This is a genomic window from Polaromonas sp. P4_F6, assembly GCF_056401275.1.
In genome coordinates this window covers 1-84,713 of the sequence record NZ_JBFUJQ010000015.1, presented here as the reverse complement: position 1 = coordinate 84,713, position 84,713 = coordinate 1, and the positions used below count along the sequence as shown (strand labels likewise).

Here is an 84,713-nt window from a genome sequence, read left to right as displayed (position 1 = left end):
GCGTGGAAATGTTCCGCAAGCTGCTGGACCAGGGCCAGGCCGGCGACAACGTCGGTATCCTGCTGCGCGGCACCAAGCGTGAAGACGTCGAGCGCGGCCAGGTGCTGTGCAAGCCCGGCTCCATCAAGCCGCACACGCACTTCACCGGCGAGATCTACGTTCTGAGCAAGGACGAGGGCGGCCGCCACACGCCTTTCTTCAACAACTACCGTCCCCAGTTCTACTTCCGCACGACGGACGTGACCGGTGCGATCGAGTTGCCAGAAGGCAAGGAAATGGTCATGCCAGGCGACAACGTGTCGATCACCGTCAAGCTGATCAACCCGATCGCCATGGAAGAAGGCCTGCGCTTCGCCATCCGTGAAGGCGGCAAGACCGTCGGCGCCGGCGTCGTGGCCAAGATCATTGCCTGATTTGTGAGGTTTGATGGAGGGGTATAGCTCAATTGGCAGAGCGTCGGTCTCCAAAACCGAAGGTTGTAGGTTCGATTCCTACTGCCCCTGCCACCTGATGGTTGATGTGTATCAGCGCTGAGGGTGGTTTGAAAAGTTAAAAAGCAAGGCCCGCCGGGAGTCAAAACTCCAGGTGGGCTTAAGCGTCTGAAAAGGCGCCCGAAGATTGAACAGGAAATCCGCCGACCATGGCCACTTCTCAAGTTGAAACCGTCAGTACCAGCGCCGACAAGGCCAAGCTGGGCGCGGCCGTTGCTCTGGTGCTGGCTTCATTGGCGGGCTTTTACCTGCTGGCCAAACAAGGCCAGGTGGTCCAGTGGGGCGCTCTGGTCCTTGGGCTGGCGGCGGCCGTTGCGGTGTTCTTGCTGTCCGAGCCGGGTAAACAGTTCGTGGCTTTCGGCCGCGATTCCTGGCGCGAAGTCAGGAAGGTTGTCTGGCCTGCCCGCAGGGAGGCCATCCAGATGACGGCCTATGTGTTCGGTTTTGTGGTGATCATGGCGCTCTTTTTGTGGTTTACGGACAAGACGCTCGAGTGGGTGTTTTACGACCTGATCCTGGGATGGAAACGATAATGAGCGATCTGAATGGCACGGTAGTCAGCGAAGTGGCGGCGGGTACGTCCCTCACGCCGACGCCAGGCATGCAGTGGTATGTCGTCCATGCCTACTCCGGTATGGAAAAAGCGGTCGAGCGCAATATCGTCGAACGCATCAACCGCGCGGGCATGCAGTCCAAGTTCGGCCGTTTCCTGGTGCCCACCGAAGAAGTGGTTGAAATCAAGAACGGCCAGAAAAAGACGACGGAACGCCGCTTTTTCCCGGGCTACGTCCTGGTCGAAATGGTCATGGATGACGAAACCTGGCACCTGGTGAAGCACACCAACAAGGTGACCGGTTTTGTCGGCGGCGCCAAGAACCGCCCGGCGCCCATCTCTGAAGAAGACGTCCAGAAGATCGTCAGCCAGATGCAGGTCGGCACCGAGAAGCCTCGCCACAAGGTGGAGTTCGAGGCCGGCGAATATGTGCGCGTCAAGGACGGCCCGTTCACCGACTTCAATGGCACGGTGGAAGAGGTCAACTACGACAAGAACAAGGTGCGTGTGTCGGTCACGATTTTCGGCCGCGCCACGCCCGTGGAACTGGAATTCAGCCAGATCGAAAAGACGTAATTTCGGTCCGGCGTTTGATTTCGCGCCTTGCAACTCGGCGCGAAACGGTCCCCAGGGACTGTTTTTGAGTTGTGTAACCCCCGGGGAGCCCGGGCCTGCCTTGATGGCGGCGCCCAGGCGTTATGACCCGCAAGGAGAAAAGTATGGCGAAAAAAATCGTCGGCTTCATCAAGCTGCAAGTGCCAGCTGGTAAGGCCAACCCGTCCCCCCCGATCGGCCCTGCGCTCGGTCAGCGCGGCCTGAACATCATGGAATTCTGCAAGGCATTCAATGCGCAGACCCAGGGTGTCGAGCCAGGTCTGCCACTGCCCGTGGTGATCACGGCATTTGCCGACAAGAGCTTCACCTTTGTGATCAAGACGCCTCCTGCAGGCGTTCTGATCAAAAAGGCCATCAAGCTCGACAAGGGTTCGTCCACGCCGCACACGGTGAAGGTTGGCAAGATTTCCCGCGCACAGCTGGAAGAAATCGCCAAGACCAAAATGAAAGACATGACGGCTGCTGACCTCGACGCAGCAGTTCGCACGATTGCCGGTACGGCCCGTTCCATGGGTGTGTCGGTGGAGGGTGTTGTATGAGCAAGCTGACCAAACGTCAAAAAACCATTGGCGACAAAATCGACAGCAACAAGCTGTACGCGCTGCCCGAGGCCCTGGGCCTTGTGAAAGAGTTCGCCGTCGCCAAATTCGATGAGTCCATCGACGTGGCTGTGCAGCTCGGCATCGACGCCAAGAAGTCCGACCAGGTCGTTCGCGGCGCGGTTGTTCTGCCCAACGGTACCGGCAAGACCAAGCGTGTGGCTGTGTTCGCACAAGGCGCCAAGGCTGAAGAAGCCAAGGCCGCCGGCGCCGACATCGTCGGCATGGACGATCTGGCCGCCGAAATCAAGGCCGGCAAGATGGACTTCGACGTGGTGATCGCCTCCCCCGATGCCATGCGCATCGTGGGTACCCTGGGCCAGGTGCTCGGCCCCCGCGGCCTGATGCCCAACCCCAAGGTCGGCACCGTGACGCCTGATGTCGCCACCGCCGTCAAGAACGCGAAGGCTGGCCAGGTCCAGTTCCGCGTCGACAAGGCCGGTATCGTGCACGGCACCATCGGCCGCCGCTCGTTCGACACGGCCAAGCTGCAGGGCAACCTGGCTGCGCTGATCGACGCGCTGCAAAAAGCCAAGCCGGCTTCGAGCAAGGGCGTGTACCTGAAGAAAGTGGCGGTTTCGTCGACGATGGGTGTGGGCGTTCGCGTCGACACGCAAACCATCGCAGCGTAATCGCGAAAATTTGGGCGGCCCCGCAAGGGCTGCCCGATGTGGTGGGCTGCCGGGGTTCTCTCCGGCAGGTCATCCAAGACCGTTGGCGCGGCAGGCTTTTTGGGCTCGCCGCTTAATCGAAAGACAGCCAACGCAGATGGCGGTCCCGCTGCTTGAATGGTTTTGCAAAGAATCTGAAAACAGTTGGTCGCTGAACATGAGCGTGTTGAAGGGTTGAAGGCCGGCGCGAGCAGGCCATCACCCGACGGCACATTTTTAAGGAGTAGACCTTGAGTCTCAACCGCAGTGAGAAACAAGCCGTCATTGATGAAGTGACCGGCCTCGCCGCTAAAGCTCAAACGCTCGTGATGGCGGAATACCGTGGTATCACGGTCGCCGACATGACCCGTCTGCGCAGCCAAGCCCGCGACAAAGGCGTGACCCTGAGTGTTCTGAAGAACACCCTGGCTCGCCGTGCCGTGGCCGGTAGCGCATTCGAAGTCGTGTCCGACCAGATGACCGGTCCGCTGATCTACGGCTTTTCCACAGATGCAGTAGCTGCCGCGAAAGTGGTATCTGACTTCGCCAAGACCAACGACAAGCTGGTCATTCGCGGTGGTGCATTCGGTGGCAAGACCCTGGACGTGAACGGCGTGAAGCAACTGGCCAACATCCCTTCCAAGGAAGTGCTGCTGGCCCAGGTGTGTGGCTTGCTGATGTCGCCCATGTCGCGTACGGCCGTTGTGCTGGGCGCCCTGGCGGCGAAAAAGGGTGGCGGCGCAGCCGAAGCCCCCGCAGCAGCCTAAGCACTGGCAGCGTAATTACCCAACTTTTTTAGGAAATCAAAATGGCATTCGATAAAGACGCATTTCTGACCGCGCTGGATAGCATGACGGTCCTCGAACTCAACGACCTGGTGAAAGCCATCGAAGAGAAATTTGGCGTGAGCGCAGCCGCCATGGCTGCTCCCGCTGCCGGCGGCGGCGGTGGCGGCGGTGCAGCTGCTGCTGAAGAGAAGACCGACTTCAACGTCGTGCTGCTCGAAGCCGGCGCAAACAAGGTGTCGGTCATCAAGGCCGTGCGCGAAATCACCGGTCTGGGCCTGAAAGAAGCCAAGGACCTGGTGGACGGCGCTCCGAAGAACGTCAAGGAAGGCGCTCCCAAGGCCGACGCAGAAGCCGCCAAGAAGAAGCTCGAAGAAGCCGGCGCGAAAGTCGAACTCAAGTAATTCTTGGTGTTCGAGAAGGCTGGAAGACCGTAGTCGGGCTTCCAGCCTTTCGTGCTTCAAGGAGCGCACTGAAAAGAGAATTGAAATCGTCCTTTTTTCAGTTTTCTTCGAAAACTGGCAGGCCTGCAGCCTGCCAGGATTCTCCGAATCCTGGCAAGCCTACCGCCTGACCAGTGTTTTGTAGAAACACTGGAAAGCAGACTTAAACCGTCTGCTTTCCAGTGTTTTCTGACCCCGACTGCAGAAAACGCCTTGGTTCGGGTGACGTGCAATGCGTCGCCGTCCGCCATGGTTGGTAGTGGCCAACCACCAAGCTGCCTGGATACGTGGTGTATCCGGGCACGAGAGTCGCCAGAGCCCATCAACGCGGAGAACTCATGGCCTATTCCTACACCGAACGTAAACGCATCCGCAAAAGCTTCGGCAACCGCGAAAGCGTGTTGACTGTTCCCTATTTGCTGCAAATGCAGAAAGACGCGTACACAGCGTTCCTGCAAGCCGACCGCGCGCCCCAGAAGCGCACCATCGAAGGCCTGCAGGCGGCGTTTGACAACGCATTCCCCATCGTCTCGCACAATGGTTTTGTCGAGATGAAATTCATCGAGTACAACCTGGCCAAGCCCGCCTTCGACGTGCGCGAGTGCCAGACCCGTGGACTCACCTTCGCCTCGGCCGTGCGTGCCAAGGTGCAGCTGATCATTTACGACCGCGAATCCTCCACGTCGCAGTCCAAGGTGGTCAAGGAAGTGAAAGAGCAGGAAGTCTACATGGGCGAAGTGCCCCTGATGACCGACAAGGGCTCTTTCGTGATCAACGGGACCGAACGCGTGATCGTGTCCCAGTTGCATCGCTCGCCCGGCGTGTTCTTCGAGCATGACAAGGGTAAAACCCACAGCTCGGGCAAACTGCTGTTCTCCGCCCGCATCATCCCTTACCGCGGCTCCTGGCTCGACTTCGAATTCGACCCGAAGGACGTGCTGTATTTCCGCGTCGACCGCCGCCGCAAGATGCCGGTCACCATCCTGCTCAAGGCCATCGGCCTGAACCCGGAATCCATCCTCGCGAACTTCTTCGTGTTCGACAACTTCCGCCTGATGGACAGCGGCGCGCAGATGGAATTCGTCGCCGAGCGCATGCGCGGCGAAGTGGCGCGTTTCGACATCACCGACAAGAACGGCAAGGTCGTGGTCGCGAAGGACAAGCGCATCACGGTTCGCCACACGCGTGAACTCGAGCAAAGCAACACCACCACCATCAGCGTGCCGGAAGACTTCCTGGTCGGCCGCGTGGTCGCCAAGAACATCGTTGACGCCGAAACCGGTGAAATCATCGCCAAGGCCAACGACGAGCTGACCGAAGTGCTGCTCAAGAAGCTGCGCGCGGCCGGCGTGCAGGACCTGCAGGTGCTGTACACCAACGAACTCGACCAGGGCGCGTACATCTCGCAAACCCTGCGCGCCGACGAAACGGCCGACGAGTTCGCCGCCCGTGTCGCCATCTACCGCATGATGCGCCCCGGCGAGCCGCCGACGGAAGACGCGGTGCAGGCCCTGTTCCAGCGCCTGTTCTACAACCCGGACACCTACGACCTCTCGCGCGTGGGCCGCATGAAGTTCAACGCCCGCGTCGGCCGCGATTCTTCCACCGGCCCCATGGTCATGACCAACGAGGACATCCTCGCCGTGGTCAAGATCCTGGTCGATCTGCGCAACGGCAACGGCGAAGTCGATGACATCGACCACCTCGGCAACCGCCGCGTGCGCTGCGTCGGCGAACTCGCCGAGAACCAGTACCGCACCGGCCTGGCACGTATCGAAAAAGCCGTGAAGGAGCGCCTGGGCCAGGCCGAGCAAGAGCCCCTGATGCCGCACGACCTGATCAACAGCAAGCCGATCTCCGCCGCTCTGAAGGAATTCTTCGGCGCATCGCAGCTGTCGCAGTTCATGGACCAGACCAACCCGCTGTCCGAGATCACCCACAAGCGCCGTGTTTCGGCCCTTGGCCCGGGCGGTTTGACCCGCGAACGCGCAGGCTTCGAGGTGCGCGACGTGCACGTGACCCATTACGGCCGCGTCTGCCCGATTGAAACGCCCGAAGGCCCGAACATCGGCCTGATCAACTCGCTGGCCCTGTATGCCCGCCTCAACGAGTACGGTTTCATCGAAACCCCGTACCGCCGTGTGGTGGACAGCAAGATCACCGACCAGATCGACTACCTGTCGGCCATCGAAGAAGGCAAGTACGTGATCGCCCAGGCCAATGCCGCGCTGGACGAATCCGGCAAGCTGACCGGCGACCTGGTGTCCGCCCGTGAAAACGGCGAGTCCGTGCTGGTCGGCGCAGAGCGCATCCAGTACATGGACGTGTCGCCCGCGCAGATCGTCTCGGTCGCCGCTTCGCTGGTGCCCTTCCTGGAGCACGATGACGCCAACCGCGCGCTGATGGGCGCCAACATGCAGCGCCAGGCCGTGCCTGTGCTGCGTCCCGAGAAGGCCTTCGTCGGCACCGGCATCGAGCGTGTTTCCGCGGTCGACTCCGGCACCGTGGTGACGGCCAATCGCGGCGGCGTGGTCGACTACGTCGACGCCACCCGCATCGTGGTGCGCGTCAACGACGCGGAAGCCCTGGCCGGCGAAGTCGGTGTGGACATCTACAACCTGATCAAGTACCAGCGTTCCAACCAGAACACCAACATCCACCAGCGCCCCATCGTCAAGATGGGCGACAAGCTGGCCAAGGGTGACGTGATCGCCGACGGCGCATCGACGGACATCGGCGAGCTGGCCCTGGGCCAGAACATGCTGGTGGCTTTCATGCCCTGGAACGGCTACAACTTCGAGGATTCGATCCTGATTTCCGAGCGCGTGGTGGCCGAAGACCGCTACACCTCGATCCACATCGAAGAACTCGTCGTGATGGCCCGCGACACCAAGCTGGGCTCCGAAGAAATCACGCGCGACATCCCGAACCTGTCCGAACAGCAACTCAACCGCCTCGACGAGTCCGGCATTATTTATGTCGGCGCCGAAGTCCAGCCGGGCGACACGCTGGTCGGCAAGGTCACGCCCAAGGGCGAGACCACGCTGACGCCGGAAGAAAAACTGCTGCGCGCCATCTTCGGCGAAAAAGCCAGCGACGTGAAAGACACCTCGCTGCGCGTGAGCCAGGGCTCGCAGGGTACCGTGATCGACGTGCAGGTCTTCACCCGTGAAGGCATTGTTCGCGACAAGCGCGCCCAGCAGATCATCGACGACGAACTCAAGCGCTTCCGCCTGGACCTGAACGACCAGCTGCGCATCGTCGAGGCCGACGCGTTCGACCGTATCGAAAAGCTGCTCGTCGGCAAGGTTGCCAACGGCGGCCCGAAAAAGCTCGCCAAGGGCAGCAAGATCGACAAGGCCTACCTGGCAGACGTCGAGAAGTACCACTGGTTCGACATCCGCCCGGCGGACGACGAAGTGGCTTCGCAGCTCGAAAGCGTGAAGAACGCCATGGAGCAGACGCGCCACAGCTTCGACCTGGCTTTCGAAGAGAAGCGCAAGAAGCTCACGCAGGGCGACGAACTGCCGGCCGGTGTGCTCAAGATGGTCAAGGTCTACCTGGCCGTCAAGCGCCGCCTGCAACCCGGCGACAAGATGGCCGGCCGCCACGGCAACAAGGGTGTGGTGTCCAAGATCGTTCCGGTCGAAGACATGCCCTACATGGCCGACGGCACGCCGTGCGACATCGTGCTGAACCCGCTGGGCGTGCCTTCGCGCATGAACGTGGGCCAGGTGCTTGAAGTCCACCTGGGCTGGGCCGCCAAGGGCCTGGGCCAGCGTATCGGCGACATGCTGCAGGCCGAAGCCAAGGTGGCCGAGCTGCGCAAGTTCATGGAAACGCTGTACAACAAGTCGGGCCGCGGTGAAGACCTGGCCAAGCTGTCGGATACCGACGTGCTCGAGATGGCCGGCAACCTGGCCAGCGGCGTGCCCTTCGCGACGCCGGTGTTCGACGGCGCTTCGGAAGAAGACATCATGACCATGCTCAAGCTGGCCTACCCGGACGAGATCGCCAAGGCCAAGGGCCTGACGGCGACGCGCACGCAGGCCCAGCTGTACGACGGCCGCACGGGCGACCAGTTCGAGCGCACCACGACGGTCGGCTACATGCACGTCCTGAAGCTGCACCACCTGGTGGACGACAAGATGCACGCCCGCTCGACCGGCCCCTACAGCCTGGTCACGCAGCAGCCCCTGGGCGGCAAGGCGCAGTTCGGTGGACAGCGTTTCGGCGAGATGGAGGTCTGGGCGCTGGAAGCCTATGGCGCCTCCTACACGCTGCAGGAAATGCTCACCGTCAAGTCCGACGACGTGCAAGGCCGTACCAAGGTGTACGAGAGCATCGTCAAGGGCGAGCACGCGATCACGGCGGGCATGCCCGAGTCGTTCAACGTGCTGGTCAAGGAAATCCGTTCGCTCGGTATCGACATCGAGCTGGAACGCAGCTAATTCAACAGGAAAGAAAAGGATTTAACTCATGAAATCGTTACTCGACCTGTTCAAGCAATTCACGCCGGATGAGCATTTCGATGCCATCAAGATCGGCATGGCCTCGCCCGAGAAGATCCGTTCGTGGTCTTTCGGCGAAGTCAAGAAGCCTGAAACCATCAACTACCGCACTTTCAAGCCCGAGCGCGACGGTCTTTTCTGCGCCAAGATCTTTGGCCCGATCAAGGACTACGAGTGCCTGTGCGGCAAGTACAAGCGCCTGAAGCACCGCGGTGTCATCTGCGAGAAGTGCGGCGTTGAAGTCACGCAGACCAAGGTCCGCCGCGAGCGCATGGGTCACATCGACCTGGCCGCGCCGTGCGCGCACATCTGGTTCCTGAAGTCGCTGCCGTCGCGCCTGGGCCTGGTGCTCGACATGACGCTGCGCGACATCGAACGCGTGCTGTACTTTGAAGCATACGTGGTGACCGACCCCGGCATGACCCCGCTGAAGAAGTTCAGCATCATGTCGGAAGACGACTACGACGCCAAGCGCAAGGAATACGGTGATGAATACACCGCCAAGATGGGCGCCGAAGGCATCAAGGACCTGCTCGAAGGGCTGGACCTGGACGTCGAAATCGAGAAGCTGCGCAACGACCTGACCGGCTCCGAAATCAAGATCAAGAAAAACGCCAAGCGTTTGAAATTGATGGAAGCGTTCAAGAAGTCCGGCATCAAGCCGGGCTGGATGGTGCTGGACGTGCTGCCCGTGCTGCCGCCGGACCTGCGTCCGCTGGTGCCGCTGGACGGCGGCCGCTTCGCGACCTCCGACCTGAACGACCTGTATCGCCGCGTCATCAACCGCAACAGCCGCCTGCGCCGCCTGCTGGAGCTGAAGGCCCCTGAAATCATCGCGCGCAACGAAAAGCGCATGCTGCAGGAAGCCGTCGACTCGCTGCTGGACAACGGCCGCCGCGGCAAGGCCATGACGGGCGCCAACAAGCGCGCGCTGAAGTCGCTGGCCGACATGATCAAAGGCAAGTCGGGTCGTTTCCGCCAGAACTTGCTGGGCAAACGCGTCGACTACTCCGGCCGTTCCGTGATCACCGTGGGCCCGACGCTCAAGCTGCACCAGTGCGGCCTGCCCAAGCTGATGGCGCTGGAACTGTTCAAGCCCTTCATCTTCGCGCAGCTCGAATCGCGCGGCATTGCCACGACCATCAAGGCAGCCAAGAAGGAAGTCGAATCCGGCACGCCGGTGGTGTGGGACATCCTGGAAGAGGTCATCAAGGAACACCCCGTGATGCTGAACCGTGCGCCTACGCTGCACCGTTTGGGTATTCAGGCCTTTGAGCCCATCCTGATCGAAGGCAAGGCCATCCAGCTGCACCCGCTCGTCTGCTCGGCCTTCAATGCCGACTTCGACGGTGACCAGATGGCTGTCCACGTGCCGCTGTCGGTGGAAGCGCAGATGGAAGCCCGCACCCTGATGCTGGCTTCGAACAACATCCTGTTCCCCGCCAACGGCGAGCCCTCCATCGTTCCTTCGCAGGACGTTGTGCTGGGCCTGTACTACACGACCCGCGACCGCACCAACGGCAAGGGCGAAGGTCTGGTGTTCTCGGACACCGGTGAAGTCCGCCGCGCGTTCGACGCGGGTGAGCTCGACCTGAACGCCCGCATCAGCGTGCGCCTGACCGAGTACACCAAGGACAAGGCCACCGGCGAGTTCGTGCCCTCGACCAAGCTGTGGGAAACCACCGGCGGCCGCGCGCTGCTCTCCGAGATCCTGCCCAAGGGACTGCCTTTCTCCAACATCAACAAGGCGTTGAAGAAGAAGGAAATCTCCAAGCTCATCAACGTGTCCTTCCGCAAGTGCGGCCTGAAAGAGACCGTGGTGTTCGCCGACAAGCTGCTGCAGTCGGGTTTCCGCCTGGCGACCAAGGCCGGCATCTCGATCTGCATCGACGACATGCTGATCCCCAAGGAAAAGCCCGCCATCATTGCGCGCGCCCAGAAGGAAGTCAAAGAGATCGAGCAGCAGTATGTCTCGGGCCTGGTGACCTCCGGCGAGCGTTACAACAAGGTGGTGGACATCTGGGGCAAGTCCGGCGACGAAGTGTCCAAGGTGATGATGTCCCAGCTCTCGAAAGAGAAGGTCATCGACCGCAACGGCAAGGAAGTCGAGCAGGAGTCCTTCAACTCCATCTACATGATGGCCGACTCGGGCGCTCGCGGTTCCGCCGCGCAGATTCGCCAGGTGGCCGGTATGCGCGGCCTGATGGCCAAGCCCGACGGCTCCATCATCGAAACGCCGATCACCGCCAACTTCCGCGAAGGCCTGAACGTGCTGGAGTACTTCATCTCCACCCACGGCGCCCGTAAGGGCCTGGCCGACACGGCGCTGAAAACCGCCAACTCCGGCTACCTCACGCGCCGCCTGTGCGACGTGGTGCAGGACCTGGTCGTGACCGAAGAGGATTGCGGCACCCAGGAAGGCTCGCTCATGCGCGCCATCGTCGAAGGCGGTGAAGTCATCGAATCGCTGCGCGACCGTATCCTCGGCCGCACCTCGGTCGAAGACGTGCTGCACCCCGAGAACCGCTCGGTGCTGGTCAAGGCCGGCGTTATGCTGGACGAAGACCTGATCGAGGAGCTCGAAGCGGCCGGCGTGGACGAAGTCAAGGTGCGCACCGCGCTGACCTGCGAAACCCGCTTCGGCCTGTGCGCCAAGTGCTACGGCCGCGATCTGGGCCGCGGCGGCCTGATCAACATCGGCGAGGCGGTCGGTATCATCGCCGCCCAGTCGATCGGCGAGCCCGGCACCCAGCTGACGATGCGGACTTTCCACATCGGCGGCGCCGCGTCGCGCGCGGCCATCGCTTCCAGCGTCGAGGCCAAGTCCAACGGCGTGATCGGCTTCAACGCGCCCATGCGCTATGTGACCAACAGCAAGGGCGAGCTGGTCGTGATCGCCCGCTCCGGCGAAATCATCATCCACGACGAGCACGGCCGCGAGCGCGAGCGCCACAAGGTGCCTTACGGCGCCACGCTGACCGTCAAGGCCGACCAGACCATCAAGGCCGGCGCCATCCTGGCCAACTGGGATCCGCTGACGCGCCCCATCATTACCGAGTTCGCCGGCAAGGTGGCCTTCGAGAATGTGGAAGAAGGCGTGACGGTGGCCAAGCAGGTCGACGATGTGACGGGCCTGTCCACCCTGGTGGTGATCGACCCGAAACGCCGCGGCGCCACCAAGGTGATCCGTCCGCAGGTCAAGCTGATTGACGCCTCCGGCCACGAAGTCAAGATCCCCGGCACCGACCACTCGGTGACCATCGGCTTCCAGGTGGGCGCGCTGGTCCAGGTGCGCGACGGCCAGGACGTGGGTCCCGGCGAAGTGCTGGCCCGTATCCCCATCGAAGGCCAGAAGACCCGCGACATTACCGGCGGTCTGCCGCGTGTGGCCGAGTTGTTCGAAGCCCGTACGCCGAAAGACAAGGGTACGCTGGCCGAGATGACCGGCACCGTGTCCTTCGGCAAGGAGACCAAGGGCAAGGTTCGCCTGCAGATCACCGATCCCGACGGCAAGGTCTGGGAAGACTTGGTCCCCAAGGAAAAGAACATCCTGGTGCACGAAGGCCAGGTGGTCAACAAGGGCGAATCGATTGTGGACGGCCCGGCCGACCCGCAAGACATCCTGCGCCTGCTGGGCATGGAAGAGCTGGCCCGCTACATCGTCGACGAAGTGCAGGACGTTTACCGCCTGCAGGGCGTGAAGATCAACGACAAGCACATTGAAGTGATTGTTCGCCAGATGCTGCGCCGCGTGGTCGTTGAAAATGTCGGCGACTCCAGCTACATCGCCGGCGAGCAGGTCGAGCGTTCCGCCATGCTGGACAGCAACGACGCCCTGCGCGCCGAAGGCAAGGTCCCGGCTACCTACAGCAACCTGCTGCTCGGTATCACCAAGGCTTCGCTGTCGACCGATTCGTTCATCTCCGCGGCTTCCTTCCAGGAAACCACCCGCGTGCTCACCGAGGCTGCCATCATGGGCAAGCGCGACGAGCTGCGCGGCCTCAAGGAGAACGTGATCGTCGGCCGCCTGATCCCTGCCGGCACCGGCATGGCCTACCACGAGGCACGCAAGGCCAAGGACCAGATGGACGACGCCGAGCGCCGTGCCATCGCCGAAGCCGAAGCCGCCGAACTGGAAGCCATGCCCGCCGCGGCTGAAACCGGTGGCGACAGCGCCGCGTCCGAGTAAGCCCGCCGGCAAGCTCGCGGCGCCCTGAAAGGCGCCAGGCCCCACACCCTGCAAAGGTGTGGGGCCTTTTTTTTGGGGCGCCTGCCGTGCGGGCGCCACAGCGGGTGGACGGCCGGCTTGCCGATCCGGCCCAAAAGCAGTTAACCTCGCGGCAGTCTTCCGGCCTGTTCGCCTGTTCGCCTGTTCGCCTGTCCGCCTGTCCGCCTGTTTCCCGGTTTACGGGATCCCCGCACCTAGGAGCCCCATGTCTCTCAGTACGCTTGTCGCCATCGTCGTGTTTGCCCTGCTGGTTTTCTGGGCCGTGGGCGCCTACAACCGGCTGGTGCGGCACAAAAACGTCATCGCCAATGCCTTCGGCCAGATTGACGTGCAGCTCAAGCGCCGTTACGACCTGATTCCCAACCTGGTGGAAGCCGCCAAGAAATACCTGCAGCACGAGCAAAGCACGCTGGAGGCCGTGATGCTGGCGCGCAACCAGGCGCGCAGCGCCAGCGATGCCGTGCGCAGCCGGCCCGCCAATGCCGGCGCCGTGACCGCGCTGGCTGCCGCCGAGCAGTCGCTCGATGGCAGCCTGGGACGCCTTTTCGCGGTGGCCGAGGCTTATCCCGAGCTCAAGGCCGACCAGACGATTCGTGAACTCAGCGAAGAACTCACGAGCACCGAAAACAAGGTCGGCTTCGCGCGCCAGGCCTATAACGACGCCGTGCTCGACTACAACAATGCGCAGGGCCAGTTCCCGGCCGTGCTGATTGCACGCACTTTTGGCTTCGCGCCCTCGGCCATGCTGCGCGCGACCGAGAATGATGCCGAGCGGCAGGCTGTACGTATTCAAATGTAGTGGCCATCAGATGGTCCGCTCTTTTCCGGTCCGCTGCTGATGCGTTTTTTTGAACGGCAGGAAACTGCCCGCGCCCAGACACTGCGGCTGCTGTTGCTCTTCGCCCTGACCCTGGTGGCGCTGTTGCTGGGCGTCAATGGCGCGCTGGCCCTGGCCTGGCGGCTGGTGACACCGGGCTTTAGCGGCTACCCGGCTTATTTCTTCAGCGTCAACACCTCGGTCACCTTGCTGTTTGTGCTGGGCGGCTGGTGGCTGGAGACCTCCGCGCTCAGCAGCGGCGGCGAAGCGCTGGCGCGCCGCGTGGGCGCGCGTGAGGCCTGGCCCGCCAGCCGGGAGGCCGAACACAAGCTCTGCAACATCGTGGACGAGCTGGCCATTGCCGCCAGCATGAAGCCGCCCCTGGCCATGGTGCTGCCGCGCATGGATGCGATCAATGCCTTCGCCGCGGGCTGGAGCGAGGACGACGCCGTCATCGCCGTCACGCAGGGCGCGCTCGACAAGCTCACGCGCGACGAACTGCAAGGCCTGGTGGCCCACGAACTGAGCCACCTGCGCGAAGGTGACACGCGCCTGAACATGCGGCTGGCGGGCATGGTGTTCGGGCTGGAGATGATTTTCAATCTGGGTCGCAGCATGTGCAGCGCCGACGCGAACGGCCAGCGCTCTTTTCTCGCCTTGCCCGGTTTCCCCATCCTGGTCAGCGGTTCGCTGGGCTGGCTGGCGGGGCGCGCGCTCAAGGCAGCGATCTCGCGCCAGCGCGAGTTCCTGGCCGACGCGCGCGCCGTGCAGTTCACGCGCAGCCGCGAAGGCCTGGGCGGCGTGCTGCGCAAGGTGGCCGGCGAGGAGGCGCAGGGCATGGCGCCCGCGCGCAGCCTGCACCCTGCCGTGCAGCACATGCTGCTGGTCGATGCCAGCGACAGGGGGCGCTGGTTTGCCAGCCACCCGCCGCTTGCGGAGCGCATCCTGCAGATCTACGGCAGGCCCATGGGTGCGCTGTCCACGCAGGACGGGCTGGCGACGCGGCCCGATGCGATTTTTTGACGCGGCAGGCGGGGCCACGGACAAACAGGTTCTAAGCACGTGCGCAATGCTTGGAACGCCGGCATGACGCGCCGCGCCAAAGTACTGGATACTCCCTATTGGGTGCCGGGGGCACCGCGTTAAATTGTCAGTTGAATATGCAACCGGCGTTTGAACACGCCAGGAGAAAAACCCATGAGAATCCCACGACTCGCCAGGCTCGCCCTGCCGCTGCTTTGCCTCGCCCTCGGCCCCCTGGCCCAGGCGCAAAGCAAGGAAGCCCTCTACACCAAGAGCCTGGCCGCCACCTGTGCCAACTGCCACGGCACCAACGGCAAGGTGGTAGAGGGTTCCCAGGTCACCTCGCTGGCGGGCCTGGACAAGGGCTACATCGTCGCGCAGATGAACGCCTTCAAGGCCGGCACGCGGCCGGCCACCGTGATGCACCAGATCAGCAAGGGCTTTAACGACGCGCAGATCGAGTCGCTGGCCGGCTACTTTGCCGCGCAAAAGAAGTAAGGACGAAAGAACACCATGAACACCTTTCTTCAATCCCCTTCCGCCTCCCCGGCCGGCCTGAAGCGCCGCTCCTTGCTGCAGTCCACGGCCGCCCTGGGCTTGCTCGGGCTGGCCGGTTGCGCCAGCACCGCGGTTCCGTCCAGGGCCAAGGTGGTGGTGATAGGCGGCGGCTACGGCGGCGCCACCGCCGCCAAATATGTGCGCCTGCTGTCCGACCACCAGATCGACGTGGTGCTGATCGAGCCGCAGGATGCTTTCATTTCCTGCCCCATCTCCAACCTGGTGCTCAGCGGCGGCAAGCAGATCGCCGACCTCACGACTTCCTACGCGGGCTTGTCGCGCGCCCACGGCATCACCGTGGTGAAGGACTACGCCAGCGCCATAGACACCGCGAAGAAAACCGTCACGCTGGCCCGCGGTGCCACCATCGCCTACGACAAGCTGGTGGTCTCGCCCGGCGTGGAACTGATGTTCGGCAGCATAGACGGCCTCAAGGAGGCCAATGCCTCCGGCCAGGTGCTGCAGGCCTGGAAGGCCGGCGCCGAAACCGTGGCGCTGCGCCGCCAGCTCGAAGCCATGCCCGATGGCGGCGTCTACGCCATCACGATTCCCGAAGCGCCTTACCGCTGCCCGCCCGGCCCTTACGAACGCGCTTCGGTCATCGCCGGCTACTTCAAGGCCGCCAAGCCGCGCAGCAAGGTGCTGATCCTGGACGCGAATCCTGACGTGACCTCCAAGGGCCCGCTGTTCAAAAAGGTCTGGGCCGAGCAGTACAAGGGCATTGTTGAATACCGAGGCCAGCACAAGGCCACGGCGGTGGACGCCAAGGCCGGCATCATCAGGTTCGACGTGCAGGACGACGTCAAGGCCCATGTGCTCAACGTGCTGCCCGCGATGCGCGCCGGCAGCATCGCCGTGCAGGCGGGCCTGAACAACCAGGCCAACAACCGCTGGTGCGGCGTCAACTACCTGACCTTCGAGTCCACCGCCGCCAAGGATGTGCATGTGCTCGGCGACTCCATCCAGGTGGCGCCGGCCATGCCCAAGAGCGGGCATATGGCCAACAACCACGGCAAGGTGGCCGCCGCCGCCATCGTGGCCCAGCTCTCTGGCTGGGATGTGAACCCGGCGCCCATGCTGACCAACACCTGCTACAGCTTTGTCGACAACAAGAACGTGATCCACGTGGCCAGCGTGCATGAATACGTGGCCGCCGAAAAAACCTTCAAGGCCGTTGCCGGCTCGGGCGGCGTCAGCACCGGGCCGACCGAACTGGAAGGCGTTTACGCGCTGAACTGGGCCAGCAACATCTGGGCGGACACCTTGGCCTGAGCGCCTCGACGGGTCTCGCTGGCAACTCTGAAATGCAAGCAGGGGCCGCGGAACCGGCTTTGCCGGGCCGCAGGCGCAGCGGCCCCCTCGGGGGGCAGGGAGCTACACGCAGTGAGCGACCGTGGGGGCTGATCTAATACTCCGATGCAAGACAACCCGACCCAAGTCCCCCTGTGGCGCCAGCTGCAAGGAGCCGCTTCCCTGCTGATGGCCGTGCGCGACGGCCAGTCCATGACCGCCGCGCTTGAAGACATTGACGCCGCGCTGCGGCCCGGCGTGCAGTCGCTGGGCTTTCACACGCTGCGCTGGCTGGGCCGCGCCGAGGCCTTGCGCCAGCAGCTGGCCCGCCGCCCGCCGCCGCCCGAGGCCGACGCCCTGCTGTGCGTGGCGCTGGCCTTGATCTGGACAGAGGAGGGCGCGCCTTACACCTCCCATACCCTGGTCGACCAGGCCGTCGAGGCCGCCAAACTCGGCGACGCCACCCGGCACCAGGCCAGCTTTATCAATGGCTGCCTGCGCCGCTTCCTGCGCGAGCGCGAGGAACTGGTGGCGCGCACCGAAAAAAGCCCGCAAGCGGTCTGGAACCACCCGCAGTGGTGGATAGACCGTGTGCGCAAGGACCATCCCGGGCAGTGGCAGGCCGTGCTGCAGGCCAACAACAGCCGCGCGCCGCTGATCCTGCGCGTCAATGAGCGCAAAACGACGCAGGGCGGCTACCTGCAGGCGCTGGCGGCGGCCGGGATAGACGCCTCGCCGGTGGGCCGGCACGGCGTGGTCCTGGCCGCGGCGCGCCCCGTGCCCAGCCTGCCCGGCTTTGCCGAGGGGCATTTTTCGGTGCAGGATGCCGCCGCGCAGCTGGCGGCGCCCTTGCTGCTGCAGGAATTGGCCCAAGCGGGCGAGGGCGCTGCCCGGCTCAACATCCTCGACGCCTGCGCCGCCCCGGGCGGCAAAACCGCCCACCTGCTGGAACTGGCCGATTGCGAGGTGACGGCGCTGGACATTGACCCTCGCCGCTGCGAGCGCGTGGGGCAAAACCTGCTGCGCCTGGGCCTGCAGGCCGAGGTCCGCGTGGGCGACGCCGGCCAGCCGGACGGCTGGTGGGACGGCCGGCTTTACGACGGCATCCTGCTGGACGCCCCCTGCACCGCCTCCGGCATCGTGCGGCGCCACCCCGACGTGCGCTGGCTGCGCCGGCCCACCGACGTCGCCCAGCTGGCCGCCATCCAGGCCAAGCTGCTCCAGACGCTCTGGCCCCTGCTCAAACCCGGCGGGCGCCTGCTGTACTGCACCTGCTCGGTTTTTCGCGCGGAAGGCGACAAGCAGATACAAACGTTTCTTACGCACCACACCGGCGCCCTATTAAGGCCCTCGCCGGGGCATTTGCTCCCGCAAAGTGGCGTGGAAGCGACGGTCTTCCCGGACAATTTGATGCGTGAGCACGACGGTTTCTATTACGCACTCCTTGAAAAAAGCGGCCACTGACTGTTGGCGGCCGGGGCATGCCGTCGCGCGCTGGCTGCTGGGGGCCTGCCTGTGCATGCTGCTGGCCTGGGCGAGCGCGCCGGCCTCGGCCACGGAGATCACGCAGCTGCGCGTGGAGCGCGGTGACGACGGCGTGCACCTGTCCGCCCTGGTCCGCTTCGACCTTCCGCCGGTGGTCGAAGACGCCCTGCTTAAGGGCATCCCGCTGTTTTTTGTGGCCGAGGCCGATATCTACCGGGATCGCTGGTACTGGACCGACCCGCGCGTGGCCAGTACCGCCCGCACCATACGCCTGGCCTACCAGCCGCTGACCCGCCGCTGGCGCGTCAATATCGCGTCCGGGCTGATCACCAGCTCCTCCGGCCTGCGCGCCACCCTGAACCAGAATTACGAAACCCTGTCCGACGCCCTTTCGGCCATCCAGCGCGTGGCCCGCTGGAAGATTGCTGAAGCCGGCGACGTGGAGCCGGATTCCTCGTACAAGCTGGACTTCAACTTCAGGCTGGATCTATCCCAGTTGCCGCGGCCCTTCCAGATCGGCGTGGCGGGCCAGCGGGACTGGAATATTTCCGCGCAGGTCAAGGATAAGCTCAGGCTGGAGCCCGCCGCGCCCCAGGCCGCCCCCGCGGCCCCAGGAACCGAGGCCACCAAGTGAACCTGCAGGTCAGCGGCGGCTCCCTCAAGAGCAGCAAGGCGTTTCGCTGGACGGTCGGTGTCGGCATAGGCACCATCGTGGCGCTGGGCCTGGTGCTGATGTTCTTGCTGACGCAGGCCACCGGCAACCGCGAGCTCTACGAACGCAACTACGCGCTGCTGCTGGTGCTCAACATCGCGGTGGCCGGCCTGCTGCTGCTGGTCATCGGCTGGATCATCGTGCGCCTGTTGCTGCGCCTGCGCCGCGGCCGCTTTGGCAGCCGCCTGCTGGTCAAGCTCGCCGCCATCTTCGCGCTGGTCGGCCTGGCGCCGGGCCTGATGATTTACGTGGTGTCCTACCAGTTCGTCTCGCGCTCCATCGAAAGCTGGTTCGACGTCGAAGTCGAGGGCGCCCTGGCCGCCGGCCTGAACCTGGGCCGCGCCACGCTGGACACCCTGGCCGCCGACCTCGGCAACAAGACGCGGCAGGCCGCCACGCAGATCGCCGAAACGCCCGACGCCATGGCGGGCCTGGCGCTGGAGCGCCTGCGCGACCAGCTGCAGGCCAGCGACGTGGTGCTCTGGAGCCCCTCCGGCCAGGTGATCGCCAGCGCCGGCGACTCGCGCTTCTTGCTCAAGCCCGAGCGGCCCTCGGTGCAGCAGCTGCGCAGCGCCCGCACGCAGCGCGTCGTCACGCAGATCGAGGGCCTGGACGAGGTGGTGTCCGCCGGCAACGGGGAACTGACGGCGGGCGCCAGCGGCCCGCCGGCCAATGCCGGCAACGCGCCGCGTGTCAAGGCCGTCGCGGTGGTCAACAGCCCGAATGTGAATGTGCTGGGCGACGCGCGCTTTTTGCAGGTGACCCAGTTGCTGCCTGAAGGCCTGGTGGCCAATGCTGTCGCCGTCCAGGAAGCCAACCGCGAATACCAGGAGCGCGCGCTGGCGCGCGGCGGCCTGCGCAAAATGTACATAGGCACACTCACGCTCAGCCTGTTCCTGGCCGTGTTCGGCGCGGTGCTGCTGGCGGTGCTGCTGGGCAACCAGCTGGCCAAGCCGCTGCTGGTGCTGGCTGAAGGCGTGCGCCAGGTGGCCCAGGGCGACCTCACGCCCAAGGCGGCGCTGCAAGGCAAGGACGAGCTCGGCGGGCTCACGCGCTCCTTTGCCGACATGACGCAGCAGCTGTCCGATGCCCGCACGGCGGTGCAGCACAGCATGAGCCAGGTCGACGCGGCGCGCGCCAACCTGCAGACCATCCTGGACAACCTCACGGCCGGCGTCATCGTGCTGGACGTGCGCGGCCGCATCCAGTCCAGCAATCCGGGCGCCACACGCATCCTGCGCGCGCCGCTGGCGGCCTACCACGGCCAGTCGCTCGGCGAGGTGCCGGGGCTGGGCGTGTTCGCCAAGGATGTGCTGGCCCAGTTCGCCGACTACCTCAGCGACGCCGCGCCGCACGGGCTGGAGCACTGGCAGCAGTCGTTCGAGCTCAACGCCGCCATGCCCGGCGCGCCCGACAACGCCATCACGCTGATCGCGCGCGGCGCCAAGATGCCCGGCACCGAGGAATTCCTGCTGGTGTTCGACGACATCTCCGAAATGGTTTCGGCCCAGCGCGCCCAGGCCTGGGGCGAGGTGGCGCGCAGGCTGGCCCATGAGATCAAGAACCCGCTCACGCCCATACAGCTGTCGGCCGAGCGCCTGGAAATGAAGCTCACCGGCAAGGTCGGCGAGGCCGAGCAGCTGCTGCTCACCAAATCCGTCAAGACCATCGTGGACCAGGTCGACGCCATGAAGCGGCTGGTCAACGAGTTCCGCGATTACGCCCGGCTGCCCGCCGCCGAGCTCAAACCCGTGGACCTCAATGCCCTGGTCGCCGACGTCATGCAGCTCTACCTGCACGACAACCACAGCGACGGCCATGGCGGGCGGCGCAGCGATGCCGCGGCGGCAGTGCCCGTCGTCACCGAACTCGACCCCAAGGCCCCGTTGATCCAGGGTGATGCCCAGCAGTTGCGCCAGGTCATCCACAACCTGCTGCAAAATGCGCAGGACGCCCAGGAAGGCAAGGAGGGCGCGCTCGTCACCCTCAAGACCGAATACTCCGAGGCCTCCAAGCGCGTGCGCCTGAGCGTGCGCGACAAGGGCACCGGTTTCCCCGAGCACATCCTCAAGCGCGCCTTCGAGCCCTACGTCACCACCAAGGTCAAGGGCACGGGGCTGGGGCTGGCGGTAGTCAAAAAAATCGCCGACGAGCACGGCGCGCGCATCGATATTTCCAACCGCGTAGTGGACGGCGCCGTGCAAGGTGCGCAAGTGTCGTTATCATTTGCAGTTGTGGCTTAACAACACATTCAGTAACACTTCGATTTCAAGATCCGCACGGCATCGCAACAACAGGCAGGCAGCAATTCAATCATGGCAAATATTCTGGTGGTCGACGACGAGCTGGGCATACGCGACCTTCTCTCAGAAATTCTCAATGACGAAGGGCATCAGGTCGAGCTCGCAGAAAACGCGGCGCAGGCCCGCGCCGCACGCGGGCGCTCCAGGCCCGACCTGGTGCTGCTGGACATCTGGATGCCCGACACCGACGGCGTGACGCTGCTCAAGGAATGGTCCTCCAGCGGACTGCTCAGCATGCCCGTCATCATGATGAGCGGCCATGCCACCATAGACACCGCCGTCGAGGCCACCAAGATTGGCGCCATGGCCTTTCTGGAAAAACCCATCACGCTGCAAAAACTGCTCAAGGCCGTTGAACAGGGCCTGAGCAAGGCCTCCCCGCGCAAACCGGCCGCCCTCAACAACAATTCCGCGATGCCCCTGGCCGACCTCACGGTGGAAGCCGTGATGACCGGTGGCACCTTGCCGGCGCCCGTTGACCTGGGTCCCCAGGCCACGCAGAGCTTTCTGCTGGAAAAGCCGCTGCGCGACGCGCGCGACGAGTTTGAGAAAGCCTACTTCGAGTTCCACCTCGCCAAGGAAGGCGGCTCCATGACCCGCGTCGCCGAAAAAACCGGCCTGGAGCGCACCCACCTGTACCGCAAACTCAAGCAGCTGGGCGTCGATCTCACGCGCGGCAAACGCGGCATCTGAGCTTTTGCGGCCGGCCTGCCGGGCACCCCCCCGCGGGTGATATATAATCTAAGGCTCAGGCCCGGTAGCTCAGTCGGTAGAGCAGAGGATTGAAAATCCTTGTGTCGGTGGTTCGATTCCGCCCCAGGCCACCAGATGCGCAAGCCCTTGATTCCTAACGGATTCAGGGGCTTTTCCAATTCTGGGACGTCGCAAGCCCCTTGGTTTGGTACACCCAGTAGGTACCCTGTGACAACTTCGATATCTCGCCGCACGGGTCGCAAAATCGCCCGTCGCCGTCTCGGGTCAGATTTCGACGGAATTCAACACCAATCGCTTCATCCCAGCCAAAAGTCGATCTCGCGTCGCGCCCGGCTTCCAGGCTGGAGGTAGCCGGTTTGCCAGTCGTCGCGGTCCACCAGGCCGTTCCATCTCTTGGACTTCGTCTGGCCTTGCGTCCTGAATCGCCAGCGGTACTGGTTATAAATCGACATGATATTGGTCGCGTAGGCTGCTGCCAGGTCCGGCATGTTGCGCAGGATCAGGAGGTTCTCGTCGTTCGTGCCGCTTGCCTTCGGGCCTAAGTTGTGAGAGCCGGTCAACACCACAGGATTGGCGCCGAAGGGATCTACCACCACGACCTTGCTGTGCACCATCGCGAAGGTCCCCGCTAGCTTCTTCATTTCCCGATCGAACCATGCCGTAGCTTCGTCAATAGCGGCTGGTAACACTATGCTGTAGTCCGCCTTGGTGGAGTTGGCTTGATCGAAAAGCTCAACCGGGGTTTTGGTCGTGCTGGGATCCTGGTTGATCGCACCCTTGATGTACAGGCGCTTGCCGGCGTTGCTGGCGCGCGCCTGGGTGATGATGGCGTTCAAAAGTGTGTCGCTAGGGCCCGGATTGAACATCAGGAAGAGGAGGGCCTGCTTGGCGCCCGCGATGATCTTGCGTGCTTCTTTCAGGTCGACTTGGTCGATGGTCGGCGTGAACCACAGCTGCAACGAGGCCTTTTGCTTATACGCGCGGTTCCGGGGTGTGGAGTTGCTTTGTTTCAGGTCGGTCGGGCTGTCGGCCCCGCTGTCGCGCAGCAGTTCCCACTGCTTCACATATTGAGCTGCCAGCCTGGGATCATCGATCAGGATTGAATTGTTTGCCTGAGTGCACAGGCCCGTCTTGGTCCAGTTCTGGCTTCCGGTCCATATCCACCGGGGTGACTCGCCTTCGCAAATCACGAGGAACTTGTTGTGACCCAGAGCGCGCGGGGACACCATGCGGTCGAAGAGGTCGATTTTTCCAGCCAAGCGCTTACGCGCCTCACTGTTCTGGTCCTCGCCCTTCTTCTTCACGCTTCCATTGGCCAGAACGACATGGGCGCGCTTCCTCATCCTCTCGAGCGCCGTTTCGAGCTGGTCGTCGTCTAATTCATAGAGCGCTGCGTACACGTGCGCCTTTGCCTTCCGCGCCGACTCGAGAAGTTCGAACAACCGTTCTCCTAGTGGGCCAAAGAGATAGTTGCGAAAGGGGTCGCCTGTTGTCGCGATGACTTCTTTTAGCTCGCGCGTTTTCAGATCTGTCGCCGTGATACCCAGCCGACGGGAGACCCACTGGGAGGCCACGATGCCTCGATTGAAATAGGCTTCGATCCCCGGTCCAAATTCAGAGGACAACGTTAGTTCGGGCGTCCAGTCGCTCGCCCTGGAGTAGTCGGGCCGCAGGCTGTTCTTGTCTGGGCCGATCATTGGAACCACGCGGTACTGCACGACGTCGCCGGCAACCGCCATGTAGTCAGTCCATTGGTATTTTTGAATCGGCCAGTTCGTGGAGGATCGTCGCTCGCCTTTGTCGTGCTTCTGCCCTTCGAAGCCAACCCATGTGCTCACGACCTCATCATCGCCATTGCGCTTGCGGAAAAGAGCAAAGCCGCGGCACTCGGGGACAAAGGCTTCGCCCTCTGGCTTCCAAGCGATGAAGGTGTCGTCTCCATTGTGATAGACCTTGACTTTCATGATCCCTCCGTGCGTTGCGCGATGTACTACCGGTTCCGCTGCTCGTGCAACAAGATTAATGGGGGAGTTCCGTGCTGTAAACGGTATTACTGCCAACAATGTGATGCGAAGCCTGGATGGTTCGCTCTGCCGCGCCCTGCCAGCTCGCCTCCGACAGCGTGAGGCAGGCGCTCACTACGCCAAAAGCGGCTCAGGCGCTATCGTTGAATCCCGCAAGGTCCCGCAAGGCCCCGTTTCCGCGGCTACCCAGGCTGCTGTTCAACCCCAGTCCTTCTATGGTGCGCAGCATGCACAGGTCAACGGGCCTCAACGGCCTGCCTGGCCTCTCGCCACACCGCCGGTGTCGAGCCCACCTCGCGCCGGAACACCGCGTTCAGGTATTGCACCGAGCGAAAGCCCGAGGCCAGCGCAATCTCCGCGATGCCGGTGTCCGTGTGGGCCAGAAGTTCGAAGCAGTGCTCCAGCTTGCACTGCAGGATCAGGTCGTGCACGGAGCGCTTGAGGTCCCGGCGGAAGTACATCTCCAGCGACGAACGCGACATGCCCATCATCTCGGCCACCTGCTCGGTCTTGATGCCCTGGCAGGCGTACTGGCGTATGTAATAGAGCGCCCGCATCACCGGCGGGCTGTGCTGGACGTCGCGCGCGGTCGACGCCCGGCTGTGCACCTCGGCCGGCGGCACCACCACGCGGGCGCCGCGCACCGGCGAGCCGCTCAGTGCCTGGTGCAGCAGCTGCGCCGCGCGGCGGCCCATCTCGGCCGTGCCCTGGCTCACGGAACTGAGCTCGATGCGGGTGAGGTGCTGCCCCAGCGTATCGTTGTCGATGCCGATGATCGCCACTTCGTCGGGCACCGCGATGTTGGCGACGATGCAGGCCTGCAGCAGCTGGCGCGCGCGCGCGTCGGTGACGGCGACGATGCCTATCGGCTTGGGCAGGCTGTCCAGCCAGTCGATCAGCTTCTTGGTGGCGCTGCCCCAGGTGGGGGCGCTGGTGGCCAGGCCGCGGTGAATTTCGCCTGAAGCGCCGTTGCGCAGCAGCCATGCCGAGAACGCCCTTTCGCGTTCCTGCGCCCAGCGGTTGAGCGGCGATTCCGGAAGGCTGTAGCAGGCGAAGCGCGTCACGCCGGCTTCCACCAGGTGCTCCAGCGCGCGCGCCACCAGCAGCTGGTTGTCGGTGGCCACGTAGGGGACCTGTCCCGGGTAGCAGGCGGGGTCTTCATAGGAGCCGCCGATGGCGATGACCGGCACATGGGCGCCCGCGAGCGCCCGCGCGACGGCGGGGTCGTCGTAGTCCGCGATGATGCCGTCGCCTTCCCACTCGTGGATGCCATCGAGGCGAAAGCGGAAGTCCTCCTCGAGGAACAGGTCCCAGGCCACGCGCGTCTGCTTCACATAGTCACCGATGCCGATGAGGATCTCGCGGTCATAGACCTTGCTGGCGTGGAACAGCAGGGCCACGCGCAGGACTGCGGGGCCGCTGGTCCGGTCGGGCCGGCGCGAGGTCGGGCTTTTGGTCATGGAAGGCCGATCTTGGCACATTGCGCCGATTGCTGCGATGCAGAAAGAAATTTCATAAGCCGCGCTCGGCAATTTCGCAAGCTGCCGCGCGGGCGCGCCCGCTAGCATCGCCACTCTGCTGGTCATGATGCGGGTACCGTCCGGGCCCCGTCGCGTGGCATCGCGAGCCGGATCCGCGGGCGTCGACGCACGAAGACGCCGCGTTTTCGTGTGCGCGAGATGCAAACGGTTTCCGGGCAAGCAACGAGGAACTCGATGACTGAGCAAACCCGCTATCCGAGTCTCAAGGGCAAAAGCGTGCTGATCTCCGGCGGCGCGACGGGGATAGGCGCGTCCCTGGTGGAGCATTTCGCCGCGCAAGGCGCCAAGGTGGGATTTGTGGACATCGATACCGAGGGCGCCCTGGCGTTGCAGGCACGGCTGGCGCATGAAGGTCTGCACGGCGTTCATTTTGAGGAGTGCGATGTCACCGACACCCCCCGCCTGCGCAGTGCCATCGGCACGCTGCGCCAGCGCATAGGCGCCATCCAGGTGCTGGTGAACAACGCGGCGAATGACCAGCGCCATCTCATTGAAGAGACAACGCCGGAGTCCTGGGACAGCGGCGTGGCGGTCAACCTCAAGCACTACTTTTTTGCCGCGCAGGAAGTGTTCAAGGACATGAAAGCCCTGGGCGGAGGCTCGATCATCAATTTCGGTTCCGTGAGCTGGATGGTCAAGACCGGCGGCATGCCCGTGTACACCACCTGCAAGTCCGCGGTCCAGGGGCTCACCAGAAGCCTGGCGCGCGACTTCGGCGCCCATCGCATCCGCGTCAACACGGTTGTGCCGGGATGGGTGATGACCGAAAAGCAGATCCGGCTGTGGGTGACACCGCAAGCGAAGATCGAGCTGGCCAAAGCGCAATGTCTGCCTGGCGAACTTGCGCCCGCGGACCTGGCGCGCGCCGTGCTCTTTCTCGCTTCCGACGACAGCAGCATGATCACCGCGCATGACCTGGTCGTCGACGGTGGCTGGACATGAACGCTCCGGCCGCTCGCGATCTCATCCTGGTAACGGGCGCGACCGGCAAGGTTGGGCGCGCGTTCATGGACCGCCTGCTGGGCGATGCGCGCTACGACAGGTTTGCGCTTCGTGCGCTGTGCCACAACCGGGCCTTGCCGCCGCATCCTCGCGTTGAATCGGTGCACGGCTCCATCCAGCATCGCGCCGACGTCCACCGCGCGCTGGAAGGCGCCACGCACGTGCTGCACCTTGCCACCAGCAAGGAGACGCCGGACGAGGTGATGGACGTGGCAGTCAAGGGGATGTTCTGGCTGCTCGAGGAGTGCCGCGCCAGCAAGACATTCCGGCAGTTCCTGCTTGTGGGAGGCGATGCCGCGGTAGGCCATTTTTACTATCCGCACGGCGTTCCCGTCGTCGAGAGCCAGCCGCACAGCGCCTATCCGGGGTGTTATGCCCTGTCCAAGGTGCTGGAGGAAGTCATGCTGGAGCAATACCAGATCCAGTACGGCCTCAACAGCTGCTGCTTGCGTGCGCCCTGGATCATGGAAAAAGACGACTTCCGTTATGCCCTGTCTTTCGGCGACGACGTCTTCGGCGGCCCGCGCTGGCATGAACTGGTGGAGACGGACAAGGCGCGCGAATACCGCGCGTCAGGGGCCGTTCCGGTCATGCTGGATCTGCAAGGCAAGCCGGTCAAGCGCAACTTCGTGCATGTGGACGACCTGGTGGAGGCGCTTTTGCTGGCGCTTGATGCGCCGCGGGCCAGGCACCAGCGCATGAACGTCTGCATGAACGAGCCTGTCGATTACGGCGAATTGGGCGACTACCTGGCGCGCACGCGCGGTGTGCCGCTGGTTCCCCTGCGCACGCCCTACCACTCGACATGGCTGGACAACAGCAAGGCGAAATTTCTTCTGGACTGGCGGCCCCGCTACGACATGGCGCGGCTCGTGGAAGCCGCGTGGGCCTACCGGCGCCCCGCCGACGAGCCCCGCATCGTCTGGTATCCCGGATAACAACACCGCTGCTCCCGTCGCCGCACCGGGAGGAGCTGAACGCATGGAGTGGCGGCGCGATTCGAAAAACCAACTTGAGGAGACAGGACATGAGACAGCTTCAGCGACGTACTTTCACGGCAATTCTGGCCGGCGCCGGCCTGGCGACGGCATGGAGCCCGTTTGCCCATGCCCAGGCCGCCGGCAAGAAGCTGGTGATCGGGTTTGCCCAGACGGGTGCCGAAAGCGAATGGCGGACCGCTAACACCGAGTCGGTCAAGGCCGCGGCCAAAGCGGCCGGCCATGAACTGAAGTTTTCCGACGCGCAGCAAAAGCAGGAGAACCAGATCAAGGCGATCCGCTCCTTCATCAGCCAGAAGGTGGACGTCATCATCCTCGCGCCGCTGGTCACCACAGGCTGGGACACGGTGCTCAAGGAAGCCAAGGCCGCGAAGATTCCCGTGATCCTGGAAAGCCGCAACGTGGTGGTGAAGGACACGTCCACCTGGACCACCTTCATAGGCTCCGACTTCGTCGAGGAAGGCCGCCGCGCGGCGCAGTGGCTTCTGGATAACACGAAGAACGGCACGGGGACGGTGAACATCGTCGAGCTGCAGGGAACGGTCGGCTCGGACCCGGCCATAGACCGCAAGAAGGGATTCGACGAAGTCCTCAAGGGGAATGCGCGCTACAAGGTCATCCGCTCCCAGACCGGCGACTTCACGCGCGCCAAGGGCAAGGAAGTGATGGAAGCCTTCCTCAAGGCCGAGGGCAAAAAGATCAATGTCCTCTACGCGCACAACGACGACATGGCCATAGGCGCGATCCAGGCAATCGAGGAGGCGGGCCTCAAACCCGGCAAGGACATCCTTGTCATCGGCGTCGACGCCGTGAAGGGCGCCTTCGAAGCCATGATCGCGGGCAAGATGAATGTGAGCGTGGAGTGCAACCCGCTGCTGGGCCCGCAGCTGATGGAGGCCGCGGCCAAGGCCGCCGCGGGCCAGACCCTGCCGCGCTGGATCAAGACGATAGAGGGTGTGTTTCCCGCCGAAGTCGCGGCCAAGGAATTCCCCAATCGCAAGTACTGACAAGCGCTAGCAAGCACTGGAGAAACAGTTTTGCCATTCGTAGGGTGACAAAAGCGATTGGCCTGGGAGTCGCTGCTCACTACGACCAAGCCGCGCGGTTTAGCCATCGCGCCCATGCCGCCGCCAGGCCGGCAAATAACGATCAGGAGACAACCATGCATACGAGAAGAGACATCCTCGCCGCCGGCGCGGGCGCAGCGCTGGCCGGTATGGCGGGAACGGCGGTGGCGCAGACCTATGAGCCCGGCTGCTTCAAGCCCTTTTCCTCCAGCACCAAGACCATCCAGTACCCGGCCCGCAAGGGGCCTTACCGCATCGCCCTGGCCAACGGCTATGCGGGAAACAGCTGGCGCATCCAGATGATCAAGTCGCTCAAGGCCTACGCGTCGACACCCGACATCAAGCCCCACATCAAGGAACTGAAGGTGGTCTCCACCGGCACCGACGTCGCCGCGCAGCTGGGTGCCATCGACAACTTCATCAATGCGGGCTTCGACGCCATCCTCACCATCGCGGTATCGCCCACCTCCTTCAAGCCGGTGATCAAGCGGGCCAAGGATGCGGGCGTGGTCCTGATCCCCTTCGACAACGTGCTGGACACCGACGAGGTCATCCAGGTCAACGAAGACCAGTTCGAGATGGGCCGCCTCATGGGGCGCTGGCTGGAGAAGAACGGCGTCACCAGCGGCAAGGTGCTCGAAATCCGCGGGCTGCCGGGAAACTCGGTCGACCGCGACCGGCACCTGGGCTTTCGCGAAATCATGGAAAAGCACAAGGGCGTGCAAATCGTCGAGGTGGTCGGCAACTGGGATGACGGTACCTCCCAGAAGGTGGCGGCGGACGCCATCGCCGTGCACGGCCGGTTCAACGGCATCTACACCCAGGCCGGCTCCAACGGAACGGTCCGCGCGCTCATCGAGGCCAAGCATCCTTTCGTGCCGATAGGCGCCGAGGGAGAGAACGGTTTTCGCAAGATGGTCTACGCGCACCACAAGGACGGGCTCAAGGGCGCTTCGGCCGCGCAATCCCCCGGCCTGGCGGCCGTGGCGCTGAAGGCGGCCATCGCCGCGCTGCAGGGGCAGAAGCTGCCGCAGTACATCTCGGTGCCCATCCCTTATGTGGAATACGCGCAGATGGAGCCGGGCAAGAACTTTTATCCCGATCTGCCGGACACGTTTTACGTGGCCAATGAGTTTCCGCCGTGCAACATCAACATCACGGCGCCGGACATCATGAAGCAGAGCGAGGGGAACACCTGAAGGAAGGCGTCATGCCCGAGGCCTTGCTGCAGCTCCAGGACATCTCCAAGCGCTACGCGGGCGTGCGCGCGCTGGACGGCGCGGACCTCACTTGCCGTGCCGGTGAAATCCACGCCGTGCTGGGAGAAAACGGCGCGGGCAAATCCACCCTGATCAAGGTGATCGCCGGGGTGGTGCAGCCCGATGCCGGCCGTATCCTCATGGAAGGCGCGGAGCTGCGCCTGGCTTCGCCCAATGTCGCCCGCGACCACGGGATCGCCTGCGTGTTCCAGGAGCTGTCCCTGGTGCCGGACCTCTCGGTGGCCGAGAACATCTTCCTGTCGCGGCCGCCGCGCCGGCGCGGGCTGATCGACGCGAAGGCGCAGCGGGCGCAGGCCGCCACCCTGTTGGCCATGCTGGGATGCGGCGACATCCATCCCGGGGAGCGCGTGCGGGACCTGCCGCTATCGCGCCGACAGCTGATCGAGATCGCCAAGGCGCTGAGCCTGCAGCCACGCCTGCTGATCCTCGATGAGGCGACTTCGGCGCTGAGCAGCGAGGACGTGGAACGGCTTTATACGCTGTTGTTCCAGCTGCGCGCGCGCGGCGTGGGCATCCTGTTCATCTCGCACCGCATGCATGAGGTCAAGGCGCTGGCCGACACCTGCTCGGTGTTTCGCAGCGGCAGGCGCGTGGACAGCTTCGCCGGCGGCGCCCGCTCCGATGCGCAGGTGGTGCAGCTGATGATAGGCCGCGACGTCGCCAAGACCTACCCGCCGAAAACCGGCCCCGCGCCCTGGGCCCAGCCCGCCATCAGCGTGCAGGGCCTGGGCTGGCCCCCCGCGCTGCACGACATCTCGCTGGAAATCAAGGCCGGCGAGATCGTCGGGCTGGGAGGGCTGGACGGCCAGGGACAGCGGGAGTTGCTGCTGGCACTGTTCGGCGTGCTCAAGGGCGTGCAGGGCCGGGTCCAGGTGTTCGGCCAGTTGCGCAGCGACCTGGCGCCGCATGTGTGCAAGGGCCCGGAGCTGGGCATCGCGCTGATCCCCGAGGATCGCAAGACCGAGGGGCTGATCCTGCCCATGAGCATCCGCGAGAACATGAGCCTGGCCAACCTGCCGGCGCTGGCGCGCCTGGGTATGCTCAGCGCGGCGGCGGAGTCTTCCGCCGTGGCGCGCATGGTGGAGCAGCTGCGCATCAAGATAGGCGACGCGCAGGACCCGGTGCAGACCTTGTCGGGCGGCAACCAGCAAAAGGTGGTGATCGCCAAATGGCTGATGGCCCGGCCGCGCGTGCTGCTGCTCAACGACCCGACCCGCGGCATTGACGTGGCCACCAAACAGGAGCTGTATGCGCTGCTGCGCGAGCTGGCCGCCCAGGGGGTGGCCGTGCTGCTGTACTCCACCGACTATGAGGAGCTCATAGGCCTGGCCGACCGTGTGCTCATCATGTACGAGGGCCGGATCGCGCGCACGCTGGCCGGCGACGCCATCAGCGAGCACGCCATCGTGGCCTCCTCGCTCAACGTTTCACCCAGCGGCCGGGAGGCCGCCACCGCATGAACCGGCGCGGCGAATGGGCCATGGCATTGCGGCGCAACGGCGGGCCGCTGGCCGCGCTGGCGGTGTTCATCGTGATGTTCGCGCTGTTCCTGATGGAACACCCCCGCTCGATTTCGGTGGCCATCGTGACCACCGCGTCCAACAAGGCGGTGCTGCTGGCCATCGTGGCGATGGCGCAGACGCTGCCCGTCATCACCCGGGGGCTGGATCTCTCCGTCGGCATGGTGATGGTGCTGACCGGCTGCCTGGCCTCCACCGTCGTGAGCGGGGCGCCCTGGCAAGTGGCGCTGGGCATCGTGCTGGTGCTGGCCTGCGGCGCGGCGGCGGGCGCCCTCAACGGCGCCATCGTGGTGTTCGGACGCCTGCAGCCCATCATCGTCACGCTCGCCACCGGCGCGGTGTATTTCGGTTTTGCCCTGCTGCTGCGGCCCGCGCCGGGCGGCGAGGTCAGCGAGGGGCTGTCGGACGCGCTGACCGGCCGGCTGTTCGGCGTGATCCCCAGCACCATGGTGCTGCTGGCCGTGCTTGTCGTGCTGGGGTGGATGCCTTTGAAGCGGACGGTGACGGGCCGCGCATGTTATGCCGTCGGGTCTTCGGAGCAGGCCGCCTACCTCTCCGGCGTTCCATCTGAGCGCGCCAAGTTCATGGCCTATACCGTCGCCGGCCTGCTTTCGGGGGTGGCCGGGCTGCTACTGTCCCTGATCGCGTTGTCGGGCGAGGCCAGCGGCCCGCAGGCCGGCCTGTACACCCTCAACTCGATCGCGGCGGTCGTGATAGGCGGCACCTCCCTGTACGGCGGCACCGGCGGGATGGTCGGCTCCATCCTCGGCGCTTTCGTGCTGCGCACCATAGGCGACCTGCTGTTCGTCTTCAACGCGCCGGCGCTCTGGCAGCCTCTTTTTGAGGGCCTGATCCTGCTGGCCGCCGTGTGCATGGGCGCGGCGCGCGTGCTGCGCGTCAGAAACCGCCTGGAGCTGTTCTGATGGGTGCCGGTGAACTGACCGCCGCGCGGCCTTCGTCCACAACCACCAGGAGCCCGGTGCAGCGCCTGCTGCTGAACCCGCCCGCCGTGGTGGGGCTGTGCTGCCTCTTGCTGCTGCTGGCCGGCAGCGCCGTGAACCGGAATTTCCTGATGCCCGCCTACCTGCTGCAGCAGCTGCAGATCGCCGCTTTCCTCGGGCTTGCCGCGGCGGGGCTGATGGCCGTCATCCTGCTGGGCCACATCGACCTGTCGGTGCCCTGGACCATCACCACCGGTGCCATGATGGCCGCCGCCGCGGGCGCGGCCTATGGCACGGGATGGGCGATCCCGGCCGGCCTGCTGTGCGGCGCGCTGGTGGGGCTGGCCAACGGCCTGGGCGTGGCGCTGCTGCGCATCCCCTCGATGATCTTCACGCTGGGTGCCAATGCCGTGCTGCAGGGGCTGATGGTGCTGTACACCGGCGGCCATGCGCCCCAGGACGCCGCCACGCCGCTGATGCGCGAGCTGGCCGTGGGCAGGACCCTGGGCCTGCCCAATGCGGTGCTGGCCTGGGCGGCCGTCTCGCTGCTGGTCTACCTGCTGCTGACGCGCACCGCGGCCGGCCGTTATGTCTATGTGATCGGCAACAGCGAGCGCGCCGCCTACCTCAGCGGCGTGCGCACCGCCAGGATGACAGTCGCCTGTTTTGTCGCCTGCGGCATGCTGGCCGCGTTCGCGGGGGTGATGCTGGCCGGGTATTCGGGCAACGCTTACCAGGCCATGGGCGACCCCTACCTGCTGCCGGCGATCGCGGCCGTGGTGCTGGGCGGCACCAACATCCTGGGTGGGCGCGGCAGCTACCTGGGCACGGTCGCCGGCGTCGTGTTCATCGTGCTGCTGCAAAGCATGCTGGCGGTGTTGCAGATGCCCGAAGCGGGCCGCCAGATCATTTACGGAGCGCTGATACTGGCCATGCTGCTGCTGTACGGAAGATCGGCCAAAGTGAGATGAAGGGAGGTGGGCATGAGTGAACACTATGGCATCCGCGGTGAGTTCCGCCTGCACGACGCCCGCTTTCGCGGCCTGGTGCCTCCCAATGCCTTTGTGGAAAAACTCTACAGCGGCGCGCGCTGGGCCGAAGGGCCGGTGTATTTCCCCGCGGGCGATTTCCTGCTGTTCAGCGACATCCCCAACAACCGCATCCTGCGCTGGGTGCCCGACGGTGCCGGCCCCGGCTGCGTGCTGGAGTTCCGCAAGCCTTCCGATTTCACCAACGGCAACACGCGCGACGGCCAGGGCCGCCTGCTCAGCTGCGAGCATGGCACTCGCTGCGTCAGCCGCACCGGGCACGACGGGCGCCGCACGGTGCTGGCCTCTTCGTTCCAGGGCAAAAAGCTCAACTCGCCCAACGACCTGGTGCTGGGTCCCGATGGGGCTTTGTGGTTTTCCGACCCGTCCTACGGCATCCTCTCCGATTACGAGGGTTACGCGGCGGAGCCTGAGTACGGCGGCCGCTACGTGTTCCGCGTCGATCCCGCCAGCGGCCGCGTGGAAGCGGCCGTGACCGACTTTGTCCAGCCGAACGGGCTGGCCTTTTCGCCCGATGGGCGGCGGCTGTACATCGCGGACTCGGGCGCCTCGCACGACCCCCAGGGGCCGCGCCACATCCGTTCGTTCGAGGTGGATGAGGGCAGGCTGCGGGGTGGCGAGGTGTTCGCAACAGTGGACGCCGGCATCCCGGACGGGCTGCGCGTGGACGTTCTCGGCAATGTCTGGACCAGCGCCGGCGACGGCGTTCATTGCTTCACGCCGCAGGGCGAGCTGCTGGGCAAGATCCTCATCCCGGAGCCGGTGGCCAACCTCGAATTCGGCGGCCCGCGCGGCAACAGGCTGTTCATCACGGCGACGACGTCGCTGTATGCCTGCTACCTGGCGACCTCTGGTGCGAGCGTTCCCGCGCCGCGAGCCGGCTGAGGGGGATGGCCAAGCCGGCGGTCATCATGCATATCGCGCCAATTGCTGCAATGCAGAAAGAAATTTCACAAGCCGCGCTCGCCAAATTCGCAAACTTGCGCGGCGGCACCAGGACTAGCATCGCCATTTTGATTGTTCCGGCGCAGACATGACTTCCTTTGAATCCCTTCCCCAGGTCCGTTACGAGGGCCCGCAGTCGACGAATCCGCTGGCCTACCGCCATTACGACGCCAAGGAGCGCGTGCTGGGCAAGACGCTGGAGCAGCACCTGCGGCTGGCGGTTTGTTATTGGCATACCTTTGTGTGGCCCGGCAACGATGTGTTCGGGCAGCCGACCTTCGCGCGGCCCTGGCATGTTCCGGGCGACGAGCTGACGCTGGCGCGCCGCAAGGCCGACGCCGCCTTCGGCCTGATCTCGCGGCTGGGCGTGCCCTTCTACACCTTTCACGACACCGACGTGGCGCCCGAGGGCGCAAGCCTGGCGGATTACCGCAGCAACCTGTCGGCCATGGTGGACGTGCTGGCGCAAAAGCAGCAGGAGACGGGGATAGCGCTGCTGTGGGGCACGGCCAACCTGTTCAGCCACCCGCGCTACGCCGCCGGCGCCGCGAGCAACCCCGACCCCGAAGTCTTCGCCTATGCCGCGACGCAGGTGTTCAGCGCGCTCAATGCCACGCATCGCCTGGGCGGCGCGAACTACGTAATGTGGGGCGGGCGTGAAGGCTACGACACGCTGCTCAACACCGACCTGCGCCGTGAGCGCCGCCAGCTCGGCCGCTTCATGCAGATGGTGGTGGAGCACAAGCACAAGATAGGCTTCGCGGGCCAGCTGCTGATAGAGCCCAAGCCGCTGGAGCCCACCAAGCACCAGTACGACTACGACAGCGCCACGGTCTATGGTTTCCTCAAGGACTTCGGCCTGGAGCGCGAGATCAAGCTGAACATCGAGGCCAACCACGCCACGCTGGCGGGCCACAGCTTCCAGCACGAGATCGCCACGGCCGCCTCGCTGGGCATTTTCGGCAGCGTAGACGCCAACCGGGGCGACCCGCAAAACGGCTGGGACACCGACCAGTTCCCCAACAGCGTGGAAGACCTCACGCTGGCGATGTACGAGATCCTGCGCGCTGGCGGGGTCGGCAGCGGCGGCTTCAACTTCGACGCCAAGGTGCGCCGCCAGAGCATGGACCCGGTGGACATCCTGCACGGGCACGCCGGCGCCATCGACGCGCTGGCCCTGGCGCTCAAAAGCGCCGCGCGGCTCGTGGAGGCCGGTGAACTCGAGCGCTTTCGCACCGAGCGCTACGCCCGCTGGGACGGCGACCTGGGCCGTGGCATCCTGGGCGGGGACATGAAGCTCAGCGAGGTGGCGGAATACGCCTTCGTGCAGGACCTGCGGCCGCGGCCGGTGAGCGGGCGGCAGGAGTGGCTGGAAAACCGCGTGAACGCCGCGATCTTTGACCCCGTCGCCTGAGGCCGCTGTAGGAGCGCCCACCATGAACCCGGACGTCGGCTTCCAGCAGGTGACAAAGCGCTTCGGGCCCGTGCAGGTGCTGCATGGCGTGAGCTTCGCTTTTGCGCCCGGCCGGGTGTACGGCGTGCTGGGCGAGAACGGCGCCGGAAAGTCCACGCTCATGAAGATACTGGCCGGCTACGAGCCGGCCAGCGAGGGCTCGGTGGAGATAGGCGGGCAGGCCGTGAGCTTCAGGGGCCCGCGCGACGCCGAGGCCGAAGGCATCGTGATGATCCACCAGGAGTTCAACCTCGCCGACGACCTGAGCATCGCGCAGAACATTTTCCTCGGGCACGAGCTGACCCGTCACGGCCTGCTGGACGAGCGGGCGATGGCGCGCCGCGCCGAGGCGGCGATGCGCTCGGTGGGCCTGGCCTGCGACCCCGGCCGGCGCGTGCGCGACCTGATCGTGGCCGAGAAGCAGCTGGTCGAAATCGCCAAGGCGTTGAGCCGCAATGCCCGCGTGCTGGTGATGGACGAACCCACCGCCACGCTGACACCGTCCGAAACCGAGCGGCTGTTCGCCCTGATCGCGCAGTTGCGGGACCAGGGCGCCACGGTGCTCTACATTTCGCACAAGCTGGACGAGGTCGAACGCATCACCGACGAAGTGTTGGTCATGCGCGACGGCCGCCTGGTGGCGCACCGGCCCACGGGCAGCGTGACCCGCCAGCAGATGGCCAGCCTCATGGTGGGCCGCGAGCTCAGCGACCTGTTTCCACCGCGGCAGCCCGTGCCCGATGGCGCGCAGGCGCTGCTCGAAGTCCGGGACCTGCAGGTGCCCGGCTGGGCACAGGACGTGAGCTTCCAGGTGCGCGCCGGTGAGATCCTGGGTTTTGCCGGGCTGGTCGGCGCCGGTCGCACTGAATTGTTTGAAGGCCTGCTGGGCCTGCGCCCCGCGAGCTGCGCGGCGGTGGACGTCGCGGGCCGCCCCTGGACGCGGCGCAGCCCGCGCTCGGCCGCTCGCCTGGGGCTGACCTACCTCAGTGAGGACCGCAAGGGCCGCGGCCTGCACCTGCGCATGGGCGTGCCGGAGAACCTCACGCTGATGGCGCTGGAGCGCTACGCCCAGCCCTGGCTGGATCCCGCGGCGGAGCGTGCGGCCCTGAAGCAGGCGAGCGAAGCCTTCGGCATACGCGCGGCGGCCGGTGTGCCGGCATCGGCGCTGTCCGGCGGCAACCAGCAGAAGCTGGCGCTGGCCCGCGTGCTGCAACCACAGCCGCAAGTCGTGGTGCTGGACGAGCCCACGCGCGGCGTGGACGTGGGCGCCAAGCGCGACATCTATTTCCTGATCCGGCGCCTGGCCGACGAGGGCCGCGCCATTGTCATCGTCTCGTCCGAGCTGCTTGAGCTCATTGGCCTTTGCCACCGCGTCATCGTCATGCGCCAGGGCAGGCTGGCGGCCGAACTGCCGCAGGACCAGCTCACTGAAGAACTGCTGATCGCCCATGCAACTGGAACCCACTAAACCCATGGCCGGTGTATCGCCGGCGCCCATGATGGCGCGCCGCTGGGCCGGCCTGCGCGGCGGCGGCCCGCTGGCGGGCCTGGTGCTGGTGTGCCTGCTGGGCGCCATGCTGAACGAGAACTTCGCCAGCCTGGACAACGCCATGAATGTGCTGACCCGAACGGCATTCATCGGCATCATCGCCGTGGGCATGTGTTTTGTGATCATCTCCGGCGGCATAGACCTGTCGGTGGGGTCCATGGCGGCGCTGATCGCGGGCGCCATGATCCTGCTGATGAACGCCGCCGCGGGCGCCGGCTGGCCGCCGCTGGCCGCCATCCTGGCCGGCATGGCCTGTGCCATCGGCCTGGGCGCGCTGTTCGGCCTGGCGCACGGCCTGCTGATCAGCAAGGGGCGCATAGAACCCTTTATCGTGACCCTGGGGACGCTGGGCATTTTCCGCGCCTACCTCACCTACTTCTCCAACGGCGGCGCGATCACGCTGGACGGCTCGCTGGCCAGCGCCTACGGCCCGGTGTACTACGGCAGCTGGCTGGGTGTTCCGGTGCCGGTGTGGGTCTTTGTCGTGGTCGCGCTGCTGGGCGGCTTGATCCTGAACCGCACCGCCTATGGCCGCTACGTGCAGGCCATAGGCTCCAACGAACAGGTGGCCCGCTATGCGGCCGTGGAGGTTGACCGCGTCAAGGTGCTGACCTATGTGCTGCTGGGCGTTTGTGTGGGCATCGCCACCGTGCTCTACGTGCCGCGCCTGGGCTCGGCTTCGCCGTCCACCGGCCTGCTTTGGGAGCTCGAGGCGATCGCGGCCGTGATCGTCGGCGGCACGGCGCTCAAGGGCGGCGCCGGCAGCGTCACCGGCACCGTCATAGGCGCGGTGCTGCTCTCGGTGATCAGCAACATCCTGAACCTCACCAGCATCATCAGCGTGTACCTGAACGCCGCGGTGCAGGGCTTTGTGATCATCGCGGTGGCGTTCTTCCAGCGCGGGCGTAAATGATGGAGTTCACCGGCGGAGTTGCCGTTTTTTCAGCCAACCTTTCAGCCAACCCAAAGAGGAGACAAACCATGAAACCGATCACCCAATTGCTGGCGGCAGGCGCCGCCGTCCTGGCCTTGCTCGGCGCCGCGCCGGCGGCGCTGGCGCAGAACAAGCCGCACATCGGCGTGTCCATCCCAGCCGCCACCCACGGCTGGACGGGCGGGGTGGTGTACTGGGCCAACCGCACCAAGACGGAACTGGAAAAGCAGTACCCCGGCCTGAAGGTCACCGTCAAGACGGCCGGCTCGGCCGCGGAACAGGCCAACCAGGTGCAGGACCTGCAGACGGCCAACAAGATCGACACGCTGGTGATTCTTCCCTTCGAGTCCGCGCCGCTCACGCAACCCGTCGCGCAGGTCAAGGGCAAGGGCGTGTACGTCACCGTGGTGGACCGGGGCCTGACCGATGCCGGCGCGCAGGACGCCTACGTGGCGGGCGACAACCCCGGCTTCGGCAAGGTGTCGGGTGAGTACATGGCCAAGGCCATGGGCGGCAAGGGCAACGTCGTCGTGCTGCGCGGCATCCCCACGGTCATCGACAACCAGCGCGTCGACGCCTTCATGGCGGTGATGAAGAGCCACCCCGACATCAAGGTGCTGGATGCCAAGCACGGCAACTGGAACCGCGACGACGCCTTCAAGGTGATGCAGGACTACCTCACGCGCTTCAAGCAGATTGACGCCGTGTGGGCCTCGGACGACGACATGGCGGTGGGCGTGCAGAAGGCGATAGACCAGGCCAAGCGCGGTGACATCAAGATGGTGCTGGGCGGCGCCGGCTCCAAGGACTACATCAAGAAAGTGATGGACGGCGACAAGATGGTCACGGCCGACGTGACTTATTCGCCCGCCATGATCGCCGACGCGATGAAGCTCACCGCGGCCGCGCGCGTCAAGGGCGAGAAGCTGCCGGCCTCCACCATCATCCCCTCGGTGCTGGTGACCAAGGACAACGCCAAACAGTACTATTTCCCCGACTCCCCGTTCTGAGGCAATCATGGCCAGACCCGTCACACTTTTCACCGGACAGTGGGCCGACCTGCCGCTGGCCGAACTTGCACCCCTGGCGCGCGGCATGGGCTACGACGGGCTCGAGCTGGCCTGCTGGGGCGACCATTTCAACGTGCAGGAAGCGCTGGGCAGCGACCGCTACCTGCAGGACAAGCGCAACCTGCTGGAAAAACACGGCCTGCGTTGCTTCGCGATCGGCAGCCACCTCGTGGGCCAGGCCGTGTGCGACCTGATCGACGAGCGCCACCAGTCCATCCTGCCCGCGCATGTGTGGGGCGACGGCGATCCCGAGGGCGTGCGCCAGCGCGCCGCGCGCGAGATGCAGGACACGGCGCGCGCCGCCGCCAAGCTGGGCGTGAAGGCGGTCACCGGTTTCACGGGCTCCTCGATCTGGCATTCGCTGTATGCCTTCCCGCCGACGCCGCAGGCGTACTGGGACAAGGGCTTCGCGGATTTCGCGCAGCGCTGGAAACCCATCCTGGACGTCTTCGAATCCTGCGGCGTGAACTTCGCCCTGGAGGTGCACCCGACCGAGATCGCGTTCGACACGGCGTCGGCGCAGCGCGCCGTCGAGGCGGTGGCGGGACACAGGCGCTTCGGCTTTAATTTCGACCCCAGCCACCTGGGCTACCAGGGTGTGGACTACGTCAAGTTCCTGCGTACCTTCAGCGACCGCATCTACAACGTGCACATGAAGGACGTGTGGTGGGGCAAGGGCGACGGGACGGCCGGCGTGTTCGGCGGCCACACCAGCTTCGGCGATGCGCGCCGCTACTGGGACTTCCGCAGCGTGGGCCGCGGCATGATCGACTTCGAGTCCATCATCGTCGCGCTCAACGACATCGCGTACGCCGGGCCGCTCAGCGTGGAGTGGGAAGACAGCCGAATGGACCGCGTGCACGGCGCCACCGAGAGCGCGGCCTATTGCAAGCGCCTGGACTTCAAGCCGGCGGCGGGCGCCTTCGACGCCGTCTTCGACAAGGCCAAACAGGGCGGGATGGCCGGGTCATGACGGGCAAGCTGCGTTACGCCATGGTGGGCGGCGGGCAGGGCGCCTTCATAGGTGCCGTGCACCGCAAGGCGATGGCGCTGGACGGCCAGATGGAGCTGGTGGCCGGCGCGCTGTCGTCCGACCCGCAGCGCGCGCGCGCTTCGGGCGCCGAGCTGGGGCTGGCCGACGCGCGCAACCACGGGCGCTGGCAGGACCTGCTGGCCGATGAGCTCAAGCGGCCGGCGCACGAGCGCATCGACTTCGTGTCCATCGTCACGCCCAACCACGTGCACTTCCCGGTGGCCCAGGCCTTTGCCGAGGCGGGCATCCACGTGGTCTGCGACAAGCCGCTGGTGCACAGCAGCGAAGAGGCCCAGGCGCTGGAGCGGGCCGCGCAGCGCAGCGGCTGCGTGTTCGGGGTGACCTACAACTACACGGGCTACCCCATGGTGCGCGAAGCCCGCGAGCTGGTGGCCAAGGGCCTGATCGGCGAGCTGCGCAAGGTCATCGTCGAATACAACCAGGGCTGGCTCGCCACCAACCTGGAAGCCACCGGCCAGAAGCAGGCTGATTGGCGCACCGACCCCGCGCGCAGCGGCCTGGCCGGCGCCATGGGCGACATCGGCTCGCATGCCGAAAACCTGGTGGCCACGGTGACCGGCCTGGAGCTGGACAGCATTTGCGCGGACTTGACCACCTTTGTGCCCGGCCGCCGCCTGGACGACGACGGCAATGTGCTGCTGCGCTTCACCAATGGCGCCAGGGGCGTGCTCATCGCGTCGCAGATCGAGGTCGGCTGCGAGAACGACCTGCGCCTGCGGGTGTTCGGCAGCCAGGGCACGCTGGTGTGGCACCAGGAGGAGCCGAATCGCCTGGTGCACCAGCCCATTGACGGCCCCGCGCGCGTGCTGACCCGCGGTTCGCCCTGGCTGGGCGAGGCCGCGCGCCGCGCCACGCGGCTGCCCACGGGCCATCCCGAAGCCTTTCTCGAGGCCTTTGCCAATGTGTACCTCGGCGTCGCCGCGCACATCCGGGCGGTGCAGGCGGGACGGGCGCCCGATCCGCTGGAGGCCGACTACCCGCGCCTGGCCGACGGCGCGCGCGGCGTGCGCTTCATCGAGAAGGTGGTGGAGTCCGCCAATAGCCAGGCCAAGTGGACGCCGATGCGCTGACGCATGTTCCTCGGCATCGATCTCGGTACGTCCGGCGTCAAAGCCGTGGTCCTGGACCGCGGGCACCAGGTCCTGGCCGGCGGCAGCGCGCCGCTGGCGGTCGACCAGCCGCAGCCCTTGTGGCGCGAGCAGGACCCGCAGGACTGGTGGCGTGCCTGCGATGATGCCGTGCGCCAGGCGCTGGCCGGGTTGGCGGCGGCGGGTCGCAGCCCGGGCGACGTGGCGGGAATCGGCCTGACCGGTCAGATGCACGGTGCGACCTTGCTCGATGCGCAAGGCCAAACCCTGAGGCCCGCCATCCTGTGGAACGACGGCCGCAGCGCCGAGGAATGCACCCTGCTCGAGCGCCAGGTACCGCGCTCGCGCGAGATCACTGGCAACATGATGATGCCCGGCTTCACGGCCCCCAAGCTCCTGTGGGTGGCGCGCCATGAGCCGCAAGTATTCGAGCGCGTGCGGCAGGTGCTGCTGCCCAAGGACTGGCTGCGCTGGCGCATGACCGGCGAGTTCGCCACCGACATGTCGGACGCCGCGGGCACGCTGTGGCTGGACGTGGCCGGGCGCGGCTGGAGCGAGGAGCTGCTGGCCGCCTGCAACTTGTCGCGCGCGCACATGCCGGCCCTGCACGAGGGGCCGGAGCCTACGGGCATGCTGCGCGCTGACCTCGCGCGGCACTGGGGCTTGCGCAGCATCCCGGTGGCGGCCGGCGCGAGCGACAACGCCGCCGGCGCGCTGGGCGCCGGCGTCTACCGCCCGGGCGACGCGATGCTGTCGCTGGGCACTTCGGGCGTGGTCTTCGTCGCCACGCGCGAATTCGTCTCCAATCCCGGGCAGGCGGTGCACAGCTTTTGCCATGCCTTGCCGCGCACCTGGCACCTGATGTCGGTCATGTTGTCGGCGGCCTCCTGCCTGGATTTCACCGCCTCGCTGCTCGGCGAACCCGACATCGGGCGGCTGCTGGCCGAGGCCGAGGCGCGCGGCCTGCGGCCGTCAACGCCGCTGTTCCTGCCTTACCTGAACGGCGAGCGCACACCGCACAACAACCCACATGCGAAGGCCGTGTTTTTCGGCATGGATGCGGGCACCGGGCGCGCCGACCTGGTCAACGCCACGCTGGAAGGCGTGTGCCACGGGCTGGCCCAGGGCATTGCCGCCTTGCAGGCTACCGGGGCCGGGCTAGCGCAGGTCAGCCTGATAGGTGGCGGCTCGCGCAGCGCCTACTGGGCGCAGATGCTGGCCGACGCCACAGGGCTGGAGGTGGTCAGGCGCGAGGACTCCGCCGTGGGGCCCGCCCTGGGCGCGGCCCGGCTTGCCTGGCTTTGTGTGGACAAGGCGGATGCGCAGGATGTGCTGAAGGCACCCGCGGCGCTGGACAGCTACGCGCCCCGACCCGCCGAGCAAGAGCGATGGAAGGAACGCGGCGCGCGCTTTGCCGCGCTGTACGCCGGTGTTGCACCGCTGTACGGCGCGCGAGGCCTTTGATGGCGCGCGCACGGCAAGGCATCCCGTTGCGCCCATGCGCAGCGGGATGCCTTGTGTTGTGACTGAAGGCCGGCGATGGCGGCTGCTGTCGCAGCCGCCACCGGTGGTCAACAGCGCTCAGCAGCGCGCAATGCGCTTATTGAACGACAGGGAAGTCGCGGTCAAAGGCCGAGGCCGACACGGTGGTGCCGATTTCGGCTTTGACTTCCGCGCGGGTCTTGTTGCTGACGGGCGCCGTGTAGACGTCTTGGTAGGTCCGACCGATGTTGACGGAATAGCCTTCGCGCTGGGCTTGTGCCAGCTCGGCTTTGACTTCGGCGCGGGTCTTGGTGCTGACCGACTTCACCTGGTCTTGCGGGAAGGGATCGCGGCCTTCGGCGAAGCTGCTGGCCGAGCCGAAGAAGGCCAGTGCGGAGACGGCAAGAACGGAGGCGGAGACGAGATTCGATTTCATGATGAATTTCCTTTAGAACAGTTTTTGAAATATCCGGTCGGACGGGCTGCGTGCCCGAGGGGCCTTCCTCGCTGAGTCGCGTTATCAAATGTGGCTCACCGATGCATCCCAGCTTGTTCCGCAAGGGCCATAGACAAGTGCGTGTTTGCAGAACATTCCATTGCCGAAATCGGAACAATGACGGCGCGAATTCACGGAACTTTTTGGGCGAAAGTTTTTTGAAAGCTTTGCGTCAAGAAGCGCATGCGCCCGTTATTGCGCATGGCGAAATCAAAAGGCGTTGATGCCGCGCGTTGAACGCGCAGGGCTCATTCCTGCCGCGTGTCCATTCTCTTGATCACCCTGCGCGTGTACTCGGTCATGAACTCGAGGAACACGCTGGTGCGCACCGGGATGAATTTGCGGCTGGGCAGCGCCGCGTACAAGGTGTTGGTGCCGGTGATCCAGGGCGCGAGGATGCGCTGCAGCGCGCCGCTGTTGAGGTGGTCTTCCAGGTCGCCGACCAAGCGGGTCACCGCGGCGGACGACACGCCGAATTTGCGCGCTGCGGCGGCAAAACTACCGACGTTCACCACCTGATGGAACACGTATTCGGTGCCTACGGCATTGAAATTTCATTGATGTTAGATTACCAACCAAGTGGCCAATCGGTCCGCGCATAATTTTCAAACTAACGAAGGGGCGACATGCAAGCCAATTTGCCAGTTCAGTTAGCGAACGGGATATTTCTGGACGCTAAGCTAGCGCGCGCTTTGGGTGAGGAACTCGCTGGAGAGTATTGTTTCGCGGAACCGTATCCGCATATTGTTCTGGATAATTTTTTACCGGACGCAATGGCTGAAGATATTTTGGCCAATTTCCCGGCGGAAAAACTGAGCAGTGAGGTGAACTATGTTGGTAGGTATTTTGAGCACAACAAAAGACAAATACTCCCATATGCCTGCAATCAAGCGGCATTGAATTACTTCCTGTTTTTCAATTCAGCGCCGTTCTTGCAATTTTTAGAAGGTCTAACCGCAATTGACGCATTGATATCCGATCCCTATTTCCTGGGGGGGGGATTTCATGAGATTGCCAAAAACGGCAAACTGGGTATTCACGCTGATTTCCGGATTCAAAACCAACTGCATTTGAATAGAAGATTGAACGTGCTGATTTATTTAAATAAAGACTGGAATCAGGCGTACGGAGGGGAACTGGAAATTTGGGATCGGGAGATGTCCGGAAAAGTAAAAGGCATCGAACCCTTGTTCAACAGGTGTGTAATATTTAACACGGACGCTAGCTCGCATCACGGGCATCCCGACCCCTTAAATACGCCTGATGGCGTTACGAGAAAATCGCTCGCACTCTATTACTACACGGCGTCTAAATCAATTTATGAAGAAATTCCCAATTCGGGTACGGAATTTCAAGCCCGGTCAGAAAATGAGGTTAAAGAGGTGTTGTCGTTAAGCAAGAATGGGCCGCTGCTTAAGGAAATATTGCCGCCAATTCTCTACAGGAATTTACGCAGCATAAAAAGAAAATACTTTAATAAATAGGTTCTCGGATTCACGCCCGCCTTCCATGCCCACGCTGCTTGATACGGAGCTCATTCCTGCCGCGTGTCCATTCTCTTGATCACCCTGCGCGTGTACTCGGTCATGAACTCGAGGAACACGCTGGTGCGCACCGGGATGAATTTGCGGCTGGGCAGCGCCGCGTACAAGGTGTTGGTGCCGGTGATCCAGGGCGCGAGGATGCGCTGCAGCGCGCCGCTGTTGAGGTGGTTGGCCACCAGGTCTATGGACTGGCTCATGATGCCGGCGCCGTCCACGCAGGCGCGTATCAGCGTGTCGCTGTGGTTGACCAGCATGCTGGGTTCTATCTGCACTTCGATGACGCGTTTGCCTTCGTCGGGGTTGGTCAGGCGCCAGATGCGGTGGCGGTTGGCGGCCTGCTTGACGCGCAGGTTGTGGTACTGCGGCAGGTCTTCGGGCCGTGCCGGCGTGCCGTTGCGGCGCAGGTAGTCGGGCGAGGCGCAGAGCACACCGTCCGATGAGGCGATGGGCCGCGCGATGATGTTGGCGTCAAAGGCGTCGCCGGCGCCCAGCAGCGTGAGGTCGTAGTCCTCGACAGGCGGCACCAGCGGCGAGTCCACATGGATGTCGAGCACCACCTTGGGATAGCGCCGGCCGAACTCGGCCACCAGCGGCGCCAGCACATGCACGGCGAACACCGGCGGCGTCATGATGCGTATGGTGCCGGACATCTCCTGCGCATGGGCCTGGGCGGCGGCGTGGGCTTCGTCAATATCGCTCAGGATGTGCCGCACGCGGGCCAGGTAGGTTTCGCCGGCATCGGTCAGTGCCAGGCGGCGCGTGGTGCGCTGCAGCAGGCGCACACCCAGGTGGTCTTCCAGGTCGCCGACCAGGCGGGTCACGACGGCGGACGAGATATCGAATTTGCGCGCCGCAGCGGCAAAACTGCCGTCGTCCACGACTTGCTGGAACACCCGCATTGATTGGAGTCGGTCCATGGTAAACCCTTATATATCACCTTTATTGTTGCTAATTTAACAGCAATGTATTGTTGAGAATGGTATTTTTTGTTCGATTTAACAGGAATACAGTTCATACATCGATGAGCCGAAGCCACTTACAAGGCGACTCACCGAGGCTGGACAGACGGGGAGATGAGCCCGCCATGCCCGGAACGTCACTTAACTTTTGAGAGGATATTCATCATGAAATCGAACTTTGTTGCCGCCGCTGTTGTTGCTGTTGCCGCCCTGACTTCCGTCGCTGCTTCCGCCCAGCCCCTGAACGCCTTCCTGCTGGACCAGATGCAGGCACCCGCCACCAAGACCCGCGCGGAAGTCAAAAGCGAAGTGCTGCAGGCCCAGAAGACCGACGCCACTTCCAGCTTCAATGGCGTGACCGCCCAGCAAAACCTGGCCGCTCCCCGCGCTGAAAAAGCCGGCGCAGCCCCCCAGGCGGCTGCCGAGCTCGTGAAGACCAGCGCCCAGTAAGCTTGCACAAGCCGGCCTTTGCCGGTTCTGACGCAATCGCCCCGGTAGTCCGAAAGGATTGCCGGGGCGATTGCATTGGTGCCTGACGAACGCAGCGAACTCGGCGCTGCAGCAGGGCGCGGCCGGCGGTCACGCGCATCGTGGTCCGGCTGGACCGCATCCACGGTATCTCAGCCGGGCTCTAGAATCACCGGCATCTTGAGAGCCTCCAGTACACCCTACGCCTTTGCCTTTGTCGCCGCACATTTGTTGGCCCTGCCGGGCCTGGCTATGGTGCTTCACCTGTACATCGTTGGCAAAGTGGCGAGCAGCGGTGGCTGGCTGTTGGAGGCGTTGGAGCTGTTGTTTTCAGGCGTGGTGGTACTGCCCGCGGCGCTGCTGTGCACGGTGCTCTTGCTGATTGCAGGCTTGTTCTCCCGGGTGCGGCCATGGGCTAGCCTCGTGCTGTTACTGGTCAATGCGACCGTGCTGGCTGTTGGCTGGACGATCAGTCCATCCACCGAAGCCGCGGAACTGCTGGTCTGGGTTGCCACAGCACTGTCGGCCGCGGCTGCGGCCGCGCTGGCGTGGCAGGCGTTTTCGCCGGTGACGAGGCCAGAGCGGAACATGCTGTGGGGTCAGCTCCTTCTGGCTGTTGGGCTGGGGATTGGATTGGGGCTGGCAGGCGGCGGCAGTGTCCCTGCTGCGCCTCCTGCCGAGCCCGATCCCATGGCGGCGATACCGCCAGAGCGCGTATTCAAGGGATTGTTGGGCGGCAAGCCGATGCACCTCGCGGTGCATGACTGCAAGGTCTATCGCGCCATACCCAAGGAGTCCAAGGAGTCCAGGGACGGCTGGCAGATGGTGCTCGAACCCGATCTCTATCCATTCTTCACGTATTGCGAGCGGCAGTCGCTGCAGGTAGACAACGGTGTCGTCACTGTCACCCTTGGGCGCATCGCCTTCGGTGCGGGAGGCTGCTGCGCCACGGGTGGCACTTACCGTTCCAGGGATGGCGAGCTGTGGAAGAAGCTGTGAAGTGCGCCGGATGAGGGCGAACTCTAGCCCGCCATCGGCGCCCAGTGGTTGTCCAGCCGCACATTCTTGAGCACCGGCGAAGCCGTGCGGCCCGCGCCATCGCGCATCAGCGCGCCGAGCCGCCCGCCGGCCCAGAGTGTGGTGTCTGCTTCGCCCGCCGTAGAAGCTGAGGCGACGGCGCAGGCTTCTTGCAGCGGGAAAAAATCTGTCCAGCGTCCATCGGCCTGCCACACGGCCACGCCATTGGCGCGCGGGCAGCCTACGGCAAAAGCGCCCGCCGCCCAGGCGATGTCGCCGCCGTAGCCGGCCAGCGCATGGCCGGCACCGGCGTCGCAGGTCCGCAGCGTCCGGCCGTCAAAAAGCGCCAGTACGGGCGCGCCGGTTTTGGCCGCGGTGTCGTCATGCTCGGCCTGCAGCGCGATGCCCAATACACGCGGGCCGCCCGCCGCCGGTGCGCGGCCCCAGGCCATGTGCCGCAGGCTCAGGCGCTTGTCGGCCAGGCGCCACTGGCCCAGCAGCGCGCCGCTGCGCGTGTCCAGCCGCACCAGCGAGGCGTCCATGCGCTCCATATGGATCTTCAGCCGACCGGTTTCGGGCAAGGCGGGAATGCCGCCGTTGGCCACCACCAGGCTGCCATCGGCATCGAGCAGCAATTCATGCGGGTCCATGCCGTGGGTTATCCATTCGCCGGATTTTTCCAGCGTGGCGGTATCGCGCACACCGACCAGGCCTTCACCGGTTTCGAGATTCGTTTCGGTGGTGTAGAGCGTTTTGCCGTCGGGGCTGGCGATCACGTGGCCGTTGAAGGCGCGGTCCGGTTCGGCCCAGGCGATGGCTTTGCCTTGCTCTTCAGGCCGCCAGCGCAGCAGCCAGTCGCCGGGCCGGCGCGCCACTGCCAGCAAGGTGCCGCCGGCCTCAGCCCACACGCCGTGGGCCCGCGTCGGCACGTCGAGCGCGGCGCTGACCTGGAGGGCGGCGCCGCGGTACGCCAGCACACCGACTTGATAGCCATGCGCTGCTTCCCAGGCGGCGGCAAACTGCTGCGGCGAAACGGTCGCGTTGGCGCCAGCCAGGGCCGGCTTGACCCAGGTACTCGCTCCCGCCACAGCCAGAGCAAGCCATTGCCGGCGTTGCAAGTCCCATGCGGTGAATGAGGCGTCACGCATGGAGTTCTAGTCGCCGTCGGCGTCCGAAAAACCAATGCTCACTTCAAGCGCCGGCGCGATCTCGGCTTCGGCCAGTTTTTTCAAATCAGCCAATGCGCGCCCGGCGGCGGCCATACCGGGTTTGTTGGTGGGTGATGCGTTTTGCAGCGCCTTGTCGGCCTTGCCCACACTTTGCGCCAGCAGGTCGGCCGGCTCGTTGCGGCCCAGGCCGCGCAAATAGGTTTCAATCGGCGCCAGGCCCGCACCGGGACGCGGCGCTTCGCTGGCTTGCGAGGCGCCCAGCGTGCGCAGCGCCTGCCATTGCGCGGCCCAGCGCGCGGCGGTCTGGCCGCTGGCGCTGCGTGCATAGGCCACGGCATTGCGGCCGCCTTGCGTGCCGCCGGCCAGGCGGGGCTTTTCCATTTCGGCCCAGCGCAATCGCTCGAGGGCACCGACCCACTGGTTGATCAGTTCGCTCATCGCGGGGCCCTGGCTTTCTTCAGCCTGGCCGGGTGGGCGCGCCGCCAGGTCGTCGAAGGCTTTGGCCAGGGTGTCGGCCTCGCGCTGGATGTCGGCCGCCACCTGCAGCGCATAGCGACAGGCCGGTGTGGCCGGCGCGATGGGCTGGCTCCACAGCAGCCACTCGAGCGCGGGCAGGCCCTTGGCCGGCGTGCCTATGCTTTCCATGGCCGTGGCGTCCTGCGGTGCGGTTTGGATCGCGCGCTTGATGAGCTCGGGCCGCGTGGGCGTGAAGTCGATCTGCCGCGTCGAGCGCCGCTGTACCAGCGGGCCCACCTGCACGCCGCTTAAACGGTCCCAGGCGAGGGCGCTGGCTTTCCAGCGTTCGCGGGCGGGTTCCAGCAGGGTTGTTCCGGACTCAGCGCTCGCGTCGCAGACGGCAGAGATGGCGGTAGGAAGGCTGCTTGCCTGTTCGGCGAATGCGGCAGCTTGCGGCGCATACCAGAAGCGATACACACCGCGCATGAAATCACCCGCCGTGTAAAAAGGCACCGCGACGTTGGGCGCGGCGGTTTGCGCATGGGTGGCGCCGCCGGGCAGCAGTGCGGTGGCGGCAAGGGCCAGTCTCCATGTCATGCGGCGGGGTGTGATGGTGTTCATAGCGACTCGAGGAATTTCACCAGCGCGGCGCGTTCCTTCGCGCTCATCTGCAGCACCTTGTCCTTGCTCGCTTTGGCTTCGCCGTCATGCCAGAGCACGGCTTCGAGCGCGCCGCGCGCGCGGCCGTCGTGCAGCAAACGGTTGTGGCCATTCACATCGGGCACCAGGCCCAGGCCCCACAGCGGCGGCGTGCGCCACTGACGGCCGTTCGCGAGAAAGTCGGGCCGTCCGTCGTCCAGGCCTTCGCCCATGTCGTGCAGCAGCAGGTCGGTGTAAGGCCAGATGGTCTGGCCCTGCGCGGCCTTGCTGCCCAGGCGCGGGAAGGGGATGTCGCCGGTGACGTAGCTGGGCCGGTGGCAGGCGGCGCATTGCGCCTGGGCAAACAGCTTTTGCCCCTGCACCACCTGGGCGTCTTTGGGATTGCGCCGCGCGGCCGGCGCCAGCGTGCTTTCGTAGAACACCACATCGTTGAAAGTCTTCTCGTCGATCTCGGGCGCCTTGCCCTGGGCGCCGCGCGGCGCGGCCAGGCAGTCTTTTTGCGCAGCGGTGCAGGTTTCTTTCGGGAACAGCGGCGAGGTGATGCCCATGTCGCCCAGGAAGGCGCCGCCGGTCTGGTGCGCCAGCGTGGCGACATTGGCCTTCCAGCCGAAGCGCCCCACGCGCATTTGCTGCGTGGGGGCGTCCCACACCTGGTTGACGGTGCCGCGCACCGCGCCGCCCAGGGCCGCCTGGTCGGTCGCATTGCGCAGAATCTCCGCCTCGGGAATCGCTTCAAGCAGGCCCACGCCGGCCATCTGCGGCGCGATGCGCGGGCTCAGCATCACGTCTTTGGCCATGAGGCCGTAATTGAGTTTGCTGAAACCGTAGCGCGGCTTTTGCAGCTGGTAAGGCGTGCCGTCGGCGAACTTGCCGCGCACGGTCTCGTAGCGCAGCGAGATCTGCCCTTCGGGCATCACGCCCTGCACCGCGAAGTTGGAAAACTGGTCGCCGTACACCGGGTCAGGCATGGGGCCGCCGTGCGCGTCCTTGCCCGGAATCGACAGGCGCAGCAACAGGCCTACCGGCTGCTCGGACAGCCCGCGCGTGAAATCGGGCGGCGCGCCGCGGCCGTCCTGCACATGGCAGCCGCCGCAGGAGCGCGCGATGAAATGCGGGCCCAGGCCGTCGCGCGCGGTGGTCGAGGACGGCGCCTGCACCCAGTTGCGTCTGAAAAAAGAATTGCCGATAACGAAGCGCGTGCGCTCCTCGTCGGGCAGGTTGGCCAGCGGGAAGGAAAACGCGTTCTGGCCGGTGGCGAACACGGTGGTGTCGCCGCCGGTTTTTTCGTCATCGGGCGCAGCGCTGTCCTGCGCAACGCCCGCATGGGTCCAGAGGGCCAGGCCCGCAAGGCCCGCCACGGCCAGCCAGGCGAGACCCGCGCGCAGGCGGCGCGCGGCCAGGTGGGGGAAGGCGCCGCGCAACACTTAAGGTTTGACCAAAGTCAGCTTGGTGATGCCGGCCGCGTTGGCCGCCTCGACCAGGTCCTTGCTTTGCTGCACCAGGCTGTCTATGGTTTTTTGCACGCGCAGGCGGCCGGGCGCATCCTTGGCGCCGACGATCTCGCGGTCAAACGGCGCCTGTATGCCTTCGGCTGCGGCGACCGAGGCGGCAATCTGCTGCGTGGTGCGGTCCGCCAGCGCCGGGTTTTTGGCGGCCACCAGCTCGCGCAGCGAAGCGCCGCCGAGCGTGCTGCCGTCGGCGCGTTTGTACTGGCCCAGCCACACGTTCTGTATGCCTTTGGCGTTGGCCACCACGTCGCGGTGCGTGTTGTCGGAGAAGCACGAGTGCTCGTCTTCCTGGTCCTGGCTGGCCAGCGCGACCTCCAGGCGCTCGCCCGCGAGTTCGCCGCGCGAGAGCGAGCCCAGGCCGACAAACATCTTGCGCACCGACTCCATGCCGCCGCGCTCGAACTTCGCGCGGTAGGACGTCGCCGTCGGTGCCCAGGCCTTGGTGAGGCCGCGCAGGTCGTCGACCAGCAACTCGGTCACCACCTGCAGGTACTGGCGGCGGCGGTCGGCGTTGGGCTTTTTGCCGTCCACAAAGTCCTCAAACGAACGGTTGCCCGGGCCGGTGGTGCTCAGGTCCTGGCCCCACAGCAAAAACTCGATGGCATGCCAGCCGGTGGCGATGTTCTCTTCGCCGTTGCGCTCGTTGAGGCTGGCCAGCTGCTTTTTGCTGATGGCGGTCTTGCGGTTGTTGATGATGCCGGCGTTGGGCGCGTCTTTGACGTAGTCGACATAGGACTCGTCCATGGGCCAGGCATTGATGCGGCCTTCGGGGCCGTTTTTGTCGTCGATCGGGCCGCCGTAAAAACGGAAGGCCTCGGTCTGGCCATAGAACTCGCGCGCGTCCAGCCAGGCCTTGCGCGCGGCCGTGAGGCCTTCGTCGGAAGGCGCGGCGGTGAAGGACTGCAGGGCTTTTTGCAGCGTGAGCGTAGCGGCCAGGGTGTCCTCATAGCTGGCCAGCACCAGTTGTGCGTAGTGTTTGGCCACGGCCGGAGCCGTCACTGCCTGCGCGGCCGGTGCCGCCACCACGATGCCGTTTGCGGCGGCTGCGGGCTGGGCCATGGCGGGCGCCGCCAGCAGGGCGAGCAGGGTGGCAAGAACAACGGGTTTCAGCACGGGTGTCATGGCGGCTCCTGGGATTTGTGAAGGGCAAAGCCAGGATTATACAAATGAGAATGGTTATCAATATCATCGGCACACGGAATGCCGGGTCTTTCTTTCACGGCTCGGCGCAGTCAAGCGTGTGGGCGGCTCTCAGCGCCGCCGGCTTGCCTTGCGCGCTTCGTAGCGCTTCATCAGCGGCGTGACCGAAACGCCGTGCGCGACCACCGAGGCCACAATGACGGCCAGCGTGATGGACAGCAGCTGATGGGCGAGCGCCCGTTCGATGTCGTGGTTGATGGCGTAGAGCAGGTAGTACAGCGAGCCTATGCCGCGTATGCCGAACCAGCCCATGAGGCGGCGCTGCGCGCCCTTGACCGGCGTGCCCAGCAGGCCGACGTAAACGGCCACGGGCCGCACCACCAGGAACAGCAGCGGGATGAACCACAACACCTCGGCGCGAAAGCGCGTTGTTGCCACCAGCACGCCGACAGCCAGAACGATGGCGACTTCGGCAAAGCTTTCAAGTTGGCTGTTGAAGCGCTCCACCGCGCGCATCATGTGGGCCGGCGCCTCGGCGCCCGAGGCCTCCTGTTCCGCGGGGCTCAGTGCCTCGCCGGGATCGGGCGCCTGCACCTGCGGGCGTACGTGGGGCTCGTCGATGCGGCGCAGCGCCAGCCCGGCCGCGAACACCGCGAGGAATCCGTAGGTGTGGCTCAGCAGCGCCAGGCCGTAGGTCAGCCCTATCAGCCCCAGCGCGATGAACTCGTCCGAGCCCAGCGCCTCGCGGTGCCGCATGCGCAGGTAAAGAATGAGGCGGCCCACCAGTGTGCCCAGCAGCCAGCCCAGCGCCAGGCCGCCGGCCACCGCCCACAGCACGTCGACGGCCCACCAGCGCCAGCCGCCTTCGCCGAGTTCGTGCAGGCCCAGCAGGCCCAGGCCTAGCATGACGAAGGGAAAGGCCGTGCCGTCGTTGAGCCCGCCTTCGCCCGTGAGGCCGAAGCGCAGGCGGTCGCGGTCGCCGGGGTTGGCCACCTGCACGTCGGAGGCCAGCACCGGGTCCGTGGGCGCGAGTATGGCGCCCAGCAGCACGGCCGCGCCCAGCGGCAGGCCCAGGGCATAGACGCCCAGCGCGGCGATGGCCGCCACCGTGAGCAGCATGGAGACCGTCGCCAGCTGCACCGGCACGCGCCAGCGGCGGTCCTTGAAGCGGAACTCCAGCTTCATGCCGCAGGTGAACAGCGAGACCAGCACGGCCACTTCCGTGAGGCGCTCCAGCAGCACGGTGTTCTTCATCGCGTCGAGCTTGAGCAGCCCCAGCCCCACCGGGCTGACGGCCACGCCCACGCCGAGGTAAAGCATGGCGGCGCTCAGCGGCAGGCGCGCGATGAAGGAGCCGCCCAGCGTCATCGCGATCAGCAGCGCGCCGGCCACGATGCAGGCCAGGGTAAAGGTGGTGGGCTCGGTCATGGGCCCAGCTTGGGGCCGGCCCGTGCTTTTGTGTATCAGCCGGCACGCCGTCCGCGTGCTGGCAAAACGCCACCGAAGCGCCGAAAAAAAGCGCTGCGGCTACCAGTCGACCAGGCTCAGGCCCACGCTCAGCACCGTGCGCTTGCGGTTGTAGTCGACCAGGCTGTCGCCGTAGCCGCTGAAGAGCTGCACGTGGTAGCGCAGGCCGGTGTAGTTGGGCGAGGAGGCGGGCGCCATCATCCAGTCAAGGCGCGCCGAGCCCCGGGCTTCCTTGCGCAGCGAATGCCGCAGCGTGATGCCCAGGGTGTTGGCCTTGTTGACCTGCCAGCTGCCGGTGACTTCGGCGCGGCCTATGTAGTTCTCGATGCCGGGGTTGTCGTCGTTGCCGGAGGACTCCTTGAGCCGGTCCCAGATGCGCCCCTGCAGGGTCAGGCCCGAGTCCTGGCCCAGCGTCTTTTCGGCCGCGCCCATCAGGTAGACGCGGTTCCAGCTGCGCGACAGCGGCAGCGACTGGCCGTTGGACTGGTGCACCAGGCCCAGGCCCGAGAGCCGGTAGGTCCAGCCGCCGGCCAGCGGGATCTGGTGCGGGTAGATGTAGAGAACCTCGGGCTCATGGTCGGTGGTGCGGAAAGGCCGCGAGATCGCGCCGTTGAACAGCTGCCAGTAGCTTTGCTGGGTGTAGCCGAACCACAGCGAGTCGTGGTCGTCGTCATCCTCGGGACCGTTCTTGAACAAGCCCTTGGCGATCTTGGTGCGTACCGAGAGCTGGATCTTGTTCTCGGTCCGCATATAGGGCTGCGCGGTCAGCGCGGTATGGCCCAGCGAAGGCGAGGAGGGCTGCATGTTCACGCTGTCGGAGGTCGACACCGCCAGCGTGATAGGCCGGTAGCCGCGCAGTGCGAAGGTGTCGCAGTCGGTGCCGCGCTGCAGCTCCCAGAAGCGCGAGAGTTCGGAGTATTTGGTGTTCTTGCAGCCTATGGGCTTGCCGTCGGGGGCCTCGGTGTTCAGCGAAGGCAGCAGCAGCACCGGCGTGGCCGGCTGGCCGGTCGCCGGGTTGGCCGGCGCCGTGGTGAGGCTGGGCGCGGGCATGTTGGCAGGTGTCTGCGCGTCGGCCCACTGCTGGAAGCAGGCCAGTTGTGCGGCAGGGTCGGCTTTGAGAGCCTGGCAGGCCTGCCAGCCCAGGGGCGACCGCGCGGCGGAGGGTGTTTGCGCCTGCGCGGCGCCGGTGCTCAAAAGCGCCGGGAGGCCGGCCCAAAGCAGGGGCACGGCGAATGCGGAGAGTTTCAGTCGCATGGGTGGCTGGGTGGTGTTCTAAGAGATTCTCGGGCGAGCCGGGCTCAGGGCAGCCGGGTCAGCGTGAAGGGCACCTCGGGCGCGTTGTCGGGCGCGCTGCTGCTGGTGTCTTTCCAGCTGCCCTTGAAGACCTTGCCGCAGGAGCCTTCGACCATCTCGCCGTTCCAGGTGCCGGTAATGCTGATGTTGTCCGAGGACTCGTCAAGCAGCAGCATGCCGCCCTCCAGGTCGCCGGCCAGCGCGGCCTTGGCGGCATGGCCGGCAATGGCCTTGGTGCCGGCGGCCGCGCCCAGGTCGCGGCTCACGATGCCGGCCAGGCTTTCGGCGAATTCGGCGTGCCGCTCCAGCAGCATGGTGGCGCGGGCCGGCAGGCCGGCGGGCGGGTTGTCAAAGCGCACCGCCCACAGGCCGTGCAGCTGCGCGGCCTTCATGTCCGCCGCCGCGGGGCATCCGGTGTCAGTCTTGGTTTGGGCACTAACCCCGGTAAATACTGCGCAAGACGCTATCAATAAAAGAGCAAACCGAAAAGTGTTCGAAATCATGGACAGGTGAGCGCCGGCTCGGGCGCTCAGAACGGGGCTACAGGAAAACGCTGCACAGGCCCAGGTCGGGCGGCCGGGGCCGCGGCGCAGCGGTGGGAGGGAAAACCCGGGCGGCAAGTTGCGGGGTTTAAGCAACGCACCTGCCCTGGGGCCTGCGAACTATCTCACGAATACATCTTCTATGACGCGCAACGCAGGTTAACCCGTGAGTTGAAACCATTTGTAACTGTAATACTACATTTGTTTCCATTTATCCAAAGAGGTGACCACCATGAAAATCCGTCAATATATAAGTGCGCTGATGCTGGCTTTGCTGGCCGGCCAAGCCTGCGCCCAGGGCGCCCCACTGGTGTTCGCCGTGAACGAGGGAGTGACTTACGGGGTCAACCCGGGCGCGACCGTCGAGCGTTTTCGCGAACTTTCCGATGACCTGGGCAAGCTGCTCAAACGGCCCGTCAAGATACAGCCCGTAACAGACTACAAAGAACTCGCGGCCGGCCTGGCCGAGCAGCGCTACGACATTGCCTATGTGCATCCCGCGCACCACTCCATCCGTGCGCTGTCCAAAAACGGCTACCAACTCATTGCGGTGACCAAGGGCTTTACGGAATACAGTGCGTCCTTCATGGTGCGCAGCGATTCCCCGCTTAAGACCATCGGCGACCTGAAGGGACTCAAGATAGGCGCACCGAGCGAAGACTCCATCACCTCGGTGATCATGCGCGCCACCCTGCGCGATGCGTTCGGGTCACAACCGCTGGAAACCGTTTACGTGAAACTGCAGGATGCGGTGCCCTTCATGGTGGAAAACAAGATGGTGGCCTCGGGCGTCACCGCATCGCGCGCCGTGGTCAAAGACTGGCAGGCCAAAGGTGGCAAAGTGCTGGCCACCAGCAAACCCGTGCCCATCAAGCACCTGATCGCCAGCAGCAAGCTGACCGATGCGGAGCGCGCCCAGCTCACCGCCTACTTTGTGGGACTGGATCAATCCGCCGACGGCAAAAAGCGGCTGGAGGCGCTGACAGTGCAGGGCTTTGCCCCGTATGACCAGGCCAAGCTGCTCGACCTGGGCAAATGGCTGGGGCTATAAGCCCGCGCTAGCGAGCCTCTGAAGCCGCCGCCGCGGCAATCCCCTCGGCGGATTTTTTTGCGAACTCCGCGCGCAAGGCCTTGAGCTTTTCGCGCGGGTCTTCCTTCACGGTGGCCTTGTCCAGCGCCATCTCGGCGATGAAGCGGCTGGGTGCGCCGGGGATCATGTCGCGGCCTTTCTTGCGCTTGCGCAGCCAGTTCACCGCCAGCGTGCGCTGCGCGCGCGTGATGCCCACGTACATCAGGCGGCGCTCCTCCTGCAGGCGCAGGGCGATGTCGTCGGTGTTGCTGCCATCATCGTCTTCGAGCTTGAAAGGCAGCAGGCCCTCGTTCACGCCGGCCAGCACCACATGCGGCCACTCCAGGCCCTTGGCGGCGTGCAGGGTGGACAGGGTCACCACGTTCTGGTCGCCCTCGCGTTCGCTGATGGTGGACAGCAGTGCAATCGTCTGCACCACCTCCAGCATGGTCTTGGTCTCGGCGGCCACCACCGCGCCCGAGGCGTCCTCGATCTGCCCGCCGCAGCGCTGGGCCACCCAGTCGCAGAAATCCATCACATTGGTCCAGCGCGCGGCCGCGAGCTTTTCACTGTCCTCGCCGTCGTAGAGGTGCTTTTCGTAGTCGATTTCCTTGAGCCAGTCGTTCAGGAAGGCGCGCGCGTCCTCGGCGCCCACGGTGCGTTTGGCGCGGTACTCGAGGTCGTTGAGGTAGCGGCCGAACTCATGCAGCGAGCCCACCGCCTTGGCCGGCAGCACCGAGCCCAGCGAGTTGCTGAACAGCGCCTCGAACAGGCTTTGTTTGGTCTGGCTCGCGAAAGTGCCCAGCGCGCCCAGCGTGGTGTGGCCGATGCCGCGCTTGGGCGTGGTCACCGCGCGCATGAACGCCGGGTCGTCGTTGTTGTTGACCAGCAGCCGCATCCAGCAGCACAGGTCCTTGATTTCCGCGCGGTCGAAAAAACTCTGCCCGCCCGAGACCTTGTAGGGAATGTTGGCGCGGCGAAAGGCTTTTTCAAAAGGCTTGGCCAGGTGGTTGGCGCGATACAGCACGCAAAAATCCTTCCACTCCTTGTACTGCCCGCCCTCGGCCTGCAGGCTGCCCTCGGCGCGCAGGCTCTGGATGCGCGCCACCACGCGCTCGGCCTCGTGCTCCTCGCTGTCGCAGTCCACCACGCGCACCGGCTCGCCCTCGCCGAGCTCGCTGAACAGCGTCTTCGGAAAGAGCTTGGGATTGGGGCCGATCACGTTGTTGGCCGCGCGCAGGATGGCGCTGGTTGAGCGGTAGTTCTGCTCGAGCTTGACCACCCGGAGGTTGGGGTAGTCCTGCGGCAGCTTGCGCAGATTGTCCAGCGTGGCGCCGCGCCAGCCGTAGATCGACTGGTCGTCGTCGCCCACGGCCGTGAAGCGGCCGCGCGCGCCGACCAATAGCTTGAGCATCTCGTACTGCGTGGCGTTGGTGTCCTGGTATTCATCGACCAGCACATGGCCCAGGGATTCCTGCCATTTGCTGCGCACGCTGTCATGTTCGCGCAGCAGCTTGAGCGGCAGGCCCACCAGGTCGTCGAAGTCCACGCTTTGGTAGGCGGTCAGGCGCTCCTCATAGTGCGCCATCACGCGCGCGATGGCGCGTTCCTCGTCGCCATTGGCCTGCGCCATGGCCTCGGCCGCGTTGAGGCCCATGTTTTTCCACAGGCTGATGGTCCACTGCCACTGCCGCGCGGTGGCCGCGTCGGTGCTGCCGCCGGCATCCTTCAGGATGCTTGTCACGTCGTCGCTGTCGAGGATGGAGAACTGGGGTTTGAGGCCCAGCGCCGCGCCGTCCTGGCGCAGCATGCGCACGCCCAGCGCATGGAAGGTGCAGATCAGCACGCCCTTGGCGCTTTTGCCGATCAGCGCCTTGGCCCGCTCGCGCATCTCGGCGGCGGCCTTGTTGGTGAAGGTGATCGCGGCGACCTGTTCGGGCTTGAGCCCCGACTGGATCAGCTGGCCTATCTTGTGCGTGATCACCCGTGTCTTGCCCGAGCCGGCTCCCGCCAGCACCAGGCAAGGGCCATGCAGGTAGTTGACGGCTTCTTGCTGGGCGGGGTTCAGGCCATGGGTCATGAAAAAGAATCGATTCCAAGGGAAAAAATGCGCGGGGCCGGCGCTTTCAGGGCTGCCGGCGGACGGCAAATCATAGCGGCTGCCCCGCAGGGTGCGCGGCGCGGCGCGGCCGGGTGAGCCCAAAGCATGCCGCGCGCAAGCCGTGAAGCGCCGGATCGGGCCATCCATACCCGCGGCGCAAGGTTTGCCTCAACAGATCTGCTATTCAATCAATAGCAGCGTGCCCCAAGCGGCTTCAGGTGTGCCGGCTTGCCGGGGCGAAGCCGCCCTGCGTCAGCGACAGCGCCTGCGCCGCCTGCTGCAGCAGCAGGCGCACGGTTTTCTGGTCCGGCCCGACGTGACGGTCTATGCGCCGCACATAGGGGCAGGTCAGCGCGGCCAGCGCGCTGTGGTCGGGCCCGAAGATGGGGCAGGAAATATCGGCCACGCCGAAAGATTGCAGGCTGTCGCGCTCGAAATAGCCTTGCTGCCGGATGACGCCGAGGGCGGCGGCCAAGGCGTCGGACTCGATAGGCACCTCGCCTTCCAGCGCCGTGTGCTGGGCCAGCATTTGCTGGGCGCGGCTGGCATCCGCGAAAGCCAGCAACACCCGGCCCGAGGCGGTATCGACCAGCCCGACGTGCACACCCACGCGTATCGTCATGCTCCAGGTGCCGGGGCCGTTGACCTGCGCGGTGATCAGCACATTGCCCTGGTCATAAACGCCCATGTGGCAGGCCTGCTCCGCCTTTTGCGCGAACGCTTCCATGATGGGAATGGCCTGGGTCACCAGCCGGTTCAGCGGCGGGTGCATGTGCGCCAGCGTGAACAGCTTCAGGCTCAGCGAATAGCGGTCGCCCGAGAGCGAGCGCAGCACATATTGCCTCGCGACCAGGCGCTCCAGCATGCGGTAGATCTCGCTGGCATTGCGGTCCATTTCCTTGACGATCTCCGCGCGCGTCAGGCCCTGCGGCTGGCGGGCCAGCAACTCCAGGATGTCCAGTCCCTTGTCAAGCGCCGGTGCGCGGTAGCGGTCATCCGCAGGCGGCGGGGCCGCGATGGCGTCAGCGCCGTCCGGGTTCTGGTCGAGAGGAGGAAATGAGTATTTTGGTTTCATGGCGGCAGGGTGAGTGAAGCCGAAGCTATTGCAATTTTGATATGTAACGCAGCGCTCTTGATATGGCAGGGGGCACTCGTGAGTATTTTCGTCCTCGTTGGCCTGAATTTATTCACTTTTGCATCTAATGTTCATCAATAAATAAATTTCTGACCTAGGGAAAGTCCGAGGCTCGAAAAGACCGCCGATTTCTATGATCAAGTCCATAAGTGAATAGTTTGTTCATCAATGAATGATTTGTAACAACAAGTTTCTTGCTTCCAACATCTCGCTTCATTGAATGGTCTGTCAGCTCAAAAAGGTCTTTGCCATGCGTCCACGAAAGTCGGAGGAAAAAACAGTGCCGCTTAGCGCCGCCGCGCAAGGTATGGGCCCGGCCTGCGCACGGGTTCGCGCCGGGCAAGGTGCCCGGGTGATCGCGGCTGATGCCCATCCGGCCGCTGGCCGGACTTCCTGAGTGACCCCAAGCGCCTGCAACCGTCCATGACAGCTCTTGTGGCCATCAACGACTTGTGCAAATCCTTCCCGGGCGTGCGGGCGCTGCACCATGCCCGGCTTGAGATCGTTGCCGGCGAAGTGCATGCCCTGATGGGCGAGAACGGCGCCGGCAAATCGACCCTGATGAAGATATTGGCCGGGGTCTACCAGAAAGATTCAGGCGAGATCCGCATCGACGGCCAGCCGGTCGAGATCGCCAGCCCGCGCGCCGCCCAGGCGCTGGGCATAGGCATCATCCACCAGGAGCTCAACCTGATGGGCCACCTCAGCGTGGCGCAGAACATCTTCATCGGACGCGAGCCGCGCGGGCGTCTGGGCCTGTTCATAGACTCCGAAAAAATGGCCCGCGACACGGCGGCGATCTTCGAGCGCCTGCACCTGGACCTGGAGCCGCACACGCTGGTCTGCGACCTGACGGTGGCGCGCCAGCAGATGGTCGAGATCGCCAAGGCGCTGTCCTTCGATTCGCGCGTTCTGATCATGGACGAACCCACCGCCGCGCTGAACAACGCCGAGATCGACGATCTGTTCCGCATCATCGGCCAGCTCAAGCACCATGGTGTCGGCATCGTGTACATCTCGCACAAGATGGACGAGCTCAAGCGCATCTCGGACCGCGTGACGGTGATGCGCGACGGCCAGTACATCGGCACCGTGCCGACGGCCAGCACCAGCATGGACACCATCATCGGCATGATGGTCGGGCGTGCCCTGCTCGAAGACGAGAAGCCGCCGCAAACCAGCCAGGGCGGGGAGACCCTGCTGGAGGTGCGTGGCCTCAACCGCGGCCGCAGCATCAAGAACGTCAGCTTCAGCGTGCACAGGGGCGAGATCCTGGGGTTTGCCGGCCTGATGGGCGCCGGCCGGACCGAAGTGGCGCGCGCCGTGTTCGGCGCCGACAAAAAGGATTCGGGCGAGATATGGGTCAAGGGCCGCCGGGTTGACGTGGGCAGCCCGTCCGATGCGGTCGGGCACGGCATCGGCTACCTGTCGGAAGACCGCAAGCACTTCGGCCTGGCCACCGGCATGGACGTGCAGACCAACATCGTGATGACCAGCCTGCGGCGTTTTCTGAGCTTCGGGTTTCTTCTCAAGCCCGCGGCCATACAGGGCGCGGCGGCAAAGCTGATCGCGCAACTGGGCATCAGGACACCGAGCGCGCTGCAAAAAGTGGCGCTGCTGTCGGGCGGCAACCAGCAAAAAATCGTGATCGCCAAATGGCTGGTGCGCGACTGCGACATCCTGTTTTTCGACGAACCCACGCGCGGCATCGACGTGGGCGCCAAGAGCGAAATCTACAAGCTGCTCCATGCGCTGGCGGCACAGGGCCGCGCGATCGTGATGATTTCCTCGGAGCTGCCCGAGGTGCTGCGCCTGAGCCACCGCATCGTGGTGATGTGCGAGGGCCGCGTCACCGGCGAGCTCTCGGCCCGCGAGGCCACCCAGGAAAAAATCATGCAGTTGGCCACCCGGCGCGAAGCCCCGGCGGCCGCTTCCGGTGCGGTTGCCGCCGCTTTTTAAAAACCACACCGAAACGACCACACATGACCGTCTCCAAGTTGCTGCAGGGTATCAAGACTGCGGCTTTCAGTAGCAACACCCGTCAAAAGCTGCTGGCGTTTGCCAGCTTGCTGGGGTTGCTCATTTTCTTCAGCATGGCCTCGCCGAGTTTCATGCAGACCGACAACATGGTGGGCATCTTGCAGGCCACCGCGGTCAACGGTGTCCTGGCCATCGCCTGCACCTTTGTCATCATCACCTCCGGCATAGACCTGTCGGTCGGCACCCTGATGACGTTTTGCGCGGTCATGGCCGGGGTGGTGCTGACCTATTGGGGCCTGCCCTTTTACCTGGGGGTGGCTGCGGCGATTTTTTTCGGCGCGCTCTCGGGCTTCATCTCGGGCGTGCTGATCGCGAAGCTGAAGATCCCGCCTTTTATCGCCACGCTGGGCATGATGCTCATGCTCAAGGGCCTGTCGCTGGTCATCACCCATTCCAAGCCAATCTACTTCAACGACACGCCCGAGTTCCCGCTGATTGCCCAGGACTCGCTGATCGGCTACTTCCTGCCCGAGCTGTCCATTCCCAATGCGGTGCTGATCCTCTTTGTGGTGGCGGTGGTGTCCAGCCTGGTCCTGAACAAGACGGTGCTGGGCACCTACACCTTCGCCCTGGGCAGCAACGAAGAGGCGGTGCGCCTGTCGGGCGTGAACGTGGACCGCTGGAAGATCATCGTCTACACCCTGAGCGGCGCGATCTGCGGCATCGCCGGCCTGCTCATCGCCTCACGCCTCAATTCCGCGCAGCCGGCGCTGGGCCAGGGCTATGAGCTCGATGCGATTGCCGCCGTCGTGATCGGCGGCACCTCGCTCAGCGGTGGGGCTGGCACCATCCTGGGCACCATCATCGGCGCTTTCATCATGAGCGTGCTGACCAACGGGTTGCGCATCATGTCGGTGGCCCAGGAATGGCAGACCGTGGTGACCGGCCTGATCATCATCGCGGCGGTCTATGCCGACATCCTGCGAAAGCGCAAGTCTTAGCAAGGAGAACCCCCAACCCGCCCCTGCCCACGTTTGATTTTGATATTCGTTGCAACACCCCATAAAGATACGGAGACAAACATGATTCTGAAACGCACATTCCTGAGCCTCGCGCTGGGCCTCGGCCTGGCCTCCACCCTGAGCACGACGGCGCTGGCCGCCGACGAGATTTACATCCCGATGGTCTCCAAGGGCTTTCAGCACCAGTTCTGGCAGGCCGTCAAAGCCGGCGCGGAGCAGGCCGGCAAGGACTACAAGGTCAAGGTGACCTTCGAAGGCCCCGAGAGCGAGAGCATGGTGGACAAGCAGATCGACATGTTCGCGGCGGCGCTGGCCAAGAAGCCGTCGGCCATCGGCTTTGCCGCGCTGGACAGCAAGGCGTCCATCCCGCTGCTGAAAAAAGCCCAGGCCGCCAAGATTCCGGTCATCGCCTTTGACTCGGGCGTGGACAGCGATATCCCGGTGACCACGACCACCACCAACAACGTGGCCGCCGCCGCCCTGGCCGCCGACAAGATGGCCGAGCTGATCGGCAAAAGCGGCGACGTGGCGCTGGTGGTGCACGACCAGACCAGCCGCACCGGCATCGACCGCACCGAAGGTTTTGTCAACCGCATCAAGTCGACCTACCCGAACATCAAGATCGTCAGCGTGCAGTACGGCGGCGGCGACCAGCTCAAATCCACCGAGATCACCAAATCCATCCTGCAGGCCAACCCCAGCCTCAAGGGGATCTTCGGCGCCAACGAAGGCTCGGCCATAGGCGCGCTGAACGGCGCCAGGGAGATGAAGCGCAAGGTGGTGATCATCGGCTACGACTCCGGCAAGCAGCAAAAAGCCGCCATCCTGGACGGCTCCATGGCCGGCGCCATCACCCAGAACCCGGTCGGCATCGGCTACAAGACCGTGGAAGCGGCGGTCAAGGCCCTCAAGGGCGAGAAGCTGCCCAAGGTCATAGACACCGGCTTTTACTACTACGACAAGTCGACCATCAACGATCCCAAGATCGCGGCGGTCCTGTACGACTGATGGTGGGCGCGGCCCCAGGGCGGGCCGCACTTTTCCCGGGCCGCACTTCCTCCAACAGGCAATCTTCCTATGAGTGTTATCCAATCCATGCGTGTCATCGACGTGCGTTTTCCCACGTCGCGGCATCTCGACGGCTCGGATGCGATGAATCCGGATCCGGATTATTCGGCCGCCTATGTGGTGCTCGAGACCGGCCAGCCGGGGCTAGCAGGCCATGGCCTGACCTTCACCATAGGCCGCGGCAATGAACTCTGCTGCGCCGCCATCGAAGCCATGCGCCACCTCGTGGTCGGGCTGGACATGGACTGGGTGACCGAGGACATGGGCCGCTTCTGGCGCCACATCACCTCGGACAGCCAGCTGCGCTGGATAGGCCCGGACAAGGGCGCGATCCACCTGGCCACGGCCGCCGTGGTCAACGCCGTGTGGGACCTGTGGGCCAAACAGGAGGGCCTGCCCGTGTGGAAGCTGGTGGCCCGCATGAGTCCCGAAGAGATCGTTCGCCTGATCGACTTTCGCTACATCACCGACTGCATCACGCCGGACGAGGCGCTGGCGCTGTTGACGCGGCAAGCCGCCGGCAAGGACGAGCGGCTGCGGACCCTGGAGCGCGAAGGCTACGCCTGCTACACCACCTCCGCCGGCTGGCTGGGTTATGACGACGAAAAGCTGCGGCGCCTGGCCCAGGAGGCGGTGGACGCGGGCTTTTCGCATATCAAGCTCAAGGTGGGCCGCGACCTGCAGGACGACATCCGCCGGCTGCGCGTTGCCCGCGAGGTGCTGGGCCCCGACCGCGCGCTGATGATCGATGCGAACCAGGTCTGGGACGTGGACCAGGCGATTGAGTGGCTGGGCCAACTGGGCTTTGCCAAGCCCTGGTTCATCGAGGAGCCGACCAGCCCCGACGACATCGAGGGCCACCGCCGCATCCGCGAGGCGGTGAAAGGCGACATGCAGGTCGCCACAGGCGAGATGTGCCAGAACCGCATCATGTTCAAGCAGCTCATCATGCGCGGCGCGATTGACGTGGTGCAGATCGACGCCTGCCGGCTGGGCGGGGTCAACGAGGTGCTGGCCGTGATGCTGATGGCCGCCAAATACGGGCTCAAGGTGTGCCCGCATGCCGGCGGCGTCGGCCTGTGTGAATACGTGCAGCACCTGTCGATGATCGACTACCTCTGCATTGCAGGCACCAAGCAAGGCCGGGTCATCGAATACGTGGACCACCTGCACGAGCATTTTGTGGACCCCTGCGTGATTCGCAACGCCGCCTACATGCCGCCGCAGCGGCCGGGCTATTCGATCGAGATGAAACCCGAATCGCTGGCCCGCTACGCCTTCAGGGGCTGATGCCCTCCGCCCCTTTATTGCCCCCTTTATTAATTGACCGACCCCAAGCAACACCCAGGACCGGAGCCCGTTGATGAATTTGCACCTTCAAAACAAGATTGTCATTGTCACCGGCGGGGGTGCCGGAATCGGTGGAGCCATCAGCCTGCAGCTGGCACGGGAGGGCGCCGTGCCGGTGATCTTCGGCCGCAGCCCCCTGCTGCCGGCGTTCTCCGTGGCCTTGCGCGAGCTCGGCGGCCGCCACGGATTTTTCCAGCTGAACCTGGAAGATGAAGCCGCCTGCCGGGCCGCGGTGCAGGCCACCGTGGCCGAATACGGCGGCATTGATGCGCTGGTCAACAATGCCGGCGTCAACGACAGCGTCGGCCTGGAGGCGGGCCGTGAGGCCTTTGTGAAGTCGCTGGAGTCCAACCTGACGCATTGCTACCTGATGGCCCACCTGTGCCTGGACCAGCTCAAGGCCAGGCGCGGCGCCATCGTCAATATTTCCTCCAAGACGGCGCTCACCGGCCAGGGCAACACCAGCGGCTACGTCGCGGCCAAGGCGGCGCAGCTGGGCTTGACCCGCGAATGGGCCGCCGCGCTGGCGCCGCACGGCGTGCGCGTCAATGCGGTGCTGCCGGCCGAAGTCATGACGCCGCTCTATGAAAGCTGGCTCAAGACCTTTGCCGACCCGGCGGCGGCGCTCGCCGACATCACGGCCCGCATTCCCCTGGGCCAGCGCATGACGACCGACCGCGAAATTGCCGACACGGTGGTGTTCCTGCTGTCCGACCGCGCTTCACACACCACCGGCCAGTGGATCCATCCCGATGGCGGTTATGTGCACCTGGACCGCGCTTTGCCCGCGCGCTGACCGCCGTGACCCAAGTTTCCCCGCCCGAACCGGGTTCGCTCTGGGCAGCCATGCCGGCGAATGGGCATATCCGGACTTCTTCAACTGACTCAATCCAACCATAGAAAAGAGACAAACCATGAAAGCTGCTTTACGTACTATCTCCCTGGGTGTTGCCTGCGCGGCAGTGCTGGCGCCCCAAATAGCCTCTGCCCAGTCCACCGTCACCTTGTACGGGCGGGTCGTATCGGGCCTGGCCTATATCGACCATGTGTATGACCCGGTGGCCAACGCCAGCTTCTCCAAAAGCATGGTGGCCAGCAACCAGTGGGGCACCAGCATGTGGGGCATGAAGGGCAAAGAAGACCTGGGGGGCGGCCTGGCGGCCAACTTCCTGGTCGAAAGCGGTTTTGAACTGAAAAACGGCTCGACCGGCGGGGCGCTGTTCAATCGCCGCGCCTACGTCGGCCTGTCCAACGACAGCTGGGGCAGCTTCCGCTTCGGCAAGAACCTGTTCATCAGCAATGATGTCTGGGACCTGGACCCGACCGGCCAGCAGTGGGTGGGCAGCGCCACCCTGGTCAGGGGCCGCAACTGGCCCGGTGCCAACAATGTGGTCGAGTATTCGACGCCGAATATGGGCGGCTTCAACGCCACCGCGCAGATCTCGCTGGGCGAGCAGGCGGGCAACAGCAAGGCCAACCGCGGCGAAGGTTTTTCGCTGACCTATGCGAACCAGGACCTGATGCTGCGCGCCATCTATTCCCAGCGCCACAATGCTGCGGGCACCTTCACGGATGTTTTCAACACCTCCAAGGAAACCATCATCGGCGGTACCTACAAGATTGGTGCGGCCAAGCTGTATGCCGCCTATGACTACATCACCGCACCCGAGGCGGCCCTCACCGCCGCGTCCAAGCTCAAGCATGCCTGGGTCGGCGTTCGCTACGACCTGACGCCGGCGATGACGCTGATCGGTTCGGTCTTCCGCGTCACGTCCGACCGTGTGGCCGGCAAGGCCACCCTGGGCATGGTGGGCGTGGATTACAGCATGTCCAAGCGCACGCTGCTGTACGCGTCGTTCGGCAATGTCAGCAACTCCAATGGCGCCAACTTCGGGGTGGACGGGGTCTCGGGCAATCCGGCCGTCAACCAGTCGCAAAGAACCATTTATGCGGGCATTGCGCATAGTTTTTAAAGCGGCCTGCGGCTGATGGGCTGGCTGGCGTTTGCCAGCCGCCCAGCCGTCTTGCTCAATTCAATAGCTATAGCGGCTTGCGCAGGCGCCACCTGCGCAAGCCGCTATTTTTTCGCCCTTTTTTCTCCAGGCTGCGCAAGCGATTCGGCCGCCGGGCGGGTCGCGCTGTCCGCATCCGGCGCAGCCCTGGGCGACAATCAGCGCCGTGCTCAGCATTCTTTTTGTCACCTTCCCGTTTTTCGCCCTGGTGCTGTGCGGCTATCTTGCCGCGCGCCGCGGCCTGCTTCCGCAGCTGGCCATTCCCGGCCTCAACACCTTTGTGCTGTATTTCGCGCTGCCCTGCATGCTTTACCGCTTCGGCGCCGGCACGCCGGTGGCGCAGCTGCTGGACGCCAGCCTGGTGGCCGTCTACCTGCTGTGCGCGCTGCTGATCGTGGCTTTCACCGTGATGCTCACGCGCAAGGGCCGCATCGCCTGGAACGACGCCTCCTTCGGCGCGCTGGTCGCGGCCTTTCCCAACACCGGTTTCATGGGCGTGCCGCTGCTGGTGGCGCTGCTGGGCGCGCAGGCCGCCGGCCCGGCCATCGTCACCATCCTGGTCGACCTGCTGGTCACGAGCTCGCTGTGCATCGCGCTGTCGCGGCTGGACTCGGCCGACATCCACGGCGCCGAGGTCGCCGCGCAGAACGCGCTCAAGGGCGTGGCCCTCAACCCCATGCCCTGGGCCATCGTGCTGGGCGCGCTGTCCTCCGGTTTTGGCGTGGCCCTGCCCGGGCCGGTGATGCAGACCGTGGGCCTGCTGGCCGACGCGGCCTCGCCGGTCGCGCTGTTCACCATAGGCGCGGTGCTGGCCCGCTCGCAGATGAACAGCACGCAGGCCACGCCGCTCAGGGACTATGTGCCGGTGGCCCTGGTCAAACTGGTGCTGCACCCGCTGCTGGTGGGCGCGGTGGGGCTGGGCGCCATCGCGCTGGGCGTGCCGCTGCAGCGCTCCGCCCTCGTCGTGATCGTGCTGGTGGCGGCCCTGCCCAGCGCCAGCAATGTCGCGCTGCTGGCCGAGCGCTTCGGCGCCGACAACGGCCGCATCGCGCGCATCATCCTGCTGTCCACGGTGCTGGCCTTCTTCAGTTTCTCGGCGGCCGTGGCCTTGTTGACTTGAGGCCGCGCGCTGGTTTTTCGGCGCTGTTACAAAAAAACAAAAAAAGACGGCGCCATGCTGTCGATTTGCCCGCCGGCCGTTCGTCATACCGGTAAGAGCAGGATGTTTCTGCCCGGGTGGTCCGGGCTCTCCGCTCCCAATCCAAAGGAGTCTCAAATGAAATTCATGGTCCTCGTCAAAGCCGACAAACACAGCGAAGCCGGCGAAATGCCCAGCGAACAACTGCTGGCCGACATGGGCAAGTTCAACGAATCGCTGGTCAAGGCCGGCGTCATGCTTGCGGGTGAGGGCCTGCACCCCAGCTCCAAGGGCTCGCGCGTCAAATTTTCCGGCGGCAAGCGCACGGTGGTCGACGGGCCTTTCCCCGAAACCAAGGAGCTGGTGGCCGGTTTCTGGATACTGCAGGTCTCGTCGAAAGAAGAAGCGATTGAATGGGTCAAGCGCGCGCCCTTTCCGCCTGAGAGCGACGCTGAAATCGAGATCCGCCAGGTGTTCTCGGCCGAAGACTTCGGCGCCGAGTTCACGCCTGAGCTGCGCGAGGCCGAGGAGCGCCTGCGCAGGCAGGTCGAGGCGCAGCGCTGAAACGCGGCGACCCCGCGTTTGAGGTAAAAACCGGGGATCGCGGCGTCAGCCGCTACTCCGGGGAGATACCACGCATGCAATTCATGATCCTGCGCAAAGCCGACGCGAGCACCGAGGCGGGCGAAATGCCCAGCCCCGCATTGCTGGCCGCCATGGGCGCCTACAACGAGGAACTGGCCAAGGCCGGCATGCTGCTGGGCGGTGAGGGCCTGCAGCCCAGCTCAAAAGGCGCGCGCATCCGCTTTTCCGGCGGCAAGCCCACGGTGACCGACGGCCCCTTCACCGAAGCCAAGGAACTGATCGCCGGCTTCACCATGGTGGAAGCCGCCTCGCGCGAGGAAGTCATCGAGTGGCTCAAACGCTGGCCGCAGGAAGACGCCGACGGCAACAGCTCGCTGGAAATCCGCGAAGGCGGCTGCCCCGGCGGCCTGCGCGGTGTCAGCGGCGAAGGCGCGCCGGCCTTGCCCGAAGGCTTTCGCCGCTTCATGATCTTGCTCAAGGCCAACGACAGGGCCGAAACCGGCGCCGTGCCCGACAGCCAGTGGCTGGGGCGCATGGCCCGGCACAACGATGATGCGGTCAAGGCCGGCGTGCTGCTGATGGGCGAAGGCCTCAAGCCCAGCGCCAGCGCCTCCCGCCTCAAATTCACCCGGGGTAAACCAAGCGTGATCGACGGGCCCTTTGCCGAAGCCAAGGAATTGCTGGCCGGCTTCTGGATTATCCAGGCGCGCTCGCTGCAGGCCGCGGTGGACTGGGCCCTGGGCTACCCGTTTCCGTTTAGCGACACCGAAGAGGTCGAGGTGGAAATCCGGCTGCTCTATGAAGCCGCCGATTTCGCCCCGGCCTGAGGTTTGGGGCCGCGGCCAAAAATTTTTTGAAATTTTTTGGCTGGGCGTGTCGATTTCATGTTTTCCGTTCGTCGTAGCGGTGAGCAGACGTTTTTTTGCGGGCCGAACCGGCCCCCTGAACCCGGCGCTCGCCCATTCATGAAGTGAACGAACACCAAAAAAGGGGATTTACATGTTCAAGACCATTGCCATCATTGCCGCCGTCCTGGTGCTGCTTTTTGTCGTGACCGTGCTGGTGCTGGCCTCCGGCAAGCCCGACACCTTCCGCGTCCAGCGCCAGGCCAGCATCCAGGCGCCGCCCGAAAAAATCTTTCCGCTGATCAACGACTACAAAAATTGGGGCGCCTGGTCGCCCTGGGAGAAGAAAGACCCGGCCATGAAACGCAGCTTCAGCGGCCCGGCGGCCGGCAAGGGCGCGGCCTATGCCTGGGACAGCAAGGAGGTTGGTGTGGGCGACATGCTGATCACCGAGTCCCAGCCGTCCTCCCTCGTCAAGATAGACCTCAACTTCAGCAAGCCCTTCGAGGCCCACAACAAGGTGGTGTTCAGCATCCAGCCGCAGGCCGGCGGCAGCAGCACCGTGAGCTGGGAGATGGCCGGCCCCGCGCCCCTGCTGTCCAAGGTCATGCAGGTCTTCTTCAGCATGGACAAGATGGTGGGCAAGGACTTTGAAGCCGGCCTGGCCGACCTGAAGGCCGCCGCCGAAAAGCAAGGCTGACCCACCCACCCCACACCCAAGGAGTACTCAAATGCGATTCATGATGCTGATGATCCCCAAAGGCTATGAAAGCGCCGCCGCCGGCACCCTGCCCAGCGCCGATGCCGTGGCCGCGATGATGAAATACAACGAAGCACTGCAAAAAGCCGGCGTGCTGCTCTCGCTCGAAGGCCTGCACCCGCCCTCCATGGGCGCTCGCGTGAGCTTTCCCGGCGGCAAGCCGCACGTGGTCGACGGCCCCTTTGCCGAAGCGCGCGAGGTGCTGGGCGGCTTCTGGATGATCAATGTGGCCTCGCGCGCCGAAGCCATCGAGTGGGCTTCGCGCTGCCCGGGCGGTGAAAACGAGGTCATCGAAGTGCGCCAGGTGCAGGAGATGAGCGACTTCCCGCCCGACGTGCAGGAGGCCGCCGCCGGCTTCACCGAGATGCAGCAGGCGCCCAGCGGAAAAAGCAAAGGCAAGGGCGGCTGAGGCCCCATGGCGTCCCATGAAACCCACCGCGCCATCGACGCCGTCTGGCGCATCGAGTCGGCCAAGGTCATCGCCAAGGTCGCACGCATGGTGCAGGAGGTGGGCCTGGCCGAGGAGATCGCGCAGGACGCGCTGGTCACGGCGCTCGAGCGCTGGCCCCAGACGGGCGTGCCGGACAACCCGGGCGCCTGGCTCATGGCCGTCGCCAAGCACCGCGCCATCGATTACCTGCGGCGGCGCAAGCTGCTCGCGCTCAAGCATGAAGAGCTGGGCCGCGAACTCGAGATGGAGCAGGACATGGCTTTTGCCGATGTAGACGAGCCCGGCTCCGGCGACGACGGCGCCGATGACTACGGCGACGACCTGCTGCGCCTGATCTTCACCGCCTGCCACCCGGTGCTGTCCACCGAGGCGCGCATCGCCCTCACGCTGCGGCTGCTGGGCGGCCTCAGCACCGACGAGATCGCGCGCGCCTTCCTGGTGCCCGAGCCCACCGTGGCCCAGCGCATCGTGCGCGCCAAGCGCACCCTGGCCGAGGCGCGTGTGCCTTTTGAGGTGCCCGGCCCCGAAGAGCGCAACGCGCGGCTGGCCTCGGTGCTGGAGGTCATCTACCTGATCTTCAACGAGGGCTACTCGGCCACCTCGGGCGGCGACTGGATGCGGCCCGCGCTCTGTGACGAGGCCTTGCGGCTGGGGCGGGTGCTGGCCGAGCTCGCCACGCAGGAGCCCGAAGTGCACGGCCTCGTGGCCCTCATGGAAATCCAGGCCTCGCGCGCCAAGGCGCGCACCGGGCCTTCGGGCGAACCGATTCTGTTGCTGGAGCAGAACCGCGCGCGCTGGGACCACATCCTGATACGCCGCGGCCTGGCTGCATTGGCGCGCGCCGAGGCCCTGGGCGGCGCGCTGGGGCCGTATGCGCTGCAGGCCGCCATCGCCGCCTGCCATGCGCGCGCGCCCACCGGCGCCGACACCGACTGGCAGCGCATCGCCGCGCTCTACGATGCGCTGTCGCAGCTCGCGCCCTCGCCGGTGGTGGAACTGAACCGCGCCGTGGCGCTGGCCATGGCCTTCGGCCCGGCCACCGGGCTGGAGGTGGCCGATGCGCTGCTGGCCGAGCCCCTGATGAAAAACTACCACCTGCTGCCCAGCGTGCGCGGCGATTTTTTGTTCAAGCTCGGCCGCTTTGACGAAGCCCATGCCGAGTTCGAACGCGCCGCCTCGCTCACGCGCAACCTGCGCGAGCGTGAACTGCTGCTGGCGCGCGCCGCGGCCTGCCTGCCGGACGGCACGCCGCGCCTGGGCTGAGCTTCAGCCCGCGGGCTTGCGCCCGCCCAGCATGCAGGCAATCGCCGCCAGCTGCAGCAGCACCGTCGCGCCGAAATAAAGGCCTGTGCCCGCGCCCAGGTGGACCGGGCTTCCGTTGGCCGCCACCAGCAGCAAGGCAAAGGTCGCCGGCGCCAGCGCCCAGAGGCCTTGCGACATGGCGACGATCAGCGCCACCACGCGCGGAACGTCTTCCTTGACGAATTCCACCTGTGCCACCAGCGGCGGCAGCGATGTCGCGTTGCCTATGCCGACGCCGAACAGCACCACGCCTGCCAGGATCAGTGCCGTCTGCTGCTCCGCCGCGCAAGCCAGCAACAGCGAGCCGACGATCTGCACCGCGTAGCTCACGCCGGCCACCCGCCGGCGGTCGGCATCCGGCGGCATGCATTTGCCGACCACGGTGCGCCCGCCTATGGCGCAGGCGGTCGCCAGCGCCATCGCCAGGCCCGCGCCCCGGGTCCCCAGCGCGAAGACCAGCAGCGAATACAGGTGCGTGATCAGGCCGGCCTGGGCGAACAAACTCAGCGCCATGGCGGCGGCCAGCGTGCGAAAGCCGCGGTCGCGCCACAGCAGCCGGCCCGGCAGTGGTTTGGCATGCGCAGAGGTGAGGGCGCGTGCCGGCGCGCCGGGTGCATCACCATCAGGCCGCTGGCCCAGGCGCTCGGGTGTTTGCGCCACCACAAAAAAACTCAGGCTCCCCACAATGGCCAGCATGGCCCCGCCCACCAACATGCTGGCGGCGGTAAAACCCATCGCTGCGATCAGCGCACCCCACAGCGGCGAAAAAATCACCCCACCCAGGCTTGCGCCGTTATAGGCCTTGGCCAGCGCCATGGGCCGGCCGCGCGCAAACCACGGCGAGATGATGGCATTGATGCCCGCCGCACCCATGGTGACCCAGCCGCCGCCGGTCAGCAGTGCGGCCGCAAACAATTGCCAAGGCTGCGCGGCCAGCGCCCAGCCCATCAGGCCCAGCGCCAGTGCGGCGGCGCCCGCGGCCGTGGTAGCGGCCACACCGAGGCGCTTGTGTATGCGCGGCAGGCAGGCCACCACGCCCGCGCCGAACAGAAAGTGAAAAGTCACCGCGCTGGATACCAGCGGAAGCGCCCAGCCGGTGCGCGCCAGCACCGCATGCAGAAAAATCGCCGGGCTGTAAAAACCTATGCCCCAGCCGAAGATGGCAATAACAAAGGCGGCGCGCACCACGGTCGCGCCAAAAAAGGGGCGTGGCGCGGGAGCTTGCAGGGGCGTAACTGGCATTTCCATGGTCTTTTCCTTGAGAGACAAGGTCTCCATGGTGCGGCGCGAAGCGGCCACGATGCTTCGCCCTGGAGCGAAGCATGACCTCCTTGATACTGATAAGGTAGCTTCCATGAACACCAACCAGATCGCCCATATCGCCTCGCTGGTCGGCGAACCGGCCCGTACCGCCATGCTGATGGAGCTGCTGGACGGCCGTTCGCTCACCGCCCACGAACTGGCCGGCGCCGGCAATGTCTCACCGCAAACCGCCAGCCGCCACCTCGCGCTGCTGGTCGAAGGCGGCTTGCTGTGCGTGGAGCAGCACGGCCGGCACCGCTACCACCGGCTGGCCTCGCCCGAGGTGGCCCGCGTGCTCGAAGGCATCACCCAGCTCGCGGCGCAGAACGCGCCCGCCGTGCGCCGCGCCGTGGTGCCCGGCCCCAAAGACGCCGCCATGCGTTTGGCGCGCAGCTGCTACGACCATATCGCCGGCCGGCTGGGCGTGGCCATTGCCCAGCACCTGGTCGCCGACGGCGCGGTTGTGTTTGACGGCGAAGCCGGCCATGCGACCGACAAGGCCGGCGCTGTGCTGGCGCGCCTGGGCATTGAGCTCTCAGCCTCGCCGGTGGCCACCAACACCCGACGGCCGTACTGCCGGCCCTGCCTGGACTGGAGTGAGCGGCGTTTTCATGTCGCCGGGCAGCTGGGCACGCTGATCTGCGTGCACTGCCTGGACAGCGGCTGGCTGATGCGCCGCCAGGGCATGCGCGCGCTGGAGATCACGCCCAGGGGGGTGATGGCGCTGCGCGGCTGGATGGGGCAGGAAAGCTGGCGGCAGGTGATGGAAGGGGATGCGTTTCCTGCGCGGCAGGAGCGGCGGCCTATGGCCGCCTGAATTCGTCACCTGTGCGGATCCGTGCGCTTCACTAGCACCATCAGAACTATCATTCACCCATGATCGCCGCCATTCTTGTCGCTCTCGTCGGATTTTTTGCAGGCGGCTGCCTTGGTGTAGTGCTTGGGTTCTCCGCAGCGTCGCACAAGGATGTCTTGCAAGGCGTCCGTCCAACAACGAAGAATCGGCTGATCCTCTTTCTGGCGCGCCCTACGCGCGAAATGAAGCTTTTGGAAGTAATTGTCTTCCTGCTCCTCATGCTTGTGTGGCTGGCTGTATTCTTTGGCCTCGTTGCTGCACCGGCCATTGCCTCCACGCGTCTTTCGGGTGATAGTCCACCGCTCATCCTCCTGGCCTATGGCTACGCCGCAGTCGCCTGGTGGATCGGCCAGAAGTTTGGAGCTCACGCGTGGAGCACCATGTCGTGAAGATGCCGCTTAAACCTTCAACCAACCGAACGTTCCCCGGCAAACGGGGTCGTGCTTCCCGCCTCAAACCTTAGACTGCTATGGCCGCCACTGATATTTCCGCCGAGGGCTCAAAAGAGAGCCGCGCAATCATCAAGCAGTTTCACGTCCTGCTGAATGGCGCGGACCTCATTCCGGAGCAGGCGTTTCGCAGGAACAGCGGCACCTACCCGCTGGTTTGCTACGTGAACAACATCGTGGGTCTATTCCTGAGCAAGAACTACGATCCCATACCGGTGTTTGTGGCTCGAGCCACCGAACACATGGCTGATTTCCCGGCCAACGCCGCTTCAGGTGCGTACTACGCCCTGGTGACCCCGTATTTGTCTCAGGTCGTCTATCACCTCCAGCGCTTTGTTTCTGGCATTGAGCGCTGGGACGATCGAATCCCAAAACATATCCTGGACGCTGGACCCCAAGTGGTTCAGGTGAAGCATGGCTAGTCAGGATACGAAGTCGCAGTCTGACAAGTCGGTCGAGGCCGGCGCGCCCCCAAGGAGTCGCGAGGAACTTGTGCGTCGCTATGAAAGTGGTGAACGCCTGTTCCCCGGAACCGAGCTCAGCGAAACGGATCTCTCCGGCGTCAACCTTGACGGCGCTTCCTTCGATCGCTTTTCCTGGTTCTTTAATAGCAACTTCGAAGGCGCAAGCCTGCAGGGCACCAGCTTCCGAGAGTGCAATGTCAAATGCGCGAACTTCCGAAACGCAAACCTTTCCGGCGCCTCGTTCGAGCTTGCCGCGATCGAATCAATAGACCTTGAGGGTGCGAATACGGACGGGACAAAGTTCGTTGGAGCAAGCTTCTATGGTTACACCGTGGAAGATGACAAGGATTTCCCACAGTCGCGACGCGACGCGGTCTAAGCCCTCAACCAATCGCACGTGCCGCGGTAAGCCGAGTTGTGCCTATCATCTTAAACATTGGAGCGTAGAAGCATGATCGCAATGTACGGGCCGTACCGGCCGAGACGGGTCGATCGTCGCGCCGAACGGGGCAACTACGAACCCTATGACGAACCATTAAGTTAGCCGGTGCATTTTTTTGCTCATCACTGAACTATCGGAGAGACACATGCGCTACCTCATTGCGTCGGTTTTTTGCTTCCTGCTGGTAACCCCGCAAGCGCATGCTTGTATATGGTACGGCTTATGGAACACGATTTTCTTTGAGGCCATTCCAAGTCCCCAGGCTGATGTTGATGTGATTGCGAAAGTCTCCTTGTCGGATGTCAATGAGGAAACGAGAACGGCAACAGCAACAGTCACGGCAACAGTCATACAGGTTCTAAAGACATCCGACGCAAGGGTTAGTCAAGGCGAAAAATTCGCCATGAAATACGAGTTCTCAAGCTGTGGCCCGGATCACAGAAATGGTGAGGAAGGAATGATCATTGCTAGAACCGGTACGGACAGTAAAGGCCTTCTTGTGTTGTATCCGTATATGCGCAGGCTTGATGATGGTCAGATAACGCCGCCAATCATGATGAAGTCCCGGATCTGCGGCGAGTTGAAAGAGCAGGCCACGGATTTTTGTGCGCCTAATTAACGGCCTATCGTCTCTTTCCAGTTCTCATCGCGCAGACTAACCGTTGCCTGGCTCGGACACGCAGCAGGAGGTCGCAATCGGGCTGGCGGTTCGACTGTCTTTTGTAAATAGGCCCAGCGCGCTTTTATGCATCCAACACCCAATGTCACCTTCGTTTCAGGCTTTGTGGCAAATCACAAAGACCTGTTTGACCATCTGCTGTCTTCGGTTGTCTGGGATGAGCGCCTGCGTGCTCGAAAGACAGCAAGCTTCGGAGTCTCCTACGACTACTCGGGTATCACATACCCGCAAGTTACCATGCCCGAAAGCCTTCAAGGAATCTGCAAACAGATCGAGGCAACATTGGGCTTTCATCCCAACAACTGCCTCCTGAATCACTACCCGGATGGCCAGTCTTCAATGGGCTTTCACTCCGATTCAACGGAAGAGCTCGCAGAAGGGACTGGGGTCGCTATCGTTTCGCTCGGCAGCGAGCGCGAGATGATGTTCCGCTGCAAACAGGTTCGCTCACACGAGATTCCATACGCATTGACTCCAGGTTCTCTCTTGTACATGTCAAAAGAGTTCCAGTCCTTGTGGCTCCACGCCATTCCAAAATCGCCCGGCTCCGGGCAGAGAATCAGCCTTACTTTTAGGCGCATGCTCAAGACTGGTGCTAACCTTTAAATCAATGGAGCGAGCTATTCAAATGAGACAAGGGTTCCTCCATCGCCTCTTTAATCGATTGGCTCATTCGGATGCAAGTGATGATTCAATTCTTCAAGTAAAAATTCGCTGGATCGCAGAGGTGTTGGTGGAAGATTTGGAATTCTCACGCCGCGCGCGAGTGGTTGCAAATGAGTTTGGGCCGACTGCAATTGAGCAACTCAGCCAGGAGTTTCATGCCAAACAGGACCCGCCACCGGATCTGGCGCATTTGTTTCCGGGGTTAGGTCAGTGGATGGCGGCGAGGCAGTTCGCGATATTTGAGATCCTGTATCACATCGGCCCGTCGTCCCTGCCTTTGCTTCGGCAAGCGGCCCACGGCGAATACGACTGGACGCAAGGAAATGCCATCGAAGTGTTGTGCCGTTTCGCTGCGGAAGGGATCGAACGTGACCAGATCATTTCGGAGTTGCGGGAAGCAATACCCGGCCTTCGATATGAAGCGCTTGTTTACGCCATTCGGCCGCTTCGAACCTACTCCAGGACCAACCTGAAGCTTCAGCGCGTGATCGACGATTTGTTATCCGTGCCGGAGTTCAAAGAGGCGTTTAGTGAGTCCTTCTGAGCACGCACCCAAGAAATAAGGCAAGCCTCAATGCCAGTTTTGGTGGCTCGTCATTAATTAAATCGCAATCGGATCCACATCAATCACCCAGCGAATAAGGCTTTTAAATTCGGCCTGCTGGCGTGTCTCAACACCATAGGGTGCCATACCGCCGGCATTGTTATATGCGGTTACATACAGCAACGGCTGGATTGGCGAAAACCAATGTGATCTTCTGTTGCGCCAGATAGCAGCAGGCGCGTCAATACGGCAATTACCAAGGCGCTCCGACCGCAATCGGACTAGCATGACTGAACCTGCCAAACTCATGAAAGCCGAGACACTCAAATCTCGAACCCAGTCTGATGACCCATGCCCAATGATGCAAACAATGGTTTGCAAAAACGATTTGCCATATCGGTTTTCGGAGTGCTTTGTTCTGCACTTCCACAGGGCAAGGCCTGGGCGGTGTGCAATGGCGGTGTCACTGTCACTTCAACCCTGGTGGTGAGCGCCAGCTGTGCGGGCGGCAATGTCAAGCCCCTGACGCTGGATACGGGCGCCAATGTCACCATCAACGCGGGTGTGACGGTGTCAAACGATGCGCCCAGTAACAGGAATGGCGATCCCGTGTCTGTCCTGTCATCGTCGACCTCTTCGTCGCTGACCAATAACGGAACCATTTCCACCGGCTCGCAATTCGGTGTCACCGTCAATGGCACATTGACCACGCTGATCAACACCGGACAGATTTCATCGGGCGTGCGGCGCGGCGTTGTCCTCAATGGCGGCACGATCACTACTTTGACCAATACCGGGTCCATCATTGGCCCGTTTTCCGCCATCACCAACAACGCGGGTGTGCTCAATACGCTCAACAATTTGCAAGGCGCCGGCAATGCCAATGGCTCCCTCACTTACACCGGGGCTCTGCCCGTGGACTACCGGATCATCATCAACAGCCCGTCCACTTATGGAAAGCTCACCGCTTCCGCGGTAACCGGCAGCATGACCTTCGGCATCTACGGCAGTTCCACGGTCGCCGTCGGCACCTACGCGGGCGTGCTTAACGGCCTGACGGCGGGCAACCTGACCGGTACGACCTCGGGCACCTATGGCGGCTTGAACTGGCAGTTGGGCCTGGCATCGGGCAGCACCACGATCTGGGACCTGGTGTTTTCCATCGCCAGCGTGAACATGACTACCGGCAGCCTCTACAGCCTGAGTGATGTGGGTGTCACAGCCAACCCGGTCTTTGCGGGTGGAACACTGGCACTCCTGTCCGGTGACAACTCGAGCCGGGCATTTACGCTCAACGCCGGGGGCGGCACCATCACTGCGCCCACCAGTGGCTCGGCCCAGCTTTCGGGCGCGTTTTCCGGGGTAGGTGGTTTGACCGTCAATGGCACTGGAACTTTGCTGCTGACCGGCAACAACAGCTATTCAGGGGGCACCACCATTAACTCGGGCACCTTGGTGATCGGCGGCGCTTCCCCACTCGGAACGGGTCCCGTCTTTGTCGGTTCAGGCAGCACCTTGATGGGCACGGGTACCGTCCGTGGCCCGGTGACGGTGGCGGGCACTTTGAAGCCGGGCAATTCGCCTGGGTATCTTGCAGTGAACTCGACCGTGACGATGGCCGGCGGCAGCACCTACCAGCAGGACATTGCGGGAACGGTGCAGGCCAGTGCGGCGAGCCCTGTGGGGGCGACCGGCTTTTACTCCTTCCTGAGCGTCACCGGCGGCCAGTTTGTGATCCAGCCGAACGCAACCCTGACGCCGCGTTTGTCGGGCCTGTTCACGCCAGCTGAATCCGGCTTCGGCAGCAGGCCTTATGTCCCGGTGCTGGGTGACAGATTTCGCGTCGTGAGCGCCGATGGCGGGATCTCTGGCCGGTTCTCCGTGCTGACGCAACCCGCGGAACTTTCGGCGGACACGCAGTTCGTTCAGCTCTACAACGTCGGGGGCAGCAACAGCCTGGACCTCGCGGTGATCCCGCGGTCTTATGCGACAACGCTCAGTGCGCAAAATGCCAATGCCCGGTCCGCCGCAAGCGCTCTCGACAGGATCGTGCTGGCGAACCAGGCCGGCTCGACCAGCAGCGCACAGAGCCAATTGCTGTTTGCCGCGTCAGCGCAAACTGCCGCAAGCCTTCCGGCTTTTACTCGCGGACTCGCGGGTGAAGTTCATGGCGCGAGCCTTGCGGCTTTGCCTCAGGCCGCGCTGCGCGCCCAGCAGGCCGTCATGTCGCATCTGGATGGAACGGCTTCTTCGCCTGCGGCCGGTGCATTCAGTGCCTCCCGCTCCCCGGGGGTGTTGGTTGCCAGTGCGGGGGCCGATGTCCACATCGGCCCCCTTGATGGCGCAAGCAATGGCACCGCGACCCGGGGCCCGGCATGGGGCGATATCACCTACCAGCGTGGCAAGCGCCAAGGCGACCAGAACGCGAGCGGCTTCTCAAATGATCTGTACCAGCTGGTGGTCGGCATTGATGCCTATGCGGAACACGGCGCCAAGGCCGGAGGCGGGATCACGCTGTCCAACACGCATGTCACGGCCGATCAGGGAACAGGCGATATTCAGCAAGGATCGGTCTTCCTGTACGGCAAGCTGGCAGTGGATGGATGGGTGCTCGACGGCATGGCAAGTTTGGGCCTGAGCTCAACGAACAATTCGCGCAACGATCCCACGGGCAACACCGCTGGCCTGGAGGCCAAAAACATACGGAGCAACCATGCCTTGCTCAGCGCAGGCTTGAGCCGCCCGACAGACCTGGAGTCTGCCCGCATCACGCCCTACGCACGTTTGACCTGGCAACAGGTCAGGCAATCCTCGTTTGCGGAAGGCTCGTCGGCGGCTGCACTGAGCGTGGACAGCTTTAGTGGCAGAGCCGTGCGCGGAGTGATTGGGCTGACGCTGGGCTCCAGGAGCACGAATCCCCTGAAAGAGGTCAACACCTATCTTGTCAACGTCGCAGCCGGTGCGGACTCGTCGGGCCTGATCAACCCGGTTCTTAGTGCATCGCTGGCCGGGACGGCAACCACCATAGGCACACCCCGCGCGGGTTCAGCCTTTGTGCAGGCCGGGTTCTACGGCACGCGCAGGTTCGCAGCCAATGCCTTTGCCTATCTGGGCGTGGCCGGTGAGTTGCGTAGAGGAGCCAGGCAGGGCATGCTCAGTGCCGGGATGCAGATGCAGTTTTAAGGTGGGTCGTGGCCTTAGATCGCAATCGGATCCACATCAATCGCCCAGCGAATCAGGCTTTTAAATTCGGCCTGCTGGCGCGTCTCAAACAACACCGGCTGCCAATTCGCCAGAAAGCGCTGCAGCGCCGCGCGCGAGGGGCTTTCGACCAGCATCTGCGCGCGCTCGATGTTCGCCACACGCTGGATCGTCATGGGCACGGCCGGGTAGGCGGTGACCTGGCCGTTGCCGGTGAGCTGCAGCACCTCGGCTTGCGCGGCCGCCGCGTTGAGGAAGCCTTGCGCCACTTCCTGCGTGCGCGCCTCGGCGCGCACCAGCGCTGAAAAGCCAAAGGGCGACATGCCGGCGGCCTCGCGTTCGGCCAGCTGTTGCGTGGCAAAACCCGCGTAGTCGTGCTGTTTGAGCGCGGCGAACAGCGGGTGCTCGGGGTGGAAGGTCTGCACCCACATTTCGCTGGCACCGCTGTGGCGCGCATCGCGGCCGGCCCGGCCGCCCGCCTGCATCAAGAGGCTGAACAGGCGCTCGGGCGCGCGGAAGTCGCTGGAAAACAGCGCGCCGTCGGGGTTGATGGCGGCCACCAGCGTGATGTGCCGGAAGTCGTGGCCCTTGGCGATCATCTGTGTGCCGACCAGCACGTCGACCTCGCCCGCGTGCACGCTGGCCAGCTGCGATTCGAGCGCGCCCTTGAGCCGCGTGCTGTCGGCGTCTATGCGGGCAATGCGCACCGGCTCGCCGTCGGGCCGCTTCACGCCGGCCAGCAGTTCGGCCAGGTGTTCTTCGAGCCGCTCGGTGCCGCGGCCCACCGGCGCGATGTCGATGTTGCCGCAGCTGGGGCAGGCGCGCGGCACGCGCTCGGTGAAGCCGCAGTGGTGGCAGCGCAGCGTCCGGTCTATCTTGTGGAAGACACGAAACGCGCTGCAATGCGGGCACTCGCTTTTCCAGCCGCAGTCATGGCAGGCCAGCACGGGCGCATAACCGCGCCGGTTCAAAAAGATCAGCGACTGCTCGCCGCGCGCCACGCGCTGGGCGATCGCGTCCAGCAGCGGCGGCGCGATGATGCAGTGCTTGGGCTGGTGGTTCATGTCCACGCGCCGCACCGTGGGCAGGCTGCCCGCATCGCCGGTGGGGCCAGGCTCCCTGGCTGTTGGCGGAGGCGAGGTGTCCGGCTGCGGCCCGGCGGAGTAGGGGGCGGCCTCTTCGCCGGTGGATGGGGCCGTCCCTGTGCCAATTCGCTCATCCATCACCAGGCGCTGGTAGCGTCCGGCCAGCGTGGCCTGCCAGCTTTCCAGCGAGGGCGTGGCCGAGCCCAGCAGCACGCGGCAGGGGCCGTGCGCGTGCGTGGCGTCTTCGGTTTCGATCTTGGCGCGGTAAATCGCCAGGTCGCGCGCCGAATAGCGCGCGCCTTCCTGCTGCTTGTAGCTGGGGTCGTGTTCCTCGTCGACCACGATCAGGCGCAAATTGGGCATGGAGGCGAACACCGCCATGCGCGTGCCCAGCACCAGGCGCGCATGGCCGGCGTGGGCCGCCAGCCAGCTTTTGAGGCGCTGGGCCGGCGTCAGGCCGCTGTGCAGGGCCACCACGCGTTCCTTGCCCAGGTGGGCAAAACGCGCTTCAAAGCGCGACTGCAGCTGCGGCGTGAGGTTGATCTCGGGCACCATGACCAGCACCTGGGCGGCCGGGTCCAGTTCCAGCACCCGGGCCGCGGCGCGCAGGTAGACCTCGGTCTTGCCGCTGCCGGTGGCGCCGAACAGCAGCGCGGGCCGATTGTCGGCATGGAACTCGGCCAGCACGGCGGCCTGCTGCGCGCTCAGCACCAGCGACCGGCCGCCAGCCTGCTCGCCCCGGGTGTCGGCCATGGGGCGTTTGAGCCGCCGCGCCAGCTGCACATTGCTGAGGTCGCGCAACTGGGGCGGCAGCGCGGCCAGCGCCACCTCGCCCAGCGAGCGCTGGTAATAAGCGGCGGTGAACTGCACCAGCTTGCGCCAGGTGGCGGACAGCGGCGGCAGGCCTTCCAGCGCGCCGGCCACGTGGCGCGTCTGCATTTCCAGCAGCGCGCCGCTGTCGGCCAGCAGCTCCCAGACCACGCCCAGCACCTCGCGCCGGCCCAGCGGCACGCGCACCAGCGAGCCCAGGGCGAGTGGCAACTCACTCTGGTAAGTCAGCGGCCCGGCGATGGAACTGTGCGCGGGCGCCGCGACGACGACTTGCAGCCAATAGCTCATTCAGAGTAACTAAATGTGTTTAATTCTTGAGAAATACATCCAGACAATGCGCTAAGTCGTTGATTTGGCGCCACTTTACAGATTTCCAGATTTTCTGTGGATAACTTTGTTGACAGCTTGTCGGCGAAGCGCGCGAAGCCTTGTAAATCAAGGCTTTTCTTAAATTGCCCGCAAAAAAAGCAATTTAAAGTCTCTATATAAATCAACAACTTACGCGCGCTATTGCTTTGATAGCGCGAGGTGGACCGGGGTGCTTGCATTGCGGCGGCGCAACAAGATTTTTGTGCATAAGTCCAGCCGGCGGGGCCCGGTTTTGTGCTAGCCATGGTGGAAATACGCCCCGGGCCGGCGGAAATAAGGGGCAGGCGAAAGGATTCAGCTACGCGCGGTGCGCATGCTGCGAGAGTGAGCGTGCACTGCGTTTACCAGCACCTCCACGCTTTCGGGCGGCGTGTGCTGGCTGATGCCATGTCCCAGGTTGAAAATATGGGTGGGTCCGGGCCGGCTGGTATCGGTATGGGGGGCGCCAAAGCTGTCCAGCACGGCGGCCACCTCGGCCTCAATCTGGGCCGGCTTGGCGAACAGCACATTCGGGTCCAGGTTGCCCTGCAGCGCCTTGGCCTGGGGGCCATGTTCGCCGACCAGGGCGCGCGCTCTGGCCAGGTTGACCGTCCAGTCCAGGCCCAGCACCTCGCAATCGAGCTGGGCCATGGCTTCCAGCCACTGGCCGCCGCCCTTGGTGAACACCAGGCGCGGGATTTTCACGCCGCCGTGCTCGCGCTTGAGCTGGGCCAGCACCCGGGCCGTGTAGGCCAGGCTGAAGGTTTTGAAGGCCGCGTCGGCCAGCACGCCACCCCAGCTGTCGAAAATCATCACGGCCTGGGCGCCGGCCTCGATCTGGGCGTTCAGGTAGGCGGCCACCGCGTCGGCATTGACGGCCAGCATCTTGTGCATCAGGTCGGGGCGCTGGTACAGCATGGTCTTGACCAGGCGGTAGTCGTCGGAACCCGCGCCCTCGACCATGTAGCAGGCCAGGGTCCAGGGGCTGCCGGAAAAGCCGATCAGCGGCACGCGGCCGTTCAGGGCCTTGCGGATGGAGGTGACGGCGTCAAAAACATAGCGCAGCTTGTCCAGGTCGGGCACCTGCAGCCTGGCCACGGCGGCTTCGTCGCGCACCGGGGTGGCAAAGCGCGGGCCCTCGCCCAGCGCAAAAGACAGGCCCAGGCCCATGGCGTCGGGCACGGTCAGGATGTCGCTGAACAGGATGGCGGCGTCCAGCGGGTAGCGCTCCAGCGGCTGCAGCGTGACCTCGGTGGCGTAGTCGGTGTTGGTGGCCAGGCCCATGAAGCTGCCGGCCTGGGCCCGCGTGGCGCGGTATTCGGGCAAATAGCGGCCGGCCTGGCGCATCAGCCAGACGGGGGTGTGGGGGGTGGCCTGGCGCAGGCAGGCGCGCAAAAAAGTGTCGTTTTGAAGGGGTGCGAACATGCACCGATTGTCTCAGAGCCTGTTCAATGTCTAAACGGGGCCGCGCAAGCACCTTCTCGGGATGGGATGCAAGGCGCGGTGCGACGCCCATAGCACAGCTATGGGCTAGC

The 84,713-nt window shown here is 64.6% G+C and carries 75 protein-coding genes, 2 tRNA genes and 1 pseudogene; 60 read left to right on the top strand and 18 right to left on the bottom strand.

Going from position 1 to position 84,713, the window contains the following annotated elements:
* The 19 genes from AC1DUN_RS23485 to AC1DUN_RS23395 all read left to right on the top strand — a co-directional run.
* Positions 1–413: EF-Tu C-terminal domain-related protein (locus AC1DUN_RS23485; protein WP_477716080.1), on the top strand; the 413-nt coding region annotated here is incomplete at its 5' end.
* Positions 414–430: 17 nt separating this feature from the next.
* A tRNA-Trp gene (locus AC1DUN_RS23480) sits at positions 431–506 on the top strand.
* A 134-nt stretch (positions 507–640) separates the two neighbouring features.
* Positions 641–1,024 carry a preprotein translocase subunit SecE gene (gene secE, locus AC1DUN_RS23475; RefSeq protein ID WP_477716079.1) on the top strand — a complete coding sequence of 128 codons (384 nt, stop codon included), beginning with the start codon at positions 641–643 and terminating at the stop codon, positions 1,022–1,024.
* A 68-nt stretch (positions 1,025–1,092) separates the two neighbouring features.
* On the top strand, positions 1,093–1,620 hold the full coding sequence (nusG, locus tag AC1DUN_RS23470; RefSeq protein ID WP_369751959.1) for a transcription termination/antitermination protein NusG: 528 nt from the start codon (positions 1,093–1,095) through the stop codon (positions 1,618–1,620).
* Between the two features lie 143 nt (positions 1,621–1,763).
* A complete protein-coding gene (gene rplK / locus AC1DUN_RS23465; protein ID WP_007871338.1) occupies positions 1,764–2,198 on the top strand; it encodes a 50S ribosomal protein L11 in 435 nt (144 codons plus the stop codon).
* On the top strand, positions 2,195–2,890 hold the full coding sequence (rplA, locus tag AC1DUN_RS23460) for a 50S ribosomal protein L1 (RefSeq protein ID WP_074580068.1): 696 nt from the start codon (positions 2,195–2,197) through the stop codon (positions 2,888–2,890). Before rplK ends, rplA begins: the two co-directional genes overlap by 4 nt.
* A 269-nt stretch (positions 2,891–3,159) precedes the next feature.
* Entirely contained in the window at positions 3,160–3,675 is a 516-nt protein-coding gene (gene rplJ, locus AC1DUN_RS23455) for a 50S ribosomal protein L10 (RefSeq protein WP_007871341.1), read from the top strand.
* Positions 3,676–3,716: 41 nt separating this feature from the next.
* Positions 3,717–4,097, top strand: coding sequence for a 50S ribosomal protein L7/L12 (rplL, locus tag AC1DUN_RS23450; RefSeq protein ID WP_007871345.1), 381 nt, complete (start codon positions 3,717–3,719; stop codon positions 4,095–4,097).
* 377 nt (positions 4,098–4,474) lie between these two features.
* A complete protein-coding gene (rpoB, locus tag AC1DUN_RS23445) occupies positions 4,475–8,587 on the top strand; it encodes a DNA-directed RNA polymerase subunit beta (RefSeq protein ID WP_477664156.1) in 4,113 nt (1,370 codons plus the stop codon).
* A 28-nt stretch (positions 8,588–8,615) separates the two neighbouring features.
* Positions 8,616–12,836: a DNA-directed RNA polymerase subunit beta' gene (rpoC, locus tag AC1DUN_RS23440; RefSeq protein WP_477664155.1), complete on the top strand. Its 4,221-nt coding sequence runs from the start codon at positions 8,616–8,618 to the stop codon at positions 12,834–12,836.
* A 244-nt stretch (positions 12,837–13,080) separates the two neighbouring features.
* Positions 13,081–13,674 (top strand): LemA family protein, encoded by a 594-nt coding sequence (locus AC1DUN_RS23435; RefSeq protein ID WP_477716078.1) that lies wholly within the window; start codon positions 13,081–13,083, stop codon positions 13,672–13,674.
* A 39-nt stretch (positions 13,675–13,713) separates the two neighbouring features.
* Complete coding sequence (locus AC1DUN_RS23430; RefSeq protein WP_477716077.1) at positions 13,714–14,715, top strand: M48 family metalloprotease; 1,002 nt, start codon at positions 13,714–13,716, stop codon at positions 14,713–14,715.
* 174 nt (positions 14,716–14,889) lie between these two features.
* Positions 14,890–15,213, top strand: a complete 324-nt coding sequence (locus tag AC1DUN_RS23425) for a c-type cytochrome (RefSeq protein WP_477716076.1) — start codon at positions 14,890–14,892, stop codon at positions 15,211–15,213.
* Between the two features lie 15 nt (positions 15,214–15,228).
* A complete protein-coding gene (locus AC1DUN_RS23420) occupies positions 15,229–16,545 on the top strand; it encodes an FCSD flavin-binding domain-containing protein (RefSeq protein WP_477716075.1) in 1,317 nt (438 codons plus the stop codon).
* Positions 16,546–16,689: 144 nt separating this feature from the next.
* Positions 16,690–18,027: a 16S rRNA (cytosine(967)-C(5))-methyltransferase RsmB gene (gene rsmB, locus AC1DUN_RS23415; RefSeq protein ID WP_477716074.1), complete on the top strand. Its 1,338-nt coding sequence runs from the start codon at positions 16,690–16,692 to the stop codon at positions 18,025–18,027.
* The gene (locus tag AC1DUN_RS23410) at positions 17,978–18,682 is read left to right on the top strand and encodes a DUF4390 domain-containing protein (protein ID WP_477716073.1); all 705 of its coding nucleotides are present in this window, start codon (positions 17,978–17,980) and stop codon (positions 18,680–18,682) included. Before rsmB ends, AC1DUN_RS23410 begins: the two co-directional genes overlap by 50 nt.
* Positions 18,679–21,003, top strand: a complete 2,325-nt coding sequence (locus tag AC1DUN_RS23405) for a sensor histidine kinase (protein ID WP_477716072.1) — start codon at positions 18,679–18,681, stop codon at positions 21,001–21,003. Before AC1DUN_RS23410 ends, AC1DUN_RS23405 begins: the two co-directional genes overlap by 4 nt.
* 72 nt (positions 21,004–21,075) lie before the next feature.
* A complete protein-coding gene (locus AC1DUN_RS23400) occupies positions 21,076–21,756 on the top strand; it encodes a response regulator (RefSeq protein WP_007863545.1) in 681 nt (226 codons plus the stop codon).
* Between the two features lie 58 nt (positions 21,757–21,814).
* Positions 21,815–21,890, top strand: a tRNA-Phe gene (locus AC1DUN_RS23395).
* Between the two features lie 183 nt (positions 21,891–22,073).
* Here AC1DUN_RS23395 and AC1DUN_RS23390 read toward each other — a convergent pair.
* The gene (locus AC1DUN_RS23390) at positions 22,074–23,741 is read right to left on the bottom strand and encodes a phospholipase D-like domain-containing protein (protein WP_477716071.1); all 1,668 of its coding nucleotides are present in this window, start codon (positions 23,739–23,741) and stop codon (positions 22,074–22,076) included.
* Positions 23,742–24,037: 296 nt separating this feature from the next.
* Positions 24,038–25,261: a XylR family transcriptional regulator gene (locus AC1DUN_RS23385; protein WP_477716070.1), complete on the bottom strand. Its 1,224-nt coding sequence runs from the start codon at positions 25,259–25,261 to the stop codon at positions 24,038–24,040.
* 255 nt (positions 25,262–25,516) lie between these two features.
* On the opposite strand from AC1DUN_RS23385, the gene AC1DUN_RS23380 reads away from it, so the two are divergent.
* The 16 genes from AC1DUN_RS23380 to xylB all read left to right on the top strand — a co-directional run bounded on the left by AC1DUN_RS23380 (position 25,517) and on the right by xylB (position 42,756).
* On the top strand, positions 25,517–26,284 hold the full coding sequence (locus AC1DUN_RS23380; protein ID WP_477716069.1) for an SDR family NAD(P)-dependent oxidoreductase: 768 nt from the start codon (positions 25,517–25,519) through the stop codon (positions 26,282–26,284).
* Entirely contained in the window at positions 26,281–27,282 is a 1,002-nt protein-coding gene (locus tag AC1DUN_RS23375; protein WP_477716068.1) for an NAD-dependent epimerase/dehydratase family protein, read from the top strand. The genes AC1DUN_RS23380 and AC1DUN_RS23375 overlap by 4 nt, the downstream gene beginning before the upstream one ends.
* An 89-nt stretch (positions 27,283–27,371) precedes the next feature.
* Positions 27,372–28,349, top strand: a complete 978-nt coding sequence (locus AC1DUN_RS23370) for an ABC transporter substrate-binding protein (protein WP_477716067.1) — start codon at positions 27,372–27,374, stop codon at positions 28,347–28,349.
* 155 nt (positions 28,350–28,504) lie between these two features.
* Complete coding sequence (locus AC1DUN_RS23365; RefSeq protein WP_477716066.1) at positions 28,505–29,608, top strand: sugar ABC transporter substrate-binding protein; 1,104 nt, start codon at positions 28,505–28,507, stop codon at positions 29,606–29,608.
* An 11-nt stretch (positions 29,609–29,619) separates the two neighbouring features.
* The gene (locus tag AC1DUN_RS23360; RefSeq protein WP_477716065.1) at positions 29,620–31,149 is read left to right on the top strand and encodes a sugar ABC transporter ATP-binding protein; all 1,530 of its coding nucleotides are present in this window, start codon (positions 29,620–29,622) and stop codon (positions 31,147–31,149) included.
* Positions 31,146–32,132, top strand: coding sequence for an ABC transporter permease (locus AC1DUN_RS23355; protein ID WP_477716064.1), 987 nt, complete (start codon positions 31,146–31,148; stop codon positions 32,130–32,132). The genes AC1DUN_RS23360 and AC1DUN_RS23355 overlap by 4 nt, the downstream gene beginning before the upstream one ends.
* Entirely contained in the window at positions 32,132–33,121 is a 990-nt protein-coding gene (locus tag AC1DUN_RS23350; RefSeq protein ID WP_477716063.1) for an ABC transporter permease, read from the top strand. Before AC1DUN_RS23355 ends, AC1DUN_RS23350 begins: the two co-directional genes overlap by 1 nt.
* Before the next feature lie 12 nt (positions 33,122–33,133).
* On the top strand, positions 33,134–34,084 hold the full coding sequence (locus AC1DUN_RS23345) for an SMP-30/gluconolactonase/LRE family protein (protein WP_477716062.1): 951 nt from the start codon (positions 33,134–33,136) through the stop codon (positions 34,082–34,084).
* Between the two features lie 5 nt (positions 34,085–34,089).
* Positions 34,090–34,236, top strand: coding sequence for a hypothetical protein (locus AC1DUN_RS23340; RefSeq protein ID WP_477716061.1), 147 nt, complete (start codon positions 34,090–34,092; stop codon positions 34,234–34,236).
* Complete coding sequence (xylA, locus tag AC1DUN_RS23335) at positions 34,233–35,558, top strand: xylose isomerase (RefSeq protein WP_477716060.1); 1,326 nt, start codon at positions 34,233–34,235, stop codon at positions 35,556–35,558. Before AC1DUN_RS23340 ends, xylA begins: the two co-directional genes overlap by 4 nt.
* A gap of 22 nt (positions 35,559–35,580) precedes the next feature.
* Positions 35,581–37,065, top strand: coding sequence for a sugar ABC transporter ATP-binding protein (locus AC1DUN_RS23330; protein WP_477716059.1), 1,485 nt, complete (start codon positions 35,581–35,583; stop codon positions 37,063–37,065).
* Positions 37,066–37,069: 4 nt separating this feature from the next.
* Positions 37,070–38,059 (top strand): ABC transporter permease, encoded by a 990-nt coding sequence (locus tag AC1DUN_RS23325; RefSeq protein ID WP_477716083.1) that lies wholly within the window; start codon positions 37,070–37,072, stop codon positions 38,057–38,059.
* Positions 38,060–38,127: 68 nt separating this feature from the next.
* The gene (locus AC1DUN_RS23320) at positions 38,128–39,090 is read left to right on the top strand and encodes an ABC transporter substrate-binding protein (RefSeq protein ID WP_074580043.1); all 963 of its coding nucleotides are present in this window, start codon (positions 38,128–38,130) and stop codon (positions 39,088–39,090) included.
* 7 nt (positions 39,091–39,097) lie between these two features.
* Complete coding sequence (locus tag AC1DUN_RS23315; RefSeq protein ID WP_477664131.1) at positions 39,098–40,123, top strand: sugar phosphate isomerase/epimerase family protein; 1,026 nt, start codon at positions 39,098–39,100, stop codon at positions 40,121–40,123.
* Complete coding sequence (locus AC1DUN_RS23310; protein WP_477716058.1) at positions 40,120–41,274, top strand: Gfo/Idh/MocA family protein; 1,155 nt, start codon at positions 40,120–40,122, stop codon at positions 41,272–41,274. The genes AC1DUN_RS23315 and AC1DUN_RS23310 overlap by 4 nt, the downstream gene beginning before the upstream one ends.
* Before the next feature lie 3 nt (positions 41,275–41,277).
* A complete protein-coding gene (gene xylB, locus AC1DUN_RS23305) occupies positions 41,278–42,756 on the top strand; it encodes a xylulokinase (RefSeq protein ID WP_477716057.1) in 1,479 nt (492 codons plus the stop codon).
* Positions 42,757–42,892: 136 nt separating this feature from the next.
* Here the strand turns inward: xylB and AC1DUN_RS23300 are convergent, their stop codons facing one another.
* Together AC1DUN_RS23300 and AC1DUN_RS23295 are read right to left on the bottom strand one after the other, a co-directional pair.
* Entirely contained in the window at positions 42,893–43,210 is a 318-nt protein-coding gene (locus AC1DUN_RS23300; RefSeq protein ID WP_477716056.1) for a DUF4148 domain-containing protein, read from the bottom strand.
* Between the two features lie 308 nt (positions 43,211–43,518).
* On the bottom strand, positions 43,519–43,797 hold the full coding sequence (locus tag AC1DUN_RS23295; protein WP_477716055.1) for a helix-turn-helix domain-containing protein: 279 nt from the start codon (positions 43,795–43,797) through the stop codon (positions 43,519–43,521).
* A gap of 99 nt (positions 43,798–43,896) precedes the next feature.
* Here AC1DUN_RS23295 and AC1DUN_RS23290 point away from each other — a divergent pair, with 99 nt between their 5' ends.
* A complete protein-coding gene (locus tag AC1DUN_RS23290) occupies positions 43,897–44,754 on the top strand; it encodes a 2OG-Fe(II) oxygenase (RefSeq protein WP_477716054.1) in 858 nt (285 codons plus the stop codon).
* Between the two features lie 50 nt (positions 44,755–44,804).
* Here AC1DUN_RS23290 and AC1DUN_RS23285 read toward each other — a convergent pair whose 3' ends face one another.
* Positions 44,805–45,731 (bottom strand): LysR family transcriptional regulator, encoded by a 927-nt coding sequence (locus AC1DUN_RS23285; RefSeq protein WP_477716053.1) that lies wholly within the window; start codon positions 45,729–45,731, stop codon positions 44,805–44,807.
* 207 nt (positions 45,732–45,938) lie between these two features.
* Here AC1DUN_RS23285 and AC1DUN_RS23280 point away from each other — a divergent pair, with 207 nt between their 5' ends.
* Entirely contained in the window at positions 45,939–46,223 is a 285-nt protein-coding gene (locus AC1DUN_RS23280) for a DUF4148 domain-containing protein (RefSeq protein ID WP_477701254.1), read from the top strand.
* A 198-nt stretch (positions 46,224–46,421) separates the two neighbouring features.
* Positions 46,422–47,240 (top strand): hypothetical protein, encoded by an 819-nt coding sequence (locus AC1DUN_RS23275; RefSeq protein WP_477716052.1) that lies wholly within the window; start codon positions 46,422–46,424, stop codon positions 47,238–47,240.
* Positions 47,241–47,263: 23 nt separating this feature from the next.
* Here the strand turns inward: AC1DUN_RS23275 and AC1DUN_RS23270 are convergent, their stop codons facing one another.
* From AC1DUN_RS23270 to AC1DUN_RS23240, 7 genes are all read right to left on the bottom strand, one after another.
* Positions 47,264–48,406: a DUF1513 domain-containing protein gene (locus AC1DUN_RS23270; protein ID WP_477716051.1), complete on the bottom strand. Its 1,143-nt coding sequence runs from the start codon at positions 48,404–48,406 to the stop codon at positions 47,264–47,266.
* Positions 48,407–48,412: 6 nt separating this feature from the next.
* Complete coding sequence (locus tag AC1DUN_RS23265; RefSeq protein WP_477716050.1) at positions 48,413–49,480, bottom strand: imelysin family protein; 1,068 nt, start codon at positions 49,478–49,480, stop codon at positions 48,413–48,415.
* Between the two features lie 20 nt (positions 49,481–49,500).
* Positions 49,501–50,967 carry a di-heme oxidoreductase family protein gene (locus AC1DUN_RS23260; protein ID WP_477716049.1) on the bottom strand — a complete coding sequence of 489 codons (1,467 nt, stop codon included), beginning with the start codon at positions 50,965–50,967 and terminating at the stop codon, positions 49,501–49,503.
* Positions 50,968–52,173, bottom strand: a complete 1,206-nt coding sequence (locus tag AC1DUN_RS23255; RefSeq protein WP_477716048.1) for an imelysin family protein — start codon at positions 52,171–52,173, stop codon at positions 50,968–50,970.
* Positions 52,174–52,302: 129 nt separating this feature from the next.
* Positions 52,303–53,619, bottom strand: a complete 1,317-nt coding sequence (locus tag AC1DUN_RS23250) for a cation:proton antiporter (protein ID WP_477716047.1) — start codon at positions 53,617–53,619, stop codon at positions 52,303–52,305.
* A gap of 99 nt (positions 53,620–53,718) precedes the next feature.
* Complete coding sequence (locus AC1DUN_RS23245) at positions 53,719–54,912, bottom strand: phospholipase A (protein WP_477716046.1); 1,194 nt, start codon at positions 54,910–54,912, stop codon at positions 53,719–53,721.
* A 44-nt stretch (positions 54,913–54,956) separates the two neighbouring features.
* Entirely contained in the window at positions 54,957–55,343 is a 387-nt protein-coding gene (locus AC1DUN_RS23240; RefSeq protein ID WP_477716045.1) for a hypothetical protein, read from the bottom strand.
* 382 nt (positions 55,344–55,725) lie between these two features.
* On the opposite strand from AC1DUN_RS23240, the gene AC1DUN_RS23235 reads away from it, so the two are divergent.
* A complete protein-coding gene (locus AC1DUN_RS23235; RefSeq protein ID WP_477716044.1) occupies positions 55,726–56,544 on the top strand; it encodes a phosphate/phosphite/phosphonate ABC transporter substrate-binding protein in 819 nt (272 codons plus the stop codon).
* Between the two features lie 7 nt (positions 56,545–56,551).
* On the opposite strand, the gene AC1DUN_RS23230 is transcribed toward AC1DUN_RS23235, so the two are convergent.
* Positions 56,552–58,642 carry an ATP-dependent helicase gene (locus tag AC1DUN_RS23230; RefSeq protein WP_477716043.1) on the bottom strand — a complete coding sequence of 697 codons (2,091 nt, stop codon included), beginning with the start codon at positions 58,640–58,642 and terminating at the stop codon, positions 56,552–56,554.
* A gap of 235 nt (positions 58,643–58,877) precedes the next feature.
* On the bottom strand, positions 58,878–59,738 hold the full coding sequence (locus AC1DUN_RS23225) for an IclR family transcriptional regulator (RefSeq protein WP_477716042.1): 861 nt from the start codon (positions 59,736–59,738) through the stop codon (positions 58,878–58,880).
* A 483-nt stretch (positions 59,739–60,221) separates the two neighbouring features.
* On the opposite strand from AC1DUN_RS23225, the gene AC1DUN_RS23220 reads away from it, so the two are divergent.
* The 13 genes and pseudogenes from AC1DUN_RS23220 (at position 60,222) to AC1DUN_RS23160 (ending at position 72,272) form a co-directional block, all read left to right on the top strand.
* Positions 60,222–61,757, top strand: coding sequence for a sugar ABC transporter ATP-binding protein (locus tag AC1DUN_RS23220; protein WP_477716041.1), 1,536 nt, complete (start codon positions 60,222–60,224; stop codon positions 61,755–61,757).
* 23 nt (positions 61,758–61,780) lie between these two features.
* The gene (locus tag AC1DUN_RS23215; protein ID WP_477716040.1) at positions 61,781–62,779 is read left to right on the top strand and encodes an ABC transporter permease; all 999 of its coding nucleotides are present in this window, start codon (positions 61,781–61,783) and stop codon (positions 62,777–62,779) included.
* A gap of 81 nt (positions 62,780–62,860) precedes the next feature.
* Positions 62,861–63,808 (top strand): substrate-binding domain-containing protein, encoded by a 948-nt coding sequence (locus tag AC1DUN_RS23210; protein ID WP_477716039.1) that lies wholly within the window; start codon positions 62,861–62,863, stop codon positions 63,806–63,808.
* A gap of 69 nt (positions 63,809–63,877) precedes the next feature.
* Entirely contained in the window at positions 63,878–65,158 is a 1,281-nt protein-coding gene (locus AC1DUN_RS23205) for an L-fuconate dehydratase (protein WP_477716038.1), read from the top strand.
* A gap of 73 nt (positions 65,159–65,231) precedes the next feature.
* Positions 65,232–66,014: an L-fucose dehydrogenase gene (locus AC1DUN_RS23200; protein WP_477716037.1), complete on the top strand. Its 783-nt coding sequence runs from the start codon at positions 65,232–65,234 to the stop codon at positions 66,012–66,014.
* A gap of 118 nt (positions 66,015–66,132) precedes the next feature.
* Positions 66,133–67,191, top strand: coding sequence for a porin (locus AC1DUN_RS23195; RefSeq protein ID WP_477716036.1), 1,059 nt, complete (start codon positions 66,133–66,135; stop codon positions 67,189–67,191).
* Between the two features lie 205 nt (positions 67,192–67,396).
* The gene (locus tag AC1DUN_RS23190) at positions 67,397–68,350 is read left to right on the top strand and encodes an AEC family transporter (protein WP_477716035.1); all 954 of its coding nucleotides are present in this window, start codon (positions 67,397–67,399) and stop codon (positions 68,348–68,350) included.
* Positions 68,351–68,506: 156 nt separating this feature from the next.
* The gene (locus tag AC1DUN_RS23185) at positions 68,507–68,932 is read left to right on the top strand and encodes a YciI family protein (protein WP_477716034.1); all 426 of its coding nucleotides are present in this window, start codon (positions 68,507–68,509) and stop codon (positions 68,930–68,932) included.
* Positions 68,933–69,006: 74 nt separating this feature from the next.
* Positions 69,007–69,342 (top strand): annotated as a pseudogene (locus tag AC1DUN_RS23180) (YciI family protein); the annotation flags it as partial.
* A 75-nt stretch (positions 69,343–69,417) separates the two neighbouring features.
* Positions 69,418–69,780 (top strand): YciI family protein, encoded by a 363-nt coding sequence (locus AC1DUN_RS23175; RefSeq protein WP_477716082.1) that lies wholly within the window; start codon positions 69,418–69,420, stop codon positions 69,778–69,780.
* A 172-nt stretch (positions 69,781–69,952) separates the two neighbouring features.
* Positions 69,953–70,498: an SRPBCC family protein gene (locus AC1DUN_RS23170; protein WP_477663461.1), complete on the top strand. Its 546-nt coding sequence runs from the start codon at positions 69,953–69,955 to the stop codon at positions 70,496–70,498.
* A 31-nt stretch (positions 70,499–70,529) separates the two neighbouring features.
* Complete coding sequence (locus AC1DUN_RS23165; protein WP_477716033.1) at positions 70,530–70,967, top strand: YciI family protein; 438 nt, start codon at positions 70,530–70,532, stop codon at positions 70,965–70,967.
* Positions 70,968–70,973: 6 nt separating this feature from the next.
* Positions 70,974–72,272, top strand: a complete 1,299-nt coding sequence (locus tag AC1DUN_RS23160) for an RNA polymerase sigma factor (RefSeq protein WP_477716032.1) — start codon at positions 70,974–70,976, stop codon at positions 72,270–72,272.
* Positions 72,273–72,275: 3 nt separating this feature from the next.
* Here the strand turns inward: AC1DUN_RS23160 and AC1DUN_RS23155 are convergent, their stop codons facing one another.
* Complete coding sequence (locus AC1DUN_RS23155) at positions 72,276–73,553, bottom strand: MFS transporter (protein ID WP_477716081.1); 1,278 nt, start codon at positions 73,551–73,553, stop codon at positions 72,276–72,278.
* A 112-nt stretch (positions 73,554–73,665) separates the two neighbouring features.
* Between AC1DUN_RS23155 and AC1DUN_RS23150 the strand changes: the two genes are divergently transcribed.
* The 8 genes from AC1DUN_RS23150 to AC1DUN_RS23115 all read left to right on the top strand — a co-directional run bounded on the left by AC1DUN_RS23150 (position 73,666) and on the right by AC1DUN_RS23115 (position 80,896).
* Positions 73,666–74,430, top strand: coding sequence for an ArsR/SmtB family transcription factor (locus AC1DUN_RS23150; RefSeq protein ID WP_477716031.1), 765 nt, complete (start codon positions 73,666–73,668; stop codon positions 74,428–74,430).
* A gap of 59 nt (positions 74,431–74,489) precedes the next feature.
* A complete protein-coding gene (locus AC1DUN_RS23145) occupies positions 74,490–74,858 on the top strand; it encodes a hypothetical protein (protein ID WP_477716030.1) in 369 nt (122 codons plus the stop codon).
* Positions 74,859–74,938: 80 nt separating this feature from the next.
* Positions 74,939–75,340: a hypothetical protein gene (locus AC1DUN_RS23140; protein WP_477716029.1), complete on the top strand. Its 402-nt coding sequence runs from the start codon at positions 74,939–74,941 to the stop codon at positions 75,338–75,340.
* Positions 75,333–75,761, top strand: coding sequence for a pentapeptide repeat-containing protein (locus AC1DUN_RS23135; protein ID WP_477716028.1), 429 nt, complete (start codon positions 75,333–75,335; stop codon positions 75,759–75,761). Before AC1DUN_RS23140 ends, AC1DUN_RS23135 begins: the two co-directional genes overlap by 8 nt.
* 208 nt (positions 75,762–75,969) lie before the next feature.
* On the top strand, positions 75,970–76,443 hold the full coding sequence (locus AC1DUN_RS23130) for a hypothetical protein (RefSeq protein ID WP_477716027.1): 474 nt from the start codon (positions 75,970–75,972) through the stop codon (positions 76,441–76,443).
* 126 nt (positions 76,444–76,569) lie between these two features.
* Positions 76,570–77,109: an alpha-ketoglutarate-dependent dioxygenase AlkB gene (locus tag AC1DUN_RS23125; protein WP_477716026.1), complete on the top strand. Its 540-nt coding sequence runs from the start codon at positions 76,570–76,572 to the stop codon at positions 77,107–77,109.
* A gap of 22 nt (positions 77,110–77,131) precedes the next feature.
* A complete protein-coding gene (locus tag AC1DUN_RS23120; protein WP_477716025.1) occupies positions 77,132–77,713 on the top strand; it encodes a hypothetical protein in 582 nt (193 codons plus the stop codon).
* Positions 77,714–78,064: 351 nt separating this feature from the next.
* On the top strand, positions 78,065–80,896 hold the full coding sequence (locus AC1DUN_RS23115) for an autotransporter family protein (RefSeq protein ID WP_477716024.1): 2,832 nt from the start codon (positions 78,065–78,067) through the stop codon (positions 80,894–80,896).
* A 14-nt stretch (positions 80,897–80,910) separates the two neighbouring features.
* On the opposite strand, the gene priA is transcribed toward AC1DUN_RS23115, so the two are convergent.
* Genes priA through hemE form a run of 3 tightly spaced genes read right to left on the bottom strand, consistent with a single transcriptional unit; the run spans position 80,911 to position 84,603 of the window.
* On the bottom strand, positions 80,911–83,118 hold the full coding sequence (gene priA / locus AC1DUN_RS23110) for a replication restart helicase PriA (protein ID WP_477716023.1): 2,208 nt from the start codon (positions 83,116–83,118) through the stop codon (positions 80,911–80,913).
* Positions 83,115–83,444 carry a hypothetical protein gene (locus AC1DUN_RS23105; RefSeq protein ID WP_477716022.1) on the bottom strand — a complete coding sequence of 110 codons (330 nt, stop codon included), beginning with the start codon at positions 83,442–83,444 and terminating at the stop codon, positions 83,115–83,117. The genes priA and AC1DUN_RS23105 overlap by 4 nt, the downstream gene beginning before the upstream one ends.
* A 49-nt stretch (positions 83,445–83,493) precedes the next feature.
* Positions 83,494–84,603 (bottom strand): uroporphyrinogen decarboxylase, encoded by a 1,110-nt coding sequence (hemE, locus tag AC1DUN_RS23100; protein WP_477716021.1) that lies wholly within the window; start codon positions 84,601–84,603, stop codon positions 83,494–83,496.
* Positions 84,604–84,713: the final 110 nt, after the last annotated feature.

Bases quoted from the DNA above. Each gene is read 5' to 3' on its own strand.
- secE (WP_477716079.1), top strand. From the start codon at position 641: ATGGCCACTTCTCAAGTTGAAACCGTCAGTACCAGCGCCGACAAGGCC.
- AC1DUN_RS23185 (WP_477716034.1), top strand. From the start codon at position 68,507: ATGAAATTCATGGTCCTCGTCAAAGCCGACAAACACAGCGAAGCCGGC.
- AC1DUN_RS23360 (WP_477716065.1), top strand. From the start codon at position 29,620: ATGCCCGAGGCCTTGCTGCAGCTCCAGGACATCTCCAAGCGCTACGCG.
- priA (WP_477716023.1), bottom strand. From the start codon at position 83,118: ATGAGCTATTGGCTGCAAGTCGTCGTCGCGGCGCCCGCGCACAGTTCC.
- AC1DUN_RS23435 (WP_477716078.1), top strand. From the start codon at position 13,081: ATGTCTCTCAGTACGCTTGTCGCCATCGTCGTGTTTGCCCTGCTGGTT.
- AC1DUN_RS23430 (WP_477716077.1), top strand. From the start codon at position 13,714: ATGCGTTTTTTTGAACGGCAGGAAACTGCCCGCGCCCAGACACTGCGG.
- nusG (WP_369751959.1), top strand. From the start codon at position 1,093: ATGCAGTGGTATGTCGTCCATGCCTACTCCGGTATGGAAAAAGCGGTC.
- AC1DUN_RS23140 (WP_477716029.1), top strand. From the start codon at position 74,939: ATGGCCGCCACTGATATTTCCGCCGAGGGCTCAAAAGAGAGCCGCGCA.
- AC1DUN_RS23175 (WP_477716082.1), top strand. From the start codon at position 69,418: ATGATCTTGCTCAAGGCCAACGACAGGGCCGAAACCGGCGCCGTGCCC.
- AC1DUN_RS23120 (WP_477716025.1), top strand. From the start codon at position 77,132: ATGAGACAAGGGTTCCTCCATCGCCTCTTTAATCGATTGGCTCATTCG.
- AC1DUN_RS23325 (WP_477716083.1), top strand. From the start codon at position 37,070: ATGGCCGGTGTATCGCCGGCGCCCATGATGGCGCGCCGCTGGGCCGGC.
- AC1DUN_RS23355 (WP_477716064.1), top strand. From the start codon at position 31,146: ATGAACCGGCGCGGCGAATGGGCCATGGCATTGCGGCGCAACGGCGGG.
- AC1DUN_RS23385 (WP_477716070.1), bottom strand. From the start codon at position 25,261: ATGACCAAAAGCCCGACCTCGCGCCGGCCCGACCGGACCAGCGGCCCC.
- AC1DUN_RS23160 (WP_477716032.1), top strand. From the start codon at position 70,974: ATGGCGTCCCATGAAACCCACCGCGCCATCGACGCCGTCTGGCGCATC.
- AC1DUN_RS23375 (WP_477716068.1), top strand. From the start codon at position 26,281: ATGAACGCTCCGGCCGCTCGCGATCTCATCCTGGTAACGGGCGCGACC.
- AC1DUN_RS23345 (WP_477716062.1), top strand. From the start codon at position 33,134: ATGAGTGAACACTATGGCATCCGCGGTGAGTTCCGCCTGCACGACGCC.
- AC1DUN_RS23300 (WP_477716056.1), bottom strand. From the start codon at position 43,210: ATGAAATCGAATCTCGTCTCCGCCTCCGTTCTTGCCGTCTCCGCACTG.
- rplL (WP_007871345.1), top strand. From the start codon at position 3,717: ATGGCATTCGATAAAGACGCATTTCTGACCGCGCTGGATAGCATGACG.
- AC1DUN_RS23320 (WP_074580043.1), top strand. From the start codon at position 38,128: ATGAAACCGATCACCCAATTGCTGGCGGCAGGCGCCGCCGTCCTGGCC.
- AC1DUN_RS23390 (WP_477716071.1), bottom strand. From the start codon at position 23,741: ATGAAAGTCAAGGTCTATCACAATGGAGACGACACCTTCATCGCTTGG.
- AC1DUN_RS23130 (WP_477716027.1), top strand. From the start codon at position 75,970: ATGCGCTACCTCATTGCGTCGGTTTTTTGCTTCCTGCTGGTAACCCCG.
- AC1DUN_RS23195 (WP_477716036.1), top strand. From the start codon at position 66,133: ATGAAAGCTGCTTTACGTACTATCTCCCTGGGTGTTGCCTGCGCGGCA.
- AC1DUN_RS23170 (WP_477663461.1), top strand. From the start codon at position 69,953: ATGTTCAAGACCATTGCCATCATTGCCGCCGTCCTGGTGCTGCTTTTT.
- AC1DUN_RS23105 (WP_477716022.1), bottom strand. From the start codon at position 83,444: ATGGCTAGCACAAAACCGGGCCCCGCCGGCTGGACTTATGCACAAAAA.
- AC1DUN_RS23365 (WP_477716066.1), top strand. From the start codon at position 28,505: ATGCATACGAGAAGAGACATCCTCGCCGCCGGCGCGGGCGCAGCGCTG.
- AC1DUN_RS23210 (WP_477716039.1), top strand. From the start codon at position 62,861: ATGATTCTGAAACGCACATTCCTGAGCCTCGCGCTGGGCCTCGGCCTG.
- xylA (WP_477716060.1), top strand. From the start codon at position 34,233: ATGACTTCCTTTGAATCCCTTCCCCAGGTCCGTTACGAGGGCCCGCAG.
- AC1DUN_RS23200 (WP_477716037.1), top strand. From the start codon at position 65,232: ATGAATTTGCACCTTCAAAACAAGATTGTCATTGTCACCGGCGGGGGT.
- AC1DUN_RS23250 (WP_477716047.1), bottom strand. From the start codon at position 53,619: ATGACCGAGCCCACCACCTTTACCCTGGCCTGCATCGTGGCCGGCGCG.
- AC1DUN_RS23425 (WP_477716076.1), top strand. From the start codon at position 14,890: ATGAGAATCCCACGACTCGCCAGGCTCGCCCTGCCGCTGCTTTGCCTC.
- AC1DUN_RS23135 (WP_477716028.1), top strand. From the start codon at position 75,333: ATGGCTAGTCAGGATACGAAGTCGCAGTCTGACAAGTCGGTCGAGGCC.
- AC1DUN_RS23125 (WP_477716026.1), top strand. From the start codon at position 76,570: ATGCATCCAACACCCAATGTCACCTTCGTTTCAGGCTTTGTGGCAAAT.
- AC1DUN_RS23155 (WP_477716081.1), bottom strand. From the start codon at position 73,553: ATGCCAGTTACGCCCCTGCAAGCTCCCGCGCCACGCCCCTTTTTTGGC.
- hemE (WP_477716021.1), bottom strand. From the start codon at position 84,603: ATGTTCGCACCCCTTCAAAACGACACTTTTTTGCGCGCCTGCCTGCGC.
- AC1DUN_RS23370 (WP_477716067.1), top strand. From the start codon at position 27,372: ATGAGACAGCTTCAGCGACGTACTTTCACGGCAATTCTGGCCGGCGCC.
- AC1DUN_RS23265 (WP_477716050.1), bottom strand. From the start codon at position 49,480: ATGACATGGAGACTGGCCCTTGCCGCCACCGCACTGCTGCCCGGCGGC.
- AC1DUN_RS23310 (WP_477716058.1), top strand. From the start codon at position 40,120: ATGACGGGCAAGCTGCGTTACGCCATGGTGGGCGGCGGGCAGGGCGCC.
- xylB (WP_477716057.1), top strand. From the start codon at position 41,278: ATGTTCCTCGGCATCGATCTCGGTACGTCCGGCGTCAAAGCCGTGGTC.
- AC1DUN_RS23145 (WP_477716030.1), top strand. From the start codon at position 74,490: ATGATCGCCGCCATTCTTGTCGCTCTCGTCGGATTTTTTGCAGGCGGC.
- AC1DUN_RS23340 (WP_477716061.1), top strand. From the start codon at position 34,090: ATGGCCAAGCCGGCGGTCATCATGCATATCGCGCCAATTGCTGCAATG.
- AC1DUN_RS23150 (WP_477716031.1), top strand. From the start codon at position 73,666: ATGAACACCAACCAGATCGCCCATATCGCCTCGCTGGTCGGCGAACCG.
- rpoC (WP_477664155.1), top strand. From the start codon at position 8,616: ATGAAATCGTTACTCGACCTGTTCAAGCAATTCACGCCGGATGAGCAT.
- AC1DUN_RS23420 (WP_477716075.1), top strand. From the start codon at position 15,229: ATGAACACCTTTCTTCAATCCCCTTCCGCCTCCCCGGCCGGCCTGAAG.
- AC1DUN_RS23330 (WP_477716059.1), top strand. From the start codon at position 35,581: ATGAACCCGGACGTCGGCTTCCAGCAGGTGACAAAGCGCTTCGGGCCC.
- rsmB (WP_477716074.1), top strand. From the start codon at position 16,690: ATGCAAGACAACCCGACCCAAGTCCCCCTGTGGCGCCAGCTGCAAGGA.
- AC1DUN_RS23245 (WP_477716046.1), bottom strand. From the start codon at position 54,912: ATGCGACTGAAACTCTCCGCATTCGCCGTGCCCCTGCTTTGGGCCGGC.
- AC1DUN_RS23400 (WP_007863545.1), top strand. From the start codon at position 21,076: ATGGCAAATATTCTGGTGGTCGACGACGAGCTGGGCATACGCGACCTT.
- AC1DUN_RS23225 (WP_477716042.1), bottom strand. From the start codon at position 59,738: ATGAAACCAAAATACTCATTTCCTCCTCTCGACCAGAACCCGGACGGC.
- AC1DUN_RS23315 (WP_477664131.1), top strand. From the start codon at position 39,098: ATGGCCAGACCCGTCACACTTTTCACCGGACAGTGGGCCGACCTGCCG.
- AC1DUN_RS23115 (WP_477716024.1), top strand. From the start codon at position 78,065: ATGCCCAATGATGCAAACAATGGTTTGCAAAAACGATTTGCCATATCG.
- AC1DUN_RS23215 (WP_477716040.1), top strand. From the start codon at position 61,781: ATGACCGTCTCCAAGTTGCTGCAGGGTATCAAGACTGCGGCTTTCAGT.
- AC1DUN_RS23235 (WP_477716044.1), top strand. From the start codon at position 55,726: ATGAAAATCCGTCAATATATAAGTGCGCTGATGCTGGCTTTGCTGGCC.
- AC1DUN_RS23290 (WP_477716054.1), top strand. From the start codon at position 43,897: ATGCAAGCCAATTTGCCAGTTCAGTTAGCGAACGGGATATTTCTGGAC.
- AC1DUN_RS23285 (WP_477716053.1), bottom strand. From the start codon at position 45,731: ATGGACCGACTCCAATCAATGCGGGTGTTCCAGCAAGTCGTGGACGAC.
- AC1DUN_RS23205 (WP_477716038.1), top strand. From the start codon at position 63,878: ATGAGTGTTATCCAATCCATGCGTGTCATCGACGTGCGTTTTCCCACG.
- AC1DUN_RS23230 (WP_477716043.1), bottom strand. From the start codon at position 58,642: ATGACCCATGGCCTGAACCCCGCCCAGCAAGAAGCCGTCAACTACCTG.
- rplK (WP_007871338.1), top strand. From the start codon at position 1,764: ATGGCGAAAAAAATCGTCGGCTTCATCAAGCTGCAAGTGCCAGCTGGT.
- AC1DUN_RS23380 (WP_477716069.1), top strand. From the start codon at position 25,517: ATGACTGAGCAAACCCGCTATCCGAGTCTCAAGGGCAAAAGCGTGCTG.
- AC1DUN_RS23270 (WP_477716051.1), bottom strand. From the start codon at position 48,406: ATGCGTGACGCCTCATTCACCGCATGGGACTTGCAACGCCGGCAATGG.
- AC1DUN_RS23255 (WP_477716048.1), bottom strand. From the start codon at position 52,173: ATGACACCCGTGCTGAAACCCGTTGTTCTTGCCACCCTGCTCGCCCTG.
- AC1DUN_RS23240 (WP_477716045.1), bottom strand. From the start codon at position 55,343: ATGAAGGCCGCGCAGCTGCACGGCCTGTGGGCGGTGCGCTTTGACAAC.
- AC1DUN_RS23350 (WP_477716063.1), top strand. From the start codon at position 32,132: ATGGGTGCCGGTGAACTGACCGCCGCGCGGCCTTCGTCCACAACCACC.
- rpoB (WP_477664156.1), top strand. From the start codon at position 4,475: ATGGCCTATTCCTACACCGAACGTAAACGCATCCGCAAAAGCTTCGGC.
- AC1DUN_RS23220 (WP_477716041.1), top strand. From the start codon at position 60,222: ATGACAGCTCTTGTGGCCATCAACGACTTGTGCAAATCCTTCCCGGGC.
- AC1DUN_RS23165 (WP_477716033.1), top strand. From the start codon at position 70,530: ATGCGATTCATGATGCTGATGATCCCCAAAGGCTATGAAAGCGCCGCC.
- AC1DUN_RS23280 (WP_477701254.1), top strand. From the start codon at position 45,939: ATGAAATCGAACTTTGTTGCCGCCGCTGTTGTTGCTGTTGCCGCCCTG.
- rplA (WP_074580068.1), top strand. From the start codon at position 2,195: ATGAGCAAGCTGACCAAACGTCAAAAAACCATTGGCGACAAAATCGAC.